Origin of the sequence: Massilia jejuensis (assembly GCF_042656795.1) — a bacterium.
Classification (GTDB): Bacteria; Pseudomonadota; Gammaproteobacteria; order Burkholderiales; family Burkholderiaceae_D; genus Telluria; species Telluria jejuensis.
Genome location: NZ_JBHSMS010000015.1, coordinates 1 through 113407, shown reverse-complemented (window position 1 = coordinate 113407; position 113407 = coordinate 1). Strand labels below are relative to the sequence as shown.

Annotated in this window: 110 protein-coding genes and 2 pseudogenes (1 of these 112 cut by a window edge); 49 read left to right on the top strand and 63 right to left on the bottom strand. The window is 61.4% G+C overall.

Annotated elements, in window-relative coordinates:
- A protein-coding gene (locus tag ACFPOU_RS04920) for an efflux RND transporter permease subunit (protein ID WP_379717800.1) crosses the window boundary here: on the top strand, positions 1–704 show its 3' end. It extends 2473 nt beyond the left edge of the window; 704 of the gene's 3177 nt are visible here — the last part of the coding sequence; the start codon falls outside the window, past its left edge; it ends in the stop codon at positions 702–704.
- Between the two features lie 58 nt (positions 705–762).
- Positions 763–1185 (top strand): copper-binding protein, encoded by a 423-nt coding sequence (locus ACFPOU_RS04915; protein WP_379717798.1) that lies wholly within the window; start codon positions 763–765, stop codon positions 1183–1185.
- Positions 1186–1429: 244 nt separating this feature from the next.
- Here the strand turns inward: ACFPOU_RS04915 and merR are convergent, their stop codons facing one another.
- Positions 1430–1867, bottom strand: a complete 438-nt coding sequence (gene merR / locus ACFPOU_RS04910; RefSeq protein ID WP_379717796.1) for an Hg(II)-responsive transcriptional regulator — start codon at positions 1865–1867, stop codon at positions 1430–1432.
- Between the two features lie 71 nt (positions 1868–1938).
- On the opposite strand from merR, the gene merT reads away from it, so the two are divergent.
- The 9 genes from merT to ACFPOU_RS04865 all read left to right on the top strand — a co-directional run bounded on the left by merT (position 1939) and on the right by ACFPOU_RS04865 (position 14326).
- Positions 1939–2289 (top strand): mercuric ion transporter MerT, encoded by a 351-nt coding sequence (gene merT / locus ACFPOU_RS04905; RefSeq protein ID WP_379717794.1) that lies wholly within the window; start codon positions 1939–1941, stop codon positions 2287–2289.
- Positions 2290–2304: 15 nt separating this feature from the next.
- Positions 2305–2577 carry a mercury resistance system periplasmic binding protein MerP gene (gene merP / locus ACFPOU_RS04900; RefSeq protein ID WP_379717792.1) on the top strand — a complete coding sequence of 91 codons (273 nt, stop codon included), beginning with the start codon at positions 2305–2307 and terminating at the stop codon, positions 2575–2577.
- 57 nt (positions 2578–2634) lie between these two features.
- The gene (merA, locus tag ACFPOU_RS04895; protein ID WP_379717790.1) at positions 2635–4326 is read left to right on the top strand and encodes a mercury(II) reductase; all 1692 of its coding nucleotides are present in this window, start codon (positions 2635–2637) and stop codon (positions 4324–4326) included.
- A gap of 893 nt (positions 4327–5219) precedes the next feature.
- A complete protein-coding gene (locus ACFPOU_RS04890) occupies positions 5220–7082 on the top strand; it encodes a copper resistance system multicopper oxidase (protein WP_379717788.1) in 1863 nt (620 codons plus the stop codon).
- 497 nt (positions 7083–7579) lie between these two features.
- Positions 7580–8320 (top strand): copper resistance protein B, encoded by a 741-nt coding sequence (locus tag ACFPOU_RS04885; protein ID WP_379717786.1) that lies wholly within the window; start codon positions 7580–7582, stop codon positions 8318–8320.
- 85 nt (positions 8321–8405) lie between these two features.
- Entirely contained in the window at positions 8406–8735 is a 330-nt protein-coding gene (locus tag ACFPOU_RS04880; protein WP_373889885.1) for a four-helix bundle copper-binding protein, read from the top strand.
- Positions 8736–9023: 288 nt separating this feature from the next.
- Positions 9024–11732 carry a TonB-dependent receptor gene (locus ACFPOU_RS04875; RefSeq protein WP_379717783.1) on the top strand — a complete coding sequence of 903 codons (2709 nt, stop codon included), beginning with the start codon at positions 9024–9026 and terminating at the stop codon, positions 11730–11732.
- Positions 11733–11834: 102 nt separating this feature from the next.
- On the top strand, positions 11835–12527 hold the full coding sequence (locus ACFPOU_RS04870) for a PepSY domain-containing protein (RefSeq protein ID WP_379717781.1): 693 nt from the start codon (positions 11835–11837) through the stop codon (positions 12525–12527).
- Positions 12524–14326, top strand: coding sequence for a 2Fe-2S iron-sulfur cluster-binding protein (locus ACFPOU_RS04865; protein ID WP_379717779.1), 1803 nt, complete (start codon positions 12524–12526; stop codon positions 14324–14326). Before ACFPOU_RS04870 ends, ACFPOU_RS04865 begins: the two co-directional genes overlap by 4 nt.
- 198 nt (positions 14327–14524) lie before the next feature.
- On the opposite strand, the gene ACFPOU_RS04860 is transcribed toward ACFPOU_RS04865, so the two are convergent.
- The 8 genes from ACFPOU_RS04860 to ACFPOU_RS04825 all read right to left on the bottom strand — a co-directional run bounded on the left by ACFPOU_RS04860 (position 14525) and on the right by ACFPOU_RS04825 (position 20998).
- On the bottom strand, positions 14525–14968 hold the full coding sequence (locus tag ACFPOU_RS04860; protein WP_379717777.1) for a YybH family protein: 444 nt from the start codon (positions 14966–14968) through the stop codon (positions 14525–14527).
- A 26-nt stretch (positions 14969–14994) separates the two neighbouring features.
- Positions 14995–15936 (bottom strand): copper resistance D family protein, encoded by a 942-nt coding sequence (locus ACFPOU_RS04855; protein ID WP_379717775.1) that lies wholly within the window; start codon positions 15934–15936, stop codon positions 14995–14997.
- Between the two features lies 1 nt (position 15937).
- Positions 15938–16303, bottom strand: coding sequence for a copper homeostasis periplasmic binding protein CopC (gene copC, locus ACFPOU_RS04850; RefSeq protein ID WP_379717773.1), 366 nt, complete (start codon positions 16301–16303; stop codon positions 15938–15940).
- Between the two features lie 58 nt (positions 16304–16361).
- Positions 16362–16727 (bottom strand): copper-binding protein, encoded by a 366-nt coding sequence (locus ACFPOU_RS04845; protein ID WP_379717771.1) that lies wholly within the window; start codon positions 16725–16727, stop codon positions 16362–16364.
- A gap of 29 nt (positions 16728–16756) precedes the next feature.
- Entirely contained in the window at positions 16757–17200 is a 444-nt protein-coding gene (locus ACFPOU_RS04840; RefSeq protein WP_379717769.1) for a DUF411 domain-containing protein, read from the bottom strand.
- Positions 17201–17262: 62 nt separating this feature from the next.
- Entirely contained in the window at positions 17263–18654 is a 1392-nt protein-coding gene (locus ACFPOU_RS04835) for a multicopper oxidase family protein (RefSeq protein ID WP_379717767.1), read from the bottom strand.
- 16 nt (positions 18655–18670) lie between these two features.
- Positions 18671–20086 (bottom strand): TolC family protein, encoded by a 1416-nt coding sequence (locus ACFPOU_RS04830; protein WP_379717764.1) that lies wholly within the window; start codon positions 20084–20086, stop codon positions 18671–18673.
- A 483-nt stretch (positions 20087–20569) separates the two neighbouring features.
- Positions 20570–20998 (bottom strand): hypothetical protein, encoded by a 429-nt coding sequence (locus ACFPOU_RS04825; RefSeq protein ID WP_379717762.1) that lies wholly within the window; start codon positions 20996–20998, stop codon positions 20570–20572.
- Positions 20999–21238: 240 nt separating this feature from the next.
- On the opposite strand from ACFPOU_RS04825, the gene ACFPOU_RS04820 reads away from it, so the two are divergent.
- From ACFPOU_RS04820 to ACFPOU_RS04810, 3 genes are all read left to right on the top strand, one after another.
- Positions 21239–21652, top strand: coding sequence for a DUF305 domain-containing protein (locus ACFPOU_RS04820; protein ID WP_379717760.1), 414 nt, complete (start codon positions 21239–21241; stop codon positions 21650–21652).
- A 677-nt stretch (positions 21653–22329) separates the two neighbouring features.
- Entirely contained in the window at positions 22330–23052 is a 723-nt protein-coding gene (locus ACFPOU_RS04815; RefSeq protein WP_379717758.1) for a DUF305 domain-containing protein, read from the top strand.
- A 363-nt stretch (positions 23053–23415) separates the two neighbouring features.
- On the top strand, positions 23416–25758 hold the full coding sequence (locus ACFPOU_RS04810; RefSeq protein ID WP_379717824.1) for a heavy metal translocating P-type ATPase: 2343 nt from the start codon (positions 23416–23418) through the stop codon (positions 25756–25758).
- A gap of 392 nt (positions 25759–26150) precedes the next feature.
- On the opposite strand, the gene ACFPOU_RS04805 is transcribed toward ACFPOU_RS04810, so the two are convergent.
- Entirely contained in the window at positions 26151–27218 is a 1068-nt protein-coding gene (locus ACFPOU_RS04805; RefSeq protein WP_379717822.1) for a cation efflux transmembrane domain-containing protein, read from the bottom strand.
- 101 nt (positions 27219–27319) lie between these two features.
- Entirely contained in the window at positions 27320–27733 is a 414-nt protein-coding gene (locus tag ACFPOU_RS04800) for a MerR family transcriptional regulator (protein WP_379717756.1), read from the bottom strand.
- Positions 27734–27801: 68 nt separating this feature from the next.
- On the opposite strand from ACFPOU_RS04800, the gene ACFPOU_RS04795 reads away from it, so the two are divergent.
- The 7 genes from ACFPOU_RS04795 to ACFPOU_RS04765 all read left to right on the top strand — a co-directional run bounded on the left by ACFPOU_RS04795 (position 27802) and on the right by ACFPOU_RS04765 (position 36747).
- The gene (locus ACFPOU_RS04795) at positions 27802–29046 is read left to right on the top strand and encodes a TolC family protein (RefSeq protein ID WP_379717754.1); all 1245 of its coding nucleotides are present in this window, start codon (positions 27802–27804) and stop codon (positions 29044–29046) included.
- A 2-nt stretch (positions 29047–29048) separates the two neighbouring features.
- Positions 29049–30293: an efflux RND transporter periplasmic adaptor subunit gene (locus tag ACFPOU_RS04790; RefSeq protein WP_379717752.1), complete on the top strand. Its 1245-nt coding sequence runs from the start codon at positions 29049–29051 to the stop codon at positions 30291–30293.
- 36 nt (positions 30294–30329) lie between these two features.
- Positions 30330–33515 carry an efflux RND transporter permease subunit gene (locus tag ACFPOU_RS04785; protein WP_379717750.1) on the top strand — a complete coding sequence of 1062 codons (3186 nt, stop codon included), beginning with the start codon at positions 30330–30332 and terminating at the stop codon, positions 33513–33515.
- Positions 33516–33564: 49 nt separating this feature from the next.
- Positions 33565–35001 (top strand): dihydrolipoyl dehydrogenase, encoded by a 1437-nt coding sequence (gene lpdA, locus ACFPOU_RS04780; protein ID WP_379717748.1) that lies wholly within the window; start codon positions 33565–33567, stop codon positions 34999–35001.
- 25 nt (positions 35002–35026) lie between these two features.
- The gene (lspA, locus tag ACFPOU_RS04775) at positions 35027–35530 is read left to right on the top strand and encodes a signal peptidase II (RefSeq protein ID WP_379717746.1); all 504 of its coding nucleotides are present in this window, start codon (positions 35027–35029) and stop codon (positions 35528–35530) included.
- Between the two features lie 198 nt (positions 35531–35728).
- Positions 35729–36043, top strand: coding sequence for a hypothetical protein (locus tag ACFPOU_RS04770; RefSeq protein ID WP_379717744.1), 315 nt, complete (start codon positions 35729–35731; stop codon positions 36041–36043).
- Between the two features lie 341 nt (positions 36044–36384).
- Entirely contained in the window at positions 36385–36747 is a 363-nt protein-coding gene (locus ACFPOU_RS04765; RefSeq protein WP_379717742.1) for a CzcE family metal-binding protein, read from the top strand.
- A gap of 66 nt (positions 36748–36813) precedes the next feature.
- Here the strand turns inward: ACFPOU_RS04765 and ACFPOU_RS04760 are convergent, their stop codons facing one another.
- Together ACFPOU_RS04760 and cadR are read right to left on the bottom strand one after the other, a co-directional pair.
- Positions 36814–38742, bottom strand: coding sequence for an FTR1 family protein (locus ACFPOU_RS04760; protein WP_379717740.1), 1929 nt, complete (start codon positions 38740–38742; stop codon positions 36814–36816).
- 110 nt (positions 38743–38852) lie between these two features.
- Complete coding sequence (cadR, locus tag ACFPOU_RS04755) at positions 38853–39284, bottom strand: Cd(II)/Pb(II)-responsive transcriptional regulator (RefSeq protein ID WP_379717738.1); 432 nt, start codon at positions 39282–39284, stop codon at positions 38853–38855.
- 90 nt (positions 39285–39374) lie between these two features.
- Here cadR and ACFPOU_RS04750 point away from each other — a divergent pair, with 90 nt between their 5' ends.
- Entirely contained in the window at positions 39375–41858 is a 2484-nt protein-coding gene (locus tag ACFPOU_RS04750; RefSeq protein WP_379717736.1) for a heavy metal translocating P-type ATPase, read from the top strand.
- Positions 41859–41980: 122 nt separating this feature from the next.
- On the opposite strand, the gene ACFPOU_RS04745 is transcribed toward ACFPOU_RS04750, so the two are convergent.
- The 9 genes from ACFPOU_RS04745 to ACFPOU_RS04705 all read right to left on the bottom strand — a co-directional run bounded on the left by ACFPOU_RS04745 (position 41981) and on the right by ACFPOU_RS04705 (position 51766).
- Positions 41981–42859, bottom strand: coding sequence for a WD40/YVTN/BNR-like repeat-containing protein (locus ACFPOU_RS04745; protein ID WP_379717734.1), 879 nt, complete (start codon positions 42857–42859; stop codon positions 41981–41983).
- Between the two features lie 127 nt (positions 42860–42986).
- Positions 42987–43595: an SIS domain-containing protein gene (locus ACFPOU_RS04740; protein WP_379717732.1), complete on the bottom strand. Its 609-nt coding sequence runs from the start codon at positions 43593–43595 to the stop codon at positions 42987–42989.
- Positions 43592–44569 (bottom strand): cation diffusion facilitator family transporter, encoded by a 978-nt coding sequence (locus ACFPOU_RS04735; RefSeq protein ID WP_379717730.1) that lies wholly within the window; start codon positions 44567–44569, stop codon positions 43592–43594. Before ACFPOU_RS04735 ends, ACFPOU_RS04740 begins: the two co-directional genes overlap by 4 nt.
- Before the next feature lie 133 nt (positions 44570–44702).
- Positions 44703–44888, bottom strand: coding sequence for a hypothetical protein (locus ACFPOU_RS04730; RefSeq protein WP_379717728.1), 186 nt, complete (start codon positions 44886–44888; stop codon positions 44703–44705).
- Positions 44889–44937: 49 nt separating this feature from the next.
- The gene (locus tag ACFPOU_RS04725) at positions 44938–45531 is read right to left on the bottom strand and encodes a hypothetical protein (RefSeq protein WP_379717726.1); all 594 of its coding nucleotides are present in this window, start codon (positions 45529–45531) and stop codon (positions 44938–44940) included.
- Positions 45532–45578: 47 nt separating this feature from the next.
- Positions 45579–48743, bottom strand: a complete 3165-nt coding sequence (locus ACFPOU_RS04720) for a CusA/CzcA family heavy metal efflux RND transporter (RefSeq protein ID WP_379717724.1) — start codon at positions 48741–48743, stop codon at positions 45579–45581.
- Positions 48744–48757: 14 nt separating this feature from the next.
- Positions 48758–49993, bottom strand: coding sequence for an efflux RND transporter periplasmic adaptor subunit (locus tag ACFPOU_RS04715; protein ID WP_379717722.1), 1236 nt, complete (start codon positions 49991–49993; stop codon positions 48758–48760).
- Entirely contained in the window at positions 49990–51288 is a 1299-nt protein-coding gene (locus ACFPOU_RS04710) for a TolC family protein (RefSeq protein WP_379717720.1), read from the bottom strand. The genes ACFPOU_RS04715 and ACFPOU_RS04710 overlap by 4 nt, the downstream gene beginning before the upstream one ends.
- 109 nt (positions 51289–51397) lie before the next feature.
- Complete coding sequence (locus tag ACFPOU_RS04705) at positions 51398–51766, bottom strand: hypothetical protein (protein ID WP_379717718.1); 369 nt, start codon at positions 51764–51766, stop codon at positions 51398–51400.
- Positions 51767–51877: 111 nt separating this feature from the next.
- Between ACFPOU_RS04705 and ACFPOU_RS04700 the strand changes: the two are divergent.
- Positions 51878–52221 (top strand): annotated as a pseudogene (locus ACFPOU_RS04700) (YnfA family protein).
- 54 nt (positions 52222–52275) lie between these two features.
- Here ACFPOU_RS04700 and arsH read toward each other — a convergent pair.
- The 6 genes from arsH to ACFPOU_RS04670 all read right to left on the bottom strand — a co-directional run bounded on the left by arsH (position 52276) and on the right by ACFPOU_RS04670 (position 56159).
- Entirely contained in the window at positions 52276–52992 is a 717-nt protein-coding gene (arsH, locus tag ACFPOU_RS04695) for an arsenical resistance protein ArsH (RefSeq protein WP_379717716.1), read from the bottom strand.
- A complete protein-coding gene (gene arsC / locus ACFPOU_RS04690) occupies positions 52989–53411 on the bottom strand; it encodes an arsenate reductase (glutaredoxin) (protein ID WP_379717714.1) in 423 nt (140 codons plus the stop codon). The genes arsH and arsC overlap by 4 nt, the downstream gene beginning before the upstream one ends.
- Before the next feature lie 16 nt (positions 53412–53427).
- Complete coding sequence (locus ACFPOU_RS04685; protein ID WP_379717712.1) at positions 53428–54708, bottom strand: arsenic transporter; 1281 nt, start codon at positions 54706–54708, stop codon at positions 53428–53430.
- 73 nt (positions 54709–54781) lie between these two features.
- Positions 54782–55261, bottom strand: coding sequence for an arsenate reductase ArsC (locus ACFPOU_RS04680; protein ID WP_379717710.1), 480 nt, complete (start codon positions 55259–55261; stop codon positions 54782–54784).
- A gap of 24 nt (positions 55262–55285) precedes the next feature.
- Positions 55286–55786 (bottom strand): arsenate reductase ArsC, encoded by a 501-nt coding sequence (locus tag ACFPOU_RS04675; RefSeq protein WP_379717708.1) that lies wholly within the window; start codon positions 55784–55786, stop codon positions 55286–55288.
- A gap of 46 nt (positions 55787–55832) precedes the next feature.
- Positions 55833–56159 carry an ArsR/SmtB family transcription factor gene (locus tag ACFPOU_RS04670; RefSeq protein ID WP_379717706.1) on the bottom strand — a complete coding sequence of 109 codons (327 nt, stop codon included), beginning with the start codon at positions 56157–56159 and terminating at the stop codon, positions 55833–55835.
- 94 nt (positions 56160–56253) lie between these two features.
- Here ACFPOU_RS04670 and ACFPOU_RS04665 point away from each other — a divergent pair, with 94 nt between their 5' ends.
- The 5 genes and pseudogenes from ACFPOU_RS04665 to cueR all read left to right on the top strand — a co-directional run.
- On the top strand, positions 56254–56613 hold the full coding sequence (locus tag ACFPOU_RS04665; RefSeq protein ID WP_379717704.1) for an ArsR/SmtB family transcription factor: 360 nt from the start codon (positions 56254–56256) through the stop codon (positions 56611–56613).
- A gap of 87 nt (positions 56614–56700) precedes the next feature.
- Positions 56701–58125, top strand: coding sequence for an NAD(P)-binding domain-containing protein (locus ACFPOU_RS04660; protein ID WP_379717702.1), 1425 nt, complete (start codon positions 56701–56703; stop codon positions 58123–58125).
- A gap of 52 nt (positions 58126–58177) precedes the next feature.
- On the top strand, positions 58178–59374 hold the full coding sequence (locus ACFPOU_RS04655; protein ID WP_379717700.1) for an MFS transporter: 1197 nt from the start codon (positions 58178–58180) through the stop codon (positions 59372–59374).
- Between the two features lie 166 nt (positions 59375–59540).
- Positions 59541–62030 carry a heavy metal translocating P-type ATPase gene (locus ACFPOU_RS04650; RefSeq protein ID WP_379717698.1) on the top strand — a complete coding sequence of 830 codons (2490 nt, stop codon included), beginning with the start codon at positions 59541–59543 and terminating at the stop codon, positions 62028–62030.
- Between the two features lie 15 nt (positions 62031–62045).
- A pseudogene (gene cueR / locus ACFPOU_RS04645) lies at positions 62046–62429 on the top strand (Cu(I)-responsive transcriptional regulator); the annotation flags it as partial.
- A 202-nt stretch (positions 62430–62631) separates the two neighbouring features.
- On the opposite strand, the gene ACFPOU_RS04640 reads toward cueR, so the two are convergent.
- Positions 62632–62826, bottom strand: a complete 195-nt coding sequence (locus ACFPOU_RS04640; protein WP_379717694.1) for a heavy-metal-associated domain-containing protein — start codon at positions 62824–62826, stop codon at positions 62632–62634.
- Positions 62827–63255: 429 nt separating this feature from the next.
- Here ACFPOU_RS04640 and ACFPOU_RS04635 point away from each other — a divergent pair, with 429 nt between their 5' ends.
- From ACFPOU_RS04635 to ACFPOU_RS04625, 3 genes are all read left to right on the top strand, one after another.
- Positions 63256–63453, top strand: coding sequence for a hypothetical protein (locus tag ACFPOU_RS04635; RefSeq protein ID WP_379717692.1), 198 nt, complete (start codon positions 63256–63258; stop codon positions 63451–63453).
- A gap of 87 nt (positions 63454–63540) precedes the next feature.
- Entirely contained in the window at positions 63541–63996 is a 456-nt protein-coding gene (locus ACFPOU_RS04630; protein ID WP_379717690.1) for a hypothetical protein, read from the top strand.
- A 406-nt stretch (positions 63997–64402) separates the two neighbouring features.
- Positions 64403–64873 carry a hypothetical protein gene (locus ACFPOU_RS04625; RefSeq protein WP_379717688.1) on the top strand — a complete coding sequence of 157 codons (471 nt, stop codon included), beginning with the start codon at positions 64403–64405 and terminating at the stop codon, positions 64871–64873.
- Positions 64874–65217: 344 nt separating this feature from the next.
- Here the strand turns inward: ACFPOU_RS04625 and ACFPOU_RS04620 are convergent, their stop codons facing one another.
- Positions 65218–65457, bottom strand: coding sequence for a hypothetical protein (locus tag ACFPOU_RS04620; protein ID WP_379717686.1), 240 nt, complete (start codon positions 65455–65457; stop codon positions 65218–65220).
- A gap of 340 nt (positions 65458–65797) precedes the next feature.
- On the opposite strand from ACFPOU_RS04620, the gene ACFPOU_RS04615 reads away from it, so the two are divergent.
- Positions 65798–66253 (top strand): hypothetical protein, encoded by a 456-nt coding sequence (locus ACFPOU_RS04615; protein ID WP_379717684.1) that lies wholly within the window; start codon positions 65798–65800, stop codon positions 66251–66253.
- Between the two features lie 133 nt (positions 66254–66386).
- Here the strand turns inward: ACFPOU_RS04615 and ACFPOU_RS04610 are convergent, their stop codons facing one another.
- From ACFPOU_RS04610 to ACFPOU_RS04455, 32 genes are all read right to left on the bottom strand, one after another.
- On the bottom strand, positions 66387–66968 hold the full coding sequence (locus ACFPOU_RS04610) for a M48 family metalloprotease (RefSeq protein WP_379717682.1): 582 nt from the start codon (positions 66966–66968) through the stop codon (positions 66387–66389).
- Positions 66969–67000: 32 nt separating this feature from the next.
- Positions 67001–67183, bottom strand: a complete 183-nt coding sequence (locus tag ACFPOU_RS04605) for a hypothetical protein (RefSeq protein WP_379717680.1) — start codon at positions 67181–67183, stop codon at positions 67001–67003.
- Between the two features lie 9 nt (positions 67184–67192).
- Positions 67193–67327, bottom strand: a complete 135-nt coding sequence (locus ACFPOU_RS04600; RefSeq protein ID WP_379717678.1) for a hypothetical protein — start codon at positions 67325–67327, stop codon at positions 67193–67195.
- Positions 67328–67365: 38 nt separating this feature from the next.
- Positions 67366–70365, bottom strand: a complete 3000-nt coding sequence (locus ACFPOU_RS04595) for a conjugal transfer protein TraG N-terminal domain-containing protein (protein ID WP_379717676.1) — start codon at positions 70363–70365, stop codon at positions 67366–67368.
- A gap of 5 nt (positions 70366–70370) precedes the next feature.
- Positions 70371–71855 (bottom strand): conjugal transfer protein TraH, encoded by a 1485-nt coding sequence (locus tag ACFPOU_RS04590; protein ID WP_379717674.1) that lies wholly within the window; start codon positions 71853–71855, stop codon positions 70371–70373.
- 7 nt (positions 71856–71862) lie between these two features.
- Positions 71863–72807, bottom strand: coding sequence for a conjugal transfer protein TraF (gene traF, locus ACFPOU_RS04585; protein WP_379717672.1), 945 nt, complete (start codon positions 72805–72807; stop codon positions 71863–71865).
- A gap of 29 nt (positions 72808–72836) precedes the next feature.
- Positions 72837–73361, bottom strand: coding sequence for a signal peptidase I (lepB, locus tag ACFPOU_RS04580; RefSeq protein ID WP_379717670.1), 525 nt, complete (start codon positions 73359–73361; stop codon positions 72837–72839).
- On the bottom strand, positions 73358–73516 hold the full coding sequence (locus ACFPOU_RS04575) for a hypothetical protein (protein ID WP_379717668.1): 159 nt from the start codon (positions 73514–73516) through the stop codon (positions 73358–73360). Before ACFPOU_RS04575 ends, lepB begins: the two co-directional genes overlap by 4 nt.
- Positions 73513–73890, bottom strand: coding sequence for a hypothetical protein (locus tag ACFPOU_RS04570; protein ID WP_379717666.1), 378 nt, complete (start codon positions 73888–73890; stop codon positions 73513–73515). The genes ACFPOU_RS04575 and ACFPOU_RS04570 overlap by 4 nt, the downstream gene beginning before the upstream one ends.
- The gene (locus ACFPOU_RS04565) at positions 73883–76468 is read right to left on the bottom strand and encodes a TraG/VirB4 family ATPase (protein ID WP_379717664.1); all 2586 of its coding nucleotides are present in this window, start codon (positions 76466–76468) and stop codon (positions 73883–73885) included. Before ACFPOU_RS04565 ends, ACFPOU_RS04570 begins: the two co-directional genes overlap by 8 nt.
- 60 nt (positions 76469–76528) lie before the next feature.
- Positions 76529–76924: a hypothetical protein gene (locus ACFPOU_RS04560; RefSeq protein ID WP_259213571.1), complete on the bottom strand. Its 396-nt coding sequence runs from the start codon at positions 76922–76924 to the stop codon at positions 76529–76531.
- A 63-nt stretch (positions 76925–76987) separates the two neighbouring features.
- Complete coding sequence (locus tag ACFPOU_RS04555; protein WP_379717662.1) at positions 76988–77392, bottom strand: hypothetical protein; 405 nt, start codon at positions 77390–77392, stop codon at positions 76988–76990.
- A 5-nt stretch (positions 77393–77397) separates the two neighbouring features.
- Positions 77398–78060: a TraV family lipoprotein gene (locus tag ACFPOU_RS04550; protein ID WP_379717660.1), complete on the bottom strand. Its 663-nt coding sequence runs from the start codon at positions 78058–78060 to the stop codon at positions 77398–77400.
- Positions 78057–79406, bottom strand: a complete 1350-nt coding sequence (locus ACFPOU_RS04545; protein ID WP_379717658.1) for a TraB/VirB10 family protein — start codon at positions 79404–79406, stop codon at positions 78057–78059. The genes ACFPOU_RS04550 and ACFPOU_RS04545 overlap by 4 nt, the downstream gene beginning before the upstream one ends.
- A 1-nt stretch (position 79407) precedes the next feature.
- Positions 79408–80385, bottom strand: coding sequence for a TraK domain-containing protein (locus ACFPOU_RS04540; protein ID WP_379717656.1), 978 nt, complete (start codon positions 80383–80385; stop codon positions 79408–79410).
- Between the two features lie 23 nt (positions 80386–80408).
- Positions 80409–81005, bottom strand: a complete 597-nt coding sequence (locus ACFPOU_RS04535) for a TraE/TraK family type IV conjugative transfer system protein (RefSeq protein WP_259213585.1) — start codon at positions 81003–81005, stop codon at positions 80409–80411.
- Between the two features lie 13 nt (positions 81006–81018).
- A complete protein-coding gene (locus tag ACFPOU_RS04530) occupies positions 81019–81459 on the bottom strand; it encodes a hypothetical protein (RefSeq protein ID WP_259213588.1) in 441 nt (146 codons plus the stop codon).
- Positions 81456–81902, bottom strand: coding sequence for a hypothetical protein (locus ACFPOU_RS04525; protein ID WP_379717654.1), 447 nt, complete (start codon positions 81900–81902; stop codon positions 81456–81458). The genes ACFPOU_RS04530 and ACFPOU_RS04525 overlap by 4 nt, the downstream gene beginning before the upstream one ends.
- 74 nt (positions 81903–81976) lie before the next feature.
- On the bottom strand, positions 81977–82432 hold the full coding sequence (locus tag ACFPOU_RS04520; protein ID WP_379717652.1) for a TrbC family F-type conjugative pilus assembly protein: 456 nt from the start codon (positions 82430–82432) through the stop codon (positions 81977–81979).
- A 37-nt stretch (positions 82433–82469) separates the two neighbouring features.
- Positions 82470–83504 (bottom strand): TraU family protein, encoded by a 1035-nt coding sequence (locus tag ACFPOU_RS04515; RefSeq protein WP_379717650.1) that lies wholly within the window; start codon positions 83502–83504, stop codon positions 82470–82472.
- A complete protein-coding gene (locus ACFPOU_RS04510; RefSeq protein WP_379717648.1) occupies positions 83501–84154 on the bottom strand; it encodes a conjugal transfer protein in 654 nt (217 codons plus the stop codon). Before ACFPOU_RS04510 ends, ACFPOU_RS04515 begins: the two co-directional genes overlap by 4 nt.
- The gene (locus ACFPOU_RS04505; RefSeq protein ID WP_379717646.1) at positions 84151–84666 is read right to left on the bottom strand and encodes a lytic transglycosylase domain-containing protein; all 516 of its coding nucleotides are present in this window, start codon (positions 84664–84666) and stop codon (positions 84151–84153) included. The genes ACFPOU_RS04510 and ACFPOU_RS04505 overlap by 4 nt, the downstream gene beginning before the upstream one ends.
- Positions 84651–84890, bottom strand: a complete 240-nt coding sequence (locus ACFPOU_RS04500; RefSeq protein ID WP_259213602.1) for a hypothetical protein — start codon at positions 84888–84890, stop codon at positions 84651–84653. The genes ACFPOU_RS04505 and ACFPOU_RS04500 overlap by 16 nt, the downstream gene beginning before the upstream one ends.
- An 8-nt stretch (positions 84891–84898) precedes the next feature.
- Complete coding sequence (locus ACFPOU_RS04495) at positions 84899–85432, bottom strand: hypothetical protein (protein ID WP_379717644.1); 534 nt, start codon at positions 85430–85432, stop codon at positions 84899–84901.
- Positions 85429–86118 carry a DsbC family protein gene (locus ACFPOU_RS04490; RefSeq protein ID WP_379717642.1) on the bottom strand — a complete coding sequence of 230 codons (690 nt, stop codon included), beginning with the start codon at positions 86116–86118 and terminating at the stop codon, positions 85429–85431. The genes ACFPOU_RS04495 and ACFPOU_RS04490 overlap by 4 nt, the downstream gene beginning before the upstream one ends.
- A gap of 7 nt (positions 86119–86125) precedes the next feature.
- Positions 86126–86647 carry a hypothetical protein gene (locus ACFPOU_RS04485; protein WP_379717640.1) on the bottom strand — a complete coding sequence of 174 codons (522 nt, stop codon included), beginning with the start codon at positions 86645–86647 and terminating at the stop codon, positions 86126–86128.
- Positions 86648–86747: 100 nt separating this feature from the next.
- Positions 86748–87077 carry a DUF5658 family protein gene (locus ACFPOU_RS04480; protein WP_379717638.1) on the bottom strand — a complete coding sequence of 110 codons (330 nt, stop codon included), beginning with the start codon at positions 87075–87077 and terminating at the stop codon, positions 86748–86750.
- Positions 87078–87370: 293 nt separating this feature from the next.
- On the bottom strand, positions 87371–88831 hold the full coding sequence (locus tag ACFPOU_RS04475) for a sensor histidine kinase (protein ID WP_379717636.1): 1461 nt from the start codon (positions 88829–88831) through the stop codon (positions 87371–87373).
- A gap of 81 nt (positions 88832–88912) precedes the next feature.
- A complete protein-coding gene (locus ACFPOU_RS04470; protein ID WP_379717634.1) occupies positions 88913–89854 on the bottom strand; it encodes a hypothetical protein in 942 nt (313 codons plus the stop codon).
- 64 nt (positions 89855–89918) lie between these two features.
- A complete protein-coding gene (locus ACFPOU_RS04465) occupies positions 89919–92057 on the bottom strand; it encodes a TonB-dependent receptor plug domain-containing protein (RefSeq protein WP_379717632.1) in 2139 nt (712 codons plus the stop codon).
- Position 92058: 1 nt separating this feature from the next.
- Positions 92059–92940 (bottom strand): CPBP family intramembrane glutamic endopeptidase, encoded by an 882-nt coding sequence (locus ACFPOU_RS04460; protein WP_379717630.1) that lies wholly within the window; start codon positions 92938–92940, stop codon positions 92059–92061.
- A 9-nt stretch (positions 92941–92949) separates the two neighbouring features.
- Positions 92950–93600 (bottom strand): response regulator, encoded by a 651-nt coding sequence (locus ACFPOU_RS04455; protein ID WP_379717628.1) that lies wholly within the window; start codon positions 93598–93600, stop codon positions 92950–92952.
- A gap of 279 nt (positions 93601–93879) precedes the next feature.
- Here ACFPOU_RS04455 and ACFPOU_RS04450 point away from each other — a divergent pair, with 279 nt between their 5' ends.
- The 16 genes from ACFPOU_RS04450 (at position 93880) to ACFPOU_RS04375 (ending at position 109915) form a co-directional block, all read left to right on the top strand.
- Entirely contained in the window at positions 93880–94305 is a 426-nt protein-coding gene (locus ACFPOU_RS04450; RefSeq protein ID WP_379717626.1) for a hypothetical protein, read from the top strand.
- A gap of 12 nt (positions 94306–94317) precedes the next feature.
- Positions 94318–95133: a ParA family protein gene (locus tag ACFPOU_RS04445; protein ID WP_379717624.1), complete on the top strand. Its 816-nt coding sequence runs from the start codon at positions 94318–94320 to the stop codon at positions 95131–95133.
- Between the two features lie 10 nt (positions 95134–95143).
- On the top strand, positions 95144–96448 hold the full coding sequence (locus tag ACFPOU_RS04440; RefSeq protein WP_379717622.1) for a ParB/RepB/Spo0J family partition protein: 1305 nt from the start codon (positions 95144–95146) through the stop codon (positions 96446–96448).
- A 44-nt stretch (positions 96449–96492) separates the two neighbouring features.
- Positions 96493–96864 (top strand): TrfB-related DNA-binding protein, encoded by a 372-nt coding sequence (locus tag ACFPOU_RS04435; protein ID WP_379717620.1) that lies wholly within the window; start codon positions 96493–96495, stop codon positions 96862–96864.
- 647 nt (positions 96865–97511) lie between these two features.
- Positions 97512–97856, top strand: a complete 345-nt coding sequence (locus ACFPOU_RS04430) for a hypothetical protein (protein WP_379717618.1) — start codon at positions 97512–97514, stop codon at positions 97854–97856.
- Positions 97857–97868: 12 nt separating this feature from the next.
- The gene (locus ACFPOU_RS04425; protein ID WP_379717616.1) at positions 97869–98993 is read left to right on the top strand and encodes a hypothetical protein; all 1125 of its coding nucleotides are present in this window, start codon (positions 97869–97871) and stop codon (positions 98991–98993) included.
- Between the two features lie 162 nt (positions 98994–99155).
- Positions 99156–99479 (top strand): hypothetical protein, encoded by a 324-nt coding sequence (locus ACFPOU_RS04420; RefSeq protein WP_379717614.1) that lies wholly within the window; start codon positions 99156–99158, stop codon positions 99477–99479.
- A 1225-nt stretch (positions 99480–100704) separates the two neighbouring features.
- Entirely contained in the window at positions 100705–102744 is a 2040-nt protein-coding gene (locus ACFPOU_RS04415; protein ID WP_379717612.1) for a DNA cytosine methyltransferase, read from the top strand.
- 269 nt (positions 102745–103013) lie between these two features.
- The gene (locus tag ACFPOU_RS04410; RefSeq protein WP_379717610.1) at positions 103014–103499 is read left to right on the top strand and encodes a CPBP family intramembrane glutamic endopeptidase; all 486 of its coding nucleotides are present in this window, start codon (positions 103014–103016) and stop codon (positions 103497–103499) included.
- Positions 103499–103732, top strand: a complete 234-nt coding sequence (locus ACFPOU_RS04405) for a hypothetical protein (protein ID WP_379717608.1) — start codon at positions 103499–103501, stop codon at positions 103730–103732. The genes ACFPOU_RS04410 and ACFPOU_RS04405 overlap by 1 nt, the downstream gene beginning before the upstream one ends.
- A 120-nt stretch (positions 103733–103852) precedes the next feature.
- Positions 103853–104068 (top strand): hypothetical protein, encoded by a 216-nt coding sequence (locus ACFPOU_RS04400; protein WP_379717606.1) that lies wholly within the window; start codon positions 103853–103855, stop codon positions 104066–104068.
- Positions 104069–104383: 315 nt separating this feature from the next.
- Complete coding sequence (locus ACFPOU_RS04395; RefSeq protein WP_379717604.1) at positions 104384–105250, top strand: hypothetical protein; 867 nt, start codon at positions 104384–104386, stop codon at positions 105248–105250.
- Between the two features lie 798 nt (positions 105251–106048).
- Complete coding sequence (locus tag ACFPOU_RS04390) at positions 106049–106504, top strand: single-stranded DNA-binding protein (RefSeq protein WP_379717602.1); 456 nt, start codon at positions 106049–106051, stop codon at positions 106502–106504.
- Between the two features lie 57 nt (positions 106505–106561).
- Positions 106562–108952 (top strand): ParB/RepB/Spo0J family partition protein, encoded by a 2391-nt coding sequence (locus ACFPOU_RS04385; RefSeq protein WP_379717600.1) that lies wholly within the window; start codon positions 106562–106564, stop codon positions 108950–108952.
- 55 nt (positions 108953–109007) lie between these two features.
- On the top strand, positions 109008–109664 hold the full coding sequence (locus tag ACFPOU_RS04380) for a phosphohydrolase (RefSeq protein WP_379717598.1): 657 nt from the start codon (positions 109008–109010) through the stop codon (positions 109662–109664).
- Between the two features lie 50 nt (positions 109665–109714).
- Positions 109715–109915, top strand: a complete 201-nt coding sequence (locus ACFPOU_RS04375) for a hypothetical protein (protein ID WP_379717596.1) — start codon at positions 109715–109717, stop codon at positions 109913–109915.
- A gap of 45 nt (positions 109916–109960) precedes the next feature.
- Here ACFPOU_RS04375 and ACFPOU_RS04370 read toward each other — a convergent pair.
- Positions 109961–111468 (bottom strand): transposase gene (locus ACFPOU_RS04370; protein ID WP_379717820.1). Its coding sequence is split into 2 segments (ribosomal slippage): positions 109961–110571 and positions 110571–111468, totalling 1509 coding nucleotides; the frame shifts between segments, so codons are not numbered across the junction.
- 1022 nt (positions 111469–112490) lie between these two features.
- Between ACFPOU_RS04370 and ACFPOU_RS04365 the strand changes: the two genes are divergently transcribed.
- Complete coding sequence (locus tag ACFPOU_RS04365; RefSeq protein ID WP_379717594.1) at positions 112491–113309, top strand: DNA methyltransferase; 819 nt, start codon at positions 112491–112493, stop codon at positions 113307–113309.
- Positions 113310–113407 lie beyond the last annotated feature (98 nt).

Here is a 113407-nt window from a genome sequence, read left to right as displayed (position 1 = left end):
ACGTCGACATCCGGGGACGCGACATGAACTCGGTGGTACGCGACATGCAGCAAGCTGTCGTGAAGGAGGTCAAGCTGCAACCGGGTTACTCGATTTCCTGGTCAGGTCAGTTTGAATACCTGGAACGCGCCAGTGCGAAGCTCAAGATTGTGGTGCCGGCGACGCTCCTGGTGATCTTCATCCTCCTCTACCTGACATTCAAGCGCTTTGACGAGGCGATCCTGATCATGGCCACCTTGCCGTTCGCACTGGCCGGCGGTATCTGGCTTCTCTGGATGCTCCGACACCACCTTTCGGTTGCCAGTGCGGTCGGCTTCATTGCACTTGCCGGCGTAGCGGCCGAATTCGGCGTGATCATGCTGCTCTACCTGAAGCATGCCTGGGAAGCCCGCCTGGCTGCCGGAAAGTCATCCGAAGCCGATCTGTTGGATGCCATTCGAGAGGGGGCGGTTCAACGCGTGAGGCCGAAGGCCATGACCGTCGCGGTAATCATCGCAGGTCTGGTGCCCATCATGATCGCCCATGGCACCGGTTCCGAAATCATGCAGCGTATTGCGGCGCCAATGGTTGGCGGGATGCTGTCCGCGCCATTGCTGTCGATGTTTGTGGTTCCGGTCGTTTATATGTTGATGCGCCGTCGGGAGCTGCGACAAGAGGATATCCCGAAACCCGCACGCAACGAGATCAGTTATGAAAGCACATGAATGATGTTGTCCGGTCGCGGATGAAAAACTCTACTTTACCCACCTTGAGGAGAATCTCATGAAACGTTTTGCCCCACTGTCCCTGATCGCTGCATTGACCATTTCCGGCGCTGCCTTCGGCCAAGCTGGCGATATGAAGGGTATGGATATGAAACAAGGCTGCATGGACATGAAAGATATGAAGGGCATGGATATGTCGGCATGTCAGGACATGATGAAGGAGAAAACGTCCGATAGCGCCCAGGGTACGCCCCAAAAAGGGATGGTGCATAAAACGTCAGGCGTAGTGAAGGCGCTGGATCAGGCCAACGGCAAAGTGACGCTTGCACACGATCAGGTAAAAACCCTCAACTGGCCGCCAATGACGATGAGTTTCGGCGTCAAGGACAAGTCATTGCTCGAAAAGTTGGTCGTCGGCAAGAAGGTTGACGTGGAGTTCACCCAGCAAGGGTCGAATTACATCATCTCATCTGTCAAATAACGCGCGTACGGGCGTTCATGCTCGTACCAAGTCATCCAGCGCAGTGACACGCCAGGGCAGCCGCGGTCGCGGCCCTGGCGTGTCATTGTGCTGACGCTGAATGATTAGAATGCTGATCACTACCTCTTCAGAAAGGCTTGTCGCAGCCAGAGCCAGGTGACCGTTAGCGGCGCCTTCGTCAGCGCATGGGAATCAGGAAAGCGGGAAGGATCGGGCGCTAAAGGGAGGCGTCTTGAACACTACATTACTGCTCCCCATCGCACGCCGCGGCGATTTCCCCATTTTGCAGTGACCCGATCAGCGGGCAGGAAACGCTTCCGACTCTCGCACGGCAGGCGCACACCAATTCAGACAGGACTGCCTCCATACGTGCCAGGTCCCCCATTTTCTCGCGCACGTCTGACAGCTTGCGCTGCGCAAGACTGCTGGCTTCGTCGCAATGCGCGCCATCTTCCAGATGCAACAGCTCCGCAACCTCGTCCAGGCTGAAACCCAGCCTCTGGGCTGATTTAATGAATCGCACACGTGTTACATCTGCCTCACCGTAGCGGCGGATTCCCCCATAAGGCTTGTCAGGCTCTCGCAACAGTCCCTTGCGTTGATAGAACCGTATGGTCTCCACGTTGACCCCGGCTGCCTTGGCAAATGCGCCGATCGTCAGATCTTCCAATTTGCTTTCCATATCGCTTGACTCCGTACCTGACTACGGAAGTAAGGTTACGCTATTCAATTCAGATTCGAAAGGAAAAGCGCATGTCTGAACCAGCAAACGGGCGTGGAGCGCTCTTCGCCGGAGGATTAGCTGCGATCCTCGCCTCAGCCTGCTGCCTGGGACCGTTGCTCCTGGTTACCTTGGGATTCAGCGGCGCCTGGATCGGCAACCTTACATTGCTGGACCCTTATCGGCCGCTCTTCATCAGTCTGGCGTTGCTAGCATTGTTCGTTGCGTGGCGGCGCATTTATCGCCCAGAACAAGCCTGCGCACCTGGGGACGTTTGCGCGACACCCCAAGTGCGAGCTACCTATAAGCTGATTTTCTGGGTTGTGGGTGGTCTCGTTCTGGTCGCGCTCGGATTTCCTTACGTTATGCCCTTTTTCTATTGATCCCTGGAGTTCTCCATGAAAAAACTGCTAGCTACTCTCGTCTTCGCGACCGTTATTGCCCCTGCCTGGGCCGCAACCCAAACCGTCACGCTGGCCGTACCGGGCATGAACTGCGCTACCTGCCCCATCACCATCAAGAAGGCACTCTCCAAAGTCGACGGCGTGAGCAAAGTTGACGTGACTTTCGAGCCGCGCGAAGCGGTCGTCACCTTCGATGACGCGAAGACCAGTGTGCAGAAACTCACCAAGGCTACTGGAGATGCGGGCTATCCATCCCACGTCAAGTAGTGAGTCTGCGTGGACCGGGAGTCCTTCGCGAGAGAATAAAGAAACAGGAGTGGTTGCATGACTTATCTAGAAATATCCGGCATGACCTGCGGATCTTGCGCGGCGCATGTCAAGGAAGCGCTGGAGACCGTACCGGGCGTGCGGGCGGTGCTTGTGTCCTACCCGGAGGGAAGGGCTGAAGTTTCGACTGAGTCAGGCACCTTACCCGGAGCGTTAATCGCCGCTGTAGACGGGCTCGGCTACAAAGCGACGCTTGCCGATGCGCTACTGGCAAACAACCGGACCGGACTTCCGGACACCGTGCGCAAATCGATGGGAAGCGCCGATAACCGCGCCAGAGGTGACAGCGATCGGCGGTTGAATATAGCCGTCATCGGCAGCGGTGCGGCCGCGATGGCCGCTTCGCTCAAAGCCGTGGAGCAAGGCGCGCGGGTCACGCTCATCGAACGTGGCACGATCGGCGGCACCTGCGTGAATATCGGCTGCGTCCCATCCAAGATCATGATCCGTGCCGCGCACGTCGCCCATCTCCGGCAGAAAAGCCCGTTCGACGTCGGTGTCGGGGCCACGATGCCAGCCATTGACCGTAATAAGCTGCTGGCCCAGCAGCAGGCGCGCGTCGATGAACTGCGACATGCTAAATACGAGAGCATTCTTGAAGGTAACCCAGCTATCACCGTCTTGCATGGCGAGGCTCGTTTTAAAGGTGAGCACGCGCTGGCGGTGCGCTTGCCGGATGGCGGTGAGCGTGAGGTAACATTTGACCGCTGCCTGGTCGCTACCGGTGCCAACCCGGCGATCCCTCCGATCCCTGGATTGAAGGGCACGCCTTACTGGACTTCCACTGAGGCCTTAGTCAGTGACGCGGTTCCCCAGCGATTGGCCGTGATCGGCTCGTCGGTGGTGGCACTGGAGCTGGCCCAAGCCTTCGCCCGGCTGGGCAGCAAAGTGACGGTCTTTGCACGCAGCACCTTGTTCTCTCAAGAAGACCCGGCTATCGGTGAGGCGTTGACAGCGGCTTTCCGTGCTGAGGGCATTGAGGTGCTGGAGCACACCCAGACTCGGCAGGTCGCCCATGTAAGTGGTGAGTTCGTGCTGACGACCGCGCGCGGCGAACTACGCGCTGACAAGCTGCTCATTGCCACCGGCCGGGCACCGAACACCCGCGGCCTGGCCCTGGATGCCGCTGGCGTCACCGTTACTGCGCAAGGGGCCATTCGCGTTGACGAGGGTATGCGGACCAGTACACCCCACATTTACGCCGCCGGCGACTGCACTGATCAGCCGCAACTCGTTTACGTGGCGGCGGCTGCTGGTACCCGCGCCGCGATCAACATGATGGGCGCAGATAGCGCCCTGGATTTGAGGGCAATGCCGGCCGTAGTGTTCACCGATCCGCAAGTGGCGACTGTGGGCTACAGTGAAGCGCAGGCGCACCATGAGGGCATCGAGTCTGATAGTCGGTTGCTGACACTAGACAACGTACCGCGTGCGCTCGCCAACTTTGATACACGGGGCTTCATCAAGCTGGTGGCTGCGGCCGATGATGGACGTTTGCTCGGCGTTCAGGCCGTTGCGCCAGAAGCAGGCGAACTGATCCAGACAGCGGCCCTGGCCATTCGTAACCGCATGACAGTGCAGGAACTGGCCGATCAGTTGTTCCCCTACCTGACTATGGTCGAGGGCTTGAAGCTGGCGGCGCAGACCTTCAACAAGGATGTGACGCAGCTTTCCTGCTGCGCCGGATAATGTTTATCGGTCGCGGCTGCCCGCCATGCCGTCATTTGCGCACGGTGGGGACGAGGCCGTGGTCCATCGCATGGATCATCTTGCCGACACCTGGACAATCTGCGGCGCTTCGCGCAGCACCGCACAAAGCCGGGTGTCTGCATCAAGTTCGTTTCAGCTTTCTTGTGTGTGCGCTTCTCGCCGCAAGCATGCTACATTGACCATATGTGCAGCAGGCTACGATCATTTTTCTTGTGCCTACTCATCGTTTCCTTACCAGTGCAGGGCATTGCGGGAGTGGCGAGGTTTGCATGCGGCATGTCTCACCATGCTTCAGTCGTCCCCAGTGCCGAGTCGGATGTTACATTGGCGGTAGCCGCCGCAGACGCCGACAGTCAGGCGGTCACTCACGAACATGTCGCCCCGGCGGCGCAGAGCGCTTCTTCACCTGATGGCGACTGTGAGTCCACAAGCAAGGATGCGCATGAGCGGTCCAGTTGCGGTAGCTGCGCGGGCTGTAGCATTGGCGCATACGCGCCGCCCCCGGTGGCCCTTCTAAGCGCAATGGAAGAACCGGCCAACGGACTTCAGCAATTCTCCCCATCCTCTTTTACCGGGCATATCCCAGCCCGGATCGAACGCCCACCTCGTCTTCTCACGCCAACCGCGGCGTGACAACTCACCGCGGCTAGTGCCGGCGAACGCTTCCTGAACCTGCTGCTCAGCCTGTGCTACGCGCCCGTGCGTCCAGGCTCGCGCGCGTTCCTGCGGCTTTGCTCCGACAGCAGCGCCCGGTGCCTGCCGCGTCGGCCGCGAGCCCGGCCTGCGCACGTGCCGGGAGCACGGACATTGGCCTGGCACCTCGCCGCGCAGCCTGTCTGCGCCATAACTTTCAATTCGTATCGGAGGTCCATATGAAGTATGTCGATGTATCTGAAGGGGGCGTCAGCAGGTGGCGCCGCCGCTTCCTGCAAGGGCTTGGTGCAGTGGCCGGGCTCGCAGGCTTGAGTCCGGGTTCACTGTTCGCTGCCCCGGAGGACCGCAGGGCCCTGCGCGGCAGTAATTTCGACCTGGAGATCCGGCCTGCAGCCGTCAACTTTACCGGCGCCGACCGCATTGCCACCGTGGTCAACGGCCAGCTTCCGGCCCCGACGCTCTACTGGAACGAGGGCGATACTGTGACCATTCGGGTCACCAACCGGCTCCCCACGGTCAGTTCGATCCACTGGCACGGCATCCTCCTTCCAGCCGAGATGGATGGTGTGCCGGGATTGAGTTTCGCCGGCATCGAGCCTGGCCAGACGTTCACGTACCGGTTCGACGTCAAGCAGAGCGGCACTTACTGGTACCACAGCCACTCCGCCTTCCAGGAGCAGACCGGTTTGTACGGTCCGATCGTCGTGATCCCGAAGGGAGGGGAGCGCATACCGGCAGACCGTGACTACGTGGTGATGCTCTCGGACTGGACCGACGAGAAGCCCGAGCGTGTGCTGGCGAACCTGAAGAAGATGAGCGACTTCTTCAACAACAAGCAGCCGACCTTCGGCGAATTCGTGCGTGACGTCCAGACGATGGGCTTTTCCGCCGCCGTCGACAAGCGCAAGATGTGGAACCAGATGCGGATGATGCCCAACGACTTCAGCGACGTGACGGCGAGCAGGAACATCAGCGGAGCGCTTCGATACCTTATCAATGGCGCCACGGCGGAGATGAACTGGACGGGCTTGTTCCGCCCAGGCGAGAAGGTCCGCCTGCGCCTCATCAACGGCGCGGCGACGACCATCTTCGACGTACGTATCCCGGGCCTGAAGATGACGGTGGTTTCTGCCGACGGCCAGGATGTGGAGCCGGTCAGCGTGGACGAGATACGCATCTCGGTGGCGGAAACCTACGACGTCATCGTCGAACCGAGCGAGGAAAAGGCGTACACGGTTTTCGCCCAGTCGATAGGCCGTTCGGGATTCGTGCGCGCGACGCTTGCGCCACGAGCAGGCATGCAGGCACCCGTTCCTGCCGTGGACGAAGCACAGTGGCTGACCATGACGGACATGATGGGTGCGATGGCCATGTCCGGCATGCACGGTGGTGGACACGGCGGGCACGGGACGGATGCACAGGGGACGGGGCGCTCTTCATCCGCTGGGAGAGTCGCCGCCGCCTCGGCTCATCAGGGCCATGGACAGCAAGCCGCTGCCCCGGCCGACGCTCATGCCGCGCACGCGCAAATGTCCTCGCCGGCCAAGCCTGTCCAGCCTCCCAAGGTTACCCATGCGCGCACCGAATATGGACCAGGCGTCGACATGCACGTCGATATGCCGCGCACGAACCTCGATGATCCTGGCGTCAACCTGCGCGGGAATGGCCGCCGCGTTTTGACCTATGCGGATTTGCGGACGATCGGCGCCTCGGTCGATCCGAGGGAGCCGACACGCGAGATCGAACTTCACCTGACAGGCAACATGGAGCGGTTCATGTGGTCGTTCGACGGCCAGAAATTCTCCGAGGCCCTGCCCATCCATTTCCGGTATGGCGAGCGGCTGCGCATCGTTCTCGTCAACGACACCATGATGAACCACCCGATCCATTTGCATGGGATGTGGAGCGACCTGGAGTCCGAAAACGGGGAGTTCCAGGTGCGGAAACATACCATCAACGTGCAGCCCGCACAACGAATCACCTACCGCGTCACAGCCGACGCACGCGGCCACTGGGCCTTTCACTGCCACCTGATGTACCACATGGAAGCCGGCATGTTCAGGGAGGTGGTCGTATCATGAGGACTCCTGCGATGAAATTAATGCCTCCCACACTGATCCTGGCTGGTGCGCTGTCAGTGAGCGCAATGGCACAGACTGCGCCGCCAGCGGGACACCAACCCCAGCCGCCCCAGCCCGTCAGTGGACACGACATGTCGACGATGGACCATTCGAAGATGGGTCACGCTGCGCCGCCTGCCTCGAACGCAATGCCATCGCAGCAAACAACGGCTGCTCCGGGTTCAACAAAAACTGGGGAAGCTGCTCACGCCGGCCACGGGAGCCCAGCGGCGGCACCACAGGCGACAACCCCAGTCCAGAAAGCGGAACCCCAGGCACACGACACTGGGCACGCAGGCCACGGCACGCAGCCACAGACCGCGCCCGTCGCCAAACCCAGTGCCGCCCCCGCCCACACGCCGGGGATGGATCACTCGGCGATGGGGCACGGCGCTGGCGCTGCCCAGGCTGGGCGACCGGCTCAAGCGGCTCCCGCAGCGCCCATGGGTGGACATGGCATGACGATGGGACCAATGCAGGGGGGTAAGCCCCCGCCAGATGCGCGCGATCCGAACGCCTATAACGAAGGGACGCGCCACGCCAATTTCGGCAACCACGAGATGCACGACAACGCCCCGTTCGGGAAAGTGCTGGTCGACAAGGCTGAGGTGGCGAAAGGTGATGGCGAACGCGGTCAAAACCTGGAGGTCGAGGCGTGGTACGGCAACGACTACAACAAGGCATGGGTGAAGCTCGAAGGCGAGCGCCGCGGCGGGGCGCTTGAAGCGGCCCGTACCGAACTCCTCTGGGACCGCGCATTCGCGCCGTTCTGGAGCACCCAGCTGGGCATACGGCACGACGCCGGCGAAGGTAGCGGAAGGGATTGGCTCGCCTTCGGGGTGCAAGGCCTCGCGCCGTACTGGTTCGAGACCGAGGCGACAGCGTACTGGCGATCCGGAGGCGAGTTTGCGGCGCGCTTTGCGATGAAGTACGAGATCTTGTTCACTTCCAGGGTGATTCTCGAACCAGAGTTGGGTGCAAACCTGTACAGCCGGGCCGATCCCGAGCGGGGCACTGGAAAAGGTCTTTCGGATCTCAGCTTCGGACTGCGACTCCGGTACGAAATCACCCGCAAATTTGCGCCTTACATCGGTGTTACCTGGGGCAGGCAGTTCGGGGAAACCGCCGACTACACGCGCGTACGCGGCGGCCAACGTAGCCAAACGCAGGCAGTAGCTGGTCTGCGCCTGTGGTTTTGAGTCTACATAGGGTGACGCGTCAGTAGCCCAGGGCAAGGGATGTCCTGCGGGCGACACTGAAACCAACCCTTTTGAGGAGAGCATCATGCATCAACAGTACGAGAGCTGTATCGAAGCTTGCAACGATTGCGCTAACGCGTGCGACATGTGTGCGGCAGCGTGTCTGCAGGAGGATGACGTAAAGATGATGGCGCGCTGTATCGCCCTGGACATCGATTGCGCGCAGCTGTGCCGGTTGGCTGCGGCAATGATGGCGAGGGGTAGCGAAGCGGCAAAGCTTGTCTGCGAAGCATGCGCTTCGCTTTGTGACCTGTGTGCGGAAGAGTGCGGCAAGCATCAGATGCAGCATTGCCAGGAATGCGCTGCGGCATGCCGCAAGTGTGCCGCCGAGTGCCGTCAAATGGCATCTGCTTGAGTTGAAGCGAGGCGACTGCTGCTGTCCTGCGCAGTCGCTGAGCGCCTCCACACTCATGTATGGCGCGAATATGCGTCGGCCTTTTTGCGCGCGAAAGAATCTTATATGGGCGAGTGTTGTAAAAACACATTTTTATTGCCAACGTGTAGACTTCTGGCTACATTGGAAAGGCGGCAATATGTATAGACAGGTTGGCTGTCGGGTCTCCCGCTCCGGCTTGGTCACGAAGCCTCGGAAATGTGTCAGCTTCAGTTGAGTAGCTCCTACAAAAACAAACCCGGAGGGTAAATGGCTTACAAGTACGTCCCAAGAACGACTGCCGCGCTTGCACTGATGGTTCTGCAGCAGAGCGCATATGCACAACAGCCAGCCACAGCCGCTACCGCTGAAGCGACAGGAATGCAGCGCGTCCAGGTCACCGGTAGCCGTATCAACCTGCGACAAGAACAAGTCTCCGGGGTCGGTCCCGTCACCGTGATCGATGCCGACACCATCCAGCGCTCCGGCGCAATCTCGATCGAAACACTTCTGCAGCGGCTTCCTTCATCCGCCGGCACGGCGGGCAGCCAGACCAGTGCGTACTGGACCAGTAACGGCTACGGCACGACACAGGTGAACCTGCGCGGCCTGGGAATCGACCGCACGCTGGTGCTCCTGAACGGTCGTCGCGTCGTGTCGGGCGGAACGGGCGCGAACAGCTCGGTTGACCTGAACATGATTCCCGTCGCGATGATCGAACGGATCGAGGTGCTGAAGGACGGCGCATCTGCCATCTACGGCGCCGATGCAGTGGCCGGCGTCGTCAACATCATCACCAAGAAGGCGATGGACGGCGTCGAAGCGTCGGTCCGTTACGGGAAGACCGAGCGCGGCGACGGCGCCGAGAAGTCGGCGGACATCGTCTGGGGCACCAAAAGCGAGCGCGGTTCGCTGATGGCATCCCTGAACTATTCCGAGAGCGAAGCGGTCAACCTGGCCTCGCGCGCGCCCTGCTCACTGTTCGAGGACGAGGGCGAACTGATGTGCTCGGGCAGCTCGTCCACCATCGGCGGACGCGCGCGGCTGGCGGATGGCCGCCGGGTCAATTTCAACCAGGACCCGAGCGGCAATCCGCGCGGTTTCGAGACCTACAGCGCGGCCAGGCACGCCTATAACAGCAACCCGTTCCTCAACGCGGTGAACCCGATCAAGCGCGTCGGCGCCAGCGCTTTCGGCAATGTGCGCTTGAACGACAAGGTCGACCTGTTCACAGAGCTCATGTTCACCAACCGCCAGTCCAGGCAGCTTGCAACGCCCGGCGCGATTGGTGTGTACCGGCCGATTGAAATCGCTGCAAGCCATCCCACCAATCCGACCGGTCAGAACCTGACACTCGAGCGGCGCCGCGTGGCCGAAGTCGGCCCGCGCTACTTCTTCCAGGAGACGAACACCTTCCGGGTGCTCGCCGGACTGAAGGGTGAGATCGGGGAAAAATGGGACTGGTCGGCATCCCTCAACTGGGGACGGAACACCGGCGTTGATGGGATGACGAACATCATCAACCTCGATCGTGTCGATGCGACGCTCAACGCCGCAACCTGCGGCAGGGGGCCAACAGCAGCCCCGTGCGGCAACTATCTTGGCTACGGCAACCTCAGCCCGGCGGTCCTCGAATACATCCACTTTACGACCCGCGACCATGGTGGGAACGACCAGAAGAGCTTCAATGCAAGCATCAGTGGCGAGGTGTTCTCTTTGCCAGCTGGGCCGGTGGGTTTCGCATCCGGCTTCGAGTACCGCCAGGAGCGCGGATGGCGTGACCCGGACGCCCTGATTGTGTCGGGTGCCGCCAACACGCCTGCCCAGGACGCGATCGCCGGCGAGTACAGCGCGCGCGAGGTCTTCGCAGAGCTGGCCGTCCCCTTGCTGGCCAAGCTGCCGCTGGTCGATTCCCTGACGTTGAACGCCGCAGCGCGGTATTCGGACTACAGCCTGTTCGGGTCGCAGGCCACCTACAAGCTCGGCCTCGACTGGCAGGTAATCCCCACGTTGAAAATGCGCGCCAACCGGTCGACCGCATTTCGCGTGCCGAATGTCCCTGAACTGTTCGGTGGTGTCTCCGAGGGTAACCTGACGACGACGGATCCATGCAACAACTGGAATACGCTCGACCCTAACTCCGCGGTCTACAAGAACTGCCAAGCGTCCGGCCTGGTCGCTGGCTTCAGGCAGTTCGGCCCGTCGATCCTGACGACGGGCGGCGGCAACCAGAACCTGAAACCGGAAGAGGCGGACACGTTCACCGTCGGTGCCGTCTGGACGCCGTCGAAGGCGTTGACGCTAACGCTCGACTATTTCAACATCAAGATCAACAACGCGATCGAAACGGTCCCCGGCTCGACCAAACTCTCGGTCTGCTACAACTCGCCGGGGCTGGCACACATCTTCTGCGGGCCGCAGAGTTTTACGCGCGATCCACGTACGGGTGAAATCAACTTCCTGTCGTCCCAGCCCGAAAACGCGGCGCAGCAGCGCGTCGCGGGCATCGACCTTGGTGCCATGTATGACTTCAACCTGTTCGGGTGGTCGTCGTCGGTCACGGCCGATGTCTCCCGTCTCAGCGAGTTCGACGTGACGCCGTTCCCAGGCGGAGAGGTCATCGAATATGCCGGCAAAATCACGGGCGGCCGCGGCAGCTACGCCAAGTGGAGGTCGACCGCCTCGCTGACAACGTCCAGCGGTCCATGGTCCGGTTCCTATACGGTCCAGTACATCGGCAAGGCTGACGACATCAACGCTGCCCCGAGCGATATCGGCTCCCGCGCGCCGAGCATCGCCTACCACAACGCTAGCCTCAAATATGCATTCAACAAGGCGGTTGCGCTGTCGGTTGGCATCGACAACCTGTTCGACAAACGTCCTCCTTATATCCAGAGCTGGACCGACGGAAACACCGACACGATGACCTACGACCTGCTCGGTCGCCGCTGGCACGTTCGCCTCGGCTACAAGTTCTAGGCACTGGGTGACACCACGCAGGCCGCTGCGCGTGCATAATGCGCGGCGGCCGCGCGGTGGACAGTCTGCCCTGCCGGGTAACACAACTCAAACACGAACACTATGCAATTAGCCTTCTGGGTGCGACGCGCCCATAAATGGATCGGACTTGTCATTGGGGTGCAGGCACTGCTCTGGATGATCAGTGGTCTGTACATGGTCGTCGTTCCCCTCGAGGTCATCCACGGCGACCATCTGGCGCATGTGCCCACCGAACGGCTCAACCCGTCGGCAACCCGCATCACGCAGACACGCCTGCACGAGCTCTACCCTGGCATTACCTCCCTCCGCATGAAGAGCCTGCTTGGTAAGGAAGCCTACGAAATCAAACAAGGCCAGCAGACCACCCTCGTGGACGCCGCTGACGGCAAAAAGCTCAGCCCGCTCGGCCGGGAGGACGTCGTCGCGCTTGCCGATGCGGCCTATGTCGGCGAAGGCACGATCCGTGGCGTCGAGTGGGTCACCAAAGCACCTCAGGAAGTCGGTGCACGGCCGGTGCCCCTGTGGGCGGTCCATTACGACGAGCCGGGAAAGACGACTCTGTACTTTTCGCCTTTCACTGGCGACCTCGTCGCGCGGCGCCATGAGCTGTGGAGGTGGTTCGATTTCCTGTGGATGTTCCACATCATGGATTACGAAGAGCGAGAAAACGTGAACAACACGCTGCTGCGTGTCGCCTCGATCTCCGGGCTGGCGTTCGCGCTGAGCGGTGCCTGGCTGCTCTTCTACAGTTTCAAGCGGAGGAAGGCGGCATGAGCCACTGGATGCGACGACTTCACAAGTGGGTAGGACTCATCCTGGCGATCCAGTTCGTGCTGTGGATGTCGAGCGGGGTCATGATGAGCCTGCTCGAGGCAGACAAAGTGGCTGGACGCGAGTTTCGTGTCAAGCAGCCGGCGCCGCCGGCATGGCCGCGCGATGCCATGAGCACGGACGCGGTGCTGGCCGCTACAAAAGAAAGCATCATGACCATCGGTTCAGGCTGGCTGCTCGACCAGCCTGTCTACCGGCTGCAAAACGACAAGCGCAGCTGGCTGGTGAGCGCGGGCGACGGAGCCGCCATCGTGGTCGACGCGCAGTTAGCCGCAAAGATCGCACAGGCTTCTTACTCCGGTCCCGGTAAAGCCAGCCCGCCGCGGCTTCTTTCCTATACGCTGGAGACCCGCAAGCACAAGGAGCCCGTCTGGCGCATCGACTTCGATGATGCCGACGAGACGTCGGTCTATGTGTCGAGCAAGTCGGGCGCCGTGCTGGAACATCGGAACAGTACTTGGCGCCTGTTCGACCTGTTCTGGATGCTCCACATCATGGATTACAGCGAGCGGACCAACTTCAACAATCCCCTGCTAGTCGCGAGCGCGATCAGCGGCTTGTGGATGGCATTGACGGGAATCTGGCTGCTGTTTGTCAGCGTTCGTCTGGCGGAGTTCGTCCCCAGCCGCTGGCGTCGAAGCCGTACCGTGAACCTGGTCGACAGTCGCGGGACGCAGCAGCGTTCGATCGATGCCGTACAGGGCGACACGGTGTTCCAGGCGCTTGCCCGCTCCGGCCTGCAACTGCCGTCGAATTGCGGCGGCGGGCAAAGCTGTGGCCTGTGCGAAGTCCGGTGCGTGGGGAATGTACCGGCACCGACAAGTGCCGACCGCGCGCTGCTGTCGCCCGCAAAACTCGAGGCGGGTTACCGGCTGGCCTGCAACCTGCCGGTGAAGCGCAGTCTCGACATCGACGTCGGGGATGCCACGGCCTTGGCCGACGAACGGACAGGGGTCGTCACCAGCGTCAAACCTTTGTCGCCCTTCCTGCGTGAGATAACGGTGCGCCCGAACGAGCCTGTAGCGTGTCGTCCAGGCTCATACGTTCAAGTGCATGTTCCCGCGTACGAGCGCGATGCCAGCCATCTTGAGATTCCTGAGGACCATCATGAGGACTGGCGGACCGCAGGCACCCTGGCAGCGCTCGCGAACGATGCGCCGGTTCGCCGTTCGTATTCGGTCGCAGTGCCGCTCGAGCGCTGCGACGGGCAACTGACTTTCCTGGTCCGCTTCGTACCTGGCCCAAGGCCGGGCAGGGGATCCGGCTACATGTACACGCTGAAGGTCGGCGACGAGCTGCGATTCAGCGGTCCGTTTGGTGATTTCGCCCTGAAGACAGGAGCACGCGAAAAGGTGTTCATCGGCGGCGGCGCAGGCATGGCGCCGCTGCGCGCGATGATCCACGAGTTGCTGGCGAAGGGCGCTACGGAGCCAATTCACTTCTGGTATGGCGCACGCAGCAGGCGCGATGCGCCTTACGTGGACGAGATGCGTGGCTTTGCGTTGAAGTATCCGAACTTCCACTGGCATTTGGTGCTGTCGGATGAAGTCGAAGAAGCTGACATTCGGGTCGGATTCGCACATGAAGCGGTACTGAACGGTCTGCTGCGGACGCACCCGGATGTCACGTCCTTGGAGTTCTATGTCTGCGGTCCGCCGGCGATGCTGTCCGCTACCCGCGCGATGTTGCGCGATTTGGGTGTGCAAGACGAGCACGTCGCGTACGACGATTTTAAGATTTGATGGCTCGGAACTTCAGAACCTCGAGAAATCTTTCGCGCAAGTAGAACGGCACAAGCTTCGTCAAGTGAACCGTGCGGACCGACGTTACTTTGATGAGAGGGCCCGTACTCATTGATAATGATCTGGCGAGATTTTGTGAAACGCGTAAGGGGTGACACCCCTTACGCGCCTCAGTACTACGGTCTCCCAGAGGCGGTATTACTTTGCCTTCCGCGATGACCAGTGCACGTGTACGATCGTCCAGTTATCGCCATTCTTTTCGAGGACTGCCGTCTCGGTTCCAAATGCGTGGACCGGCTTTCCACGCGCGGTTCCCGTTGTTTCGGTTTCCTCCCACACGATCGCCGTTTTGCCATCGATACGTTCGGTCTGCTTCAACACCTTGCGGGTCGCGCTCTTTGCGAATTCCATGTCGCCACCGAGGTGGTGGCCGGCATATTCTTCACGCGAGCGTTCCACATAACCAGATTCATAGATCGTGATCTCAGGTGCGAGCAGGCTGGTTGCCTTTGCCTTGTCACCACTGGAAAGGGCCGCATGGAACGCGGCCAGGGTTTCTTTCGGCGTTGCCGCCAGGCTGCTAGCCGCGGATCCGAACAGCGCTGCTGCGAGGAGAGCTCCTGCCGTGAATTGCAATCTCATTGTTATTCCTTTTAGGGTGAAATGTGTCACGACGCCATTGGCGGTGAGGTCGAACTCAAGATGGCGGCTGCCACGATGACAGCGAGCAGAATGACTGCCTCAATCTGTAGGACAAGCGCGAACTTGTGAGTGGTAGCTCGGTCAGTTGCTCCGGTTCTGCGGAGCTGTGCCAACAGGGCAGGCATGACGATGAAGCGATTCATACCTCCGAGCGCTGCGGCGGCAAAGACCAAGCCGACCTTGATGAGCAACACAGTTCCATATGGATTACCGAAAACCTGATCTGGACTTCCTAGTCCACGCCATGCGCTCAGGATGCCGGTGACGAAGATGCCGATTAACGCGACGGTTGCCGAGGTCGAGAGCGCCTCGACGTAGCGCGCACACTCAGTACGGTTTGCCTGTCCAGCGGCGGGCTCGGCGCGCAGCACGATCAAGCCGGCGACGATCACTTCGCCCACCCAGAGACTGATCAAGACGAGGTGAACCCAGTCGACTGCGACTGCCCAGGTGAAGTCCCCCCCAGCGCCGGCATGGCTGACGATGCTGCGGCTGTACAGGAACAGTGCCAGCGCGCCGAGCCGCAATATGGAAGCCAGTCGAACTCCGCGCCTCCCGGAAGCCACTGCAGTAGTGATTCCGGCCACGATCAGTGCCGCAGCGCCAAGCATCCAGGCATAGCCGTAGTGTGTTGCCGTGATAACGGACTGTACTGCAGGGAAGGCCTCTGCAATCGGCACCTCCGCCATCGACGCTCCCTCGAGCCACAGCATCGCAACATATGTCACGATGGCCACCGCAAAACAGGCAAGCATCGCCTTGCGCAAACGGGGCAGCATGCCGGTTGTCCAGGGCGAGCTCGCCCTGGACAGCCAGAGGGACGCGGCCCCCGCACCCAGGAGCGTGGCGACCGACAGGTTGAGGACGACGGTCGCGGCCCGCTGGATCAATGCCAGGTCTGATTCCATGTCACTTTACCCGGAAAGCGAACTCACCTTTGACCTTGTGTCCATCGCGCGTGACAGTACTCCACTGGACGCGATATGCGCCCGAATGCAAGGCCGGAACAGTTGCGACTAATACTTTGGGGTTGGCAGCATCAAGCACCTTCTTCGAGGGCTCGACGACCGCGCCTTTCTCGTCGACCAGCTTGACTTTGCTGAACGGCAGCTCCACCTGCTCGTTGAATTGCAGGCGCACCTGCGTTGGGGCCGGGGTGACTACGGCATTAGCTTGGGGCATGGATGCCTCAAGTTTCGCATGGGCGAGGGCGGCGGAAGTGAAGACACATCCGAAGGCAGCCACCGCTGCAACCACAAGGTTCTTTGCTTTCATTTGATTCTCCGGTTGAGGCCCCGAGTCCGTTGACTGCGGGGCCGGTCGATAGGTTTGTTTATCGGGCTGTGGCAAGCTGGACGATCGTCACAGCGCCATTGACGCGATCGGCCGCGAACTTGACCTTGTTACCGACCTTAACCTGGTCGAGCATGGCTGGATCCTTGACGCGGAAGACCATGGTCATCGCGGCCATGTTGAGGTTTTTCAGCTCACCGTGACGCAGCGTGATCTTGCCGGCTTCCTTGTCGATCTTTTTGACTTCGCCATCTGTCAGTTCGGCGGGCGCCGCAGCCTGGCTGCCCGAGTGCGCGGCATGCGCGTCTTGGGAACCGTGGCTACCGTGCCCGCTTTCCTGTGCAGTCGCGATGGAAGCAGCGGCGCTCATGGCGATGGCAATGGTCATTTTCGAAAATGCGTTCATGGTGTTTCCTTTCGTTCGTTCAAAGTTGATTAGTTGTAGTGCTTGAAAACCTTGGTGCTGCCGTTGGTCTGTACCAGCAAGACGTCGTACGGATCCTTGCGCGGCCCTTCCATTCCAGGCGAACCCAGCGGCATCGCCGGCACGGCCAGGCCCTTCGCCTTTGGTTTTTGTGCAAGCAAGCGCTTGATGTCGCTGGCGGGGACATGGCCTTCGATGGCGTAGCCCTGAACCATGCCGGTATGGCAGGAGCCGAGTTTGTCCGGAATGCCGCCGCGTTCGCGGTAATCGGAAGGGTTCTCGACGTTGACGACACGCGTAGTGAAACCGTTCGCCTTCAGGTGCTCCACCCAGGCGCCGCAACACCCGCACGATTCGCTCTTGAACACCTCGATGACAGGGGCTGCAGCCATCGCAAATACGGGCGTGAATAATGCAGCTGCGAATGCAACCTGGCTGAATAATCGTCGCTTCATGAGACAGTCCTTTCGTACCTGGTCGGTACCCGAGTGGTACCTGAGTTGATGACGTATTTTGGTTAGTGATGACCCTGGTGGCCAGTCGGCTTACGAACGGTTACCTCGATGTCCGCAGGTTTCACGGCGGGCATGGCCTGGCCGCCAGCCGTCTGGCTGCGCACAGCAGCCGGCGGCTCTCCCTTCCACTCGTAGGCAACCGTGCCCGCGGGATGCTTGTACCAGCCCGGATCCCGATAGTCGCCCGGTTTCTGGTCCTTGCGAACCTTCAGAATCGTGAACATCCCCCCCATCTCCACGCCGCCGAACGGCCCCTGGCCAGTCATCATCGGCAGGGTGTTTTCCGGGATCGGCATCTCCATGTCGCCCATCGATCCGCCTTTGTCTCCCATGACCATATAGTCGGGTATCAGCTTGGTGATCTTCTCGGCGACGCCGCGGTGATCCACGCCGATCAGGGTCGGCACGTCGTGCCCCATGGCGTTCATCGTGTGGTGCGACTTGTGGCAATGGAATGCCCAGTCTCCGGGCTCGTCGGCGACGAATTCGATGGCCCGCATCTGGCCTACTGCGACGTCGGTCGTGACCTCGGGCCAGCGCGACTCGGGCCGCGTCCAGCCGCCATCGGTGCCAGTTACCTCGAACTCGTGCCCGTGCAGGTGGATCGGGTGGTTCGTCATCGTCAGGTTGCCGGTGCGGATGCGCACGCGGTCGCCCTGGCGGACGTTCATCGTGTCGATGCCAGGGAAGACGCGGCTGTTGAAGGTCCAGATATTAAAGTCGAGCATCTCGTTGACCTTGGGCGTATAGCTGCCCGGCTCGATGTCATAGGCATTGAGCAGGAAGACGAAATCCCGGTCGACCGCGTGGTGCTTCGGATTCTTTGGGTGGGTTACCCAGAAGCCCATCATCCCCATCGCCATCTGCACCATCTCGTCGGCATGCGGGTGATACATGAAGGTGCCCGGGCGCCGCGCCACGAATTCATAGACGAAGGTCTTGCCGGGCTGGATACCGGGCTGGTTCAGGCCGGTGACGCCGTCCATGCCGTTCGGCAGGCGCTGGCCATGCCAGTGAATGCTCGTGTGCTCCGGCAGGCGGTTGGTGACAAAAATGCGGACGCGGTCGCCCTCGACCACTTCGATGGTCGGCCCCGGGCTCTGGCCGTTGTAGCCCCACAGGTTGGCTTTCATGCCAGGGGCGATTTCACGCACCACCGGCTCGGCAATCAAGTGGAACTCCTTGACGCCATTGTTCATGCGCCAAGGGAGCGACCAGCCGTTCAGGGTGACAACCGGGTTGTACGGGCGGCCGTTAGGAGGCAGCAGCGGTGGCTGCGTCGCCGCGGTGGTCATGATCGGCGCCTCCGGCAGGGTGGCGGCGCCTGCACGGCTTACCAGCCCGGCACCGACCAGCGCTGCGGCACCGGTGAAGAAATCTCTACGAGAACTCATATTGCTAATTCCTTGTTCAATGTTCGGGGGCTGCTTCGGCAGAGGAGCTTGATGCCAGCGAGACGGAAGACCCTCCGCTTCCGCTGATGGCAGCCTGCAGATCGGTTTCGGCAATCCAGTAATCGCGCTGCGCTTCGATGGCAGCGTTCACGCCGGTAACCTGGGCGCGTGCATCGGCCAGCAGCTCGAAGACACTCATCAGCATGCCGTTGTAGCGGAGCAGGGTCTCTTCGGAGATCTTTTTCTGGAGTGGGACGACTTCGTCGCGATAGTGCCTGGCGACGTCGTACGTGGTCCGGTAGGCCGAATAGGCTTCGCGCACCTGCGAGCGGGCGACGGTGGCGGTATCGGCCGTGCGGTGCACCGACTGCATGTAGAGCGCCTCGGCCTTGGCGGTGCGTGCGCCGCCCCAGTCGAAGATGGGCAGGGCCAGCTCTATCTCGTAGCCGTTCTCGCGCGGGGAGCCCGACTTGCTCGCGTTGGCGTAGCCGGCGTCGAGGACGTTAACGAATCCAGTCGCTTTCGTCAGCCCCAGGGCGCGCGCCGTCGCCTCCGTGTCCAGCTTGGCCAAGCGCACGTCGAGGCGCTGCTGCATTGCGGTCGCCTCGATATTGGCGGCATCGCGCGGAGTTGCCGGCAGTTCCGGGAGCTTGTCCGGGAGCTGGAAAGCCGTGTTGGTTCCCCAAACGCCCATCAGCCGTGTGAGCTGCTCGCGAGCGGCCGTTGCATTGTGGCGTGCTCGAGCGAGCTGCGCTGTTGACTCGGCGGAGAAGGCTTGCTCGCGTGCCTGGTCGAGGGCGCTGAGGTTTCCGACCTTGGCCATGCGCTGCGCCAGTTCGGCACTTGCCTGAGCTGCGTCGCGGACCTGTTCCGCGTAACGCGCCGCCTGCACAGCCGCCACGGCGTTGAAGTAAGCCTTGCGTGTGTCGGCAGCCAGGCGAACCGCTTCAGTAGCCGCGACGAGCTTGGCGCTTTGGAAGCGGCGCGATTCGATATCCCGGCGCAGTGGAATGGTGACCAGACCGACCAGGTCGATCATGACGCTGCGCTCGATCTCGGTCTCTCCGCCGCCCGACATGCGCCCGAAACTGAAGCTTGGGTTGCTCATGCGGCCCGCCTGCACGAGGTCGGCCTCGGCTACACCCAGGTTGGCGAGCGAGGCGCGCAGGCCCCGATTGTTAAGAAGGGCGATACGTACGGCACTGTCGGCCGACAGCGGCTGCTTCAGGATTTCAGCAAGCTCAGCCTGCGCAGGCTCGCTATCGCCAGTTGCTTTCGAGAGGCGGATATCCTGGCCTGTGCGCTCGGCCGTCAAAGTCGAGACTGCGTCGAGGCCGCCGTCCTTCGAGAAGGTAGCGCAACCGCTCAGAACAAGGACCGCAACGCCTGCAGCAATGGCACGCAGTGAAGGAATTGGTGGCTTTATTGTCATTGGTGCCTTGGCTTAGTGATGTTTGCTGTGGTCGGCAGCAGGCTGAACGGCTGGCTTCGCAGCGGGTGCCGGCGCCGCATGTCCGGCGTGTGCGTCGCTGCTGGCTGGCGCGGGGTTGGTCCCGTGCGCGGCGCCATGCCCGGCATGCCCGGGGCCTCCAGCCACAGTGTCGTTTGCGGTTCGCCAGACCTTGTCGGGCGTAACATCGCTCTCTTGCGGCCGAGGCAGGGAAGCGCTCGTGAAGGCGGATTCGTACAGTGCAGGCGGAACGGCAACGCGCGGATCTGCCGGGTCAGGCGCGTGCGGGGATTGCTGGGCCAGTGCGGAAACAGGCACAGCCAGCAGGGCGCCAATAGTGGCGACCCAAAGCTTGAGTTTCATTGTCAGTCCTCAAAATCGGAAACGGGCGTGCGTACGCACGCGCTGATGCTCAAGAGGCGCAACACCGGCGGCTGCAAACAGCCGGGTCAGCTCTTGTTTCGATTAAGCGGATTGGTGCCGGGGAGGCCGCTGGGGGCCATCCTGGATGAAGCCCACAACAAACGCGGCAGGCGAGGGGAGAACGACGTCGGAGCCGTCGAATGTAGGAACAGTAAGATCAGTTGAAGGTGGTGCGACTGCGCCGAGGCAGAAAGCCGAACAGGAACTGCAGGAAGTGTGTGGTTGCTTCTCGATATCCGGGGCAAGTGAATCGGCTGTAGCGGTCAAATCGACCACATGGCCTGCATGCTCCGCGCCATGGTGAGCATGTGCCTCAGTCATGTCTTCCTGGTGAGGCACACCAGTGACAATCGGTTCTTGCATCTGCTGGTGGACCGGCGAGCAAGACATGCCAAGGCTGCCAGCGACCGCGTTGAGCGGTAGCACGGCAATCAACAGCCAGAGCAGGAATGTCTTGAGAGTGCGGGTCATGGTCGGGCGGAGTATAGCACGACAATTTTCGGCCAGTCATGGGGCTTAAGGCGGATTAAAGGCAGCATGCACGCAGGCCAGGACCAACATCGAAAGCATTGGGGATGCAGATGCATCAATGTCAACATAGGGTGCGTTAGCGCACAGCAGACACGTATTGAATCCTCACAGAATCGGCACGGACGTGCTGCATTTGTGTGTTCCTGCGGCACGCTGACCAATTTGAACAAGGAGATCAAGATGAAAAACGTACAGGCACGTATCGCTCTGGTTGCAGGGGCAGTTGCACTCGCATTTGGCGCTGCGGGAAGCGCGTTCGCCCAGTCGGGGCAGCATGACCAGCATGCCCAGCATGGATCTGCGGCTGCCACAGCGTCGCAGCAAGGGAACATGTCCCATCAGGAAATGATGAAGACCATGCAGGACATGCATCAGAAAATGTCGACCATGCCGATGACGGGCAATCCCGACCACGATTTTGCAATGATGATGCGGTCTCATCACCAGGCCGGCATCGATATGGCGAAAGCACAACTAAAGAACGGCAAAGATCCGCAAATGCAGCAGATGGCAAAAAAAATTATTTCTGACCAAACGAAAGAGATCCAGAAGCTCGATCAGTGGATGACCAAATACCATCCGCCAAAAAAGTAACGAGCGGTAATAACTCAGGGTGCCGGGCGCCGAAAATGTATCACGTCGGTGCCCCGATTCAGCGGGAACATACCGTGGATCGTTTGCCCATTCGTATCGTGTAGCGGAACGTCGGGCGAAGGAGTTAGAGTTTTTGCATGGCTGCGCTCCTACGCAAAATTGTCTGGTGCACGTTTTGTTTGATGATCGCATATCACGGGTATGCGACCGCAGCCGTTACGTGCCATACGATGACAGTCGAGATTGGAGCCGGAACCGGCGATTGCGCTGAAATGGCGGGCGAGGCCGCTGAAAACGAGGATGGCAGTTGCTGCCACGGCGAGCGGCTTTGCTGTTCGGACGCAGCCGTGGCGTACGCTCCCGTTCCCGTATTGCCATTATTCATCACCTCATCCATCCCACCGGAACATTGGCTTTCTCCACGGGCCGAGTTTTCCAGTCACATTCCCGCAGTTCTTCACCCGCCCCCTCGCGCCTGACTCGACGGCGCCTTATCGACTCCGGATCCGTCGTGGAACCGGGGGCGGGGCATTGCCGCCACGAGCGCAATCCCCTGCCCGATGACCCAACAAGCCCGCATTCGCGCGCGGGCATTGCCGCCATCGCTCAGGGGACGCCGTCGACGTGGCCCACGTCCTCGCACGTAAACCCGTTGATACTCATTTAAGGAGCGAACCATGGAAACCGCAGCCAAGAAACTGAACCGCACCTCTGTATTCGATCAATCCCGGGCATTGATCCGCAACACTGCACTGGGTCTGAGCGCGCTGGTCGCCAGCGCTGGCGTAGCATATGCCGACGGGCCAGGTAGGGGCAACACCGCGCAGTTCGAGAGAAACTACCTGGTCTTCATCATCAACCATCACTATTCGGCGCTACGCATTACCGAGCTCGCTGCCGGTACTGATCCGGTGCGCGATGCGCAGGTCGTTGCCCCGCAAGAAGGTACATCGCCGACACCCGGGTTCAGCGCTACTCCGCCCAAGGCGACCGATGACGAAATCAGGTCGATGGCCCGCATGGGAAACCGCGAACAGCGCGAAGAAATAGGCCGTGCCCAGCGCTTTTTACAGGAATGGTATGGAGTCCACTATCATCCCCAGCTCACCGCCGAGGGACGTCGGATGATCGCTACCCTGGAGGCCGCGCCTGCCGGCGCACAGTTCAACCAGGCCTTCCTGCGGACTTTCAGCAGCCACCACTTCAGTGCACTGGCGCCGAGTGTGCACTGCATGGTCAAGAGCGATCTTAATCATGACGGATTACGCCGGTACTGCGAGAACATCGTGATCGTTCAGAAGAACGGGATCAATGACATGCGGGAAATGCTGTGCAAGCAGTATGCCGACTGCGGCTTCGTTCCAATGAGCGGGGACAAGCGCAAGGACAACGAGCTCTAAGCACCATGCGGGCTGGAACGGTTAGGGCAAGCGTTCCAGCCTGCTCGGTGTCAGGTTTCGGCGGCTGTCCATGCATGGTCTCGGGATGGCCGGATGATGCGTTTGCACGCTTGACCTGTCCACCGTTGGAAGGTCTACATTGGGTTCTGTCCACGGCCATGGAACGTCGGCAGAGATCCAAGGTTTCCTTGATTGTGCGACGGAGCGACCAGACCAGACTACTTGGGCCCAGGGTTATGCGGGCGCGAAGTACATCCTTACATCTTTGTCGGAGCCACTATGAAACACGAGTTGCACAAGCATTCTGACCACCAGTACGCGGACCATGGCCACCATTCCCATTCCGAACACACGCTCGGGGAAATGAAGGCAGGTGACGCATCGGGCGACCTGACGTCCGTATCAGCCGAGAAACCGTACACGGACCCCGTATGCGGCATGAAAGTCGCGGACAGGGAGGATCGGCGGATCGAGCACGACGGTAGCGTGTATCACTTCTGTAGCTCGAGGTGTATGGACAAATTCCGCGCCAATTCGGCAGCCTATCTGCAAGGAAATGACATGCCTGTGCCTGCCGAAGCGCCTCCGGGAACGATTTTTACCTGCCCGATGCACCCCGAGATCCAGCAGCCCACGCCAGGGAACTGCCCGAAGTGCGGCATGGCGCTCGAGCCCATGATGCCCTCGCTTGAGGACGAAGATAACCCCGAGCTTGCCGACTTTCGGCGCCGGTTTCGCTGGACCTTGCCGTTGACGATCACCGTCACCCTGCTTGCCATGGCAGGGCACCGCATCTTCAGCGGTGGGCTGGCATATCAAAGCTGGATTGAACTCGTCCTCAGTACACCGGTCGTGCTGTGGGCCGGCTGGCCATTCTTCGTGCGCGGTGCGCAGTCGATCAGGAACCGCAGCCCCAACATGTGGACGCTGATCAGTCTCGGGGTCAGCGCAGCCTACGGGTACAGCGTGGTCGCGACCCTGGCACCGGGATTGTTCCCTTCGACCTTCGCCGAGCACGGCCGCATCGGCGTCTATTACGAGGCGGCCGCGGTCATCGTATCGTTGACCCTGCTGGGCCAGATCCTGGAGCTGCGTGCCCGCTCGCAGACCTCCGCGGCGATCAAGTCCCTGCTTGGCCTTGCGCCCAAAACAGCCCGGCGCATACGCGCGGATGGAACCGAGGAGGATATCGAACTTTCACATGTTCATATTGGCGACCTGCTGCGCGTGCGGCCCGGCGAGAAGGTGCCGGCCGACGGCACCGTCGTCGAGGGCGAAAGCGCGGTGGACGAAGCAATGCTCACCGGAGAACCGCTACCGGTAACCAAGCGGCCGGGAGACAAGGTCATCGGTGCGACGATCAATGCCAGCGGCAGCCTGGTCATTCGCTCCGATCGCGTAGGATCGCAAACCATGCTCTCCCAGATTGTCCAGATGGTGGCGCAGGCGCAGCGTTCGCGGGCACCCATGCAGCGGCTCGCGGACGTTGTCGCCGGCTATTTCGTCGTGGTGGTCGTCGTTATCGCACTGCTGACCCTGTTTGGATGGGGCATGTTCGGCCCTGAACCCAGTTGGGTGTACGGGTTCGTCAACGCCGTCGCCGTCCTGATCATCGCCTGTCCCTGTGCGCTCGGCCTGGCGACGCCGATGTCGATCATGGCGGCGACAGGCCGTGCTGCAACCCAAGGGGTATTGTTCCGGGATGCCGCAGCGATCGAAGCGATGCGCAAGGTGGATACCATCATCGTCGACAAGACGGGCACGCTCACGGAAGGCCGGCCGGCCTTCAACCGCGCCATTGCTGCGTCCGGGTTCCAGGAGGAAGACGTTCTTCGGATCGCCGCCAGCATCGACCAGGGCAGTGAGCACCCGTTGGCGCACGCGATCGTCGCCGAGGCCCGCCGGCGCAACCTGGCCCTGGATAAGCCGGAAACGTTCGAGTCCTCCAGCGGCATTGGCGTGCGAGGAATGTTGAAGGGGCAGCAGGTAGCCCTGGGCAATACGGCACTTATGGACATCGAGAAGGTCGATTGGCGACCCTTGCAGCCTGCCGCGGAAGACCTTCGGCAAGTGGGCGCTAGCGTCATGTACCTGGCGTTGCAAGGCAAGCTCGTCGGACTCATCGCCGTGTCCGACCCAATCAAGCAGACCACCTCGGAGGCTTTGGCAACGCTGCGGGACGCGGGAATGACGGTCGTGATGGCCACGGGTGACGGTGTCACCACCGCGAAAGCGGTCGCGGCGAAGCTGGGTATCGCTGAGGTCCATGGCGAGGTCAAGCCGCAGGACAAGCTGGCCCTGGTAGAGCGGCTGCAGCAGCAGGGACGGGTGGTGGCAATGGCCGGCGATGGCATCAACGACGCGCCCGCGCTGGCGAAAGCCAACGTCGGCATCGCGATGGGGACGGGTACGGATGTCGCCATTAACTCTGCGCACGTTACCCTGATCAAAGGAGACCTGCGAGCGATTGCAAGGTCCCGCCTGCTGTCGCTGGAGACCGTGCGCAACATGCGGCAGAACCTTGGCTTTGCATTCGTCTACAACGCGCTTGGGATTCCGCTCGCCGCGGGCGTTCTTTATCCTTTCACCGGGCAGCTGCTGTCGCCGATGATCGCTGCCCTGGCGATGAGCCTCAGTTCAGTATCGGTGATCGGGAACGCACTGCGGCTTCGTGGGATGGCTGGCGGGACGAAGGAAACAGGATAGGTCTGGCAGGCTAGGTCTCTGGTGTGTCCCGGAGGTATGCGAGAATGTGTGGCTCCGCAAACAGAGGCCCTTTGCATTTGCATGCTGCTCTTGTGTTGTTCGTGACGAACTGCGCTGCGGGGCTTATCTTATTCTTCGCGCATAAACCATGAATGTTGTCGTCACAAGTGCAACGCTCGACCTTGTCGCCTTTGTCGGTGCCATTTTTGCCCTCGTTGCGCTTGGCTGTGTCGTGTACTGGGAAGTACAGCGGCGGCGGCAACGGAGGCGTCAGATTGCACGTGCGGAATCCGCAGGCCGAAGAAGCAAGAAACGGGCGCGAGCCAAGAGATAAGCCAGGGCTCCGGATGCGACACTAGTTCCAGGACCTGTGACCCGGAGCGCCACACTTACTATTTCAGCTTGAGAATTCGACGGGCACCCGTTAGTACGATCACGCCGATGACAGTACCAACAATCAAGTCCGGATAGGGAGACCCGGTCCAGGTTACGAGGGCTCCCGCAGCAATCACCCCAATGTTTGCAATAACATCGTTTGCAGAGAAGATGTAGCTAGCCTTCATGTGCGCGCCACGATCACGTTTCTTCGCAATCAGCATCAGGCAAGTTACGTTCGCGACCAGTGCTACGGCGCCCACACCCATCATCAGTCCCGATTCCGGTTCACTGCCAAAGAAGGCGCGGCGTACTACCTCGCTCAAGGCAGCCAGCGCGAGGACCATCTGCAGCCACCCTGCCAGGTGTGCCGCGCGCGTCTTCAGCGCTGCCGCCCGGCCAACGGCATAGAGGGCCAAGCCATACACGGCAGCGTCGGCAAACATGTCAAGGGAATCGGCTATCAGCCCAGTCGATTCGGCAATCAATCCCCACACCAGCTCAACGACGAACATGATGGCATTGATCGCAAGAAGCAGCCGTAGCGTCTTCGCCTCCGATGCGTCTCCGGCCTTGTCTGCCGCAAGATCCTCTTGGGATGAGTCCGGTTGGGATCCGAGCAGGTGCGCGCCCAGTTTCAGCGGCCCGAGCTTGGCCAAGATGGGATCGACCTCTCCCGTGTGCGCAACACGGAGCTGCCGCTGCGAGAGATCGAAGTTAAGGGATTGGATGCCGCCGACGTCCGCCAGTGCCATGCGGATCATGTTCTCCTCCGAGGGGCAGTCCATCTTCGGAATTCCAAGCGTGCTCAGCATACGTCGGCTGCCGGCCTTTGGCTCGACAGGGCGCGAGCTGCGCAGCTCGACACCCAGGCGCAAGGGTTGCAGCACCTCGACAAGTTCATCTGCTTTGCCTTCGTGGAGCACAGTTACAGTACGGGTATTGAGGTCAAAAGTGATGTTGTCGATGTCGTCGACCTTGCCCAAAGCCATCCGGATCAGATTCTCTTCCGACGGACAGTCCATTTTCGAAACAAACAATTCGGTTTCGAAGCGGATCGTCGGGTTGGTGTGATCTTGTGTCATTTCGCTGAGCCTTTTCGTCGCTGGATCCACCAAGGATAAACCTTCAAGCAGCTTCAACGTCAAGCGTGTTCCCGGGCCTGGCTCTGCTTCAGCCAAGGAATCTACGAAACCTCATGTGGCGGCGTCAGGGCGTCAATGATCCGGCAATCGGCAAATCGGCCGCCCCGGCATGAAGCCAGCAGGCGAGATAGATGTTCCTTCAACAGGTTGAGGTCCCTGATCTTTTGCTCAACCTCCGCCAGATGTCGCTCGGTCATTGCAGTCACGGCACAGCAGTCACCATCGCCCTGGTCGGAGAAGGCCAGCAGGCTTCGTACCTGATCGATCGTGAAACCGATCTCCCGTGCGCGACGAACAAACGTCAGCCGGGCCACATCTTCGCTTCCGTAGAGCCGATAGTTGCTGCCCGAGCGGGATGGCGACTCGAGCAAGCCGATTTTTTCGTAATAGCGGATGGTAGCTGCAGGGGTCTGCGTTGCTTCGGACAGCTGACCTATCGTGAAAGTATGTGACATGTGCTTGACCTTGAAGTGGCTTTAAGGTTTATAAAGGTCATTTATTAATCCGTCAAGCCAATTCAATCATGCGCACCAAGATGAAGTGTTCTGTCATTGCTGCACTGCTGGTCATATTTGCCGCAGGACCGGCCTTGGCTGAAGGCACAGCGCTCACACTCGCTGAAGCCATCGCCAGGGCCCGGAACCAGGCGCCACAATTGCAGAGTGCCGATGCAGCATTGCGCGCGGCAGATGCCAATGTAGGGCTGTCCTCCCTTAGACCGAATCCGACACTGTCCGTCGAGGCCGAAAATGTACTGGGCTCGGGACGCTACGCCGGTTTTGGCGGGGGCGAGAAGACATTTTCGCTATCAATGCCACTGGAGTTGGGCGGCAAGCGGGGCGCGAGGGTGCGCGTGGCAGAAGCCGAGCGTAGTGCGGCACGAATCGGCACGCAGGTCGCTCAAGCAGACCTGACCCTTCAGATTACCGAAGCCTTCGTTACCCTTGCCGCCAGCGAGAGGTACGTGGAAATCGCGAAAGCCAGCCATGCGCTGGCTGAACGCGCCCACCATGCTGCGCGCGAGCGCGTACGGGTCGGCAAGGCGTCGCCTATTGAAGAGCAACGGGCCGACGTACTGCGCATCAATTCAGAAGTTCGCCTGGACAAAGCACTACGCGCAACGCGGCTTGCAGGCGCGACGATTGCGCGACTGACAGGCGCAGCGATGCCGGTTGCGATTACATCGACCTGGTTCGAACGAACCGACGCAGCGGTGCTTGGGCAGCCGGCAGTCTCGAGCCTGGCACTTGCCGCTGCAGAGGCTGAGCTGACCGCTGCGAACGCCCGCGTCGACGCGGCCAGGCGCGATCGGGTCCCCGACGTGACGCTGGCCGCCGGCATGCGGCGCTATGGCGAATCATCCGAGAAGGCCGCTGTTCTTGCACTGTCGATCCCGCTGCCCTTATTCAATCCCGGCACAGCGGCGATCGCACGCTCCCGGGCGGAATACGATCGCGCTTCCGCCACGCGCCGCGGCGTCGCACTGGAGTTCGAGCAATCCGCCGCGCAAGCGGAAGCCGAGGTCGCCGACGCACTGGCCGCTGCACGCGCCGCCAATGGCCCCGCGCTCGCAGCTGCGGAAGAGGCTGCACGTATCGCGAGGATCGGCTATGCCGAGGGAAAATTCCCACAGCTGGAATTGATCGACGCAGAGCGCTCATTGGCCGAAACGCGCGAAACCTCGGTCGACGCTCTCGCCGCACTTCACACAGCCCGGGCACGTCTCGCCCGGCTACAAGGTTCCAACTCTCCAATTTATAAGGATTGACCATGCAAGCGGTATTTCGATCCGGCTTTTGCGCCGCGATGATCCTGTTGGGCGCATGTTCCCCCAAACAAGAGCCAGCTAATTCCAAAGAAGCCGCAGAGCAAAGCGAGAAAGCGTCGAGCGAAAAGGGCGAGAAGGAAGAGAAGGAAGAAAAAGGTCGACCTGAACCCAAGGCCGGGGAAGGAGGCGAAGCTGCCGAGAAGGAAGGCGAGTCCGAGGCCAGGGAAGACTTCGTTACGCTGTCAGATCAGCAGATCCGGGCCGCAGGAATCGAGGTCATGCCGGTTCGCCAGTCCTTCGCTGGCGCGGTCGAGGCGCCGGCAGTGATCGCCGCGGACCCCAGGCATGCGGCCGTTGTTTCCAGTTCCGTCGGCGGCCGGGTAGTCGAGATCCGACGCAACCTTGGCGACCCGGTCGCGCGCGGGGATGTACTGGCCGTGATCGAGAGCCGGGACGTCGCCCAGCTGAGGGCCGATATCGAGATTGCGAGGCGTCAGCACGAGCTGGCCCAGGCTACCTTCGCCCGCGAAGAACGCCTGTACGGTGAAAAAGTCACCTCGCGCCAGGAATTCGAGATCGCGCGTAACGCTTCCCTGGAAGCGCGAACCCGTCTTAGCCTGGCCGAGCAGCAGCTCGCTGCTGCAGGAGGAACAGGTGGGGGGCAGCTCAATCGCCTGATGCTGCGCTCGCCAATCAAAGGCAATGTCACAGCACGGCAAATCGCCCTGGGCGACATCGTAGCGCCGGACGCGCACCTGTTCGAAGTGGCCGACCTCAACGAACTCGCCGTCGAGCTTTCGTTGTCATCGAACGATGCCGCCCGCGTCACCGTGGGCACTGCGGTTGATGTATCGACCGATGGCCGCACCGGCGCAGGCCGCGTTACCCACGTATCGCGCGTGCTCGATCCTGCAACGCGCCAGGTGCGCGCGATCGCGCGGCTGTCGAACGGGCAGGGGACCTGGCGCATCGGCGAAACCGTCAAGGCATCGATTGCACTCGAGGGTGGTACCGGCGGTGGGCAACTGGCCATTCCGAGGACCGCCGTGCAAACCGTCGAGGACAAGCCGAGCGTGTTCGTCCGGGAAAAAGAAGGCTTCGCGATCAAGCACGTTGTCCTCGGCGGTAACGCGGCCGGCTACGTCAAGGTGGCGTCCGGCCTCGAAGGTGACGAACAGATTGCGGTCAGCAATACTTATCTGCTGAAGGCGGAGCATGGCAAGGGAGAGGCAGGGGACGATGACTGATTTCCTCGTTCAACGGCTCCTGAAGGATACCCAACCATGATTGCTCGCATCGTCAACTTTTCCGTTGCGCGGCGGTGGCACGTCCTCATCGCCACCATCCTGCTGTCGATCGTCGGCGCATTCGCACTGACACGCCTGCCGATCGACGCCGTACCGGACATTACCAACACGCAGGTGCAGATCAATGTCGTCGCACCGGCGCTCGCGCCGGCAGACGTCGAGCGGCAGGTCACCTATCCGATCGAAACGGCGTTTGCCGGCATACCCGGACTGGAATCCACGCGTTCGCTGACCAGGCATGGGTTTGCACAGGTAACGACGGTCTTCAAGGATGGCACGGATATTTATTTTGCGCGCCAGCAGATAGCGGAGCGGCTGCGCGCCGTCGAGCGCAGCTTGCCCCCAGGTGCTACCGCCAGCCTGGGCCCGATTGCGACCGGCCTCGGTGATGTCTACATGTGGACGGTGGAATACGTCGCCAAGCCGGCTCCGAAAGCGAACTCGGCGACCGGATTGCAGGCCGATGGCAGCTATATCACCCCGGAAGGGGAAGTGCTGCGCACCGCTGCCGAGAAGGCCACCTACCTGCGCACGGTGCAAGACTGGATCGTCGCACCGCAGCTCAAGAATACCGAAGGGCTGGCGGGCGTCGACGTCATCGGGGGCTACGTCAAGCAGTATGTGGTCACACCCGATCCGCAGCGGCTCGCGGTCCTGGGTATCAGCCTGACGATGCTGGGCGAGGCACTCGAGCGCAACAACACGAGCGCCGGCGCCGGCGTCGTCATCCAGAACGGTGAGGCGCTTACCGTCAAGGCCGACGCACGCATCACGTCGGCCGAAGAACTGACGAAAACCGTCATCACCACTCGCAACGGCACGCCCGTGCTGGTGTCGCATGTCGCTACGGTCGGCCTGGGGCAGGAAGTGCGTTTCGGCTCGGCGTCCGAAAGCGGCCAGGAGGTCGTTGTCGGTACTGCCGTAATGCGCATTGGCGAGAACAGCCGAACGGTCGCCGCGGCCGTGGACGTCCGGCTGAAGGAAGTGGCACGATCCCTGCCGCCGGACTTGCTGATCCGGCCAGTCCTCGACCGCACCCGGCTGGTCGATGCCACCATCAAGACCGTGGCAACCAATCTGACCGAGGGTGCGCTTCTGGTGATTGCCGTCCTGTTCGCGCTTCTCGGAAACCTGCGCGCTGCACTGATCGCCGCGGCCGTAATCCCGGTCACCATGCTCATGACCTCGGCGGGGATGCTCGAAGCTGGACTTTCGGCAAACCTGATGAGCCTGGGCGCGCTGGACTTCGGCCTGATTGTCGATGGCGCCGTGATCATTGTGGAGAACGCGCTGCGTCGCATCGCCGAACGCCAGCATCAGACCGGCAGGGTACTTACCAAAGCAGAGCGGCTCGATACCGTTGCAGCCGCCGCACGCGAAATGATCCGGCCGAGCGTCTATGGCCAGGCGATCATCATTCTCGTCTACGTCCCCCTGTTGACGTTCCAGGGAGTGGAAGGCCGGATGTTCGCACCGATGGCGGTAACGGTGATCCTGGCCCTGGTCTTCGCTTTCATCCTCTCGCTCACCTTTGTGCCGGCTGCGATTGCGCTCTGGCTTTCGCGCCATGTCGATGAAAAGGAAAACAGGCTGGTCAAGGCCGTGTCGTCGTCCTACGCGCCCTGGCTGGACCGTGCACTCGCGAAGCCCAAGCTCACCGGCGTGCTGGCGGCCGCTGGTTTCGCAGGCGCGCTTGGTTTGTTCACGACCCTCGGCCAGGAATTTCTTCCGACCCTCGACGAGCAGGACGTTCTGCTGCAGGTGGCCCGCATCCCGGGCACGTCCCTGGACCAGAGCCAGGCCATGCAGTTTGCCGTCGAGAAGGCGGTCGGGAAGCTGCCTGAGGTAAAGCTGGTCTTTTCCAGAACAGGTACGGCGGAACTGGCCGCCGACCCGATGCCGCCGAACATTACCGATACCTTTGTCATCGTTAAAGACCGTTCGGAATGGCCGGAACCCAAGATGAGCAAGGCCGAGCTCGTGGAGAAGATCGAGAAAGCGGTCGCAGGCATCCCTGGGCAAAACTACGAGCTGACCCAACCCATCCAGATGCGCTTCAACGAGCTGCTGGCCGGCGTACGGGGCGACATCGCGGTCAAAGTCTATGGCGACGATTTCGACGCCATGATCCGCACCGCCGAGCAGGTCGCCGAAAAACTGCGTGCGGTCGAGGGCGCGGAAGACGTCCGTGTAGAGCAGGTGCAGGGGCTTCCGCTGCTCGATGTCCGCCTGGACCGCGACGCCATGGCCAGGGTCGGGCTGACCGCCCAGGACGTGCACGACACCCTGGCGGCAGCCGTCGCGGGACGTGAGGCCGGATCGATCTACGAGGGGGACAGGCGCTTTGACGTCGTGGTGAAACTGGGCGAGAAGACCAGGAACGATGTCGAGGCCTTGCGCTTGTTGCCTGTGCTGACGCCGGGCGGCAGCTTCGTTCCACTGGGATCGGTGGCCATGCTGGAGACGGCCAAGGGGCCGAACCAGATCAGCCGCGAGAACGGCAAGCGTCGCGTAGTCGTTCAAGCCAACGTGCGCGGACGTGACATCGCCGGCGTGGTCAGCGAGGCGCGGGCCAGTATCAATGCGGACGTACGGGTGCCCGCCGGCGTATGGCTCGCCTGGGGCGGGCAGTTCGAAAACCTCGAGCGTGCACGGATGCGCCTGGCGGTCGTGGTACCGGCCTGCTTCGCGCTCATCGTCCTGTTGCTGTACTCAGCCGTTGGTTCCTGGCGCGCTGCCGCGGTCGTGTTCACGGGCGTGCCCCTGGCCCTGATTGGGGGTATTGCCGCGCTTTGGCTGCGTGGCCTGCCGTTCTCGATTTCGGCAGCCGTCGGTTTCATCGCATTGTCCGGCGTTGCGGTCCTGAATGGGCTGGTGATGGCGGGTTCGATCGACGACCTGGCGAAACAGCTTCCGTGGGCGCAAGCGGTGCGCGAAGGTGCGCTCCGGCGCCTGCGCCCTGTCTTGATGACTGCACTGGTCGCGTCGCTGGGCTTCGTCCCGATGGCATTGGCAACCGGCGCCGGCGCCGAGGTGCAGCGGCCGTTGGCCACCGTAGTGATCGGAGGCCTGATCTCCGCCACGATCCTGACGCTGTTCGTGCTGCCGACCCTGTACCAGCGATTCGCCCGGCCGCCCGAGGCCGTAGCGGAAGGAATCTAAACAGGCCATTAGAGCAAGCACATCTGCTCGAACATTGGAAAGGCTGTATATGGAAAAGCAATATGACGTGGTGATCGTTGGTGCAGGGTCGGGAGGATATATCGCCGCAATCCGCGCCGGACAACTCGGCTTGTCCGTCGCCTGCATCGAATCGAACCCTTACGCTGCCCGCGACGGCCAGCCGCGCCCCGGAGGAACCTGCCTGAACGTGGGATGCATCCCATCGAAGGCGTTGCTTGCTTCGAGCCACCTGTACGAACAGGTCGTGCACCATACCGCCGAGCACGGTATCACCACCGGCGGCGCGGCGATCGCCATCGACAAGATGATCGACCGGAAGGACGGAGTGGTCACGAAGATGGCCAAGGGAATCGAATACCTGTTCAAGAAGAACAAGGTCGACTTTATCAGGGCGCAGGCGCGTTTCGTCGGGATGCGGGACGGAGTGTATTCCCTGGAAGTCTCGGCCGAGGGTTCCGTACAACAGATCAGCGCGCGTAACGTGATCATTGCCACCGGATCGACGCCGCGCCAACTGCCGGGGACCCGGATCGACAATTCGATCATCTGCGACAATGCCGGCGCACTCGATTTCCGCGAGGTGCCGAAACGCCTGTGCGTGGTTGGCGCCGGCGTGATCGGCCTCGAGCTGGGGTCAGTGTGGCGGCGGCTGGGTGCGGATGTCACCCTGCTCGACGCCATGCCGGACTTCCTGCCGGGCTGCGACACCGCCGTGTCCAAGGAAATGTTCAAACTGATGTCTGGCCAGGGGCTGAAATTCGACCTCGGCGTGGCGATCGACAGCATCGCACTCACCAGCGACGGAGCGAAAATTTCGTATCGCGACCGTGCTGGCGTCTCCAAGGAGCTCGCCTGCGACAAGGTGATCGTGGCGATCGGGCGAGTGCCGAATACGGATGGCTTGGGAATCGACGCAATTGGCCTGGAGCTTGACCAGCGCGGCTTTGTTCCGGTCGATGAACACTGCCGGACGACAGTGCCGAACCTGTTCGCTATTGGCGACGTCGTGCGCGGGCCAATGCTTGCACACAAGGCTGAGGAAGAGGGGATCATGGTCGCCGAGATCATCGCAGGGCAAGCCGGGCACGTGAACTATGCCGCCATTCCCTTCATCATCTATACGAGTCCTGAAGCTGCGTGGGTCGGCAAGACGGAGCAGGAACTGGTGCGAGAAGGCCGCGCATTCAGGTCGGGACAATTTCCTTTCTCGGCCAACGGCCGCGCACTGGGGCACGGCGACGCCCAGGGTTTTGTCAAGGTACTGGCGGACGCGGAGTCGGACCTCGTTCTGGGCGTGCATATCGTCAGTTCGCTCGCGTCGGAAATGATAGGCGAAGCGGCAATGGCGCTCGAGTTTTCGGCGTCTTCAGAAGACATTGCCCGGATTTGCCACGCGCACCCGACACTCTATGAAGCCATCAGGGAGGCCGCGCTCGCTGTTGACAAACGCGCGCTCAACCTCTGATCGTGAACTTTGAAGGAATTACACAGTGACCAAAGCTTTGAAACCCCTCGCTGCCGTAGTATTCGCCGGGTTGATCGCCACTGCTGATCTGGTCACCAAGGCCGCGATCGTGGAGCGGTTGCCCTACGGCCAGCAGATCGAGTTGCTGCCGTCGTTGAACATCGTCCATGTGATCAACCAGGGCGCAGCCTTCGGGCTTCTCGCCACGGCCGGCGGATGGCAACGCTACCTGTTCATCGTGGTCGCCGTACTCGCGTCGATCCTGATCGTTCGGATGATCAGAAAACCGGAAACGGGCTCCGCAGAAAGGGTCGGTCTGGCGATGATCCTTGGCGGCGCGCTCGGCAATCTCGTTGACCGCACTGCGCGGATGGGCGTCGTCGATTGGATCGATGTGTACGTAGGGGTGCATCACTGGCCAGCTTTCAACATTGCGGATATCGGCATCACGCTGGGCGCCGCGGTCATCGTTTTGCATGCACTGTTCGGTGTCCGTGCGGCGGCTCCGGCCGCCGACAAGACCCGATAGTCTTCCGTCTGCTGCGGCCCAGCCAGTGTGGTGCGCCAGCGCTGCGGCGACGGGTCTGAACAAAGCCGCGATCCGGCATCGACAGAACAAAGACAATCAGATCTACAACAAATCGAGACAGATGTTTTCGCCCGGCGCGCGTTGTAAAATTTACCATCCTCCAGTGTTCTCTTCTGTGACCAGGCAGGCAACAACTCCATGAAGCGCATATTTCTGATTATATTGCTTGCGCTTTTGCCCTTACAGTCTGGCTGGGCGGCAGGATGGTGCGTGATTTCCGACGACGCGCCGGTCGCCGCAGCGGTATCCGACATAACCGAAGCTGAAAATCCAATAACATCGCCGTTCGAATCTGGTTGCAGCGCGGCTTGTGTTTCGGCATGCGACTTGCAGCCGTTTGACAGCGGTTTTTCGGTGCTCAAGTGGTCAGAGCAGTCGCGCTCTTTTCCCGCCAGTCTCAATCAACTGAATTACCAGTCTCCGATACTCGACGGCTTGATTCGGCCAGCATAGGCTGCTCATCCCGGCCGGCAAATACAGCCCGCGCCTGGTGGTTAACTCCATCACTCGACAAATCAAGCCATCGATTCGCCAAGCCGAAGCACAGTTGTGCCGGTCATGGGCGAGATCCGTACCCAAGCAATTTGCGCTCCTCGGCGATTCAGGCGAGCCGATGACGGCACGAAGCGACGCCGGGGCGGACTTGATTCGAACAACGAGGCCAGGCATTCAAGATATTCGCCAGCTAAACCCATTGCGTGCATACATGCCTTGCTCACGACCGTGGCGGCTAAGGAACAGCCATGTCGAGAGCCAGTGCGTTTGACAAGCCATACTTCTAACAGGGAAATTCGATGAAGACTCACATTAATTCCGTATTCGCCGCGCTCCTCGCATGCGTACTCGTGCCATTTGGAGCCCAAGCCAACGCGGGGCAGGTGACTGCAGAGATCGCGACGAAAGCGAAGACAGGAATGGAAGCACCGTTCGGATACCCCTCCAATGGGGCGCCCGAGCGCGTTATCACAGTAATGCCTGGCAAGCCCAGATCCATCCATGTCAAGCGACTCGAGACTGTCCGTATCGTGGACGGTCCAAGGAGCGTTACCTGGACGTTCGATACCCTCGGCGTACCGGTGATTCCGCTGGCGGACATCCTCCCCAACGCAACGAAGGTAATGATTTATGTTGAGGAAAATCCGATGTACGCCAATTAAGCTCGGCTCTCGGTGATCTTACAGATCACCATTTCTCGTTCGATGCCGTACGCGGCATCGAACTTACTATTTGCGAGCCTTCACCAGATTGAACCCAAAGCCAAGGCCAGCCGCCAGAAGCAGGGCCAGCTGCGCTGCATAAGTCTGTATGGTCGGGTAGAGGCCGAGAACCGGCATGCGCGGTCCCGTGACCGGTGTGGCCGTCAACCATCCGGCTTCTTGCAGCCCGGCGATCCCTTTTCCGACCAGGACAACGGCCAGGACAGCCACCAGCACGGAGCTGAACGAGAAGAATTTACCGATCGGCATGCGTGCACTGGTACGCAGGAAAATCACAGCAATCACCGTCAGCAGGACCAGGCCCGTAACGAATCCTGTCAATAGTGCAGGGCCATTGCCGTCGGCCGCGAGCGCCGAGTAGAACAGGACTGTTTCAAAGACTTCCCGGTATACCGCGATGAAAGCCAGGGCAAACAAGGCCCATGCCGAGCGTTTTTCCATCGCCGCAGTCAGATGCTGCTTGAGATAGGCTTGCCACTGTCCGGCCTGGCCTTTCTGGTGCATCCATAGCCCAACCGACAGCAATACCGCCGCGGCGAAGAGCGACGACAGGCCTTCTGTCACTTCGCGGCTTGCGCCACTGATGGTGACGACATAGGTAGCTACCAGCCACGTCAGCGCGCCGGCGCCCAGTGCCGAGAGCCAGCCGGCATGAACATAACGAAGCGCCTGCGGACGGTCAGCTTTTCGGAGAAACGCCACCATCGCAATCACGATGAGCAGGGCTTCGACTCCTTCGCGCAGGAGAATGGTCAGCGCGCCCACGAACACCGTCGTCGCATCCGTCTTGTTCGCGCCGGTGACGTCCTCGACACGTGCGAAATACCCGTCCAGTTGCGCGGCGTACTCGGTCGCAAGTGGGACGTTGCCTTGGGAGACCGCGCCTCGATACAGTTGCATGGTTCGCTCCACATCGACAAGGAGTTGGCGGTCGCTAGCGTCGAGCGTTGCCTCGAGCGGCTCGAAGCCGTCCAGGTAGGCCGATAAAGCGAGCTCGGTGGCCTTCGCCCGCTGATTGTTCTTTAAGGCATTCAGGCTGTCTTGCAGCAGCTTGCGCGCAAGGGCAATGCCGGTACGTTCCTGCTGTTCCCGTACCGCCTCGGGATGGGTGCGTACGTATGCCAGAACGGTTCGCGCGGTTAACGGCGAGCTTGCCTTCGCCAGTTCTTCTTCGGTTGCCGTCACAAGCGTGTTCATGTCGGGAATCGTGGCGGACGCAGCTTTGTCCTGTGCGAATGCAGACTTTCCTGCTTCGATGTCGGCGTCCTTGAACGCCAGGGTGCCGACATGAAACGCCAGAGACCAACGGTCATGCTCGGACAAGCTTGCAAAGGCCGGCATCGAGGTGCCTTCAACACCCTGGCTGATCACCTGGTACAGGGCCATGAGTGACCGGGAACGGGCTCTTTCCTCATCCGTAAACGCGATCGGCTTGGGTTCGAGCTTGGCTGCGAGAGCCCCATCGCCGGCGCCGGTCGCGCCGTGGCACGAAGCGCATTGCGCCTGATACAGCGCCGCACCGCGGGCCAGATCGGGCATGGCGTGCGGCGCAACAGGGAAGGGGTAGGCCTGCAGCAGCAAATGGTTTGCCTCTCGCGCAAGCCGGGAAACCTGTTGCGGCGCTTCCTTGCGCTCGACCGCCTGCTTCAGCCTTGCGGTGGCGGCTGCCAGTTCTGCATGCAAGGGATGCGGAGGCAATGCCTGCACCTGGTTTTGTGCCCGCGTCGAAAACTCCCGCATTTCGCCATATTCAAGTTCGCTGATAATCGCGCCGTTCTGGACGGCGCCAGCGTAGTCTACGGCGACATAGTCAAGCAACTGCCAGAGCTGGCGGACTTCTGCTTCTCGCGATGTGGGATTTGCGTGTGTCGCGCCGATCACGCAACCAAAGAACACGACGAGGGCGGTCAGCCGACGCCAAATGGAGTACTTCATATCAGGGCACTTGTCTTCATGTACGAGAGCCTGACATTTAACACCTTCTAGCTACTTGAAGGTCAAGCGCATTATCCCTGTTGTTCGCTGACCGGCGCGGAAAGATCGGACTAGCCAATGGCGCCACGCCTCCCTGGCTCGTCGCAGGCTTCAGAAGTGCCAAGCGCATGCAGGATCTCGCATGGGCCCGCGCTGTCGGTGGCGACACAACGGCTCCTGAGGTCCCTGAGCTGCGTCTCCAATATTGACAGGCTTGCTATACGGTCGACAATGTGGCCTATGTGTTTGTCGAGGAGCGCGTTGACGTCCTGGCAGTTTTGTCCGGGGGCGTCGCGAAAATCGCGCAGCGTACGGATTTCATCGAGTGTCATGTCCAGGGCGCGGCAATGCCGGATGAACAGCAAGCGCTCGGCGTGCAGCTCGTTATAGGCCCGATAATTGTTCGACGAGCGCTCAGGCGGGGTAAGCAGGCCAATCCGCTCATAGTAGCGAACAGTTTCGACCAGGCAGCCTGAGCGTTCCGCCAATTCGCCAATTTTCAAGAGAAACCCCGGTACGTTAGTTTAGTGCTTGACCCTGTACCCGCTACAGGGTGTTCAATGCAAACTATACACAATTCTCAAGGAGTCGTCATGTCGGAATGCCAGGCCAAGTCATGTTGCGCAAAGTCTGCGCCAACCGGGACCGTGGGTGCTTCGTCTTCAGGGCAAGACCGTTCGCTGCTCATTCGCATCGATCAAATGGACTGCCCGACAGAAGAGGGACTGCTGCGGCAGGCGCTTGGGCGTATTGAAGGCGTCGGAAGGCTGGAGTTCAATCTTGTCCAGCGCAGGCTGCGGGTGGAGCACAGCCTTGGCGACCCACAGCCAATCCTTGCGGCGGTACGTGCGGTCGGCATGGACCCGGTGCTTGAACAAGCCGGTGACCCGGACGGGGCAACGGCCGGTACTGTTTTCCGGATCGAAAACATGGATTGCCCCACCGAGGAGGCGCTCATCCGTAGCAAGCTGTCCGGCCTGCCGCAAGTTGAACAGCTCGACTTCAATCTCGTCCAGCGTCGTTTGAGCGTCAGACATAGTGGTCCAGCCGCGGCGATCCAGGATGCACTGACGTCCATCGGCATGCAGGCGGCGCTCGTTGCGGCTGGACAAGGACGAGCCGAGGCGGTGCCATCCACTTCCCGAAAGCGGCAGTATGCGACGCTTGCACTTGGGTTGGCCGCGGCGGTAGGTGCCGAGGTCATTGCATGGACGACGGGCGATGAGAACTGGTGGCCAGTCATCCTGCTGTCGTTGCTTGCGATCGCGACGACGGGCCTGGGGGTGTACAAGAAAGGCTGGATCGCGCTCAAGAACCGCAACCTCAACATTAATGCCCTGATGTCGATCGCTGTGACCGGTGCCGTGCTGATCGGCCAGTGGCCGGAAGCGGCGATGGTGATGGTGCTGTTCGCCGTTGCCGAGATGATCGAGGCACGCTCGCTCGACCGTGCGAGAAACGCCATCCAGGGCCTGATGGCACTGACGCCCGAACGGGTCAGCGTGCGCCTTGACGACGGCAGCTGGAGTGAACAGGAAGCCACCACCGTCGCGATCGGCGCCTTGGCCCGTGTCGCGCCCGGCGAGCGGATCGCCCTGGACGGGGAAGTGACCACGGGCCAGTCTTCGGTCAACCAGGCACCGATCACGGGCGAGAGCATGCCGGTACCAAAAACGGTCGGCGACAAGGTGTTCGCCGGCACGATCAACGAAACCGGCTCTTTCGAATACCGTGTTACCGCCGGCCACAGCAACTCGACCCTTTCGCGCATCATCCGCGCGGTCGAGGACGCGCAGGGCAGCCGCGCCCCGACCCAGCGTTTCGTCGACCGGTTCTCCAGCATCTATACGCCGATCGTGTTCGCCATCGCGCTCGCCGTTGCCTTCGTGCCGCCGCTCATCCTCGGCGCCGAATGGATGCCATGGATTTACAAGGCACTCGTGCTGCTCGTGATTGCCTGCCCTTGCGCCCTGGTGATCTCGACCCCTGTGACTGTCGTCAGCGGCCTGGCTGCCGCAGCACGCGCCGGCATCCTCATCAAAGGCGGCGTCTACCTGGAGCAGGGCGGCAAACTGCGCTCGCTCGCGCTCGACAAGACCGGCACGATCACCCAGGGTAAACCCGAGGTGACGGACGTGTTACCTCTGCAAGGCGATGCACAGACCCATCTGCAGCTCGCGGCCGCGCTCGCAGACCGGTCCGACCACCCGGTGTCGACCGCAGTGAGCCGCCACTGGCAAACCATGGCCCTGGATCTCCCCGTGGCTTCCGTGAGCGAATTTGAAGCACTGACCGGCCGCGGCACGAAAGGGCGAATCGACGGCAAGTGGTATTACTTGGGCAATCACCGCCTGGTCGAAGAGCTTGGCATCTGCAGCGCCGATACCGAAAGTGCCCTCTCCAGGCTGGAAGGTGAGGGCAAGACTGCGGTCGTCCTGTGCGATGACGCATCGCCACTGCTGGTCATTGGGGTAGCCGATACCATCCGTGAAACCAGCCGCGAGGCGATCGCCGAGCTACACCAGCTCGGCATCCGGACGATCATGCTCACCGGCGACAATGGGGTGACGGCAACGGCCATCGCACGCCAGGTCGGCATCGACGACGCCCGGGGAAACATGCTGCCGGAGGACAAGCTCGCGGCCGTGAACGACGAAATTGCGCGATACGGCATTATCGGCATGGTTGGCGACGGCATCAACGACGCGCCGGCTCTGGCGAAGGCCGATATCGGCTTTGCAATGGGCGCCGCAGGCACGGACACCGCCATCGAAACGGCCGACGTCGCGCTGATGGACGATGACCTGCGCAAGATTCCTCAGTTCATCCGTTTGAGCAGGCAGGCGGCCGCCATTCTGAAGCAGAATATTTTTGCAGCCCTGACGATCAAGGCAGTGTTCCTGGTCCTGGCGATCGCCGGTTCGGCTACCCTGTGGATGGCCGTGTTTGCGGACATGGGCGCAAGCTTGCTCGTTGTCTTCAACGGGCTTCGTCTGCTTAAAGTACGGGAAGCACGCAGCCAGGTTAGCGGTCAGGCAGGCGCCGGCTCCCAAAGGCGGACGTTGCGAGCCGGCTGAGCTACGTGTGGCCATTGCCTCGACCTCTTTGCCTAGCTTTTGGGGGATAGATCAGCGTTCCAGGCCACATGCACCAGTGAGATATGGATGACAATGATGGGGAGGGTAACAACACGCACTCCTCACCCATCAATATAGTCCCACGTTACACCTCGGTCAGCACTGCGGATGAGGTGGCCGTTTATTGCCCCGTACAGCTTTCCGGAAGGCGTGCTCACCATCGCGGTAATTAATGCTACGGGCGACCCCATCCGGATCCAGCTATCGCCGCCGTTAGGACTGATAAACAGTCCTTCGCGCCCGGAAGTGTAGACGCGTTCCCGCCAGTCGACATCGGTGGCCACCACGCGCAGATCGGTCGCAAGCCGGCTTGCGTTATGCCATCCGCAGAAACAGTCCATGGTGCGACGCACGCCCTGACGCGTAGCTGCAAACAGCCAGCCGGTTCCGATTCCACTGGGCATGTTCGAATGTACAAGTTGTACGACCGTTTCGCGGGGGCCGCGATCGACGAAATGCCAGCTTGCGCCGGCATCCTGACTCCGGAAAATACCCTGGCCGGCAATGTATGCAAAGACGGTACGAGCCAGACTGGAATGTGCGTCGAGTGTGACAACGGTTGCGGCAGGCAGCCCCTTACTGCGCGACGCCCAGGTTCGCCCGCCATCCTGGCTACGCAACACGCCTGAGCCTGCAACCGCGACGTAGATCATTTTGGCGCTGCCTGCGGAGATCGACACTGCAGCAATGTCACCGTTTGCGGTGGCCGGCAATGTTACCGGAATCCAGGTGCGCCCCTCGTCCCGGCTGCGAGCAAGCGATGTTGCCGTCGCTTTCCAGAGCGTGTGACTGGCATCGTCGAACTCAAGTGACACGATCGTTGCTAGCCTCGTGCGTAGCCCGGTCGGTTCAGCTCCGTTCGAAACCGTTGTTAGCTGAACAGAGAGGAACACGACGCCCAACAGCCACAAGGAACGCGCGTTTTTCTGCCCGGTAGTCAATGTGTTTGCTCTCGGCCGAGTCACTGCAGGTGGCACACGCCGCGCTGCCGCTTGCGTAGGAAACAGGATAGCAGTTCCGCGAGTCACACGTGTCGTTCAGGGAGGGTTCTATAGAGATAGAACCAACTCAGCCTGTGGGCCCATCCTTTTGGGGATAATTCAGTGGTTGCAGGGCCCGCTCCACCAGCTCGATCAGGATATGGATGACCTTGATATGAAGCTCCTGCACCCGATCAGCGTAGCGTCCGGCGCTCGTGCAGATGCAGATGTCGACACATTGCTCGAGCTGCGATCCCGGCCGTCCAGTCAGCCCGACCACCCTCATCCCTTTGGCGCGGGCTGCTTGCGCAGCAAGGACAACGGACGGACTGCTCCCGCTCGTGCTGATTGCGAACAGGACGTCGCCAGGGCCACCGTTGCCCTCGACGAAGCGGGCGAAGACCTGGTCGTATCCATAGTCGTTGGCGACGCAGGTGATGTAGCTCGGGTCGCTGATGGCCACTGCCGCCATTGCGGGACGATTCTCGCGGAACCGTCCTGACAACTCTTCGGCCAGGTGCATCGCGTCGCACATCGAGCCGCCGTTTCCACATGAGATGACACGCCGCCCATCGCGCAGCGAATCGATCAGGAGGGCGGCCCCTGCCTCGATATTTGCGAGTTGGGTGGCGTCATTGATCAGGTGATCGAGCGCTTCGCGCGCCTCGACGAGGTTTGCCCTGATATGGTCGATCATCGCTTTTCTCCTTCATGCTCGTGGTGACCGGCGTGCTCCGCATGCTCGGCATGGTCGTGGCCTGCTGCTGGACCGAAGCTGTGCTCCTCGATTGCCTGCTCGCACGGCGTCGTCTCGATCTGGATGGTGCTGTGATGGATGTCGTACTTGCTGGCGACAAGCTGGCGGATGGCGAGCAACAGTGCCTGTGGATCGGCGACATCGCTACGCTGGACCACATGTACCGTCAGGCTGGCTTTGCCGCTTGTAATCGACCACACATGCAGGTCGTGCACGCTCGCCACGCCCCGTACGCCGGCGATCGCTTCCTTGACTTCGGCGACGCCGAGCCCCTCGGGGACGCCTTCGAGCAGCACGTTCATGCTCGCCTTGAGCAGCGTCCAGGTGCGCGGCAATACCCATAGCCCGATGGCAACGGCGATGGCCGAATCGACCCAGGCCCAGCCGGTATACCGGATCAGGAGGGCGCCGATGATGACGCCGATCGACCCGAGCATGTCACTCCATACTTCAAGGTACGCGCCCTTGACGTTCAGGCTGCTGTCTTTGCCGCTTGACAGCAGCCGCATGCTAATGAGGTTCACGGCGAGGCCAAACGCGGCAACCACAAGCATCGTCCCCGATTCGATTTGCGGCGGGTTATTCAGGCGCTGGTACGCTTCGTACAGGATGTACATCGCCACCAGGAACAGCAGGATGGCATTGAGTGCGGCGGCGAGGATTTCGAAGCGGTAGTACCCGAAGGTGCGCTCGCTGTCTGCCGGACGCTTGCCGATGCGGATCGCGGCAAGCGAGATCGCCAGCGCTGCACTGTCGGTGAACATATGCGCAGCATCCGAGATCAGGGCAAGACTGTTTGTGAGAATGCCTCCGATAATTTCAGCGATCAGAAATGCCGTGGTAAGGATGAGCGCAATCCAAAGAGGTCGTTCGTTCTGGCCTGGCTGTGCTGCATGAGAATGTCCTGAACCCATCGTCTTCCCCTTGTGTCGTGATTATGATTGTCCTGCCTGCTTAAATAAACGAGGGAAGTCCGGAACCGTCGAAACACCTGCCGGATACCGGACCGCCATGTCGTCGTGTGGCTCTGCTTTGGCCGGGCGCGCACTACTTTCGCTTTGCCTTCGGTTTTGAGCCCTTTCGCGGTTTCGTCCTTGCCGAATTGTTTCGATCCTTGTACTTGAGCCAACCGAAGAACACCATCATCACGCCGAACAAAACCAGGCCTCCGATTCCGACAACTTCGACCAGGTGATCGTGTAGTGCCTCAGTGGGCTGTTGTTGTAGTTTCATTTATCGCCTCCTTCGATATCAATCGACGCACCGCCGGTTCAACAGCAGTTCAATCCAGCGTCTGCGCCAGATAAATCAGCGTACGCGCGCAAAGCATCAGTACGATGGCAAGACCGGCGAGCGCGTCCAGCCTTCCCGCATCAGCTCCCAGCCCACTAAAGGCGATGCCGAGCGCAGCCGCAGTCGGTGCTGCAGACAGCAGCGCATCGGCCCTGTCACTTCCGCAGCGATCATGAACAGCCCAGCTCGTTAACGCAGCAGTGGTGACTCCAGCGAAAGCTCCAGGTGCAGCAAAGCCCGCCATCGCCACGGCATCGAGTGGCTCGGCGTGAAACAGGCCGTGCGCACCCTGCGCCGTCACGAATATGGCGAGCACCACGCAAGACGTCCAAAGGATGAGCTGTACAGCCGAGAACATCGCATCACGGGCTCTGGACCGGGGCAGCTCGTCCGTCATCTCTTTCGAGTACAGCCGAAATCCGCTACTGGCCACATGATGTGAGGCTGCTCCCATCAGGACGACGCTTTCAAGAACGATTCCTCCGGTCGCGCAGCTCACAAGAGCTACCCCGTGCGCGACCAGGTCCAGCTTGACAAGTCGGGGGCTGCTGCGAAAACACCGGCCCCGGTTTTCTCGATCCATTTCGCCTCCTTAACCGGGCCGCCAGCAGTCCTCGCGGCCCGGTACGCTTAATGGACGAGGACTTTCGCCTTCTGCACCGGTACCTCATCGCTATCCTTGCGATGCGCAAGCCGGTAGAGCAGGGGAAGAACAAGCAGCGTCAGTGCCGTCGATGACAGGATGCCCCCGATGACAACGGTTGCCAGCGGCCGCTGTACCTCGGCGCCAGTACCGGTTGCGATGGCCATCGGTACAAAGCCCAGCGACGCCACCAGGGCGGTCATGAGGACTGGCCGCAGCCGTGTCAACGCGCCATGCGTGATCGCCCGCTCCAGTCCCATGCCTTCCTCGCGCAGGGTGCGGATATAGGAAATCATCACCAGCCCGTTCAGGACCGCCACGCCGGAGAGCGCGATGAAACCGACCGCTGCCGATATCGACATCGGAATGCCGCGCAGGGCCAGGGCGATGACGCCTCCAGTCAGGGCGAATGGAATTCCCGTGAACACGAGCAAGCCGTCTTTGATGTTGTTGAACATCATGAACAGCAGCGTGAACACAATGAACAGGGCAAGCGGCACGACCACCTTCAGGCGCGCGGTTGCCGACTCCAGCTGCTGGAAGGTGCCACCCCAGCTCGTCCAGTAGCCCGCCGGCACCTGGACCTCTTTGGCGATCGCAGCCGCGGCTTCGGGCACGAAGGTGCCGATATCACGTCCGCGCACGTTGGCGCTCACGACAATGCGCCGCTTGCCGTTTTCCCGGCTGATCTGGTTCGGCCCAGGCGTGAATTCGAGGGTCGCAACTTCGCCCAAAGGAATGTAGGACGTCGGGCTGCCCTCCTTGGCAGGCAGCGGGACAGGAAGCTGCCTGAGCGCTTCCAGATCGGCCCTCAGCGTTTCGGGCAGGCGGACGACGATATCGAAGCGGCGGTCGCCCTCGAACATGGTGCCGGCCTCCCGCCCCCCGGTTGCGATCGCGAGTGCCTCCTGTACGGCGCCGATGTTCAGGCCATAGCGCGCCGTCTTCTCGCGGTCGATGTTCACGGTCAGCATCGGCAGGCCGCCCGTTTGCTCGACCTTCACTTCGGCCGCGCCGGGGATGCGCTGGAGTACCTCGGCAATTTCCTGGCCTGTTGAAGCAAGCACATCCATGTCGTCGCCAAAGACCTTGACGGCCACGTCGCTGCGCACACCGGAGATCAGCTCGTTGAAGCGCAACTGGATCGGCTGCGAGAATTCGTAGGCGTTGCCTGCATATTTCTCCGTCTCCTCCTGGATGGCCGTGACAAGCTCGGCCCGGCTCTTCTTCGGCTTCGGCCAGTCCGACTCGGGCTTGAGCATGATGTAACCGTCCGAGATGTTAGGTGGCATCGGGTCGGACGCGATCTCCGCAGTACCGGTCCTGGCGAACACCCTGTCGATCTCGGGGAACTTCGCCTTGAGACCGGCTTCGATCTTCTTCTGCATTTCCACAGACTGGCTCAGGCTGGTGCCGGGGATGCGCAGGGCCTGCAACGCGAGATCGCCTTCGTTCAGGCTCGGGATGAATTCGCTGCCGAGGCGCGTGACCAGTAGCCCGGACAAGAGAACCAGCACGATCGCACTGGTGACGACCAGCGAGGCGTTGCGGAAGACCTTCTCCAGCATGGGAGCATAGGCGCGGCTGGCCATCGTCATGATCTTGTTTTCCTTCTCCGAAACACGCTTGCCGATGAACAGGGCGACGGCGGCAGGGATGAAGGTGATTGACAGGATCATTGCGCCAAGCAGGGCGGCAACCACGGCGAAGGCCATCGGATGGAACATCTTTCCTTCCACACCGGACAGCGCGAAGATCGGCAGGTACACCACCATGATGATGAGCTGGCCGAAGAGGAGCGGGCGCCTGGCTTCCTTGGCAGCTGCGAACACTTCGTGGAAGCGCTCGGTCAGGGTCAGCTCGCGCTTGAGATGGTTCTGCGCATGCGCAAGGCGCCGCACGCAGTTTTCAACGATGACCACGGCGCCGTCGATGATGATGCCGAAGTCGAGAGCACCCAGGCTCATCAGGTTCGCGCTGATCTTGTAGGTTACCATGCCCGTGAACGTGAACAGCATCGCCAGCGGAATGACCATCGCCGTGATGATCGCCGCTCGAATATTGCCGAGGAACAGGAAGAGGATGACGATTACCAGGACCGCGCCCTCGAGCAGGTTCTTCTTCACTGTATTGATGGCCTTGTCGACCAGCACGGTGCGGTCGTAAACGGTCACTGCCTTGACGCCTTTCGGCAGCGAACGATTGACATCGACCATCTTGGCGGCCACTGCCTGGGACACTGCGCGGCTGTTTTCACCGATGAGCATGAACACCGTCCCCAGCACGACTTCGCGGCCATTCTCGGTCGCCGCGCCGGTCCGCAGCTCGCGGCCGATATCGACGGTTGCCACGTCACGTATGCGGATCGGGACGCCATCGACGTTGCTGAGGATGGTGTTGCGGATATCGTCGAGGGTGCGTACCTGGCCCGGCGCCCTGATCAGGAACTGCTCGCCGCGGCGCTCGATATAGCCGGCGCCGACATTATTGTTGTTCTGATCGATCGAACCGACGACGTCGGACAGCGACAGCCCATAGGAACTGAGCTTGGCGGGGTCAGGCGCGATCAGGTATTCCTTGGCGTAGCCACCGATCGAGTTGATTTCGGTGACGCCGGCCACTTGGCGCAACTGCGGCTTGATGATCCAGTCCTGGATTTCGCGCAGGTCGGTCGGCGTGTAGGGCGTGCCATCGGGCTTCTTCGCATCGGGCTCGCTCTCCACCGTCCACAGGTAGATTTCGCCCAGGCCCGTGGAGATCGGTCCCATCATCGGCACAACCCCGGCAGGCAGGTTTTCCCTGGCCTCCTGGATCCTCTGGTTGACGAGCTGGCGGGCAAAATAGATGTCCGTCCCGTCCTTGAAGATGACGGTTACCTGCGACAGGCCGTAGCGCGACAGCGAGCGGGTCTCTTCCAGGCCAGGCAGGCCGGCCATGACCGTCTCGATCGGGAAGGTGACGCGCTGCTCGACTTCGAGCGGCGAATAGCCGGCCGCCGACGTGTTGATCTGGACCTGGACGTTGGTAATGTCAGGAACTGCGTCGATCGGCAGCTTTTGGTAGTTGTAGATGCCGACGGCAGCCATCGCGACGACAGCGACCATGACGAGCCATCGGTGCTCGATGGCGAAGCGGATTATTCGTTCAAACATGTCTGGTTCCTCGTTCAGTGTTCGTGCTCGGCACTACCCTTGCCTTGCTCGGCCTTCACAACGAAGCTTCCCGTTGCAACGTATTCGGCACCGGCGGCCATCCCCTGAACGATTTCCACGACCTTGCCATCGCTCGCGCCAAGGGTGACTGGCCGTGCCTGGAAGCCGTCCGCCGTTTTGACGAACACGACCGGCTTGTTTTCGACCGTTTGTACAGCGTCGGCTTGCACTGTGACGGCGGCCTCCTTCTTGCCGCGTACCACTGACACATTCACGAACAAGCCGGGGCGCCAGGCGAGGCCTGGGTTATCGACCACGACGCGGGCGGTTGCGGTCCGGGTCTGTTCACCCAGCAGGTTGCCCACGTAGCTCACCTTGCCGTTGACTGCTTCGCCGCCGGCCGGAGACCGGATGGTCACGCTCTGGCCGACACTGATTGTTCCCAGGTCTTTGGGGCTGACGGCAATCTGTACCCACACTTTCGACAGGTCGGACAGTACGAAGGCATTGGCGTCTTCCTTGACGGCCTCGCCCTGGGCAAGGTGCTTTTCGACCACCACGGCGTTGAACGGCGCGCGTAAGACATAGCGATTCAGGGCGCCCGAGCCGGACCCGGCGCCCAGCGCGGTCAGTTTCGACCGTGCAGACTGCGCTTCGATCTGGGCCTCGCGGTACTCCTGTTCGGCCTGCAGGTAATCCTGCTGGGCCGAGATCTTGTCTTCCCACAGCTTCTTCTCGCGTTCGTAGGTCACACGCGCGAAACCGACACGCTTGTCGGCCGCGAGGGCAGCGCTGCGCAGTTCAGCGAGCTCCGGGCTGGCAATCTCGGCCAGTGCCTGGCCCTTCCTGACATCCTGGCCGAGTGCGGCGGAGACCGATTCGACCACACCCGCAACACGGGGGACCACGTGCGCCGTGCGGTCCTCGTTGAAGTGCACCTCGCCAGGGAGGGTCACTGCCGTGTCGACGCTGGCGGCGCTTGCCTTGGCGGTAACGATGCCGGCGCTCTGGATTTGCAGGGACGTCATCTTGATCAGGCGGGGCGCGGCGTCGGCGTGGCCTTCTTCCTTGCCTTCCGCATGCCCCCCTTTGGCGGCAGATTTTTCCGTCGTTTCCTCAGCGTGTTCGGTTTCGCCTTCACCGGCCGGGGCGTCTTTCTTCCAGAACAGAATGGCAATCGCAAGAACAATACCTACGGCAACAACGGCCAGGATGGAGAAGGCGGACTTTTTGTCGATGTTGAGTTTCATGGGGATATCCTGTTTTTCGAGGTGGCGCCGTCGATGTCGACATAGCGGCCAAGGTCTGCGACGGCACGGTAGCGGTCGTACAGCGCCTGGATGTACTGGGTGCGGGTCTGCAGGAGCGTACGCTGGGCGTCGAGGACGTCGAGGAAACTGAACTTGCCTGCTTCAAATCCTGTGACGGCTGCATCGAACACGCGCTGTGCCCTTGGCAAAATTTCCTGGCGCATGGTGCGTACCTGTTCGCCGGAGAGCTGTGCCCGCTGGTAGGTGGCCGTCAGCGACTGGTGCAGGCGCAGCTGCTCCGCTTCAAGTTCAGTACGTGCCTTTTCAGCCCGGGAAAGCGACGCCTGGAGGCTGCCCTGGTTCCGGTTAAACAACGGAATTGGCAGCGAAACGCCGAGCACGGTTTGCGAGCGGCCGATTTCGTCATCCTTCTGCCTGCCGGCAATGAGCGTCAAATCGGGCATGCGCTGGGAACGGTCGAGGCCGACCTGCGCTTGCTCGCGCTCTACCCGCAGGCGGGAGCGCCGCAGCTGGGGCGAGGCGTCCAGCCGCCGCTGCAGCTCGTCCAGCGCCGGGGCAGGCGCCAGATCCAGCTCGGGGGGCGCGAGGGGCTGCGATACCGCAGTGGTCTCCCCCCAATAGGCAGCCAACGTGTGCAAGGCGATGGACAGTTCGCTCTGGGCCTGGGAAAGCTCGAGCCGGGCCGATGCCTGGGCTACGCCGGCGCGATCCTGTTCGACCGGCGACACTCGCCCGGCTGCGACCCGTTTTTCCGCTGCATAGGCAGCCTTGCCGGCCACGTCGAGCGAAGCCTGGGCCACTTGCAGCCGCTCCTGCGCACCAAGTGCGTCGAAATAGGCGGTGGTAACGTCGGCGCGCAAGTCTGTGCGCGCAACGCCAAGATTTCCCAAGGCAAGGCTACGCTCGCTCTCTGCGAGTCTGATGCGGGCGGAACGCTTGCCTCCGAGTTCGAGCACCTGGCTAAGCTGGACTGTTTGGGTGCGGGCACCGTGCTGTGTTCCTTCGCGAACAAACGAGACCTCGGGATTGCGAAACACGCCGGCTTGGCGGCGCGTACCCTCGGCAATTGCTACGTCAAGTGCGGCTGCGCGCAGTGTCGGATTGGCCGCCAGGGCCTTGGCAACGGCCTGCTCGAGCGTCAGGGGCGAGCTCGTGGCCGGGGAGGGCTGCTGGGGTGCGCCAGGTAAAACCGGCTGCGCTGTGATCTGCGCAGCACTCGGCAGCGCCTGTGCAAATAGCACAGCCGCCCCGAGGACGAAAAATTTGGAATGCATGAATAACTCCGGTTATTGAAAACGAAGGCTATTCAGCAGCGAAACGTATCGGGATGGCCTTCCGGCCTCCCGCACAACGATGAGTGGATGTATACGATCTGCCGCCGAATCAGACGGCGGAGATCCATTGGGGCCGCTCGGGCCGGTCGGAGTACAGGGAAGAGTAGTGCAGCGAAGCAGCCGGCGGCACGAGGCGAACAGGCTCCAGGATCGCTACGGCTACAGGAAGAGCATCGAAGGACAGGGAGATGTGGGCGCAGGACGAGCAGTGCGAATGCATGCTTGCTTTCTTCGCCGGGCCAGAGGGCTGGTCCTTCCCGTCGAATGCGACCTTGTGGCCATCGGGTTCGGACGAGTGGTGTCCGAAATGCTGAGCGGCACGGCCCGACTCATGCTCGCAATACGCAGCGACCACGCTCCAGCTGAGCTGAAGAGCGAGGATCGTCAAGACGAGATAGATGAAGCGTCGGGCGGCCATGGAGAAAAGTATAGCATGGGGCATCGTTTTGCTTTTGCACCTTATGCGGAGGGCTAGTGAGCGAGCGCAGCAAAACGGTGCCCAGCTATAATGCTGCAGTGTTGCTTCTGGATGAGAACTGCGTTGATACTGAAAACTACACTGCTATTTGTCGCCACCGCCATCGCCGAAATCGTCGGCTGCTTCCTGCCTTATCTTTGGTTGCGCAAGGGCGGCTCGATCTGGCTCCTGGTGCCGGCAGCGGCCAGTCTCGCGATTTTTGTCTGGTTACTTACTCTGCATCCGGCGGCTAGCGGCGGGTGTACGCAGCCTTCGGCGGCGTCTGCGTCGCGACCGCCCTGGTCTGGCTGAGATTCGTCGATGGGGTGAAGTTATCGACGCTGGACTGGGCGGGGGCGGCAATTGCCTTGTTCGGCATGGCAATCATCGTTTCCGGGTGGAGTAAGGGAAGGTGAAACAGGTGTATCGAGGGAAACCAGGACGGGAAGGCGCCTGATTTCCTTCACGATTCAGATTTTTTGTAGCTGCCGGTCAATCGCCTTCTGGGCGCGCTCGTTACGTTCGCTATACCTATCTGTCAAATAGTCCGTGCGACCCCGCGTCAAGAGGGTAAATTTGAATAACTCCTCCATGACGTCGACCACGCGGTCGTAGTATGCCGAGGGACGCATGCGACCCTCATCATCGAACTCCTTATAGGCCATCGGTACCGAAGACTGGTTCGGGATCGTGAACATGCGCATCCAGCGCCCCAGGAGTCGCAGAGTGTTGACGACGTTGAACGATTGCGACCCACCACAAACTTGCATGACTGCCAGCGTGCGCCCCTGGCTCGGGCGGATCGCGCCCATCTCAAGCGGTATCCAGTCGATCTGATTCTTCATCACTGCAGTGATTGCACCGTGGCGCTCAGGGCTGCACCAGACCTGGCCCTCGGACCACAGGCACAGCTCGCGCAGTTCGACCACTTTTGGATGGGTTTCCGGCACACTGCCGACCATCGGCAACTCCATCGGATCGAAGATCTTCACCTCGGCACCGAACTGCTCGAGAATGCGCGCGGCCTCGTACGTGAGAAAGCGGCTGAAGGAGCGTTCGCGTAGGGAGCCGTAGAGCATCAGGATGCGCGGCGGGTGGTTCATGTCGCCAACCGGTGCGAGCTTTTCGACGGTCGGCATGTCGAGCAGCTCCGGTTGGATGTTGGGGAGGTTCGGGATCTTACTCATTTGATTTGCTTACCTTCGGAATCGATCACAAGCTCGCCGTCTTCTTTCGTGAAGGCACCTTTCTGTGGCACGGGCAGGATATCCAGGACCGCCTCGGAAGGTCGACACAAGCGGACACCTGACGGCGTCACCACGAAGGGGCGATTGATCAGGATCGGATGCGCAAGCATCGCATCGATTAACTGCTCGTCGGTGGTCCCTGGGTTGTCCAAACCGAGCTCGGCGAACGGAGTACCTTTCTCGCGGACAGCCTCGCGTACCGACAGTCCTGCCCGCGATATGAGATCGACCAGGGTTGCCCGGTCGGGCGGATTCTTCAGGTACTCGATGATCGTCGGCTCGATACCGGCATTGCGAATCAAACCCAGCGTATTGCGCGAAGTACCGCAGTCCGGATTGTGGTAAATGGTGACGTCCACGTTTCTGTAACCTTTCTTAGCTCAGGCGCAGGGCAAGCGCGCACAGGGTGACGAAGAGGATCGGCAGCGTCAGCACGATACCGACTCGGAAATAGTAGCCCCACGCGATATGGATATTCTTCGCGTCCAGCACGTGCAGCCAGAGCAGGGTGGCGAGGCTGCCGATCGGCGTGATCTTCGGCCCGAGGTCGGCGCCGATGACGTTCGCGTAGACCATTGCCTCGCGCACCACGCCCGTGGTGGCGGTGGCGTCGATCGCCAGCGCGCCCACCAGCACGGTCGGCATGTTGTTCATGATCGAGGACAGGATCGCCGTGATGAACCCAGTGCCGAGGGCCGCGCCCCACACGCCATACTGCGCACAAATATCCAGTACATTCGTCAGGTAGTCGGTCAGGCCCGCATTGCGAAGTCCATACACGACCAGGTACATACCGAGCGAGAATACGACAACCTGCCACGGGGCGCCGCGCAGCACCGCGCGTGTCGATATGCGGTGCCCGCGTGCGGCCACCGCCAGCAGCAGGGCCGCCCCCACTGCTGCCACGGCGCTGATCGGGACGCCGATGTCGTCAAGCCAGAAGAAGCCGACCAGAAGCATTGCCAGGACCCACCAGCCGGTAACAAACGTTGCGCGGTCATGGATGGCCTCTTCGGGGCGCTTCAATTGTGCCAGGTCGTAGTTCGCTGGAATGTCCTTGCGGAAGAACCAAGTGAGTGCCCCGAGCGTTGCTGCCACCGACACCAGATTAACCGGCACCATCACCCCCGCATAGCGCGCGAAGCTGATGTCGAAGTAGTCGGCCGAAACAATGTTGACGAGGTTCGACACGACCAGCGGCAGACTGGCGGTATCGGCAATGAATCCGGCCGCCATGACGAAAGCGAGTGTGGCTTTTGCTGAAAAGCGCAGCGCAACGAGCATGGCGATGACGATCGGCGTGAGGATCAGTGCCGCGCCATCGTTGGCGAACAAGGCCGCCACCGCTGCGCCGAGCAAGACCAGTAGGATGAACAGGCGTCGGCCATTGCCTTTACCCCAGCGCGCCACATGCAGGGCCGCCCACTCGAAGAAGCCTGCCTTGTCGAGCAGCAGGCTAATGATGATGACGGCTACGAAAGCTCCCGTCGCATTCCAGACGATGCCCCACACCACAGGGATGTCGGCTATGTCGATAACGCCGGCGAGCAGGGCGACGACGGCACCGGCGCTAGCGCTCCAGCCGATGCCCAGCCCGCGGGGCTGCCAGATGACAAAAATGAGGGTAACGAAGAAAATCAGGAATGCGATGAGCACAAAGGGTCCTAGTCAGCAGGTCAATAAGTTGAAGCGTCGATAACAGCGTCCCGCGTCATGCGGGACGCGCAGCTCAAGGGAGCAGGGTGCCGATGCGGTCGAGCTCGGCCTTGAACCGGGCCTTGTCAGCTTTGAGCTCTTCGAGCGGCAAGGCCAGGAAGGCTTGCGTACGGGCCAGGATGATTTCATACGTCCGCTCGAATGCCTCTTCGATATCCTCGTCAGTGCCGACGACGTGGCTCGGGTCTTCCAGGCCCCAGTGAGTGCGCAGCACTGGACCGAGGTAAGCAGGACAGGTCTCGCCGGCAGCACTACTGCAGACGGTCACGACGATATCCGGCATTACCGGCAAGTCGTCCCACGACTTGCTGTAGTAGCCCTCGGTCGAGATCCCTTTACGGTTCAAGAGCGCGACGGCGCGCGGATGCAGCCAGCCCGTTGGTTGGCTACCGGCGCTGATCGCCTTCAGGCCTTCCGGGGCGAGATGATTGAAAGTGCCCTCGCTGAGGACAGAGCGGCAGGAGTTGCCAGTGCAGAGAAACAGTACGTTCATGTGATTTGTGGTGGGTTTAAAGTGTCAAACAGGTGTCTGGCCGATGGCGTTCACTTCGGCCTGGAGCGCGTTCTTCTCGAGCATGTGCAGCGGAAGACTGGCGAATACGTTCACGCGTGCCAGGATCTGGCGGAATATCTTCTGGAACATGGCACGCCGCTCGGTCTCGCTACCCGTGCAGGCGGCAGGATCCTCGAAGCCCCAATGCGCGGAGATCGGATGGCCAGGCCAATACGGGCATGCTTCCCCAGCCGCCTTGTCGCAGACGGTAAAGATGAAGTCCATGTGCGGCGCGCCTGGGCTGCCGAACTCGTCCCAGCTTTTGCTGCGCAACTGGTCGATTGGGTAACCAGTGGCGAGCACCTGTTCGATCGCCAACGGATGGACGGAGCCGGCTGGGTGACTACCGGCCGAGAAGGTGCGAAAGCGCCCCTTGCCTACAGTCGAGAGCAGTGCTTCGGCCATGATGCTGCGCGCCGAGTTGCCGGTGCAAAGGAACAGGACGTTATAGACCTTGTCTTGCATGAGATTCCCTTTCAATTGGATGGATAGCGTCCGTTCGTGGCCGGCTTCACCCCGCCTTGCACACATCACCAGCGGCTGCGTCGCAGGGCACGCCCCCGCAGCAGTTCTCCGTCAGAAACCCGATCAGCCCGTTCATGGTTTCGACGTTCGCGGAATAAATCACAAAGCGTCCGTCCTGCCTGGAAGAGAGCAGACCTGCATGCGACAACTCTTTCAGGTGGAACGACAACGACGAGGGAGGGATGTCCAGGTGTTCGGCAATCTTGCTGGCGGCGAGCCCAGCCGGCCCGGCCTGTACAAGCAGCCGAAATACCGCCAGTCGGCTTTCCTGTGCCAGGGCCGCGAGCGCTGCGAGTATTGCTTTGGTATCCATGGCTTTCCCATTCGATGATTTGCAAGATGTCGGGATCATACCCGAGCAATACGACGGTTCCAAGATTATCGAAATATATTGACAGCTTCATGACATGCGGTTTATTCTTCATTCGTTGATTGCCGAATTACGAACGAACGATATGACGACCTGCTGTGCACCGAAGAACGACGCTGCCGCGCCTGAGATAAACGCTGATGAACTCGCCATGTTGTGCAAGGCGCTTGCCCATCCGGCGCGTGTCCAGTTGCTCAATTACCTGTCGGCCTACGGCGCCTGTTACTTCGGCAGCCTGGCCGATATCCTGCCGCTCGCCGCATCGACGATTTCGCAGCATGTCAGCGTGCTCAAGCAGGCCGGCCTGATCATCGGCTCGGCAGACGAGCAGCGTGTCTGCTATTGCGTGAACGCGGACCGGCTTAAGCAGCTTAAGCGAATGATCGGGAATCTCTAAAATTTTTTTGCCGTCTTATTCGTAGTTCGACGAATACCTAACGTGATCCACAACTGACATATTTAACTTGATGACTTGGGAGACAACATGAACAACATCCTCAACAAAACGCTTCCTGTCGCCGTGCTAGGGGCTGGTCCCGTCGGCCTCGCTGCGGCGGCTCACCTTGTGGCGCGTGGCTTCACGCCGCTGATCCTGGAAGCGGGTGCACAGGTGGCCAGCAACCTGGAAAGCTATCGCCACGTGCGCCTGTTCTCGCCATGGCAGTACAACGTCGACAAGGTAGCCCGAGGATTGCTCCTGGCAGCCGGCTGGCAAGCGCCCGAGCCGGAAGCTTTGCCCACCGCAGGAGAGATCGTCGAGCACTACCTGAAGCCGCTCGCCGCGCTACCCGCGCTCGCCGCCGGCCTCAGGCTCGGGCACCGCGTCGTCGCGATCACCCGCGCCGGATTCGACAAGGTCAAGACCCGCGGCCGCAAGGATGCCCCATTCGTGATCCGCGCAGCCACGCTTGAAGGTGAGCGTGAATACCTGGCCAGCGCCGTGATCGACGCCACCGGGACATGGTCGCAGCCCAATCCGCTCGGCGCCGGGGGGCTGCCAGCCCAGGGCGAAAGTGCGCTGCGCGACCGGATTGCTTATGGCATGCCGGACGTACTCGGCGTGGAGCGGCAACGCTACGCCGGTCGACGCGTACTCGTGACCGGGACCGGGCATTCGGCCGCGGGCTCCTTGCTGGCCCTGGCAACACTGGCCGAGCAGGTGCCTGGCACCCGCCTGATCTGGGTCATCCGCGGACGCCAGAGTGCCAGGCTGTTTGGCGGGGGCGAAGCTGACGGCTTGGCGGCGCGGGGCCTGCTGGGCATGCGCCTGAAGGCGCTCAAGCAGTCGGGCAGGCTGGAGCTGCACGAGGAATTCCGGATCGCGTCCCTTGCCGCCACCGCCAGCGGTATCACGGTGAGCGGCGATACCGGCGCGACCATCGACGGCATCGACGAGATCATCGCTGCCACCGGCGCCCGCCCGAACCTCGGCATCACGCGTGAACTGCGGGTGCGCAACGACCCCTGGCTGGAGAGTACCGACCTGCTGGCACCGTTGATCGACCCGAACGAACACAGCTGCGGTACGGTACGCCCCCACGGTCACCGCGAGCTGGCGCATCCGGAACACGGATACTATGCAGTTGGCGCGAAGAGCTACGGGCGGGCGCCAAACTTCCTGATGGCGACCGGCTATGAGCAGGTGCGCTCGGTGGTCGCCGCCCTGGCTGGCGACATGCTTGCCGCCGACGACGTGCAGCTGGAACTGCCGGAGACCGGTGTCTGCAGCACCCGGCAAGCGTACGCCAGCGAACCGGTGGCATCCGCTTGCTGTGGCGGGCCAGCGCCGAGCCAGGAAACTGCGTGCTGCGTTGCAGATGCAGAGGCGAAGGAGCAAGGGAAGGGCGGATGTGGCTGCCCCTCGCTGCCGAACCTTGCGCCATCGGCCAAGCCGGCAGGCTGCGCCTAAGCGATGTCGATTCCGGTGGTGCCGTGCGCCGCCTGCTCATGAACGAGGACCTATGACTACCCAGTGGCGCACCATTGGCATCCTTGCTTGTACACAGATTGTCTCCTGGGGATCGCTGTATTACGCGTTCAGCATCCTTGCACCGAGTATCCAGCGTGAGCTCGGGTGGAGCCCGACACTCGTTTTCGGCGCCTATTCGTGGAGCCTGCTAATCGCCGGCCTGGTGGCGACGCCGATCGGCATCCTGCTCGATCGCAACGGTGGCCAGATGGTCATGGGCGCGGGCTCGGTCGTGTGCGCCATCGGCTTTTTCCTGCTGAGCGAGAGCCGCAGCCCGGTGGCTTATGTCACGGCCTGGACGATTCTCGGCCTTGCAATGAGCCTGACGCTGTACGAGGCGGCGTTTGCCACGATTAACCGCAGGTTCGCGGGCGCCGGACGCCAGGCGATATCGACCCTGACCCTGTTCGCGGGCTTCGCCAGCACCATCTTCTGGCCGCTGACGCAGGCCTTGAATATGTCTGTCGGCTGGCGCGACAGCTACCTTTGGTTCGGCGCCTTGCAGCTGCTGGTATGCCTGCCGCTGCACCTGCTGCTGGGCCGTGAGCAGCCATTGTCACGGCGTCCGGTCACTGTAGCGCAACGCGGCCATACCTTGGCCGAGGCAGTGCGCCACCCGGCGTTCTGGAAGCTGGCGATGGCGTTCTCGGCTAATATTTTCGTTTTCTCCGCGCTGTCCGTTCACCTAATCCCGCTGCTGCAGGGACTAGGGCACAGCGCTCGCGTAGCAATCCTGGTCGCCATGCTGATCGGCCCCATGCAGGTAGCCGGCCGTATCCTGGAGCGGACAGTCGCCCGTAACACAGCGCCGCAGACCGTCGGGAAGTTCTGTTTCAGCGCACTGCCTGCCGCGCTCGTCGCCGTTCTCTGGTTTGGCACCCAGGCGTGGGCAGTTGCGGTTTTCTGCATCTTGTATGGTCTCAGCAACGGCATCATCACGATCGTTCGCGGCACTTTGCCGCAAGCGATGTTCGGCAGCGAAAACTACGGCGCCATTTCCGGTGCATTGGCTGGCCCGGCACTGCTGGCAAAGGCGAGCGGACCGATTATCGCGGCGTGGGTACTTGGCCAGGGTGGAACGCCGACTCTGCTGCTCGGAGTGCTGTTTGGCGTCGCCGTCGCGTCTGTCGGCCTCTATTTCGCCGCGATTAGGGGGGAGGCGCCGCGGGCAATAACGAACTCAGCGTAATGGACTCATTTGCCGATGAATATCGGACATCCAAAGAATTTCGCGAGTGGTGTGCAAGTCAGGGGTACCTACTGTGCACGATAACGATCCAGGTTTCTCTTGACCCTCCCATGATGGCAAGGTGTACGGTGTCAGTATGGTGAACACTAAGTTAGGAATGACCAGTATGTCGAACAAGAATCTGGCGGGCGTCGGCGCGTCGATCATGAGCCTGCCAATCGAGGGGATGACCTGCGCGTCCTGTGTCGGGCGGGTCGAAGCGGCACTTCGAAAGGTCGAGGGCGTGGGCAGTGTCGCAGTCAACCTCGCGACGGAGCGGGCTGAAGTACGACCACGCAGAAACGCTACTGTCGAACGTGCTGCCCTGGTGCAGGCGATCGAGAAGGCTGGCTACGATGTTCCTGCGCAGACAATCGAACTATCGGTCGAAGGCATGACCTGCGCGTCATGCGTCGGGCGCGTCGAGCGTGCGCTCCGGGCCGTGCCAGGCGTGACTCAGGCTACGGTAAACCTCGCCACAGAGCGTGCAACGGTACGGGGTACGGCAGCGACCGACGCTCTGGTGGCAGCGATCGACAAAGCGGGATACGACGCGCGTATCCTCGATGCCCTTGCCCGCTCCGGCGATGACGACGCTGCATCGAGAAAGGACGCGGAGCGACTGTCGATCAAGCGTGACCTGGTGATTGCGACCGCTCTCGCGTTGCCGGTGTTTATTCTCGAAATGGGCTCCCATCTGATTCCGTCCATGCACCATTGGGTAATGGACACCGTCGGCCGAGAGTCGAGCTGGTACCTGCAGTTCTTGCTGACGACGCTGGTGCTACTGATCCCGGGGCGCCGCTTCTTCACGAAAGGTTTTCCCGCGCTGCTGCGACTGGCACCCGACATGAATTCGCTCGTGGCGCTCGGTACGCTGGCGGCATACGCGTACTCGGCGGTTGCTACATTCAAGCCTGGCGTGCTGCCGGCTGGCACGGTCAACGTCTACTTCGAAGCGGCTGCCGTGATCGTGGCGCTGATCCTGCTGGGACGATTTTTGGAAGCCCAGGCAAAGGGACGTACTTCACAGGCCATTCAGCGGCTGGTGGGCCTGCAGCCGAAAGTGGCCCACGTGGTACGCAGCGGGCGCCCGATCGATATACCAATTGGCGATGTCGTAGCTGGCGAAGTCGTCGAAGTACGTCCAGGCGAGCGTGTCCCAGTCGACGGAGAGCTCACCGGCGGCGACAGTTACGTCGACGAATCCATGATCACCGGCGAGCCTGTCCCGGTACAGAAACGCGCCGGGAGCGCAGTGGTGGGCGGGACTGTCAATCAGAGGGGCGCCTTTACTCTCCGCGCCACGGCGGTGGGAGGGCATACCGTGCTTGCCCAGATCATTCGTCTGGTCGAACAGGCACAGGGCTCTAAACTGCCGATCCAGGCTGTTGTCGACAGGATAACGATGTGGTTCGTTCCGGCCGTGATGATTGCTGCCTCGATCACCTTCCTGGTCTGGCTGGCTTTTGGCCCTTCACCAGCGCTGACTTTCGCCTTGGTGAACGCCGTTGCCGTGCTCATCATTGCTTGTCCGTGCGCCATGGGATTGGCGACACCGACGTCGATCATGGTCGGTACCGGGCGCGGCGCGGAGCTGGGGGTGTTGTTTCGAAAGGGCGAGGCGCTGCAACTGTTGAAGGACGCCAAAGTGGTGGCGGTGGACAAAACCGGAACCTTGACCGAAGGGAAACCAGTGCTGACCGATCTCGAAGTGGTCGACACGTTCATGCGAGCCGATGTATTGGCTTACATTGCAGCCGTGGAGTCGCGCTCGGAACACCCGATTGCCCGCGCTATTGTCGAGGCTGCTGAGAAGGAAGGCGTTGTGCTTGCCGCGTCGGCCGAGTTTGAATCCGTCACCGGGATGGGTGTGTGTGCCAATGTCGAGGGCGTGCGCGTGGAGATCGGAGCAGACCGCTACATGCGGTCGCTGGGCCTGGATGTCGGGACGTTCGCGCAAACCGCCGAGAGGCTGGGTCGCGAAGGAAAATCACCGCTCTACGCAGCAATCGATGGTTTCCTGGCCGCGATCATCGCCGTCGCCGACCCGATCAAGGAGAGCACGCCAGCTGCGATCTCGGCGCTGCATCAGCTGGGTCTAAAGGTCGCGATGATCACCGGAGATAACGAACGTACCGCCAAGGCGGTCGCGGCACGTCTCGGTATCGACGAGGTTGTTGCTGAGGTACTACCCGAAGGTAAAGTCGAAGCGATCCAGCACCTTCGCGCTGCGCACGGGGCCGTGGCTTATGTGGGCGATGGCATCAATGATGCTCCAGCGTTGGCTGAGGCCGAGGTGGGCCTTGCGATTGGGACCGGTACCGACATTGCGATGGAAGCCGCGGACGTGGTGCTGATGTCGGGCAGTTTGCAGGGCGTACCTAACGCCATCGCGCTGTCGAAAGCGACCATCGGTAACATCCGCCAGAATCTTTTCTGGGCTTTCGCCTACAACACTGCCTTGATTCCCCTGGCAGCCGGCATGCTGTACCCAATTAATGGCGTCTTGCTGTCGCCGGTCTTTGCCGCCGGCGCGATGGCATTGTCCAGCGTTTTCGTCCTGGGCAATGCGTTGCGCCTGCGGGGCTTCAGGCCGCCGCTAATTGGTGAATGAAAAGGGAGAAAACAGATGAACATCGGTGAAGCATCCAAGACATCGGGCGTGTCAGCCAAGATGATCCGCTACTACGAGGACACCGGGCTGATCCCACCCGCAGCCCGCACCGGGTCGGGCTACCGTGCATATGCACGGAACGATGTGCACCGCTTGGGGTTTATCCGCGGTGCACGGGATCTCGGGTTTTCGGTAGCGGAAATTGGGGAATTGCTCAGCTTGTGGAGCGATCGCGCACGGCAAAGCGCCGACGTCAAACGTTTGGCGCAGGCCCACATTGTCGAGCTTGAAAAGCGGATTGAAAGTCTGCGGGAAATGGCAGACACCTTGCAGGAGCTGGTCAGCTGTTGCGCAGGTGATGAGAGACCGGATTGTCCGATTTTGGCAAAGCTCGAACATCCTGACGAGGGTGACGCGATGTCTCAGCTGCAACCGGGCATGACGTCGGTCTTCCGCAACATGGCGTCGGTGGGAAAGTAACTAAAACCGCGCTCCAGGCTGCGCGGCTTGGGAACCGCGGCTTTTATTGAGCGCAACAACAAGCCCCTGCCGGGCATGAGGTCCGTAAAACCGGACGTGCAATCCGGCCGGGGCGGGGACGTCATAAAGCCCGCGGCGGAAAACCTGCTTCGGTCAGAGCGTGCTCGATCTCGGCGCGTGTAGCAGATGCCACAACTTGCACGGTGCGCTTCGGCGGATCAGCGGTTACCTGTGCATTGGCGTCGACCGATTGAATAGCCCTTGTAACGCCCCGTGCACAGCCGCCACAGGTCATGTTGTCGATGTGAAACTCCATGCGAACCTCCTTCTGTAAAGTGTGAGAAGAATCATGGGGCTTACAACGGTGGGAAAGTCAAGAGTTTCTTGAGAGGGCGAATCAAGCCGTTCGGTCGCTTCGGAGGTGGCAATGATGGAGGGCCTACTGAATCGCCTGCTCGCCGCCCGGCTACATAGTGCCAACCGAAGCTGCGCCAACAGTATTCCTGACAACTGAGCAGTCGAGCCTTCTCGGCCTGACTGGCTAGTCTCCGCGAGGGCCGGAGCAGTCAACGCGTGCGAGTCAAGAACATAGGGCTACATGTCTGTTATATGTGTGATGATTGATGAGGTACAGTACGCCGCACCGCAACAGAAGATGTTGGTTATAAGCATTTCTTCACTGCTCCTAGGCTAGGGTTCACGTGGTATACTGAATGCTAGCGATACAAACTGCCAAGGAGGCACCATGTTTGCATTCAGCCCGGTTTTCTCTCGTGAAGACGTGCGTCGCGTCGGCGAGAAGATGAACAGCAACTCGCCCCCCCAACTTTCTGATCGAACCAGAAAACTTCTTACTACTGTCCAATTCTCAAGCGGCGATCTTGTCAAAGCAACATCGGGCGCTGTAATTGAAACCTCGTTGGAACTACAGAAGGGCAAGTAACATTTGCAATATCTTTATCCACTTCTGGTTTCTGGTCCCAACGATGTTCCGGGCGCGCTAGCTTACTTCGTATATAAGCGAAGCAAAGTGGAATGGCGTGACAAATTCGTCCTTGATCATGGTCGTCAACCCTCTCCGGACGAGGAAAAGGAATTCGTCAGGATTTTGGCACTTCCAGAAAGTGTAGCAAGCTTCAAGCAGCGAGGGGAACAACTAGCTACGCTGTTTGCGAACAAGCTGCTTGAAGAAAAAATGGCAGTTCTTGCTGCCGAAGTTGTGCAGTCTGAACTAGCGACCAAATTTACTTCGCTTGAGTCCCAGGTTGCATCGTCCATGACTCGCATTGAGGCCCGGTTCGACGAAAAGAAGACACTTGGCGGCTGGTTACGCGATATCGGCACCTCATTAATTTCTGGCTTCGGCTTGATCATCATTCTTGGTGCCGCAGCGCTGGGGTATGCCATGCTCAGCAAGATGAACTCCTCACTGGAGGAGGCAGCCGGGGTTGGTACACCTAAGGACCAAGCGAGTGCAGCGAAATAATCGCGCATGGGCCGCGATTTCCGACCACCTCATCTACCGTACGATACCGATGGCCCCAGCGTAGCCTTTGCTTATCTATTGCAGCTTCTTCAATAACGACCAAGTACGCAGTTCAGTTAAGAATGTCAGGTATTGCATTTCAGCTACTGGAAGTACCCCCGTAGATGACGGCCCTACACCAAAACAAGTCCATGCGACTTTCGCGCGCGAAAGTGTGTAGCTTGAGATTTCAACGTTGCTACATGTCATATCTCGCTCTCGCGTGTCTGAGGAATACAAATTCGATGGCTCAGCTAGGTGAAATGTGCATCGTCTTCCGCGCCTGAACATGGCTGTACGGTCAGCGCTATACTGGTGCCGGTAGACAAACAGCTCGAGAATGTCGCTACATTTCGGAGGTCGGAAAATGAGCTTACAAGATGCCGTAGACGTGCTGAGCGACCAAGCCGCTGGCCGACTAGTGCAGAGCCGATCCCAGTTGATTCCCGCCGCCCTCGCTTTAGATACAGCAAGTCTTGACACAACCAGCAGGGATGTCCTTGATGCAGCAGCAGGACTCAATTTGCTTGCAAGGGGAGGCGACCTACTGCTTGATCAAAAGGGACAAGAGCGCGCGGCCCATTTGGCGATGGTTGTCGCGGCACTGTATTGGCGTGCCCAGCGCGGCTATACCGGCAGAGACGGTGTGATAGTGTTTTTCGACGGCAACGTGCAAGGCTGGGTAGATGGGTTACACAATCCCGAACATTGGCGACCTGGATCCATCGCCGTGAATGAACTAGGCGATTCCTGGGTAGCGACCGGTGGAAACGAACAGAATGGTGCCAAAAGTTGGGAGCCCGAATGGACCGATGGTCGGCGCCTTACGACCAGCTAACTGGTCAATAATCCAGTGAAGGAAATTCGTTGGAGCACTGAATCGCAACATCCCATTCACTGGGCCACCTAAGATGTGAACTGCGGCAAGCCATGCGCCCGCGCATACCGCAACCACGCTTGCGGTATACGTCGCAGTCAAACATCTCCATGTCGGGCGTAAGCATGAGAATGCCCCGCGGGCATGCCGTTGCTGATAGCTGCTCGCCAGGCCGATGCCAATACTGCGGTCACTGGCTCGTTCCACTAACGCATATCCTGGATCCGAGCATGCTCGGGAAAACGCCTCAAGGGCCAGTCGAGGGAGGCGAGCCGCTATGCAAAGTCGCATAATCCGGTGCCAGTTCAGCTGTCAGAGTCATCGTTAACGACTTGGACGTACCAAGACTGCACCGTGCATTCTTTCGTTATATTGTCGAGTTCAAAGCCGCTGATCGTCATGCAACCGTCCCCAATCCAACGCACCACTGCATCGCGCAGGCGGGGCAGCACGTCAGCACCGACCTTTATATCGCGTAGAACAGCATAGGTCATGCTGCGGCGGAAGTCCTGGTCATACTGTTCGGTCAAGGTAAGATAGCCCATGTGTACAGGCTGGGCTGTTATAGACCGATGGCGGGGGAGGGGTCTGCCATCTTCGAATAGCTGAGCGACACGGACGAACATGACATATACAATGCTGTATAAAAACACAGTATAACAGATGCCTCTGTGGCAAGACATCGCGGCCAGGCAAACAAGCCACACGCCCACCATCATTCTCCCCATTCTACGCACCGTTCATGGACAGCGCCGAAAACTGCAAGGCCCTCTGGTAAAGTTGACCATTAACGGTACAAACACGTGATAGATTTGGTGGCTTGCTTTATAATTACTGTTTTACAACTTTTTGTGGCATCCACTTCGATACTGCCTTTAACAAATCATGCTTAGAACCGACCAGAAGGCAGCGATTCGTCAGGGCTTTGAGATGGGCTTCTCGGACACACGTATTGCCCGTAGTGTTGAAGGCATCAATCACATGCAGGTGTTCAACTACCGGCATAAGCTGAAGATACCGACGAGTGATATCGTCAACAGGCGTTACGACATCTGGACTCAGCTCATCTACAAGGGTGTGAGCATCGGCCAAATTGCCAGGATGTATGACGTCACCGAGAAGAGCATCAAAGTCCTGCTCTGGAAAAATCGTGACATATCCCTAGTCGAAGCAAAGGCCCAAGTGTTGAAGCTCCGGGAAGAAAACCAGTTACTCGAGTTGGGAGACGGTATTCCAAGCCTCGGTCAGCTCGGTCTTCAGTTCACACCGATCTCGCCGGAAGAAAAACCTACGGAAGAGGCGCTTGCCGACCAAGAGACCGAGGGACAAAAGGCCGGGTAGTAAACCTGCTCGACTTTCGCGCGCGAACGTCGAGCGTGATCTCCAAACATACCAGCTTCCTGCAACGACCGATCACCCTGGCACCCGCCGTCGCCCCACGACGCGGTTCTCGATCGACTGGCGTGACCGCCAATCACTGCTCATTGCGTGGCCGGCCACACACTTCGATCAAGCGCGTGTCCGGATGCGGATGGTGGTCTCCTTCTTCCTGATACCCTTTCAAGAACTCGTGCCAGTGCCGCGCAACGGTTTCCTTCATTGCCCCACATCCGACCAGCCGGACGGCGATCCGGTCCGCGTCGAGCTCGCGCGCTGCCGCGCCGCTATCGGTCCAGCGCGTCCAGAACCGATAGGCGTCCAATCGCGCCACATGGCCGACTTCGTGGGCAAGGATGAAGCGCACATCGGTATCGGTGAATTTTGCGAGGTCGAGCATCGCGGGGGAAATGACGATGACGGCATTACCCGAGAACGCGCCGGCTGCCGCCGGGGCACTCCCGATGACGAACGTCGGATTGAGTCGAAGACGCAGTCGGCGCGCATAGTCGCCGACTTCCTGGACGATAAATTGTTCGCGCGCAGTAGTCGCGCCCATGCGTGGGCCGAGCTTCTGATAGACCTGGTGGGGCCAGTCATAAAGCATCGCCAGCAGTGCGGCCGAGTAGATCGTGTTTGCGATCCTGCCTGTAAATCGCCCCTTTTTTTTGGCCGGCATTGCCGGCGCTGCAGCCGTCACGCGCTAGGCCGTCAACGGCGCCATGGCCCGTCACCCGTGCCGAAGTTGCGGCCACGGATGTCGACATTACCCACCATCGGCGTCCCATCGATGTTCATGCCCGTCGCATGCCCGAGATCCGGCCCTCGGCTCGGGCGGTAAGTCGTCCCCAGGCTGAACAGCTTCGGTATTTTCGAGAACCATTTTTTAAACATATGACCTCCTCACACGCTGCTGCGAGCCCACCAGGCCAGCAGCAGCACGACGATGGCGGCACCGGCCGCGATCCAGGAATACTTCTCCTTTTTGCTGATCTTGTGCGCCGCGAGTGCAGCGAAAGCATTTTGTCTCTTGTCCATGACCTGCTCCCATGCTAACGGATTGAGAAAACAACGACTTATTTTTTCGCTGGTAACTCGGTGCGCTTCCCTGAGAGCACCGTGTTGTGCAGCGTATTGGCAACGGCGCGCGCATTGGTGCCGCTGCCGTTCTGGTCGAGGCCTGACTCGGCCGCAGCCCGTTCGCCCGAAGTGCGATCCGCGTGGACCGTGTCGGCAACGCCTTTGACCCCATGTGCGACCTCGGTGGCGAATGTGTAGCCGCCGACAAGCTGCTCGGCCACCGACCGCTCGCCGCCTGCGGCACCCGATTTGCCAGTTCCGCTCGCAGCTTGGGCCCGCGGTCCCGTCGGAACCTGCTTGACCAGTCCGGCCGCGTTCACGCCACTATGATCCGTCGGCGAAGCGATGTCGAAATGGGCGCGAGGCTGGAGGTCCGCCGTCGCGAACTGGGCTGCGATCATGGCATTTACCGATCCCATCAGGAACTCGTTCGCTTGGAGCCGGTCCTCCGGCCGTGCGTTCTCCTCGGAAGCCAAGAGGTAGGCAGCGCGGTGCCGCGCCATTGCTTCGTTTGCCCGGTCATCCCCGACGATACGGTCTGTCACCCCCGCGTCCATATCATGCCGCGCCCGCTCCAGGTATGGCTGAGCTGCCGCAGAGTTCCCGAACAAACGCCCCTGGTTGAGCTGGAAGCGTTGGTATTCAGGATTCGTCTTCATCTGGTTGGCGACTTCCTTGCCGCCGATTTGAGCATTGAGGGACACGAAGCCGGACGATCTCTTGACCGCATCCGACGCGACATCGGAAAGCGACTTGGACTCGGACAGCGTCTTGGCATACTGCCGCTGCACACCAAGCGAGTGCTGCAGCGTGCGCGACTCGTCGGTACCGATATTTTTGAACTTGTCGCTCTGCAGCGCGGTGTTGAACGTCTTCGCCAGTGCCTGCGACTTCGCCACACTCTGGTCCTGTTCGACCCTGCGGCCGGCGGACATCGAGTCGGTCGCTCCAGTGGAAGTGGTGTGCTGTCCCTTGATGGTGGCCCCGCCGCTGACGCCGAATAGCCCGCCTTTGCCCGATAGGGGAGGCCCGACGGTCAGCTCGGCGCTGGCGCCCAGGCTCTCCTGTGTATTGTTCGCGTTCTGCTTGTCGGAAGTGACCGCATGTCCCGATTTCCCGGCCTGGATCGCCGAATAGTTGCGGCTGTACTCGTCCCTCAACGCCTTGAATGTCGACTCGGTGACCCCGAGCTTCTTGTAGTCCCCGGTCTGGAAGGCGCGGGTCCATGACTGCATGTTGGTTTGCCCGTCGGTTATCGACTGCATCTTCTGGTGCGCGGAAGTCAGGCTGTTGGAGGCCTCGCGATGCAAACTCCCAAACTGGGCGTTCGTTGCGATCGCCGGCACGGCGCCCGTAAGACTGACGTTCGTGCCGCCGACACCCTGCTCGGCCTTCGCCACACTGCTGTTCGTGACGAGCGGTGTCGCGTCGACCGGTGCCGGGTTGACGGCCTTGCTCTCGTCTTTCGAACCCGACGCCATCGAATCGGAGATCTTCACCAGTGCGGCCGACTGACCGAGCGCGAAGATGGTCGACATCAGGATCGGCAAGGTCGCCATCAGGTGACTTGCCGTGCCGATCTCGAGCGAGAAGTTCTTGTAGACCTCTACCGCGGTCGACTGGTTGATGAAGCCGCCCTGCGCGATCGCACGCATGAAGTTCGAAACCTGGATGTAGATCATCCCATTGATGAGCTCCGCGCCCACGTTCATGATCAGCAGCGGCCAGACGATCATGTGTACGGCCACCTTCATGTTCCGCGCGACACCCACGCCTGACCACATCATGAACAGGACGATCACCGGACCGAGCCCGATGATCACGGCAGTGATCTGGTTGGCGAACGCGCCGGCGTACATCAGCGATTCGAAGCCGTTGGCTGCAGCCTGGATGTTATTGCGCTCGATTTCATTCGCCTGCACCGCCATCGCCAGGCAGGTGCTCTTGTTGGTGCCGTCGGCGCGCAGGCAGTCCAGGTCGTTTTTTACCAGCTCCGCAAACAGCAGGTTGATCACCTCGGCATTGGCCTGAGCGACGCCGCCGGCAAGCCCGCCAGAAGTCAGGTTCGCCGTACGTACCGCTGCGTACTGGCTTGCAATGCCCGTAATCGTGAAGTCCCCGTCCGCGTTCGGCTGGTCGGCCGCATTAACTGCGCCCTGCACGACACGACGGAATGCGTCGGATCTGAGTGCCGCGTCGATGTCGGCGCCGACTTGGGCGGCCGCGTCCGCACACGTTGCAATATGATTCGTTCCTACCTGAATCTGGGTGACGATCGCGGTCGTGTTTTGCGCAGCCTCGGCCAGTAACATCCCGATCGAGGTGCGTTCGGACCCTACGTCCGTCCACACAGAAATCGGGGCCGGGCCGGCGGCCGCTCCGGTCAGGTTGCCGGCAAAGAGGACCCGGTCGGCGATCTGGGCGTAATCGGCACCGGAATCAGAATTCAGGCAAGCGCTCAGGACTGCGTTGACCTTCGACGGAATGCCTCCTAACCGCAGCACCGCGGTGCGCGACGTCAGCAGCGTTTTCAGCGGATTGATGAAGCCGCGGTTGGCCGCAGAGATGGCGGCGTAGTCGGTGCCGGTCGACTGCATCGCGGTCCTGACCTTGTCGCCGACGCTTGTCGACACCAGGCTTGCCGTTGCCGGCGCGATCGAGATCAGGATGGGGACGTTGTCGACCGTGGTCGTCGCACCGGTCATGCCGCTTTCGACCGTCACCGTCGTCTTCAGCGTGGGGGAGGTCAGGAAGATCGCCAGGCAAAACGGAATGAGCAGGGCGACCGCCCGTTTCCCCAGATCGGCGCCGGCCGTACCGCCAGGCGCCCCGGCGGCGGCGGCGGTCGTCATCATGAGCAGCGACCAGATCGCCGCAAGCAGCGCGAATCCCCACACCAGCATATCTTCCTGACACACCATCGCCACCGTGTTCAGGATCGCGTTCAGCGTCGTCAGGTCGCCATTGGCTGTGTAGATGACTTGATCTGGAAACATGGCGGTTACCGGTTAGTAAAGCCGTTGAGGATCGCAGCCTGGTTCAGCATCTGGGCGATTTCCAGTACCGAACGGTCATGGTCGCAACTTTGCTGCCGCTGCAGGAAGTCGTTCCGGAGCCGCTCGATGTTGTGCTTTGCCTCGTCGGTCAGCACGTAGGAATTGTTATTGCCGACGGCTGCGGCTCCCCGATACAGTGCGCTGCCGAGTTGGGCGGCCACGCAATTGCGGATTCCGACCCGCATCCTGCGCGCCATGCTTTTCCGCGCCTCCGGGTTGCTGGTCTTCTGCAGGAGCGCAATGATCGGGTAGTTCGCCTGGTGGAGGAACTGCAGCTGCGCCGTCGTGAACTGCCCGCTCGTGCCGCTGTTGATGATGCCGACGATCGACGCCGGATCGACGCCGGTGTCGTCGGGCGAGCCGAACAACATGCTGTTGATCCACCCCTCGATGCCTTGATAGTTGAAGTCGGTCACCCGGATCTGGCTGCAGATTTGCGGGTCGAATCCACCGCTCGACGGTGCCGTACCTGTCGGATCGAGACAGGTGTACAGGTGCAGCGGATAGTCGGGCCGGCTCGAGCCCGGTCCGCCACCAGTGACAAAGTCCTCGAGGGTGATGGTGGCGCCGCCCCTGCAGCTCACGCGCGGAATATTGTTAGTGGACTGGTTGCTGGTCGTGTCCTCGACGCCGGCCCCGTTGAACGAGCGGCAGGGTATCCCCGCGATTTCGTAGCCAAGGAGCGACAGCAGTACCTTGTTATTCAGCGAATTCGGATTGCTCGAATCGTCCGCGCTACCGTCAATGTTAGCCAATCCGATGACGCCGAGCACGGAACTCGATCCGGAGGAGACGATGGCCTTGACGACCTGGTTCCCGACGCGCGGGTTGACCTCTCCCTGTTTTCGCAGGTACTGCGCAGCGTTCGTATTGAATTCCTTCAGCCCCGCGGCGAGGTCGGTAAAGATGCCTTTCGCCGTCGAGCCGACCGCGCCATCGCCATCGGTCGAGTCGGAAAGGGCGCGCTCGGCCTTGTCGACGATCAGGTGAGCCAGGCTGCATGAGTTCTTGGCGAGGTTGTTCATGTTCTGCAGCATCGTCTGGAATTCCGTCATCAGCGAATCGAGTGAAGGCGAAATGACTTTGATGGCGGCCTTGAAAGCCAGGCCGGCTGCATTCGAGGCGACGCTTCTGAAAATGGCGATCAGCTCGGCACCATTGATGAAGCTAAAGCTGCCTCCGTACAGGTCGACCCCACCGCACCCGGCGTTCAGGCGCGGCGGATCGAAAGCGACGACGTTTACGTTGTGGATCGGGGTTCTCATCGAATAACCGCCGGCATGGATCACGACCCGGTCGCGGGCGGTGAACGTACCCGGCGCAGTCGAATTCGACATGAACATGGAGTTCAGGTCAGCCATGATGCCGGCCCTGGCGACGGTCGACAGCAGGAACAGGGTACTGATGGCCACGATGGTGCGCAGTTTCATGTTTGCCTCACTGGTATTGTTTTTGCAAGAGCGGCTGCAGCTTCCGCTTGATGGCGGCCGGGTCGTTTCCGTTGAGTTCAAGGCCGCCGAGGTCCTCGGTTGACGCCACCCCGCGGTTCCATACCGCCAGATCGCGCATCGTCTGGGACGACAACAGCTTCGTGGTGTGACCGGCGAATGCGATTTGTTTCACAAGCTCGTCCTGTGTGTAGAAGCCTTGGGCGATCACGCGATATTGGTTGTTGTCCTTGCCGTCCTGATAGGCCCGCGGACGGTGGACGTAGACAACGCTCGGTGTCAGCTTCAAGTCCAGCTTGCGATACAGTCCGTTGTCCCTCACCAGGGGGCCGCTGTAGCCGCGTGGACGCTTGCCGTCCAGTGACACGACAAGCGCTTCCATCCCATATTGGGCGCGCAACGCGCTCACGATGGGCATCTGCATGGCGCAGAAGCGGCAGCTGCCATCGACGAAAACGACCAGGCCGCCAGCCGTGGCCAGCTCCCGCGTTGCCTGTTCCTGTGCCAGGCGGTTCGCCGACCGGATCGATTGCGCACCGGCGCTGGCGTAGGGAATACGGTTGTTTTCGTTGAGCAGAGGGTCGGTGTTGGTCACCTCGCTCACCTTTTCAGAAAACCGCTGGGACTTGTCCATCGCAATGCGACGGACGTACAGATAAGCAGCGACATTCTCATCGGTCGGATCGTCGATGGCCCTTTCCTCGAGCAGCTTGTAGTTCTCCTGGAGCCACTTGACGTCGACCTTCCGGTCTTCCTTCTTCGGCTGAGGTGCGGGGGCACGGACCTGGGTTTCGGGTGGCTTCGCTGTTTTCCCCTTCACCACATACGGCTTGTAATGGAGGAACGCATCGCCGTAGCTGTCGTCGGTGCGCACTTCCTGCCCGAGTGCGGCGGTCGATAAGCCAAGGGCGAGTGGAATGATCAGGTAGCGCATGGCATGTCTGCGACTTTCGCGCGCGAAAGTTAGTAAATCCGGTAGCCCTTGCCGACGATGCTCGCGTGGGGCAGGTATCCCCAGTAGCGCGAATCGTTCGACATGCGGGCGGTACCGACAACGAAATAGCGGTCAGGCGGAATCACCTCCGTTCGCTGGAAGGAGGACGCGGGACGCTTGTAGAGGACCGCGTCCTCGAGCCCTTCCGCCACCAGGCGTTCATTGATGAAGACCTGTTCGCCCCGGATGCTGAGTGTGTCGCCAGGAACGCCGGCAACGCGCTTCAGGACGAAGTCCTCGCCCACATAAGCAAGCGCGCTGATGGACGATGCCTTCCAGAACAGGTAATCCCCGCGTTCTACCTTGTCCGGCTGATGGTGCACCAGCAGGGCCAGGTGCAATTCCGGAAGACAGTTGACCTCGTGAGGATCGTGCGATAGGCTGACGAAAGAGCGGCCGTGCCCGAGGTAGATCGACAAGGCGCAGACCACGCCGACGCCGATCGCGAGCTTGGTACGGCGCGCCGGCACGGATGCCGCAGGCTGCGCGCTCATTCGACATTCCTCCAGCAAAGCGGCCGTGACTCAGGTTTGAGGCCGCCGCAGTAGGCCCGGTCGACCCCGTCGAGGATGGACGTAGCATTGTCGTATCCCAGCGGCAGAGCGATGGCCAGGGCAAGCACGATTCCGATAGATCTCAGCAGCTTCATTTCGTTGGCTCCTTTCGGGCAACCGCGGCCGCCAGTTCTTTCGTGATGTCACGTGTCCCGGCCGGCAGGGCGGCAATGGTCAGGTTTCCGTGGGCGTCGCGGGCGCCGTCGACGATGACATAACCCTGGTCGGTGTACTGCTTCATGACCTGCAGGATCGGCTGGGCGACTTCGGCATTCAGCGTCTGGGCATCGGTGCTGTCGCGTTCCAGGACCGCCGCCAGAATCACTGCGTTCTTGTCGGCGACGAGGTACTTGCCGTTGGGTGTCACGCTGCTGAACTTGCCGCCGGCGTAGAAGCAGGCGGCGCACAGGAATGCGATCGCCAACGCTGGCACGGCGAACGACGCACTTTTCTTGAAGGTATCAGCCATTCAGGATCTCCTCGAGTTCGCGGCGGATGTCGGTATCGTTCAGGTCCTCGGCGCGCAGCTGCGCCACGATGTCCTTCAGCCATTTATTGCGCTTGCCCCGAGCATCGCTGATCACCATGTTGACCGCATCGACCGCCGGCACTCCGCTGCGCATGAGTTGGAACACGACGTTGCGGTCGGCGCCGTCAGTGGAGAACAGCGCCGCGGTAAAGCGATCCACATACAGGCGAACTACCTCGTACGTGTTCTCGCCGCAGATGAGCATTTCGGAACAGACCCCCTTTTGGGTCTTCACATCCTTGATAAGCTTGTTGAAGTAGGGGTCGCCTGCGAATTTGGTCATGACGCCTTCGGCGACGATCTTGTCGATCTCCTCGGCCTCCTGTTCCATGACCAGCTTCCAGACCGACTGGCTGAGGATGACCTCCCCGGTGGCGTTGTTCGCCAGGTCGCGCGGGCTCTGGGTAATCACCCAGATCGAGCCCTCGTCCTTGCGCGCTTTTCGATACAGGCCCTCCATCACCGCAGACGCACCTTCGTCCTTCAGCAGCTGCCAGGCCTCGTCGAGCATGACCAGCTTGCGCCCGTCGAGTTTTTTCATCTGGCGCATGATCGTGTTCATCACGAAAAACAGGACGCATTGCTTCAGGTGCTCGTCGCCATCGAGCCCTGACATCTCGAACACCGTGAACTGGTTATTTGCAGCCAGGTTGCACTCGCCAAGGAAGTATCCGCCGCGAGTTGGGGAGTCAACGAAGTTACGCAGGCGGGGGATCAGGTTACAGGCCGCCAGCTGTACCTCGCTCCGGTGCTTGCTGTCGTCGGTGTTCTCCTTGATCGTCGTGAGCGCATCGATAACGGTGTTAATGTCGGCCTTGCCGCGCGCCTGGCCGTAGGCTGCCTTGACTGCTTCGCTGACGGCGATGCGCGCTCCTTTTTCCTCAGGCTCGTTGAAATAGGCCGCTTTCAGGATCAATGCGGTGATGTCCGGATGCTGCTCCAGAAAGTCTTCCTCGCTTAGCCCTGTAAAAGGATTGAGCGAAGGCGGTGTCGGCGTGTCGAGGCTGAACTCGATGAAGTCGCCGTCGGCGCCTTCGCAGAATTTTTTCGAGGATTTCCCGTTGTCGAAAAGGGCAACCCGCGTCCCCGATGCCAGCTCGTTCGTGATCATGTACTGCACCTTGAACGACTTGCCGGCACCCCCGGCCGCCGCAATGACCCCGTTTTTGTTCTTATTGGAGAGGAACGGATCGAGGTAAAAGGCCGAGCCCCGGCGCGTGAGATAAACCGACCCCATACGGTCAGTGGATCCGCTCGCATTACCCCGGTAGTCGCCGAAGATCGGCATCAGCTTGGCCGCGACACTGGCCGGAACCAGGGCTTCGGAGTCGAGCTTCTCGGCGATCTTGGTCGAATAGTTCAGCGGCAGGGTCTGGACGAAGCGCACGCCGGTCGTGTCGGTCACATCACGGGCGTCGAAGTCCAGGTTGTTCATCGTCGTCTTGACGTCAGACCGGGCCTGCGCCAGTTCCGCCTTGTCGTACGAAAACACGAAGGCGGTCACGCTCGTGAAGGTCAGCTTGTTGGTGCCGTCCTTGCAGGTCTGCAGCAGATAATCCAGGTCGCTGGCAATCTCGGCGCCGTTCTCGGCACCCAGTGAAAACGGGAGGTTGTTGTCCGCACGGTTGCGTGACTTGAGTGCCTTCTCGATGCGGTCCAGCTCTTTGCGTTGATTGGCGACGCGAACCGTTGCGTTGAGAATGAACGGGGTCTTTATCCGCACGCCGCCGCCATCCTTCGTCTGCCCACGATTCAGGGGCGCGCCGATCAGGAGATTTGTCAGGCCGTGCGAGATCCTTGGCGGCAGTGATTTCGGAACGACCGCGGCACAGTAGAGGCGCTTGTTGAAGAGCGCGTAATCGTCCTTGGTGAAATCGAAGATCTCATCCGGACCGTATGCCTGGTGCCGCAATTCCATCAGGTCGTCGAGCGGCTTTTCCTTGCGCCTGTCGTAGATGTTCGGGTACTGGCGGTAGATGGCCAGCAACTGGGAGGGAGTGCGGGCCTCCACGTCGACGAAGCCGCAGGCCTTCAGCCCTGCCAGGAATTCGTTTTGCGCGGCCAGCGCGAGCTCGAGCGTCTCATCGTTGATCAGATGGACCGGTGTCATGAACGACACGATCAGCGTCTTTCGGTTGATGATAGGCATGTCGGTCAGGGCGCCGATGCGTTGTGCGCGCTCGTACAGCAGTGCCTGACGCTGGATGAGTTCCTGCAGGAGCTTGTTTCCGTGCCCCTTGCCGCGGACGAGGTTATACGGAACATCATAGTCCGGGAGGTTCAGCAGGCTCATCTGCAGCACTGAGTCGTCGGGGGCACTCTTGTAGATGTTCTGAATCAGCCCGGCGAACTCGACGCCGCCGCCAGACAAGGGGCTCATCTCATAACACCTACCGACGCACAGGCCGTCACCATCGGGCTTCGAGACGATCAGGTTGCTCGCGCGCGCATAGCTCTCAAGGTGCACAAAGCTGCTGCTCACCTGAGTCGGTAGGTCGGGACGGTTTATGACGATCATGATTGGGTTCCCAGAGCGACATGACGGGCGGACGCCCGCCATGTCTGGTTACACGCGACCTTACTTGGCCACCAGGGTCAATGCGGGCGCAGCTGCCGGCGCCTGCTGGGCCTGCACGATCAGTTGGACTTGCTGCGCGTCCGGCATGCTGGTCGAGATCGTCGTCAGGAAGCCAGGACCCACGAGCGCGATCGCGAGCACGCCCAGGATCACGCCGACCGTCTTGTAGCCGCCGCCATGGGCCAGCTGCCAGATCGCCACCACCAGGACGACCAGGGCGAGCATGATCGTCCACGAGCTGGCCAGGATGTCGCGCAGCGTGGTCACGACCACGTCGAACGGACCGGTGGCCAGTGCGGTGCCGCCGTTCATCGCTGCCATGCAGCCGAAAATGGCGATCGGGGCCACTGCCGCGACCAAGGTGCTGCCGGCGTGTTGCATCATCGAGTTCTTCATGAATTGCTCCGCTATGGATATCAGTTAAACATCAGGAATAACGAGGTCGGGTTCGGGCGATGCTCAGCGTTGCGCGACAAGGACCGCCGGCACCGAGTGCACGCCGAGGTGGGCGCCTTCGATCACCTGGACCTGCGCCGCAGTCGGCATGCTGGTCGAGATCGTCGTCAGGAAGCCCGGGCCAACGAGCGCGATCGCGAGCACGCCCAGGATCAGCCCGACCGTCTTGTAGCCGCCACCATGGGCCAGCTGCCAGATCGCCACCACCAGGACGACCAGGGCGAGCATGATCGTCCACGAGCTGGCCAGGATGTCGCGTAGCGTCGTGACGACCACGTCGAACGGACCGGCGGCCAGCGCGGTGCCACCGTTCATCGCCGCCATACAGCCGGCAATGGCGAGGGGTGCCGCGACGGCTACCAGGGCGCCCCCTGTGCGTTGCAGGAAAATGCGTTGCAGGAGTTTCATATCGATTACCTTTCTGCCTTTGGAACATTGACGCCACCACTTTGGAGTCCAGCGGGTAGCATTGCTGACCCGGCCGCGCCATCGATACCGCCGCCTGGCTGGGCGAGATTCGTTTGCTGCGGAGACGACCGTTCCTGGTCGGTCTCCGGAGCGGTGCTGTTCTTGGCACGGTGCGGGTATGCGCCGGCCACACGGGTTGTCTGGTCGGATCCGTCGAAGCCGGACCAGCGCGCGCCCCTGACCTCCCGGTAGACGATCACGTCATCCTGCAGGCTGTCGTTTTCGTCAACGAACCGTTTGATCTTGACCCGCTGCACCACCGGTGCTTTTCGCACAGGCATGCCGGCAACCGGATCACCCGCTGCATTCAGCCTTTGATGCGGCAGCGGCCCCGAGACCGCAGCCCCGCCGCTTCCTCCAGCCGGGGCCGGATCGGGGGCGATCCCGGTTGCGCGGTCGTGGTCGCTCATCTTGAATTCCTTGTCGAAACGGCTCTCGGGCAGCGGGCCGTTCGTGCTCTTCTCCAGCGCCTTGAAGGAACGGCAGTACTCGGAAGGGTTCTCCTTCCGGTTGCAGTCGAAGGTGCTTTCTCCGATCGGGTTGAAGCTGCAGCCGGCCAGCGTTGCAACGACAGCCAGCAACGCGAAAACTTTGCGGGAATGGTTCATTGGTTCGCCCTCTTAATCTGGTTGAGCTCGACGGATTCCTGCAGGATCCACGTGATCCGCGTCCCAGCATTGACCTCGATGACCGGGAACATTTCTTTCGCATAGTCGAGATAAAATTTGCTCAATGCGCGGCCCGCCTCGTTCACCCCACCGCCCAAAGCGCTGCCGGCGATCAGATTCGGGTTCGGGTACTGGACCCCTTGCCGATCCCCGCTCTGGGCGTTCTGGTTGTAGCTCGGCAGCGAGCTCGGCGAAAATGCCTGCCCAAGACCCGATGCGATCCCGGCCAGCGCCGTTTTCGCCAGGATCGACCCCTGCTTGGTCACCACGCGACCAGAGATCCCCTGGATGCCATCGAGGTCGACTCCATAAGCCCGGATCTTGGCCTCGTGAATCCTGCCTTGCTTGTCGATGCACGACATGACGTCGGCGATCACGTTCGCCCGCTCGCTCGAGAGAATGGCGATCCCAGTGCCACTGATAAAGCAGTCATTGAAGTCCGAGACCTTCCACCCATTCGGGAGGATCGCGTTGCCCTTCAGGCGGCTGACGAAGGGAGCGCCTACATTGTTGGCGGACAGGATTGTCCCGCTGGCAGCACCACCCGCCGAGTTCGAGCGCGCGTTAATCCCGGTAAGCATCACGCTTTCCAGCGCCGAGTTAATCGGGATGGCCAGCGGTGGCGCCGACTCGGCCCGCTTGGACGATGCGGGGTTGGCTTCCTCCGCCCAGACCCGCATCGACGTGCGCTTGACCTGTACCTGCTGTCCCTCTGGAGGAATCGCGGCATCGCTGAACGGACTTTTTTCGCCGACTGCGGCCTTGCTGTTCGTCCCCGGTTGGCCAAAGTCGACAGGAGGCGGCAGGTTTTCGTACGCCGGCGTGCCCGGGGCACCGCCTCCGCCGCTCCCGGCGCCTTCGCCAGCCGCGGTCTGCCCGAACGAAGTCGAACCGCCGCGCGTTTCCATCTGGTTCAGGCGGTCGCCTATCCTGCGCATTTGTTCGTCCAGGTTCCGCGAATGTTCCTGCGCATCCTTGGCGTCGGCGCGCGCCTTCTCAAGCGAGGCGATCAGGTCCTCGAGTCCCTGGTTGCGGTTCGATGTCGGCAAGGCGCTGAGATTGTTTGCGCTGTTGGGGAGCGCCGGCCCACTCGCCGCAGCCGCCTGGACCGTCGCCTGGGCAATCTTGCGGGCCTGATCTTCCTGCTCGTACTGCGCCCGCTCGCGTGACTTCGCAAACAAGAGGATTGCGCCACCGATCACGATCGCCAGCATGGCCCACTTGAACTTCGGGTCCATTTCCTGCCACTGCTGCTTGTATTTCGCCATCAGGCCTGTTCCGGACATGTCAGCCTCCCGATGCCTTGCGAGTCAAGACGATGACCTTCGTGCGCTCGTTCGCGGCGAGGATCGGCTTGGGAAAAATCGAGATGGCCAGCACGTTCTCGCCATCGAATTCCTCCTCCTTCAGTGACGCCTTTTGCGGCCCGGGATTGGCGACGTCGTACAGGTAGATGTCCTTGTCTGCGGACGAGTACACCTTCTGTGCCGTCACCACCAGCCCGTTCATGACGATGGGACCGATAGCCAGGTCCGACTGCGAGAAGCCTTGCGGCGCGCCGCCGAGAGCAACCTGCTCCATCAGGTTCTGCATCTCGCTCACGTAGTCGCCCCCCTTGACCGGCTTCTGGGCGCCCGCACGCAAGGTGGAATCGCGGACCAGGATGACTTGCCCCGTGATCTCCTTTTTTGGTACCAGCTTCAAGTCGATCACCGAGGGGCCGTTGGGCTGCTCGAACGACACCGTGACACCGCGTGTCACGCCTTCCTTGAACTGGACATAAACATTGTTGCTCGTCGCGCTTTTGTCGATTGTCAGCTCGTCGGTACCGACCACTTTCGGGTTCGGCCATGGGAGCTGGATCCGGTTCTGGTCGACGGCGCTCATGTACACGGTTTGCGCACCGCCATTCGTTACATCGACGATCCGGGCGCGGCTGAAGTCAAGCGCATGCGCGTCGGCGCCGGCAATTTTCATCACGCCTGGCAGTACGATTTCGGGCGCCTTCGTTTCCTTGACAGCGGCTTCCGGATGCACCGCGAGAAGATCGACCTTTGGCCTCGACGGCGCCTTCAGTGTCGCGGTGACCTTGCGTGGTCGCTTCGGTTTGCAGGGCGCGGCAACCGTTCGCTCGCAGCGCTCGCCGGTATTCGTCGCCGGCGCGAATTCGGCGGATGCGCTCGCGAGCGTGCTCGCCGGCGCAGCGCCAAAGTGCGCGCTCGCACTTTGCTGGGCATGCGCGGTTCCGAACACCGCGGCCAGCATCAGGAAAACTGGGATAGTCGGTTTCATCGCTTTTGTGCCTCCAGCCAGCCAGAGTTATGGGCCTTATCGCCCTTGTAGGAAGTAATGTCGTCCACCAAGAACCGGTAGTTGTCGACATGGCCCGCATACTCGAATACGTACGGTTCGGGCGTGTCCTTCGCGGCGTTGACCGTGTGGACATCGCCGATCACAAAGTGCTTGTTGATCTTCGGGTCGTACTGATGCTCGCGGAAGACGAAGTAGTACGAACCGAGCTCGCGTTGGTCGGCCAGCAGCCTGGCCTTGGCATCGATCTCGGCGCTGATCTTCGTGTACACGGCCGGCGCCAGAAACGCCTGCAGGAAGTTCTTCTGGTAGTGCGCGTTGGTGGGATTCACCTGGACCAGGTTGCTGGTCACCGCGATCAGGATCGCGCGCTGCGAGCCCACATCCATCGTCGCCTTACCGACTTCAACGGTAGCGGTGCTCCCCGGAACCTGCTGCATCACGATCTTGTCCTGGTTGAACAGGCAGATCACCGCAACCAGGAGAGCGCCGGACAGGCCGACGTTCGCGGTCAGTACGTACTTGACCGTCCGTTCCATTCCTTCCAGGGTCAAGCCTCGGGTTATGATTTCCATGCTCTCGTTCCTGTTAGCTCACCAGTTCATGGGCGCCGTCGTTGACAGGCGCTACGGGGATGTGGGTTGAAACCGAAGTCAAAGGCGGGATTTCCTCCACGAGGACGTCCGCGCGTGCGATCGCTCCCATGTGCAGTGCGCCTGGGTTGATGATCTTGCCGTCGCCGATGAACAGTTTCTTCTTGCGGTTGAAGGCGGCGGAATACCCGGCGACGCCCCAGCGGTAAAGGAGCACCCTGAAGCGGCCAGGCAGGTTATTGCCCTTCCACTGGATGTAGGCCTTGGTGCCAAAAAAGCCCAGCATCGGAACGCCGACGTAGGCGACCCAGCCGAACATGCTGCCGGCAACCATGGCCACGAACACCGACCCAATCAGCAACCACGCGTCCGACAGTTGCGCTCCTGCGAATGCCACGTCGGCCTTGCCATGCTTGGGCACCCGTTCCTCGCTCATTGCAGTGCTCCTTCACGATGACATACCAGGTGGTCGCGCCAGTCGACCGCTTCGCTGCTGGCCAGCTCCGGGACGCAGATCTCCTCGGCGCGGACCACGACCTTTGGCCAATTGAAGTTGGCCGTGGCGCGGTGATGACGCTGACGCGAGGCGACGACCCGTTCCTTCATCCGCGCCGCCAGCTGCTGGTCGCGGAAGTTCAGGAGCGCGAGTTCCTCCTCCGGCGAGAAAAACACGTAGGCCTGACGTTGCGGGATCTGCACCAGGACTGGCGTCGTACGCACGCGGCTGTCGGCGACTTGCCGGCCGTGGACATACTCGCCGCCTGCAGCTGGCTCGACGATGGCAGCGCCGCTGCCGAAGCGCGCGCGCTCGGCAAAGCCGGTCGGCGCCGCGAGAGCCTGGCAACACAGGACAGCCAGGGCGAAGACAAGGGTTTTCATTAAAGTCTCCTTGCGAGTGTTACAAAAACTTTAATTATAGTTGGCTTTTTAGTCAATCTAAATTAAGCATTTGTTTACTGTGCCGCGAACGCACGTGTGTATGCCGTCGCTGCCAGGCGCCGGACGGCGGGTACCTTCGACTGCTGTGCGAAGAACTTGAGCGCGTTTGCCACGCTCATCTCCCCGGTCACCTTGCTGAAATCGCCGGGCCCGTTGCCGGGTCCGACTGTCAGGACGAAGCTGGGAACCGCCGTCACTCGATATCGCTGGAACAGCATCGGGTTGATCTGCCACCTGGCGCCGTTCTGTCCGCAGCACGTTTCGTTAATCCGGGCGACGCGCTGCCGGGTGGCGTTGACGTCGCCCCAGAAGCCGTTCACGACCAAGGTGAAGCCGGCGCGCTGCGCGTCCCTTGCGAGCGGAATGAGGGCGGTATCGCTCACCTGTTCCGAGACGAACACGTACCCTCCCGCTTGCCCGGCCGGGCCGCTGTCACGCATGCTTTCGAACAGGCTCTGGCCATGGCCCATGCCCGCCGTCGAGACAAGCGCGCCGGCGAGAAAAACATTACAGAGGCGAGTAGACGGGCGCACAGCAGTCCTTTTTCCGAAAGATGAAGTAGCCATAGTCCTTGTCCTGGGGCCGTGCGGCCCCTTTCTCCTGCAGAAGAAGAGGGCGGCCGAACGGGGTGCATGTGTTGTCCGGGAAGGGAAAGACACGGTTCGTCTTGTACTGCCGCTTGTCCATCAGGAATTCCGGAATTCCCATCGCGCCGCAGGAGCGCAATGCCGCCAGGCCTGCGGTCGACTGCTGGACGCCTGCGGCGTGCAACTTGGCGAAGAGGCGCGCGGTCAGCAAATGGGCCACCTGTTCCGGCGAATTGGCCGAGGCCACGTTTCCGGTGACGGGATACATCGGGCCCCATGCGCCGGCGACCCAGAAGAGGGATGCGGTCGGGAAGCCGGTGGAAGCGGCGATGGCGTCCGGTGCTTCAGCGGCGATCGACGGAATCCCTCCAAATGCGTAGCCGTAGGGAGTCAAGACCATGGCCAGCGCATCGTCATTCCAGGTCGGATCGGCCCAGCTGATGAACGGCACGTCGAAGCCGCGCTGGTCGAGGCATGGCGAATCCGAGATCACGCCGAGCGCCGTCATGACGGGGTTGATGTATTCGTTCACGTGCATGAACGCGCTCTTTTTCAGCGAGCCGGACGGCGCCGCGCTGCGCTGCTCGGCGCCGTACTCGAGCGAATTGAAAGGCGGGGAAATGTCGATCCCGCCGAGCAGCGGCATGCATCCTGGCTTGTTGGTCACGTCGACCATGTAGGTCGGCTCCCAGAAGCTCATCGGCGTTCCCACCGTGAGACTGGCGGCGCAGAGGCAGACCGGCGCACCGCCGGCGCCGCTGTCGTAGTCGTCGCCCGAGACGCCGATGTTGATCAGGTTGCCGGCCAGGCTGACCGGAAACATGCAGTCGTAGCAGATGTCGGTGATCAGGTTTGGGAACCTGCCTGTGCATACCGGACCGATCCCGGGTTGCGCACTCGTGTAACCGGCCAGCGCAGCGCACCCTGCAAACAATATCGCGAAGAGCATCTTCATTTGCGCATCCCGAATTCGATCTGTAGTTGTGCTCCCTGCTGGGTGAGCTTCGCCGGCACGCTGCGAAGCTGGATCCCGTACAGGCGCTGCAGCTGGTTGATGATCAGTTTCCGCTGGTCGAAGTAGAACGGCACCGTCGGCATCCCGTTCCAGGACACGTCCTTGAAGCGCACGCGCAAGTCGTACGGCGACCCGGCAGTCAGGACGATCTTGAGCCGCTCGCGCCGGCCCGCGGCAAGCGCGTACTGGACCTGCGCCTCGTCGCGGCCGTCGATGAAGATCAATCCTGTCGTCAGCGGCTGGATCTTGAGCGGCTCGATCACGGTGCCGCGTCGCACGACCACCCGGCCGCTCTCGTCGCGGTAGTCCTGGGGCATGACGAAACGCAGCTGGTGCAGCTCCGTGCGCAGACGGGCGTCGGTAGGAACCCCGAGAGGCGCCGGCCGCTTGATCGCGTCGACCACCTTATTGCGGTAGTCCGTCCAGAAGCGGGCAAGCTCGCCGCTGGCTTCCTTCTGCCGGACCCTGTCCTTCATCTGTTCGCGCGCATCGCGGTCGACGGGAGCAGTCCGTCCGCGCGTTCCTAAGTCCTCCGGATGGGCCACCAAAGGCGCCGCCAGGAATATCCACGCCAACACATGGCGAATCATTGGCTCTCCCACGTTTTCATGGTTCGGGCTGCGCGCACGAGTTCGCGCGGGCGCTGTGCATACACACCCTGCGCTCTGGCGCGCTTGATGCGCTCGTAACGGCGGCGCACAGCAGCGATATACCGGGCCTGTGCGTCGAAATTCTTGGACTTCGGCCCGGTGTTGTAGAAGCCCACCCCAGTCCACATGTCGCCAGCCAGGCTGGTATAGCGCGCGAAGATCCAGGCGCCGACGAACACACTGCCGCATTCGGTGAGCAGATCCTGCTTGGTTACGCGGTGCCGTTCGAGTTCGGGCAAATGCACGGTATTCACCTGCATCGTGCCGATCCCGCGATTGCCATCGGGCAGCAGAGGGCCGATTGCGTCCGCGCGGTTGTTGGATTCCTGCTCGGCCATGGCGCGCAACAGGTCGGCGTCCAGCCTAAACCGCGCAGCCGCACGGTCGAAGCATTCGCCGCGCGCTCCTACCGCGAGGAGCAGCAGCCAAAGGGCGATCAGGTAGCGAGCCATGGCGACAGCACCTTACGCAGCCCGACCCGCAGCCAGAACAACGCCTGCAACAACAGCGAGCCGGCCACGAGGTAGATCCCGCACGACACCAGTAGGGGCGCGAACGGCCCGAGGTCTGTCGCCGTCAGCGCGACAAAAAAGCCCAACAGGAACAGGACCACCGACACCAGGTGATAGGCGCTGTGGCGCGATTCGTTGAGGAGCACACCGAGGACTATTTTCATGACCGCACCTATACGTGATGACAGACAAGGGCCGAGCGTGCGCCCCGCATGAGCTGCTCTTGCCTCGCCAGGGCTGCTTCGATATTGGCGACGTTGTTCTTCTTCGCCGCATCCATGAGAATCTGTGCACGCAACATCAGCGTCATGGCGCGGGCGACCAGATCGGCGCGTTCCTGCGGGCTAAGATTGTGCGGCTGTGCCTGCAGGTTCATGCCGCGTCCGGTATTCGCCAGCTCGAGGGCCATCTGTGCGTACGACCCGGCCTTTCCCGCAAACGGATCCGAGACGCCCAGCGATAGCAACAAATCGGTTTCTCGCCTCAGGCCGATCGCCGCCCGGTTTACCCCGTCGGCATTACGATTGATCACTTCGTGCAGCTGGTCGTTGATCGAGGCGATTGCCTTTCCGAGCAGTTCGCGATCGCGCGGCTCCGCGACTTCGTCAAAAGTCGACGCTGCGCTGATGACGACGCTTGCCGGCACCGCCGGCGGCGGCACGAGTGCCGTCCGGCGCCTGAACGGGAGCCAGGAGGGAAGCTTCATTTTTTCACCAGCGTCGCCAGGCGCGCTTCGATAGCCGACGCGGGAACGGCGCCAGGAATGACGGAGCCGTCTTCGAATACGATCGCTGGCGTGCCTAACACCCGGTATTTCGCAGCCAGCGCGGCATTGCGCTGGAGCGGATTGGCGCAGTTTTTTTCGGCCGGCTTCACGCCGCGCAGGAGATATCCGTTCCACGCGGCCGCCCGGTCCCCGGCGCACCAGATATGCTCGGAGAGACTGGCCGCGTTCGGGTGCAGGCTCGTCAGGGGCAGCGGCAGCATGTATACCGACACGTTTTGCAGCTTGCCCAGCTCGCCCTGAAGCTGGCGGCAGAACGGGCAGTCCGGATCGGAGAACACGAAAATCCGGCGCGCCCCGCTGCCGACCTGGATCGCATCCGATTCGTGCAGGTCGGCCGGGTTGATTTTTGGACGGTTCGCTTCGCGCAGGCTGTTCGTCAACGAACGGCCCGACTTCAGGTCGACGACGTCGCCGTTGATGAGCACCGAAAAATCTTCGTTGATATAGATGACCTCGTTACCCCGTACCACGGAATAGAAGTCGCCGAAGGCCTTCTTGACCACCGCGTCCTTCGTCTGGGGATATTTCGTGTGCAGGTCCTGCAGGAAATCGGCACGGGCCTGCGTGCAGCAGGTCAGGATGAGAGCGAAAAGAAGTGCGCGCATGGTGTCCTCAGTAGAGAATTTTGACGTCGATTCCGGTGGCGTCGCCTGGCCGGGCCAGCTCGAGAACCACATCGGCCGTGGTGAATGGAAGGGGTGGGTGGGCATAGGCGTCATTGCGGATCAGCTGGCCACCGCCAGGTACCCCGTGCCAGCGCACGGCCAGGTTCGGGTATCCATTGGACGTACCGCCGCGGTTCGTAAGGCGGAAGCTCACCCTCACGGTCCCCTCGCCGGTCGTGACCGCATTAAAGTCCATGATCGACACTTCTTCCGGATTCGGCGCCCGCGGGGCGACCGCGGCTGCAATCGGAATGACCGGCGTGCTCGACAACGACGGCGGTGTCGGCTGGGGACGCATGACCGCAAACACGACCCCGGCTGCAGCGAGGAGAACGCCGCCACCGATCGCGACACGAACCTCCCTCCGATCCAGTGACAGCGCAAACCGGCGAGACGTCGGGCGACGGTCCGTAGGCGTCGCCGGCTGCGGCCCCTCGTCATCCAGGACCGCATCGCGGAACTTGTACACGTCGACACCGCACGTGGGGCACGGAAGGCTGACTTGCTCGCCTCCGAAGGCAAGGGCGGACTGATGTCCGGCGGAGCAGCGAAAGATCGACATAGATCCTCTACGAATAGTTGTTCAGCACGACCGCGACATAGGCGGCGCAAACGGGGATAAGCGAAATCGACGGCCACAACATCCGGTTGAAGCCGCTCACCACGTGGTAGTACGCAGCCAGGACCGCGAGTGCGGCCGTTTTAAACGCCACGACAGCCGGGCTGAAGCCGACGTGCGCGACCAGCCACAGGATCAAGGGATTGGTTTCGGAACGCCCCTCGCCGGCAGCGTGCAGACTGCTATGTAGGTCGAGAACCTGAAGCAGTGCCAACAGAATGCACATGAACGCGAGCAATCGACGTTCGGAGCGCTGAAAGACAGGGTCGGGGGTCTTCACGGTTTTCCTCGCAAAACCACGCTGTAGACGAGCTGGCGAGGAAAATATTAATTCTAGTTGACTAAAAAATCAATCAAAATTAAGAATTTGGCTTTTCTTACATCAAAAGGAGGGTAGGTGAAGGGATGCGCGCACGACTTGTTGAAGCATTTCATGCGCAAAAAACGGGATATGGCTTAGCAGTTCAATTGCAATTCTATAGTAGCAAGCAAAACAATTGCAACGGAGTTATTAGAAAAATGTTCACATTCACCACGCATTTTGTTATATGTCATGCAAGTATTAGCGCTTACTCAGATTGCATGCGATTTGGCGTCGCTGGGCGCGAGTGGGAGCAGGATTTCCACGTGCGTTCCTGCCCCGGGCCCAGTCTTGAGCTCGAGCGTGCCGGCGAAGGCGTACACCCGCTCTTTCATGCCGATGAGACCGATTCCTTCCTGGACTTTGTCCGGGTCGAAACCGACGCCGTCATCGATGACGGCAAGACGCAGGGCGCGTTCATCTCCCTGGTCGCGTACCTGAACCATTACAATGACTTCTGCCGCCTGTGCGTGCTTGACTACGTTCGACACGCACTCCTGGATCAGACGGTAGGCGGCAATCGCGAGTGGGCCCTCGACCTGGCCGACATCGCCCGTCGATTTGAGCGTGAAGGCCGGCGCGCCGGGCGCCGCTTCATAGGTCTGCAGCATTTCCTCGACTGCGCCTTCCAGCCCGAGCATGTCGAGCACTTCCGGCCGCAGGCGGCGCACGATCTTGCGCGCGCTGGTGTACAGCTCGGACGTCACCTTGATGATCGATTCAGCACTCTCCTGGATTACCGCGCTTTCTGCGGTAGGCGGTGACGCAGCGACCATGTCCAGGATGCGCCGGGAGCTGTACCGTGCGCCAAGCAGCGCGGCGTTGAGCTCGTCGTGGATTTCGATCGCGATACTCTTGCGCTCGTCCTCGACCGCGGAATCCACCTTCTGGATCAGTCTGCGCTTCTCTGCATCGGCCTTCAATGCCTCGTTACGTGACGCCTCGAGGTCGCGCGTGCGCGCCTGTACCTTGCGTTCCAGGTTGCGCTTCGCCTCATCAAGGCTGCCGGACATCTCGTTGATGGCGTCCAGAAGCTCGCCCATTTCGCCACCGTCGTCGACGTCGAGTTGTACCGCATAGTCCCCCCCGCGGATGTCGCGCAGTGCGCGTATGGCGATATCCATCGGGCGATGCAGGGCCTTGCCCAGCAACGTGGCGACCCAGACGCTTATAAACACCACCACGGCCAGCAGGAACAACTGGGAGAGGATCCGCCGCTGCTGCTTGGTTTCCGCCTGCTGCTGGGACAGGACTACGCGCACCTCGCCGATCATCTCTGTCGTCTCGGCCCTTTCTTGCTGCTCGCCGGCGAAATGCGGCGCGTCGTCACGGCCGAAATCGTCGACCGGCAACGCGCGGCGATAAACGCGGGCGCCGAACACGCCACCGTTGGACTGGCGCGTCTCCTTTGACCGCACCGCCACTTTCAGCGTGCCGTTGGCATCCAACACCTCGATCTTGTAGATCCACTTGTCCGCCATCACCAGGCTGCGCACGACCCGCTCAAGGTCCTTCAGGTTGCCTGAGGTAAGCCCGTATTCGCTGTTTTCGGCGACTGCTGCGGCAAGGATCTCCCCATGCTCGCGCAGGTCCTGCCTGGCCTCGTAAGGACTGGAATTGAGGAGATACACTAGTTCGCCGAAGGCCATCAGCATCAGGGGGATGATGGCCATGACACTGAGCCGCCAACTGATGGACCGGTTTTTCCACGACCAGGCCCAGACACGCTTTCGGATGGCTGAGGTCATCGCATGTCACCGCTGTCCAGGTCTGTAGGCGAAGTTGCGCGCGATCTCGTCGACCACGAGATTCAGCGAGCGCGCTACGTCTTCATTAATCAACGTCCGGAAATACTTTGGAAACTGCGGTTCGGGCAGTCGACCATGCAGGTCGTAGTCGTTGACCAGTTCCTCGAGCTGCGCGTTGATCTCCTCCACCTCCGAATAGGTGGTGGCCAGCGCGCCGGCGCGCACGAGGGCGGCAGAAAATCCGACCACGGCCTGGCCGTTCCGGTAGGTGGTGAGCAAGACCGTACGCAGGTTCTCACTGTTGTACACCAGGCTGTCCGGGATCGCGAGGATTGCCGGGGCGTCGCTGGTGCGGCTGAGGATGCCGTTGATCGAATCACCTGCACCGTAGTTTTCGACCACGAGCGGCATCTTCGTTGCGGCCGCGGCACGCTGCAGCGAGGGCTCGAGGAAAGCCGTCCGCGCGCCCAGTACCACCGCGGTGCGGACCGGGCGCTTGAACAACATACCGACCAAGCGCAGCTGCGCGGCCGGCGACGGTTCCGCATAGATCGCTGTCGCTGCAGACCGGCGATCGCCGGCAGTTTCGATAATCGAGTGATAGACCTGGCTTGAGGTGAATACGGAAACGACCGGGCCTTCGCCAACGTCCGCCATTACCGCCCGTAACGCCACCGGCCCGACAGCGATGACCATCGCCCTGCGGGACGCCGGCACCTTGGCGTCGCTGACCTGGGCACGGGGAAAGCGCCTGCGCAAGTCGGTCACAACCTTCCGGGTTGATTCGCTGCTATCGGAAACGGCAATCACCAGGTCGCGCCGGTCGCGCGTAGCCGCCGGCAGTGGGGCGGCACGTGCTGCAGCAGCGCCCATCCCCATCAGCAGCACGCCGGCGCGCGCCAACCATCGGCGGCGGGACTGCAGGTGAACGATGGCGGATGGGCTCATGCGGGTAGCGTTAAAGTGGAATCACTACACCGCAGGAATGCGGCCGGCAGCGTTCAGCAAGGGATCAATAGGTCACGCGCAGCGAGGCGGCGAAGCGCGTGGAGTCGGAATAGCCGTTGACCAGCATGCGGTCGACGTCGTACACCGCTGAGGTAAGCCGGTCGCTCAGGTGACTCACAGAGAACACCGGAGTCACGGTAGCGCGTGAGCCGATGCGGAAAGATTTCGACACGGTCAGGGCCTGGCGACCGTAGCGACTTTGACCGCCGGTTGCCGCACTCGCCCAGTACACCGACAAGCCGGCGCGCCAGCCGCTGTCGAACTGACGCGCCAATCCGAGCAGTGCGCTGTTCCTGGAATACTGGGTTCGCTCCATCGGAGTATTGCTGCGGTTACTCAGGCGAGTGTAGCCAGCATGAGCGCTCCAGCCGTTCGCCAGGTCCAGGTCCGCCTGCAATTCCGCGCCGCGCAGGCGTACCTCGCCATTGTTCGTCGGCTTGAAGGAATCCAGGGTCAGACGCTCTGAAATTAGCCCGGACATCTCATCGTCGAACAGCTTGGCGTCGAGCATCAAACCGTATTGCGGGAAATTCCCGCTGTAGCCGACTTCGCGCGACAGCATTTTTTCGGCCTTGAGGTTACCTGCGGCCTGCGCGGTTTGGGCAAAATAGGCCGAACCGGAGGAATTGATGGGAGGCGTCATGTTCGTCGTCAGGTACGACCAATTAGCGCGCTGCTCGATGATGTCGGGCATGCGGTCGGCGCGCGAGACCACGAAGCGAAGGGTATTGTTGGCGTTCAAGCGCTGGTTAAGCGCCAGGCGCGGCGATACGGACGAACCGGTCAGCTTATCCTTCTGGTAAAACCCGCCAGCATTAATGCTCGTGGAATCGAACGGTCGATATTCGGCGTTCACGAACGCCCGCCAGGTCGTATTGGCTACCGTACCGCCGAGGTAGGTCTGGCTCACCGCTTCATCGCGGCGCAGGCCCACCCCGCTGACCAGGCGGAACGAGTTCGAGACGACATAAGTGTGCTGCAGCTCGATATCCCGCCGACGCTCGCGATAGTCGTTGTTGGCGTCACCGCAGGTCGTCTGAAATGCAGCGGCGCCGCGCAGCCGGATCGCAAGCAGGGCCTGCACTGCCAGGGCATTGTCCTGGGCTGTGCCGCCGCGTGGTTGAACGCCGGCGATGATCGCCCGCACATAATCCGGATTCGCCTTCCACAGGGCGCCAAGCTCGGGCAGGAACGCAAGGGCGGGAACACACTCGACCCACGCCTCCCGATTCTCGTGTTCGGACTGATAGGCCTGTACCCTGAGTTCCTGGCTCGCCGACACCGTGTGGCGCCAGGTCACACTGAGGTCGTTTTCCTTAAGCCGGACGTCTGGGAAAGTGGTCTGGTACTGATCGCTTGCGATTTGTTCCTGATCGCTGTGCACTAGGGACAGCTGCACGTCGAGTTGATCGCGCGGCGTTAACTCGGTCGTCGACCGCCAGCTAAACCGGTTAATTTTTGCCGCGTCGTGGTCGGGAAAGCTGGACAGGCGACCGAAACTGGTCACTCGATCGAACCCCTCGTTCCGCGAATGCTCCGCCGAGCCTCGGAACCGCGTCGATTGCCCCAGGCTGCCCGCGTAGCGTACGTAGGCCTCCCGCTGGCCGCGCGATCCGCCGGTAACGCGCAGCGCCGCGCCGTCGGTCGCATGCGGATCCTTCGTGATGATGTTGACGATTGCCTCCATCGAATTCGGGCCGTACGACGCGCTGTTCGGGCCCCGCGTCACCTCGATGCGCTGAATGTCGTCGATCGACACCGGCAAGGCCGCCCAGTCCACGCGTGCGAACGCCGAACGATAAGCCGAAACACCGTCGATCAGCACGTTCAGGCGCCGCGGCGAGTAGATATTCGTCCCGTGGTAGTTGATACGGTAGTCGCTGTTCGACAGCTGCGTTACCTGCATGCCGGGAACCAGGCGCAGCGCCTCGGGTACCGACCGCACCCCATACTTGTCGAGCATGTCCGCAGTGATGACCGTCACACTTCCCGGTACGTCTGCGATTGACTGCTTCAGCCGAGTGGGCGTGAGCACAATCGAGACCTCGTCCGACAGAGGGTCATCGTTTGTCCCTGCATGGGACTGGCTGCCGGCGAAAAACGAGAGCGCACCGACCGCCATCAGGCGAGAAGTTCGATTCATATTAGCTTGACAAGTTAGGGTAGGTAAATGCGACGAGGTGAACTGCATTGAGCGCGAAATGGGTCACGATCGCTCCTTCGAAGCGTTTGCAGACGGCATAAGCCACTGCGTAGTGCAACCCAGCCACAGTGGCCAGGAGGATCAACAACGGTCCGCCCTTTACGTGGGCGATCCCGAACAAGAGCGAAGAGATGGCTGCGGCAGCAACAGCGCCGAACCGCCACTTCGACATCGCGGCGGCAAGACCGGCGTACGTGAATCCGCGAAAATACGCCTCCTCCGTGACGCACGTGAAGAGCAGGTTCGTGCCGAGAAGGAACGCTGAGTACGGAGTCCATTTGTAGTCGGGCCTGACAAAACCGAGGATGACGCCAAGGCCAAGCACGATGACGAGCGTCGACACGATCACGGGCCATACTCGCCTCAGCATCTGCAGCCAATCCTCGGCTCTGCTGATGCGTGTGCAGAACACGCCAGCCAGGATGATGCCAACGGCGGCCATGTCGAAGTTTGTTCGGACGGTGTAAGGTAACGCGTCAGCGGAGAAGCGCACCTGCTCTGCGAGCACGGGATTCATGAATCCGGGGAAGCGGTGCGCCGCGAACAGCAAAGGAGCTAGCCACGTCAGGCCCAAGAGAGGCACGCGCACCCAGCGGTTGCTGCTCTCTTTTGCCGCGGTGGCCACTGCCGCAAAGAGTACGAGCCAGCAGGGGGCCTGCCAGGTGAGAAATCCCGTCACAACCCCTGCGAGACACGCGAGCGTCAGCAGGGGCATCCAGAGCCATGTGCGTGAGCCCCGGATCTCCGGGGCGGGCAACCACAATGACACGGCTGCAGCGGCCAGGGCGCCGAAGGTCAGGATGAACTCCCAGCTGAGCGTCATCGGTGACTATCAGAGTTCAATGAGGTGGTGCTTCGCCGCCAGCATCGTCAGCTCGGCCGGGCGCGTAATTCCTAGCTTCTCCTTGATCGTGAGGCTAGCATTCGCCACCGTCTTGGCCGAAAGCTTCTGGTCCTCGGCGATCTCCGCAATCGTCATCCCCTTGGCCATCAGTTTCGCGATCTCCAGCTCCCGCTCGTTTAGCGACGAAAACGGGGTCTGCTCGCCGCGCACCTGTAGCTTGGCCATTCGGTCGGCGATGCGTGGCTGGAAGTACAGCTTCCCCTCGCGCGCATGCTGCACCGCGTCCGCCAGCTCGCTCTCCTCGCAGTCCTTGTTCACGAAAGCGAGGGCGCCGATGTCATAGGTCCGTTTGATGAGGGTGTGCTGATCGAACTGGCTGCAAAAGACGATGCGTGCATTACGGTCGGCCGCGAGCAGGTCTGCCGCCACGTCGAAACCGGTCATCTTCTCGCCGAAGCGCATATCCAGCAGGACGACGTCTGGCGTGAGCTGCTGATACATCGGCACGACCTCTTCCGCAGCCTTGGCTTGGCCGACCACATCGATACCGGACTTTTCCAGCGACGTCGCAATCCCGGTCCGCACGATCTGGTGGTCATCGGCAAGCAACACGGTCGTTCGCCTCAGCTTCTCGTTCAAGTTTGCCCCCGAAATGGCGTGGTGTCCTGTTTGCCTACCCATTGCAAATGTTTTGCTACTCATGTGTGACGTGAATTCTATCACCCTGCACTGTTGGGTCAAAGGAAAGGTTGCCGGTTGTTGCTCTACGATAATACAACAAAATTTCTCTCTTGACGGTCAATAGAAAAGCCGCTAACATGGCGACAGCTCAATGGGGAACGCGTGAGCAGACGCCTCCCGCTTTCGCGCGCGAAAGTCATTGCGAGCATCCCGACCATCATCACGTGGAGACCGACCATGAAAACCGATCTGTATTCCCGCATGTTTTCCCGCCTCGAGGACCTCATCCCGGAGCTCTCGAGCATTGCAGCACCTGGGGCGTCCTTTTACGCGTCGCCGCGGTCGCCGACCGACATGGCCCTTTTCTGCAGCGTTGCATCATGCAGTGGAGATGAACTCGAGCTCGAGCTTGCCAAGGATGAAGTCGTCGGTGGCCTCGAGCAGGCGAGCCACTGGATGAAGTTCAGGATCGACCGCAAGACGCGGACTGCCCGTCTCATCGCCTGTCAGACCGAGGAGGCATACGAAACTATCCACGGTGAAACTATTTACCCACAATCGCGCCACCTTCCGTTAAACTCGTTCGCTGTTAATTGGCTGGGTATCTTGGTAAATCTGCAATTTGCCTTCCGTGCGATTGTTCCGGCCCCATCGTTCAACTAAAGGAAGCCTCTTATGGCGATGAAAAGTGTAGTGTTTGCCAATCAAAAAGGTGGCATCGGCAAAACGACAAGCTCCCGGCACCAGTATTGGCATTTTGTCGAGAGGGGAATGCGCACTCTGGGTATCGACCTGGATATCCAAGGTAACTTCACTCGTACCTTGTTGAACATGGGCGCAGCAAACGGGATCGCACTGCCAGTGGACGACTTCGGCCGGCCCAAGCTGCCAGAGGGCGTTCTACGCGCGTCCGGACTGTTTGAGGCGGACAACAATGATCAGCCGCTCCAAGTAGGGCCAAACGCATTCCTGATCGGCGCCGATCCAGGCATGCTCGACGTCGAGCGCGAAGACTTGGACGAAGTAGTCGCCGCAGGCCAGAAGCGCCTGGCCGAACTCGCACAGGACTACGACGTCGCCATTATCGACACCGGGCCGTCCGTGTCGGGTCTGCTCGTGGTGGCACTGTCCGTGGCCGACTTTGCCGTGTCGCCGTGCAAGCCCGACCGCGATGCCATCGAAGGATTGATGGGGTTCTTCACCAATGTGCGCCGAGTCGCCGAGCGTGGGACGAATCCGAAGCTTGCTTCGCTTGGTGTTCTTCCAAATCAGATCGACCGCAAACGGGCGTTTCATCGAGACACGCTGGACGAGATGCGTGCGACCTGGGGCGACGGTGTATTGCCTGTCGAGCTCCCTGAGCGGGCCGCCATCGATGTGGCAAAGGATCGTCCTGTGTGGCGCACCGAAGCCGGCACCATGAGCCGCAGCGTCGCAGCCAAAGAGATGGTCGCGGTGTGCACATGCATTTCAAACCGAATGGGCTTGTAAGAGGTAACAAATGGTCAAGAAAAACAAAAGTCTGAATTTGCAACAGTACACAGGCGTCGTCCAGGGGGCGACCCAACGCACGCCGGACGCCCGCATCAAGGTTAATCTAATCGATGTCGAAGCTCAGGTACGAACCCAGTTCGACGAGCAAGCCCAGGCCGAGCTCGACGCGTCGGTCAAGGCGCAGGGCGTCATCCAACCCGTCGTGCTGCTGGCAAAACCGGATGGTCGGTACCGCCTCATCGCCGGCGAACGACGCCTGCGCTCGACGCTGAACAACGGCATCGACGACATCCCCGCCGTGATCCGGAGTAATCTCGAACCCTGGGAGATCCGCCGCATCCAGGTGTCGGAGAACGCCGAACGCGACGACATTACCCCGCATGATGAAGCGCGCGCGGTCAGCGAGGACGTTGCGAACTATGGTGTTCCAAAAACGATGGAGATCTGGAACCGTTCGGAGGGCTGGGTCAGCAAACGTACCTCGGTCTCCAACTATGCGGAGCCATTGAAGCAGCTACTGAAGGACCGGGTGCTCCGCGATCTCGAAGTGGCGGGCAGCCTGAACCAGATCTACGACCTGGACAAACAGGAATTCGCGCGTCTGGAAAAGCGCGTGCGCGAAGGACTACCACTGTCGCGCGAAGAAGCCCGCGGCAAGGTACAGCAGGTCAAGGAATGGCTGAACGAAGCCAAGCAGCGTGAAGAACGCCGGCAGAGCCTTGGCCAGCAGGCGGGGCGGAACAAGGGCGCATCGCAGGCCGGAGCCGCGCAGAAGACATCGCCGAAGCACGGCGCCGCGTCCGAACGCCAGCCCGATACCAAGTCGGCCGCAGCTGTTTCCACCATTGAAGCCACCACCACGGCAACTTCGCATTCCACTCGGCCGGCGCCCGACGCACAGGCCAATCTCGGTGCGAAGGAGCCTGCGTCCGACACTACCGCCGCTACGCCGGCGATCAGTAACGAACAAGCCCTGGTACTCGAGCAAATGGTCACGCTGTTCCAGAACGGCCTCGCCAACCGCGAACTCATTAAGGACGTCCAGGATGAGTTGCTGGAACTGGGTGCCGACATGAACCAGACGGAGTGGGCAATGTGGAGTCTGTACCAGACGGTCGCGCTCCCGCTTCTGGCGGCCCTTGGCGAGACGCGCGCGCAGCGCTACCTGCAGCGCACCATCGCCGATCTGCGCACCGCGAAACCGCAGGCCTTGTGGGAGGCGCTGCACCCGGTCACGGACGGAAAAGCCTCCGATGACTGGACCGCGGCCCGCACTCCCGTCGCTCCGATGCCGAAAGGCTGGCGTTTCTAGCGAATACGCCGCTTGCGCGGCGCTTACCCTACAAGAGCTAAAAGATGAAACTGAAGCGACTGACTCCTGAAGACTTCGACCGCCTGGCCGAAGGCACCCGTTTACAGGACCGTACCCGCCAGCTCGCACGAGAGGTCCTCGTCGACGGCGAATCCCCTTCTGACGTCGCTGCGCGCGCAGGCATGACAAAACAACGCGTGGGCCTGGCGGTAGGGGTTATCGAAAAAGCGTACTTCGCGGATAAGGGAGGGGGGCTTGGCTGGGTGTCCATGGAAATGGAACTGCCCGAGCGGGTCGCGCTGCAGCTTGACGAGCTGGCCCAGGCGCTGAAGGCGTCCGGCGATCAAGCCAAGCTTGAGCAAGCCTCGGAAATTGTCATGGCCGCCCTGTCAAAGGCGCGCAAGCTGCTCAACTAGAATCGCAGAAAGTGAAACGCCCAGCGAGCAGGCCGGGCGTTTCGGTACCATCATCACCAAGCAGCCGAAGCGCCCTTGGATGGCAGGATCATAGCAGATCCACTTTAGGCGCGTAAGTCATTCAGCGGCTTGCCCGCTTCAGCCCGACTTTCAAGCTGCTGGAGTTCGTCCCAGGCTTGATCCCCCCTGACCTGGCATGGCTGGGTCTTCACGGTGGCACCGCCCTCCCCTCGCAAGCTGCCGCCGCAGCCGCCTCCCTCAGCCGGACCTCGTGTCGCCCCCGTGCTGCTACCGATGCGTTCGCTACCAGCCTGTTCCGCAACAGTAGGTCGTTTCATCAGCGTCCTGGCGTCCGGTTCGGCCCGCAATTTGGTCGCTGTTCGACTACCGATCGAAGAGCATGTGCGGCCGTAAGTACCGAAGGGTCTTCGAGCCGGCACATCGGCCGCTTGCCCGCCGTGTCCATCTGCATCCACTTGGCCGGCTTCGTTCAGCCCGGACGCCAGGTCGTCACCCTGCCCCGCTCCCTTCACGTGTCCAGATTCGGACGAACCTCTTGCTCGAATTCATTGCGCAAGCGCGATCTATTGTTGACTTTCTCACTCTACTAGATAGAATGAGGCAGAACTTTTAAAGGTATGACATTCATGAGTGCACTCATCAACTCGAGAGCCTTCCGCGAGGCCTCTGCAGCCGGCGCGCTTACAGATCCCGCCGTCGTCGGCGTCGATGGCGGCTACGTGCTCGAGGCGACCTTCGGCCAGGTCCGCACGCAGCTGAGCGCACGCAGCTCTTCCGGGGAGGAGAGCCGACGCATCTTCGCCTCGCTGCAGTCCGCCGCCAGCTTCCTGCAGGACAAAGCACAGATACTTGCCTACACCGTCGACGCCTCGGGTTACCGTCCTGCAGCGTCGTCGCCCCGATACGCCCGCGTCGCCGAACGTCTACGCCAGGCGCACGCCGCCCTGCGGCCCGCCCCCCATCCCATGTAAGCAGAGGTCTCGATGTCCGAACAAGAAGCCACCAGCCCGGCACCAAAAAAACGAGGCCAAATCGCCCTGCGCAAGCCGGCACCGCCATCAGTTAACGAGGACGCCTTCCAGAGCCCACAGCTCAGCCTCTTCCAGAACTTCCTGGCGAATACGCCGGCGCAACGTGAGCAGCTCTCCAATACGATCGCGCTATGGGACAGCATCCCCCGCTACAGTATCTCCCGCAACCTGCAGAACCGGCTGCGCAACGAACACGGTACCCTGGATCTGCTGAAGCTGAACTTCCGCCACAACCAACAGGACTACCTGGCGACCATCACCCCGGCGCGTATCGAAGTAAAGGACGGCCCCGAGAAGGGCAAGACCGTTGACTTCTACCCGAGCGCCTCGGAAGAGCTGATTGAAGACGCGCTGCGGAAGATGGCAGCGGACCAGCAGCAGCAGCAAGGCTTCTTCGACAAAAAGGGATACGTGAGCGGCATCGCGTTCTCGCTCTACCAGCTGCGCGAGGAACTCGCCAAGCGCGGGCATACGCGCTCGTACCGGGAGATTCAGCTCAGCCTGGAAATACTTCACAAAACCCACATCGACGTGAAGGCCGACGCAGGCAGGGATGAGCACATCGCCGGCAGCACGTATTTCCCGGCGATGCAGGCTGTTCGCCGCAAGGACATCGACGCCGATCCAAACGCGCGCTGGGTCGTCCAGTTCCACCATCTTGTCACGCGCAGCATCGACCAGGTCACCTACCGCCAGTTCAACTACCATCAGCTGATGGGCCACCGAAGCCAACTCTCCCGCTGGATCCACAAGCAACTGGTGATGAAGTTCACCTTCGCCGCGATCGGGCAGACGTTCAAAATGATGTTCTCGACGATCCAGCGCGACAGCGCGCTCCTCAGCGGATACAAAGAGACGAGGCAGGCCGTAGTCGCCGTCGTCGAATCGCTTGAGGAGCTGAAGAGCTCGGGCCTGCTCATGGACGCCGTGAAGGGCAACGAGATCCGCGGCGCCAGGAACAAGCTCGAGGACGTCGAGTTCATCCTGACGCCATCGCACGACTTCGTTCGCGAAGTAAAGGCCGCGAACAAACGGCGCCAACTGGCCGGAGCCGCAGACCCCATCGTCGTCACCTGACCGGATTTTTGACTGACACCTCGTTTTCGGCCGTCTCCGCAACCACACTGCAGCCGTGCCCTGGGACCTCGAAGTTCCGGGAGGTGCCGCTGACAGGTCTCGATCACCCGGTAGGTTTAGCTGACGTGTCACTGGCACCGGGGAGGTTTGGGTGACGGGTGAATGCGGCTTCGCGACACGAATTTCCCCACCTCGGTAGGTTTGCCTGACGGGTCCAACGAAAAAATCGGCAAACCAGTAGGTTTGGGTGACGGGTGGATTTTGGTTGCCATATATCAATACATCGAAAACTCAATCAATATTAAAGAAATACCCAAATTGGAAACTTTTATTGACCGTGCAGAGTTTTTTACCGGCAACGCACCATACCAAAGCGCTTGGTGGATCTCCAAAAACGCTAGGGAGGTTCCACTGACAGGTGGGATTTACCCGGTAGGTATGGGTGACAGGTCGCCGGAAAACACGGTAGGTATGGGTGACGGGTAGCGGTAGGTATGACTGACGGCCGCTTAATCGTTCAGCAGCAGGCACCCGGGGGGAATCGTTGAGTAGGGAGGTTCCGCTGACACCAGACCAAAAGTTCAGTAGGTATGGCTGACACGAGCGCTGTGGACAGGAGGTATGCCTGACGGGTGAAGCAGATTCCCCAAAAAGCAGCCGTCGAGGTCACGAAGAAAGGGCGCCGTCAGCTGATCTCAGAAGGTATGGCTGACGGAAGGGTACTGCTAAGCGCTTGATTTCTTTGGATAATTTTCATGTTATCCACAAGCCTATCCTTTTAGCCTTTTCTCTATCCTTTTACTACCCATAGAACCCGCACACACCACCTCCAAAGCAACGAATCACGAACACAAACGCGACGAAACGCGTCGCCACTACAGCAACACAATCCCCGCTCGAGACCGGGAACCGCTCACCCATGCTGAGCAAGCATAGCAACTTCGACACCGCTAAGCACCGTGTGCCGTTCCACCGCATATCTATCGCCTATCTCCGGCAGGATCGCAAACCTCCTGGCTATGCCGTCAAGGCGCTCCTCGCCCGTTCGGTGCTCGCCTTCGGCTGCGCTCCGCATGCGGCCTGCGGGGCGTCCATGACGGCGCCAGGAGGCATGCGACCGTGCCTGCGAGGCGATAGGTCACGGTGTCACTAGGCAGCTGGCCTGTGCACCACTGATTCCTGGCTGCCCAACCGAGCAAGCAACACCGTCAGGGCCTGTTCCGGCCCCGACACCCGACCCGAGGCTTCCAGGTTCCGGTGTCGCCACTGCTCCACATGTCAGCCAAACCTACCGCCACATCCTGCCGGCACGTGCACCGCAAACACCCCGGCCAGGTCATCCGCTTGGTTCGACCGGCGATCCATGCGGAATGCTCGGCCACTGCGCTGGAAACTTTCGCGCGCGAAAGCCCAAGGCGCGCGTCTGCTCGTCGCTGGCCAGGCTCCGTCGACCGACATCGATTCTCACACGGTTGATCTTGTGCTATTGTCCGGCAATAGTTTGGTGTATAATAGATTCTGTTGGATCAGTACCTGTTTTCCAACGACCCGCCCGCCGGCGTGAGCAGACGCCGACGACGCGCCAACCGAAACCATCATCATCACGGAGATCAAGCCATGGACAGTTCACCACTTGGATACGCCTCGAAAGGCATCGCGTCACCCAACGCTGCACTCCTCCAGTTGTCGCAGTGATTTCGAGGAGACGACCATGCTGACCAAAGAAATCAAGCATTTCCATTTTTGCTGCGGCATCGGCGGGGCAGCAAAAGGGTTCAACAAAGCCAACCCACGTGTCGGCGTGCTCGCCGCGCGCTTCCGCTGCCTGGGTGGCGTCGACGTCGACCCCTCGGCAATTCGTGACTTCGACCGCCTGGTGGGTGTGCCCGGAACCGTGATGGATCTGTTCACCCGCAACCAATACATCGCGTTTCACGGCAAGGAGCCGCCCGCCGCCTGGCGCGAGATGGGGCCGGCCGACATCCGGCGTGCCGCAGGCAATGAACGGCCGAACATCGTGTTCATCTCCTCGCCGTGCAAAGGTGCGTCCGGGCTGCTTTCAGAGAAGATGAGTCAGACGGCGAAGTACCAGGCGCTGAACGAACTGACCTTACGGTGCATCTGGCTGATGGTCGAGGCCTGGGCCGACGACCCCGTCGATCTGATCGTTTTCGAAAACGTGCCGCGCCTGGCCACACGCGGGCGCCACCTGCTGGACCAGATCAACCAGGTGCTGCAGCGATATGGCTATGCGGTCGCCGAGACCACGCACGATTGCGGCGAGCTGGGCGGCCTCGCCCAGTCCCGTAAGCGCTTCCTCCTGGTTGCCCGTCAAACCGAGAAGGTGCCTCCGTTTCTCTACGAGCCCGACAAGAAAAACCTGCGCGCCGTCGGCGACATCCTCGGCCGGATGCCGTTCCCGGGCGACGAGACCGCAGGCCCGATGCACCGGATCCCCCGCCTGCAGTGGAAAACGTGGGTGCGCCTAGCCTTCGTCGAGGCGGGCTCCGACTGGCGCAGCCTGAACCGCCTGGCGGTCGAGAATGGGCACTTAAGGGACTACCTGATCGTGCCCGAGATGCACCGCGGCGTGCTTGGCGTGAATCGCTGGAACGGCACAGCCGGCACCGTGACCAGCCGTGGAATGCCCAACAACGGCAACTTCTCGGTTGCGGATCCGCGCCACGCCGGCCCGGCCAAGCACAGCAACGAACTGCGCATCGGCACCTGGCACGCTGCTTCCCGGGTCGTGTCTGGCGCGCACGGTAGCGGGCAATGCGTCGCGGATCCGCGTTTCGACCAATCGAAGAAGTGGAACGACGGCCAGGCATATGGGGTGCACCAGTGGACCGAGGCGACCGGCACGATCGCAGGCCAGCAAGCACCGGGCCAGGGCGCTTACGCTGTCGCGGATCCGCGCACGGACGGCATCGAGACACACAAGAACGTCTACCGGATCATTCCCTGGGGTGGCTCGGCCGGAACCGTCGCCAGCGGCCATGGTCCCAGCAGCGGCGGCGGCTGCGTCGCCGACCCCCGGCCGCCGCAACGGGACCTGTTCAGCAAGTACGCCGTCAGCGGATGGTCCGGCACCACTGGTACCGTCATTGGTGGCGACGACTCAGGAGCGTATGCGGTGGCAGATCCGCGCTCGTCGAGCAGCTTCCAGGGTGCGGGCAAGTACTTGGTCACGCCTTTCGATGAGTCGGCCGGCACCGTGATCGGCGGAAGCACCTCGGGCCAGGGTGCGTTCGCCGTCGCGGATCCGCGTACCAGTCTCGATCGGAAGCGGGGCGACGCGTATCTGACCTGTGGCCACTACGGCATTGTGCCCTGGAGCTCGCACTGCGGCGCCGTCAGCGCTGCTGCGGGCCACGACAACGGGCGCTGGAGCGTAGCCGACCCGCGCATCGAAGCGCTCCCCGCGCTCGATCAGAAAATGGTCGCCATTATCCAGGCCCTCGACGGTACCTGGCACAGGCCCTTCACGACGCTTGAGCTGGCCGCCCTGCAGAGCCTGATTGAGCCTGAGGAATACCTCCTGCTGGACGGGATGAGCGACAGCCTCTGGCGCGAGCATATCGGCAACCTGGTACCGCCAGATGCCGCGGAAGCGATCGCCGGCGTTTGCGGGACCACCTTGCTCCTGGCGTGGTCTGGCGAAACCTTCGTGCTCAGCGCGGCGCCGATCTGGGTGCGCAACGTGGCCCTTGCGCTGACCATGCCGGCAGAAAAGCCGCTGCCATTCTAGGGGCCGGTGAGGTGGCGTCGCTGCGCGAAGGCCCGATACCAGGGCTTTTACGTGGCTTCGGAAGCGGCGGCGCCACCGGTGCGCCGCCAGGTTGACCGCGCCGCCGCTCTCCTGCAGGTCCTTGATGCCGCACCGTCATGGTTGCAGAACGCGTTTCCATTCTCGTGGGAGCTGTTGCGTGTACCGTCCACTTGCTGCGCAGTGGGGAGCAGAGCACCGCCACCCGGAATAGCTTGTGGAACGGAGCATGGCCGAACAGCCCGCTAAGCATGATCCGCCCCAAAATTCACTGTGCATGGTCTGGCAAACTCATCAATCACTTTAACAATCCGCTCCCTACCATGTACCAACCTGACAACCCTCCGGCGCCGGATCTTTCTGCCGTCACCACGATTCTCGACCCCGGTGTGCGCTCACCAGGCATCGGCCGTATAGCCTTTCGCGTCATCCTCTTCGGCCTGCTGCAGAAGCTGATCAATATGGTGGCAATGTTTGCAGCTACCCAGAATGGGCTCAATCACGAGTCAGCTACAAGCTCCGACCTGCAGGCGTTCGGGATCGTGTTGTTCGTGCTGTTTGCGGCGATCATCTGCCCGGTCGTCGAGACGATCGCGCTGCAGGCGCTTCCCCTTGAGGTGATGCGCAACAAGGGCGTGCCGCGGCCACTGGCCATCCTGGCATCGGCTCTCCTGTTCGGCCTGTGGCATGCGCACGAAGGCGCGGCCAAGGTAGCGACCACGTTCGCGGTAGGCTGATGCTGGGATGGAGCTACGAGCGGTATCGCAACGAGAACACGATCCCGTGGGTACCCGCGGTCACCGCCGCCCAGGCGGACATGCCGGGGTTTTGGGTTGGCGGGAAGCTGATCTTGCAGAACCTGTTTTCGCGCATCTCGCCCACGGGCGTCATGTACGTCACGCTGCCGCACGTCATTTCGAACACGATTGCCCTGGTTGCTCTCTTCGCGATCAGCAATTCTACAAATTAATCGAGATAGCTCAGAAAACTTTCGCCGTCATACCAGCGCTGCGGTCGGCGGATCCTGATTCCACGCAGGGCTGTCGACCAGGCGTCCCGGCCCTGGATCGGCACTACTTTGGAGACCGACGTGAATACTGTCTTTGGCCAAGTGCCATCCGGCGTTCCCTTTAAATTCCCAGGCGATGCCCGTTTGTGGGTAGCCGACGCCGAGCGATACGCCCATACCCTCGAGTCCGACGTCGATGCCAGGAGCTGGAGAGACCTGGTGTTGTTCGAAGAGCCGGTCGAGCTAGTCGGCGAGGTTCCAATCGAAGCAGACGAACCCGAAACGCCGCGCGTGTAACCTGGCATGGGTTGCCTACGCGCGCCGCGTCCAAGACGCCGACGCTTAACCGGGTCACGGCAGGCTGTGGTGCGCTCTGCAGCTCATGCCGCACCGTGTGCGCATTGGCGCCACGCTCCATGCAGGCACGATCTCGCTCGACCTTGTGGTCGACCTTAACTTTCGCGCGCGAAATTGCTGCAAGAGGTGTCTGGACAAGCACGCACGCGCCGGTTATCCTCGAATCAGCGTCCCCTGTTCCAGTCGGAATGTGGGCAAAGCCTAACGTGGCTGACGACGGGCTGTCGGGTAAAACGTGGATTTGGCAGTTTATTTATGAATTCCAGCATCGAGCTTCTCGTGCGGATATTCAGCCCCCCATTCGTTGGGATCCCATTTACCCAGGAGTTCGTCATGCAAAAATATTGGCGCGACCGCGCCTTCGACATTCACTGCGGCATCAAGCAGCAAGGCTTCGCCATCTCGCGCGATGCGCCCGCCGAGATCTTCGGCGCCTTCCTTACCTACTACACTCGGCAGGAGCTGCTGGCATCGTTCCATGGCGAGGACCTGATGGACCTGCAGCCGGGCGGCAGTGCCGCGTCGTATGTCATCCTGGACGACCAGCTCGGCACCAGGCGCATCGCCGACTTACTCAAGATCACACACCAGCAGGCGCTACAGCTGGCCCCGATGTTCCTGCAGGCCTTCGAGCAGTTCGCGCCCGGCCGGGTGTTCCGGGACGAAGAACACTGTGTCCGCGACCTCGTCCTGCCTCGCCTACGGCAAGGGCTCCAGGTCTCGCCCGCGTTCGGCGCTGCCTTCTCGGCGCTCGAGTCGCAGCACATCCGCATCGAGACTGACCGCTGGGACGACAGCGACTACTTCTACCGCGACCTGCCCAGCGCGGCCCAGCCGCCCGCCGCGCCGCCGCTGCGCGCGCTGCGCGACGACAAAGGCAATACGTGGCGGTTCCGCGGCGTCTTCTCGCTGCACCCCGCTGACGCAGCCGGTAACATCCTCAACCACAAGTTCGTCACCTGGGCGGAGGCTCGGATCGAGTTCGTGAAGGTCGACCGCGCCTTCCTGGCCGCCGGCGAGTATCCCGTGCGCGTTTATGGCGGGATCTCGCGTGCCTGGTCTGGCGGTGGGCCGTTTGATCCGGTCGCCAATCCCGACATCGTCATCCCGATCGTCTTCTGATCGCGCTCTCAGCGCCGAGCCCTGCCGAAGTTGGCAGGGCTTTTTTTCAGCGCGCCGGGACGCTGTCCGGATGGCGCGACGTGTCACCCATACCTCCCGCTTTGCCGCTGCTGCGCGTGCCGAGCTAAACCCACCGGGCGTCCCCCTGCGGGCCGGGCTGTCGTGCTGCGCATCGAGCCCGCGGTGCGGTCTCGCCCCTGTGGGCTTCCATCCCTGACGCCTCCGCGCCTGGCGGCGCTGCGCGCTGCGCTTGCCCTCCCGGCCGACCAGGTCGGCCGTCCGCGCGGCGGCGCCACTTGGCCTGTCCAGAGCTGCGCTGGGTGAAGTCAGCACTTTCGCGCGCGAAAGTGAAGGGTAGGAGATAAACCCCTCCGGCTCCGGTGCCGCTTTCGCACCATTCCCGTTCCACCGCGCACCTATCGCCCATCTCTCCGGCAGGATCGCACGGCGGCCGGCTATGCCGTCAAGGCGCTCCTCGCCCGTTCGGTGCTCGCCTTCGGCTGCGCTCCGCATGCGGCCTCCGGGGCGTCCATGACGGCGCCCGCCGCCGTGCGACCGTGCCTCCGAGGCGATAGGTACACGGTGTCACTCGCGGGCGGGCCTGTGCTCCGCTGGTTCTTGGCTGATCGAGCGAGCAGGCAACACCGTCAGGGCCTGTTCCGGCCCCGACACCCGGCCCGAGGACTCCAGGTTCCGGTATCCGGGCGCTTTGCGCAAGAGCAAATACACAACACTTTAGCTATTGACGGTAAATAGAAAACTGGGCTATAATCGTTACATGGACTGATGGAGGGTGACATGAGTTTCAGCAACGAGTTTCGCATCCATGGCAATCTGGCTCGCGACCCGAAGCGCGGGCGCACTGGCAACGGGGTCACCACTGCCTTCTACGTGGTCGCCGTCGAACATCAGTCGCGCCATGGCGACAGCGTCCAAACCTCGACCGATTTCATTCCCATCACCACCTACGGCAAGCAGGCCGAAAGCGATCTGAAGTACCTCGCCAAAGGCAAAGAGGTTTCGGTGCGCGGTCGGGTGCGCAGCTGGTATGACAGCGTCCAGAAACGCGGCGGCTTTTGCTTTGAGCCGGAACCGGGTTGCGTTCGTTATATCGGCGCTCCCGTGTCGCGCTCGACGGAGGTCCCACTGGAAGGAGAACACGATTCCTGGCTGCAGGACTACGAAGCAGCCATGCCCCAATACGATGCCGTGCCGCATACGACGCGGCCGACTCGTATCGCCGTGCGCGCGTGAGCAGACGCGCCTGCGGTGTTTTCGCAGTACCACAACCACATCACCAAGGAGCTCAACATGAATCTCGCAGACCAGCCCGTTGTCCCGGTCGTCGTCGCCAGCCCAAGCACCGAAGTCGACATCCCGTTCAACAAGCTGCACATCAGCCCCAAGAACACCCGCATCAAGCCCCACAGTGCGCTGGATATCGAGTGCCGCGCCGCCTCGATCTTGGCCTATGGCGTCTTGAACCGGCTGCAGGTGATCAACGAGCAGGTACAGGACGGCACCACGGAGTTCAGTGTCATCGCCGGTGCCGGGCGCTTCTACTCCATCGAACTTCTCGTCCAGCGCGGCCTCCTGCCAGAGGACTATCCGGTCAAGTGCGACCTGCGCTCCGAGGACGACGCCATCGCGATCAGTCTGGCCGAGAACGCCAACCGCACGGCTCCGCATGAAGCGGACGAGTTCGTGGCATTCAAAGCGCTGGCCGACGAGGGCAAGTCGCCGGAAACGGTCGCGGCGCACTTCGGCGTCAGCGTGCGCACGGTCCAGCAGCGGATGCGCCTGGGCGGCTTGCACCCGGAGCTGCTCGATCTTTACCGCAACGGCAAAATGGGCGCGGAAGAGGTCCGCGCCTTCTGCCGGTCGGCGGATCAGGAGCGTCAACTGCAGGTCTGGAATGCGTTGCCGCAGTGGAATCGCACCGCGCATATCATCCGCAACCAGCTCGCGCAGGATTCGCTGGGCACCAACCACCCGCTGGTCGTCTTCGTCGGCCTCGACGCATACAAGCAGGCCGGGGGCGTAGTAACCGGCGACCTGTTCTCGCAAGACGCGAACGATGGTTTCGTCGAAGACCTCGCTCTGCTCCACCAGCTGGCCGTCGACAAGCTCCGCACGGTTGCCGCCGATATCGTCGCGGCTGAAGGCTGGTCATGGTCCGATTTCTGCGAATCCTTCGACCACCGCCTGCGCATCCAGTTCGACCAAGCCAAGCCGGAGCGCCGGGAGGCGACCGAGGCAGAACAGGCCGAACTGGCGCGCATCGCCGCCGAGGTCGGCCACCTCAAGGAGAAGCGCGACAGCCTGTACGACGCGCTCGAGCGGCTGGACGATGGCGACGAGGGCGACGAGGGCGACGAGGGGGAGGAGGGGGAGGAGGGGGAGGAGGGGGAGGAGGGGGAGGAGGGTAATCCCGACGCGCAGGCCAAGGGCGAAACCAGCGGCGAGTCTACGGAGGAAGCCCTCAGCAGGCAGATCGAAGAGGTCGAGCAGCAGATCGGCCAGCTGAACGGTTGCGCGAACGCCATCACGCAGGCGCTGCAGTTTTACTCGGACGAAGTTCGCACGACCGGCGGCGTGATCGTCGCCCTTGACGGGCGCGGTGGCATGGAGATCGTCCGTGGCCTGATCCGGCGCGAGGAAAAGCCTGCCGAAGCACCGAACCAGCCATCCGGCAGCGCTGCACCGGGCACCCCAACCGCCAGCGGCACCACCGTCCAGCCTTCGGCCACTGGTACCGGCCTCGGCTTCACCCAGCCGAAAAAGGAACGCTCCGAAATTTCCGAGCGGCTCGCGTTCCAGCTGTCGGCGCGCCGCACCGCCGCCATGCAAGCCTTGATGGTGGCGAACCCGCAGGTCGCTCTGGCCGCCACTGTCCACCGGATGCTGGATTTGGTGACCCGGCGCTACCGTTCGCGCGACGACGAGCCGGTCAAAATTTCCGCTACCGGCTCGTTCCAGAGCCTGCACGACAAGGCCCCTGATCTGAAAGGTACGCCGGCCAGCGACGAAGTGCAGGCGCGGATCGACGCATGGCGCGAACGCATCCCCGGCCAGACCAAGGACGAGTTCGCGTGGCTGCTGCAGCTGCCTTCTGCGGACCTGCTCGACTTGTTTGCCCTGTGTGTTGCACTGACACTCGACGTCACCACTGGCGTGGCGGGCAAGCAGCCGGGCGGCGAACTGGCTGCAGCCCTGGAGCTGGACGTGGCCGATTACTGGACCGCGACGGAGGCGTCCTACTTCGGAGCCGTGTCGAAGGAAACCGTCATCGCGGCGGTGGAAGAGGCATGCGGCCCCGGCAGTGGCATGCCGATTGTCAAGATGAAGAAAGGGGAAGCCGTTAAATATGCAGAGCAGAAAATGGCACAAATCCGCTGGCTTCCGGCGATGCTGCGCGCACCAGCGGCCAGGGCTGTGGCGACGGACGCACCGGCCACCGACGCACCGGCGACCGAAGCACCGGCGACCGACGCGGCAGTGACCGACGCGGCAACGACCGACACCGGCGCGGCCGAGACTCCCGCCACTGAGGCCACGACCGACGCACCGGTGACCGCACCAGCGGCGACCGACGCGGCAGCGACCGACAGCGGCGTGGCCGAGGCACCGGCCGCTGAGGCAGCGGCACCCGAGGCAACGACCAGCGAAGTCTTGGAGGCTGAGCCAGCCATGACCGAGTAATGTAACGCTTGGCGGGCCGGTCCATCGGCCCGCCTCTCAGCGAGGATACCGTCCCATGAAGACCATCGAACAACCAGCCAGCGCCTGGATGCGCCTGCCGTCCGGACAGCGGATCGATCTGGCCAACCCCAACCCGTACGCGTGGACCGACCACGATCTCTCGGTGCGCCTTGCGCGTGTGTATCGCTGGGGCGGCGAATCGATACACCCGATCCCGCTGTCGGTCGCGCAGCATTCCCTCGCCGTGCTTGAGCTGCGCCGCGTGTGGGCACCGAAGCCGCTGACGGTCGACCAGGAGCTGCGCGAGCTGCTGCACGATGCCGAGGAAGCGCTGCTGGGTTTCGACTGCATCAGCAAGCTGAAGCCGCTGCTGGGCGACCCGCTGCGCGAAGTGAGTGACCGGTTAAGCAAGGCTGTCGCAGTCCGCTACGACCTCCCCGAGTGGACCGACGAGGAACGAGTCGAGCACAAGCGCGCCGACGTGGCGTGCGCCGCGTCGGAAGCCCTGTACTGCGCGGGTTGGACCGAACACGAGATTTCCCATGTGCTCGGGATAATCGAACCCGTGCTAAAGGTCGATCCGCTCGCCCGGCGGTATGAGTGCACGCCGTGGGAGCCGTGGCCGAGCGCGGTCGCGGTCGAGCGTTTCCATGTCGAGCTATTACGCCTGTTGGGCCTTCGGGGGCGTCGACAGCTACCGAAATTGGCGTAAAATGTTTTGACCGGATGGCTTTTTGGGAGGTTGCACAGATGAAAAACTCAGTGAGCATGACGCTGGAAGTTTCAAAGGCGCTGAACGAGAAGCTCAGTACGCTGGCTCAGGTCAACGGTACGTCGCTGGATACCGTGCTGCTGAAGGCGCTTACCCTGTATGACGTCGCCTCGGACGCGAAGCAGAAGAACCACCACATCGGCATCCTGGATGACCAGCAGCGTGTCATTGCCGAGGTTGTCGGCGTGTAACGGTGCCGGTTGGATGTGGAAGAGCCGCCCTCGGGCGGTTTTTTTCTAGGAAAGCAAAGTAAGTTTGGCAGCGGCTCGCTCGAGCAGAGCGAGATAGCGCTCGGGATGCTTGCGGAACCGGCATCGCTGCCGGCGGGCCTTGTGTTGCCGCTCAAGTTCGGCGCGGCGGGCACGCCAGCGTTCATGCGGTACGCTGGCCAGCATTGGTACCGTCACCACTTCGGCACGCGTATATAGCGAGGCTGGGACGCGCACACTGCCATCCGTGACGAGCGATGGCGAAGCCACCTTGCGGCCGCTGGCGCGCCGTTCGTGATATCGCACGCGGCCAAAAGTCTGTTCCAGCGCATTGTTCGTACGAGGCAGATCAGCGATCCGATAGCAGTGAAACAGGGCGTTCCCGTAACTGCGTGTCACCCGGAGGAAGTGCTGTGCCGACGCGCGCAGCGCGTCGGGCATGTGTTCCTGCTCCAGTATCCGCAGCCATTTTGTATAACGCCGCACTACGGTCCGGGCGGATGCGTTGTCGGCATTGTTCAGGATCGCAGTCGCCTGGCGTACCCATTGCGCGCCTTGGATCACCTCTGGCCACAGCGGCGCGGACGATGCCAGTGCGCGTTCCAGGATGCCCTGCAAGCGTTTCAGTGGGGGCGGCGCCCCCCTTTTTTGCCCAGCGTCGCCAGACTGTCATGAATCTGCTGCAGCCGCTCGGCTAAGCGCAGACCGGCAAACGCCAGCGGCGGCCGGGCGTCATCGGTCAGGGCGCTACGCACGGCTGCGCAATAACCCAATACGACTTCGCCAGCTGCATCGGCCTGCTGCTCGGCGGAGCGTTCGATGCCACGCACGTCGCGCACACGCTTCCTCAACTCCTTCTTTGCATGGCGGTCCGCTTCCCATAACGGCCGCGCGGCTTCGCGCAGGTAGTGGAATTGACAGAGTTGGTGCGGCACGCCCGGCAAAGCCTGCGCCACCGCATCGCGCAAACTACTTTGGCCATCGGAGAGCACTGCAGCCACCGGCACCGGCAGCGCCGCAGCCACGTCCTCGATCAGGGCTCGCAATTCAGCGCGTGCCGACGACAACAGGCTGCGCGCGCACAGGATCGTTCCTGACAGGACGTCGCGCACGACCCATAACACTTCGTGACCGACGTCCGGTTGCAAGCCATCGACGGCCAGGATGACGCGCCCCTGAGCGGTCAATTTCGCCGTGCGCTCAGGCAGCGTTTCCAGTGCCAGGCTTAGCAAAAGATCGTATTGGGCCAGCAGGTTTTGTGTCGTGCGTAGCGCCAGCGTCACGCTTTCCTGCTCCAGCTGCGCATGGATTTCCGTGCATGAGCGATGCTCGCGGTAGCGCAGTTGTCCCACGCGCAGGACGACGTCCAGTCCGAACTCCTGCTCAGGCAAGGCCCAGTGGCCCTCGGCCTCGGGATGGTAGGGATGGTGGAAACAGGCGCAGCTCGCCTGCTCGCACCGACGGATCGACAGGTGCAGACGCACCAGCCCACGTCGGGTCATCAGTTTGCGCTTCTTGGTGTACGCCACCGACATCGGCTGCCCGCATGCTGGGCAGGTGGTGACGCAAGGGGTAAGCCGGTATTCCTCGGCCGGCTCGGCTCGGGCGGTATCACGGGACATTTGCGCTCTCCCCAGCTTGATCTGCGTTAGACCATCAACGCATCAAGTTATCCCGCCAAGCACGTTTTGCTTTCCTAGTTTTTTTTGCCGGTGCGTCGGTAGGCTTTTGGATGCCGCCCCTGTTCATGAGGCTGCGCCTGGGCGAAGTCAGCGCCTCCGCTTGGGCGGAGGCGGGAAAGAGGTACGCAACAGCCCACTCCGGCCGCGTCGACCAGGTCATTGCCGGCGCGGTTGCAGCAGCGGTGCGGTTGTCCACGCGAGAGGCTGCGCCTGGTCGAAGTCAGCGCCTCCGCCCGGGCGGAGGCGGGAAAGAGGTACGCAACAGCCCACTCCGGCCGCGTCGACCAGGTCATTGCCGGCGCGGTTGCAGCGGCGGTGCGGTTGTCCATGCGTGAGGCTGCGCCTGGTCGAAGTCAGCGCCTCCGCCCGGGCGGAGGCGGGGGCAGAGTACGCAACAGCCCACTCCGATCACGCTCTGCGCCAGGTCACCTCACCTTTTGTACCCATGCCATCTTCAGCCAGAATGGCTGCGCCGCGTGCTATGCGGTCAAGGCGCTCCTCGCCCGTTCGGTGCTCGCCTGCGGCTGCGCTCCGCATGCGGCCTGCGATCGCGTCCATGACCGCGCCCGCCGCTCCGCCACCCCGGCCTTGAGGCGACGGGTACACGGTGACGGTTCAGCCCCGGCCTGCGCGCCGCTCCTGTGCGTCTGCTCCACCCACCAGCAACCCCAACTTCGCGGGGCCTGTTCCTGCCCCGCCCCCGACCCGAGGACTCCAGATTCCGGTAACACGGCGCCGCTGTCAAATCGGAATATACTATTTACCGTCAATAGTTTTATTTGGTAGAATGTAGTTGTGCGGTTCTCCCGCACCGCCCCGCGGGGTGAGCAGACCCCGCGCGGACGCGATCACTCAACCATCATTCCAAGGAGCCAATGATGAACTTGTTCGGTTATCACTCGACAGTCACCCCAACCCTCGCGCTGCCCCAGGGCGCGGCTGCGCCGCGCCCCGCGCCCGCTCCGGCAACCCCAACCCCAGAGGCGGGCGCTCGCGCGCCCGCCTCCAACGACGCCGGCGAACGGTGCTACGACTTCGACATTCACCAGGGCGACTGCACGCTGTTGCTGCCCCAGTACCCCGACCACTCGTTTGACCTAGCGGTGACAGACCCGCCCTATATCGTCGGCTACCGCGACCGGGGCGGGCGTTCGCTGCTGAACGATGATAACGACAAGTGGCTCGAACCCGCTTTCCGCGAAATTTTCCGTGTGCTGGCCCGGGACGCCTTCTGTGTGAGCTTTTACGGATGGAACCAGACCGACCGCTTTTTCGCTGCCTGGAAAGCGGCCGGATTTCGTATCGCCGGGCACTTCACTTTCCCGAAGCGGTATAGCTCATCGGTCCGCCTGGTGCGCTATCAGCACGAGTCCGCATATCTGCTCGTGAAGGGCCAGCCCGAGCCGGCCAACGTCATTGGAGACGTGATCGACTGGGGCGCCCATACCGGGAACAAGCTGCATCCGACCCAGAAGCCGCTGTCAATCTTGCTGCCCTTGGTTCAGGCTTTCTCGAAGCCTGGTGCTCGCGTGCTCGATCCGTTCATGGGCTCGGGCTCGACCTTGGCGGCCGGGATGATGTGCGGCCGCCAGTGCACCGGGTTCGAGCTGGATAAGGGTAACTTCGAGATTGCCAAAAAGCGGCTGATGCGCATGGCGCAGGTGCATTCGCATCTGGTCGATGATGTGTCCTGACGTGTAGGCGAGCACGGCGCCCGGCCGGTGATTGGCTCGGGCGTCTCCCTCGGGCGCTGCCCTCGGGCCGGGCTGTCGTGCTGCGCATCGAGCCCGCG

What these genes read in the sequence shown, in the direction of transcription:
- ACFPOU_RS04620 (WP_379717686.1), bottom strand. Translation starts at nt 65,457, where the DNA reads ATGGGCTATCTTACCTTGACCGAACAGTATGACCAGGACTTCCGCCGC.
- merT (WP_379717794.1), top strand. Translation starts at nt 1,939, where the DNA reads ATGTCTGAACCAGCAAACGGGCGTGGAGCGCTCTTCGCCGGAGGATTA.
- ACFPOU_RS04550 (WP_379717660.1), bottom strand. Translation starts at nt 78,060, where the DNA reads ATGAACCATTCCCGCAAAGTTTTCGCGTTGCTGGCTGTCGTTGCAACG.
- ACFPOU_RS04535 (WP_259213585.1), bottom strand. Translation starts at nt 81,005, where the DNA reads ATGGAAATCATAACCCGAGGCTTGACCCTGGAAGGAATGGAACGGACG.
- ACFPOU_RS04720 (WP_379717724.1), bottom strand. Translation starts at nt 48,743, where the DNA reads ATGTTTGAACGAATAATCCGCTTCGCCATCGAGCACCGATGGCTCGTC.
- ACFPOU_RS04515 (WP_379717650.1), bottom strand. Translation starts at nt 83,504, where the DNA reads ATGAAGATGCTCTTCGCGATATTGTTTGCAGGGTGCGCTGCGCTGGCC.
- ACFPOU_RS04635 (WP_379717692.1), top strand. Translation starts at nt 63,256, where the DNA reads ATGTTTGCATTCAGCCCGGTTTTCTCTCGTGAAGACGTGCGTCGCGTC.
- ACFPOU_RS04860 (WP_379717777.1), bottom strand. Translation starts at nt 14,968, where the DNA reads ATGAGATTGCAATTCACGGCAGGAGCTCTCCTCGCAGCAGCGCTGTTC.
- ACFPOU_RS04640 (WP_379717694.1), bottom strand. Translation starts at nt 62,826, where the DNA reads ATGGAGTTTCACATCGACAACATGACCTGTGGCGGCTGTGCACGGGGC.
- ACFPOU_RS04525 (WP_379717654.1), bottom strand. Translation starts at nt 81,902, where the DNA reads ATGAAAACCCTTGTCTTCGCCCTGGCTGTCCTGTGTTGCCAGGCTCTC.
- ACFPOU_RS04460 (WP_379717630.1), bottom strand. Translation starts at nt 92,940, where the DNA reads ATGACGCTCAGCTGGGAGTTCATCCTGACCTTCGGCGCCCTGGCCGCT.
- arsH (WP_379717716.1), bottom strand. Translation starts at nt 52,992, where the DNA reads ATGAGTAAGATCCCGAACCTCCCCAACATCCAACCGGAGCTGCTCGAC.
- ACFPOU_RS04565 (WP_379717664.1), bottom strand. Translation starts at nt 76,468, where the DNA reads ATGATCGTCATAAACCGTCCCGACCTACCGACTCAGGTGAGCAGCAGC.
- ACFPOU_RS04840 (WP_379717769.1), bottom strand. Translation starts at nt 17,200, where the DNA reads ATGAAGCGACGATTATTCAGCCAGGTTGCATTCGCAGCTGCATTATTC.
- ACFPOU_RS04540 (WP_379717656.1), bottom strand. Translation starts at nt 80,385, where the DNA reads ATGCTGGCCGCGGTGTTCGGAACCGCGCATGCCCAGCAAAGTGCGAGC.
- ACFPOU_RS04655 (WP_379717700.1), top strand. Translation starts at nt 58,178, where the DNA reads ATGACTACCCAGTGGCGCACCATTGGCATCCTTGCTTGTACACAGATT.
- ACFPOU_RS04820 (WP_379717760.1), top strand. Translation starts at nt 21,239, where the DNA reads ATGAAAAACGTACAGGCACGTATCGCTCTGGTTGCAGGGGCAGTTGCA.
- ACFPOU_RS04475 (WP_379717636.1), bottom strand. Translation starts at nt 88,831, where the DNA reads ATGGCCATCATCCCCCTGATGCTGATGGCCTTCGGCGAACTAGTGTAT.
- ACFPOU_RS04410 (WP_379717610.1), top strand. Translation starts at nt 103,014, where the DNA reads ATGATCCGCCCCAAAATTCACTGTGCATGGTCTGGCAAACTCATCAAT.
- ACFPOU_RS04520 (WP_379717652.1), bottom strand. Translation starts at nt 82,432, where the DNA reads ATGGGCCATGGCCAGAGCCTGTTCGAAAGCATGCGTGACAGCGGCCCG.
- ACFPOU_RS04605 (WP_379717680.1), bottom strand. Translation starts at nt 67,183, where the DNA reads ATGTTTAAAAAATGGTTCTCGAAAATACCGAAGCTGTTCAGCCTGGGG.
- ACFPOU_RS04600 (WP_379717678.1), bottom strand. Translation starts at nt 67,327, where the DNA reads ATGGACAAGAGACAAAATGCTTTCGCTGCACTCGCGGCGCACAAGATC.
- ACFPOU_RS04470 (WP_379717634.1), bottom strand. Translation starts at nt 89,854, where the DNA reads ATGAGCCCATCCGCCATCGTTCACCTGCAGTCCCGCCGCCGATGGTTG.
- ACFPOU_RS04445 (WP_379717624.1), top strand. Translation starts at nt 94,318, where the DNA reads ATGGCGATGAAAAGTGTAGTGTTTGCCAATCAAAAAGGTGGCATCGGC.
- ACFPOU_RS04510 (WP_379717648.1), bottom strand. Translation starts at nt 84,154, where the DNA reads ATGATTCGCCATGTGTTGGCGTGGATATTCCTGGCGGCGCCTTTGGTG.
- ACFPOU_RS04810 (WP_379717824.1), top strand. Translation starts at nt 23,416, where the DNA reads ATGAAGGCAGGTGACGCATCGGGCGACCTGACGTCCGTATCAGCCGAG.
- ACFPOU_RS04705 (WP_379717718.1), bottom strand. Translation starts at nt 51,766, where the DNA reads ATGGCCGCCCGACGCTTCATCTATCTCGTCTTGACGATCCTCGCTCTT.
- ACFPOU_RS04610 (WP_379717682.1), bottom strand. Translation starts at nt 66,968, where the DNA reads ATGCCGGCCAAAAAAAAGGGGCGATTTACAGGCAGGATCGCAAACACG.
- ACFPOU_RS04425 (WP_379717616.1), top strand. Translation starts at nt 97,869, where the DNA reads ATGTCCGAACAAGAAGCCACCAGCCCGGCACCAAAAAAACGAGGCCAA.
- ACFPOU_RS04590 (WP_379717674.1), bottom strand. Translation starts at nt 71,855, where the DNA reads ATGAAACTGCGCACCATCGTGGCCATCAGTACCCTGTTCCTGCTGTCG.
- ACFPOU_RS04390 (WP_379717602.1), top strand. Translation starts at nt 106,049, where the DNA reads ATGAGTTTCAGCAACGAGTTTCGCATCCATGGCAATCTGGCTCGCGAC.
- ACFPOU_RS04595 (WP_379717676.1), bottom strand. Translation starts at nt 70,365, where the DNA reads ATGTTTCCAGATCAAGTCATCTACACAGCCAATGGCGACCTGACGACG.
- copC (WP_379717773.1), bottom strand. Translation starts at nt 16,303, where the DNA reads ATGAAAGCAAAGAACCTTGTGGTTGCAGCGGTGGCTGCCTTCGGATGT.
- ACFPOU_RS04735 (WP_379717730.1), bottom strand. Translation starts at nt 44,569, where the DNA reads ATGGGTTCAGGACATTCTCATGCAGCACAGCCAGGCCAGAACGAACGA.
- ACFPOU_RS04530 (WP_259213588.1), bottom strand. Translation starts at nt 81,459, where the DNA reads ATGAGCGAGGAACGGGTGCCCAAGCATGGCAAGGCCGACGTGGCATTC.
- ACFPOU_RS04380 (WP_379717598.1), top strand. Translation starts at nt 109,008, where the DNA reads ATGAAGACCATCGAACAACCAGCCAGCGCCTGGATGCGCCTGCCGTCC.
- ACFPOU_RS04625 (WP_379717688.1), top strand. Translation starts at nt 64,403, where the DNA reads ATGAGCTTACAAGATGCCGTAGACGTGCTGAGCGACCAAGCCGCTGGC.
- ACFPOU_RS04805 (WP_379717822.1), bottom strand. Translation starts at nt 27,218, where the DNA reads ATGACACAAGATCACACCAACCCGACGATCCGCTTCGAAACCGAATTG.
- ACFPOU_RS04490 (WP_379717642.1), bottom strand. Translation starts at nt 86,118, where the DNA reads ATGCGCGCACTTCTTTTCGCTCTCATCCTGACCTGCTGCACGCAGGCC.
- ACFPOU_RS04450 (WP_379717626.1), top strand. Translation starts at nt 93,880, where the DNA reads ATGAAAACCGATCTGTATTCCCGCATGTTTTCCCGCCTCGAGGACCTC.
- ACFPOU_RS04555 (WP_379717662.1), bottom strand. Translation starts at nt 77,392, where the DNA reads ATGAAACTCCTGCAACGCATTTTCCTGCAACGCACAGGGGGCGCCCTG.
- ACFPOU_RS04710 (WP_379717720.1), bottom strand. Translation starts at nt 51,288, where the DNA reads ATGCATTCCAAATTTTTCGTCCTCGGGGCGGCTGTGCTATTTGCACAG.
- ACFPOU_RS04760 (WP_379717740.1), bottom strand. Translation starts at nt 38,742, where the DNA reads ATGAAGTACTCCATTTGGCGTCGGCTGACCGCCCTCGTCGTGTTCTTT.
- ACFPOU_RS04430 (WP_379717618.1), top strand. Translation starts at nt 97,512, where the DNA reads ATGAGTGCACTCATCAACTCGAGAGCCTTCCGCGAGGCCTCTGCAGCC.
- ACFPOU_RS04815 (WP_379717758.1), top strand. Translation starts at nt 22,330, where the DNA reads ATGGAAACCGCAGCCAAGAAACTGAACCGCACCTCTGTATTCGATCAA.
- ACFPOU_RS04365 (WP_379717594.1), top strand. Translation starts at nt 112,491, where the DNA reads ATGATGAACTTGTTCGGTTATCACTCGACAGTCACCCCAACCCTCGCG.
- ACFPOU_RS04665 (WP_379717704.1), top strand. Translation starts at nt 56,254, where the DNA reads ATGCGGTTTATTCTTCATTCGTTGATTGCCGAATTACGAACGAACGAT.
- ACFPOU_RS04570 (WP_379717666.1), bottom strand. Translation starts at nt 73,890, where the DNA reads ATGGCTGATACCTTCAAGAAAAGTGCGTCGTTCGCCGTGCCAGCGTTG.
- ACFPOU_RS04405 (WP_379717608.1), top strand. Translation starts at nt 103,499, where the DNA reads ATGCTGGGATGGAGCTACGAGCGGTATCGCAACGAGAACACGATCCCG.
- merR (WP_379717796.1), bottom strand. Translation starts at nt 1,867, where the DNA reads ATGGAAAGCAAATTGGAAGATCTGACGATCGGCGCATTTGCCAAGGCA.
- ACFPOU_RS04615 (WP_379717684.1), top strand. Translation starts at nt 65,798, where the DNA reads ATGCTTAGAACCGACCAGAAGGCAGCGATTCGTCAGGGCTTTGAGATG.
- ACFPOU_RS04890 (WP_379717788.1), top strand. Translation starts at nt 5,220, where the DNA reads ATGAAGTATGTCGATGTATCTGAAGGGGGCGTCAGCAGGTGGCGCCGC.
- ACFPOU_RS04855 (WP_379717775.1), bottom strand. Translation starts at nt 15,936, where the DNA reads ATGGAATCAGACCTGGCATTGATCCAGCGGGCCGCGACCGTCGTCCTC.
- ACFPOU_RS04765 (WP_379717742.1), top strand. Translation starts at nt 36,385, where the DNA reads ATGAAGACTCACATTAATTCCGTATTCGCCGCGCTCCTCGCATGCGTA.
- ACFPOU_RS04885 (WP_379717786.1), top strand. Translation starts at nt 7,580, where the DNA reads ATGACGATGGGACCAATGCAGGGGGGTAAGCCCCCGCCAGATGCGCGC.
- ACFPOU_RS04845 (WP_379717771.1), bottom strand. Translation starts at nt 16,727, where the DNA reads ATGAACGCATTTTCGAAAATGACCATTGCCATCGCCATGAGCGCCGCT.
- ACFPOU_RS04505 (WP_379717646.1), bottom strand. Translation starts at nt 84,666, where the DNA reads ATGGCTCGCTACCTGATCGCCCTTTGGCTGCTGCTCCTCGCGGTAGGA.
- ACFPOU_RS04730 (WP_379717728.1), bottom strand. Translation starts at nt 44,888, where the DNA reads ATGAAACTACAACAACAGCCCACTGAGGCACTACACGATCACCTGGTC.
- ACFPOU_RS04790 (WP_379717752.1), top strand. Translation starts at nt 29,049, where the DNA reads ATGCAAGCGGTATTTCGATCCGGCTTTTGCGCCGCGATGATCCTGTTG.
- ACFPOU_RS04915 (WP_379717798.1), top strand. Translation starts at nt 763, where the DNA reads ATGAAACGTTTTGCCCCACTGTCCCTGATCGCTGCATTGACCATTTCC.
- ACFPOU_RS04870 (WP_379717781.1), top strand. Translation starts at nt 11,835, where the DNA reads ATGCAATTAGCCTTCTGGGTGCGACGCGCCCATAAATGGATCGGACTT.
- merP (WP_379717792.1), top strand. Translation starts at nt 2,305, where the DNA reads ATGAAAAAACTGCTAGCTACTCTCGTCTTCGCGACCGTTATTGCCCCT.
- lepB (WP_379717670.1), bottom strand. Translation starts at nt 73,361, where the DNA reads ATGAGCGCGCAGCCTGCGGCATCCGTGCCGGCGCGCCGTACCAAGCTC.
- ACFPOU_RS04825 (WP_379717762.1), bottom strand. Translation starts at nt 20,998, where the DNA reads ATGACCCGCACTCTCAAGACATTCCTGCTCTGGCTGTTGATTGCCGTG.
- ACFPOU_RS04680 (WP_379717710.1), bottom strand. Translation starts at nt 55,261, where the DNA reads ATGAACGTACTGTTTCTCTGCACTGGCAACTCCTGCCGCTCTGTCCTC.
- ACFPOU_RS04440 (WP_379717622.1), top strand. Translation starts at nt 95,144, where the DNA reads ATGGTCAAGAAAAACAAAAGTCTGAATTTGCAACAGTACACAGGCGTC.
- ACFPOU_RS04835 (WP_379717767.1), bottom strand. Translation starts at nt 18,654, where the DNA reads ATGAGTTCTCGTAGAGATTTCTTCACCGGTGCCGCAGCGCTGGTCGGT.
- ACFPOU_RS04725 (WP_379717726.1), bottom strand. Translation starts at nt 45,531, where the DNA reads ATGGATCGAGAAAACCGGGGCCGGTGTTTTCGCAGCAGCCCCCGACTT.
- merA (WP_379717790.1), top strand. Translation starts at nt 2,635, where the DNA reads ATGACTTATCTAGAAATATCCGGCATGACCTGCGGATCTTGCGCGGCG.
- ACFPOU_RS04875 (WP_379717783.1), top strand. Translation starts at nt 9,024, where the DNA reads ATGGCTTACAAGTACGTCCCAAGAACGACTGCCGCGCTTGCACTGATG.
- ACFPOU_RS04500 (WP_259213602.1), bottom strand. Translation starts at nt 84,890, where the DNA reads ATGAAAATAGTCCTCGGTGTGCTCCTCAACGAATCGCGCCACAGCGCC.
- ACFPOU_RS04420 (WP_379717614.1), top strand. Translation starts at nt 99,156, where the DNA reads ATGCGGCTTCGCGACACGAATTTCCCCACCTCGGTAGGTTTGCCTGAC.
- ACFPOU_RS04660 (WP_379717702.1), top strand. Translation starts at nt 56,701, where the DNA reads ATGAACAACATCCTCAACAAAACGCTTCCTGTCGCCGTGCTAGGGGCT.
- ACFPOU_RS04740 (WP_379717732.1), bottom strand. Translation starts at nt 43,595, where the DNA reads ATGATCGACCATATCAGGGCAAACCTCGTCGAGGCGCGCGAAGCGCTC.
- ACFPOU_RS04865 (WP_379717779.1), top strand. Translation starts at nt 12,524, where the DNA reads ATGAGCCACTGGATGCGACGACTTCACAAGTGGGTAGGACTCATCCTG.
- ACFPOU_RS04545 (WP_379717658.1), bottom strand. Translation starts at nt 79,406, where the DNA reads ATGTCCGGAACAGGCCTGATGGCGAAATACAAGCAGCAGTGGCAGGAA.
- ACFPOU_RS04675 (WP_379717708.1), bottom strand. Translation starts at nt 55,786, where the DNA reads ATGCAAGACAAGGTCTATAACGTCCTGTTCCTTTGCACCGGCAACTCG.
- ACFPOU_RS04560 (WP_259213571.1), bottom strand. Translation starts at nt 76,924, where the DNA reads ATGAAGAACTCGATGATGCAACACGCCGGCAGCACCTTGGTCGCGGCA.
- ACFPOU_RS04495 (WP_379717644.1), bottom strand. Translation starts at nt 85,432, where the DNA reads ATGAAGCTTCCCTCCTGGCTCCCGTTCAGGCGCCGGACGGCACTCGTG.
- ACFPOU_RS04770 (WP_379717744.1), top strand. Translation starts at nt 35,729, where the DNA reads ATGAAGCGCATATTTCTGATTATATTGCTTGCGCTTTTGCCCTTACAG.
- ACFPOU_RS04415 (WP_379717612.1), top strand. Translation starts at nt 100,705, where the DNA reads ATGCTGACCAAAGAAATCAAGCATTTCCATTTTTGCTGCGGCATCGGC.
- ACFPOU_RS04575 (WP_379717668.1), bottom strand. Translation starts at nt 73,516, where the DNA reads ATGAAGCTGCTGAGATCTATCGGAATCGTGCTTGCCCTGGCCATCGCT.
- ACFPOU_RS04395 (WP_379717604.1), top strand. Translation starts at nt 104,384, where the DNA reads ATGAATTCCAGCATCGAGCTTCTCGTGCGGATATTCAGCCCCCCATTC.
- ACFPOU_RS04800 (WP_379717756.1), bottom strand. Translation starts at nt 27,733, where the DNA reads ATGTCACATACTTTCACGATAGGTCAGCTGTCCGAAGCAACGCAGACC.
- ACFPOU_RS04750 (WP_379717736.1), top strand. Translation starts at nt 39,375, where the DNA reads ATGTCGGAATGCCAGGCCAAGTCATGTTGCGCAAAGTCTGCGCCAACC.
- ACFPOU_RS04795 (WP_379717754.1), top strand. Translation starts at nt 27,802, where the DNA reads ATGCGCACCAAGATGAAGTGTTCTGTCATTGCTGCACTGCTGGTCATA.
- ACFPOU_RS04650 (WP_379717698.1), top strand. Translation starts at nt 59,541, where the DNA reads ATGTCGAACAAGAATCTGGCGGGCGTCGGCGCGTCGATCATGAGCCTG.
- traF (WP_379717672.1), bottom strand. Translation starts at nt 72,807, where the DNA reads ATGCGCTACCTGATCATTCCACTCGCCCTTGGCTTATCGACCGCCGCA.
- ACFPOU_RS04670 (WP_379717706.1), bottom strand. Translation starts at nt 56,159, where the DNA reads ATGGATACCAAAGCAATACTCGCAGCGCTCGCGGCCCTGGCACAGGAA.
- ACFPOU_RS04465 (WP_379717632.1), bottom strand. Translation starts at nt 92,057, where the DNA reads ATGAATCGAACTTCTCGCCTGATGGCGGTCGGTGCGCTCTCGTTTTTC.
- ACFPOU_RS04785 (WP_379717750.1), top strand. Translation starts at nt 30,330, where the DNA reads ATGATTGCTCGCATCGTCAACTTTTCCGTTGCGCGGCGGTGGCACGTC.
- ACFPOU_RS04880 (WP_373889885.1), top strand. Translation starts at nt 8,406, where the DNA reads ATGCATCAACAGTACGAGAGCTGTATCGAAGCTTGCAACGATTGCGCT.
- ACFPOU_RS04435 (WP_379717620.1), top strand. Translation starts at nt 96,493, where the DNA reads ATGAAACTGAAGCGACTGACTCCTGAAGACTTCGACCGCCTGGCCGAA.
- lpdA (WP_379717748.1), top strand. Translation starts at nt 33,565, where the DNA reads ATGGAAAAGCAATATGACGTGGTGATCGTTGGTGCAGGGTCGGGAGGA.
- ACFPOU_RS04715 (WP_379717722.1), bottom strand. Translation starts at nt 49,993, where the DNA reads ATGAAACTCAACATCGACAAAAAGTCCGCCTTCTCCATCCTGGCCGTT.
- ACFPOU_RS04830 (WP_379717764.1), bottom strand. Translation starts at nt 20,086, where the DNA reads ATGACAATAAAGCCACCAATTCCTTCACTGCGTGCCATTGCTGCAGGC.
- ACFPOU_RS04385 (WP_379717600.1), top strand. Translation starts at nt 106,562, where the DNA reads ATGAATCTCGCAGACCAGCCCGTTGTCCCGGTCGTCGTCGCCAGCCCA.